We start from the raw sequence: 115,343 nt of genomic DNA, 5'->3' as shown, positions 1-115,343 counted from the left end.
GTGAGGGTTGGCCCAAGGCGGTGGCCGAAGGGATGTTTTTTGGATGTATTCCCATCGCAACACCCGTTTCTTGCGTCGGCTGGATGCTTGGCGATGGCACGCGAGGCATCTTAATTGAACCTGAATTGGAAACCGCCGTTTCCCAGATTGTGACAGCCTTGAATAATGCCGATTTGGATACCATGGCGAAGGCGGCCTTGGAATGGTCGCAACAATATACCTTTGATCGGTTGGAGGAGGATATTAGGGGGGTGTTATTTGTGAGGGATTAGGGATAAGGTGATTGCGATATGCGATTTAAGATTTAAGATTTAAGATTTACGACCTGCCCGAACGTATCTTTTTAAGTATGGGCGGGTTGTTGATTGTTGATTTTTGATTGATGACTGCTAATTACATAAGTTGATGACTATTTTTGACTATGAAAATTAATTAAAAATAGTCAACTCTAAACAGGGAATTATAACTTGCCCTAAGGGGACTTTTGAAATGTAAGTAGCTGGAGGGTTCCGCATGCTGCGATTGGTCATTGCGAGGGAGGAACGACCGTGGCAATCTTTTGATTGTGAGTCCGAGACTTGGTTGTTGAGTGAAGTTTTGAGTAGTGTCTGATGGTCTACTTAACTTGATTCCTTGTTCGAACCTAAAGATTGCTTCGTCCTGCGTCCCTGTCAGCCGCCAGTCAAGCTCTCAATGACGCTATTGGGGATTGGGCAATAAATTGAAATCGAAATTGAAGTTGCCCCAATAAACAATAGTTAATATTAATAAAAAATAATTAATACCAATAAAGAATAATCCCATGCGTGTAATGCAATTGATTGATAGTTTGGAAGCAGGTGGGGCAGAGCGGATGGCGGTCAATATTGCCAATATGCTGTCTGAAACTCTTGAGCGTTCTTATCTATGTGCCACCCGGAAGGAAGGACTTTTGAAAGCATCACTATCGCCCGAGGTTTCGTATATGTTTTTGAATAAAAAGCGTCAAATTGATTGGCCTGCCATGATCAAATTAAGACGGTATCTCCTAAAGGAGCAGATTGACATTATCCACGCACATTCTACTTCTTTTTTTATGGCAACGCTCATGAAATGGTCAATTCCAGGTTTGAAAATTGTTTGGCATGACCATTATGGAGATAGTGTCTGTTTGGAAAAACGTAAATATGGCGTATTAAAGTTTTGCTCACGGTCTTTCTCCTTGATTTTGAGTGTGAATAGGGTGTTGGAAACTTGGGCGAAAAAAAACTTGAAATGTAAAAATGTGGCTTATCTCCCCAATTTTGCCATTCAGGAAAGTGAAATATCGAAAGTAACGCAGCTCAAGGGAATTCAAGGAAAACGACTATTATGTTTAGCAAATCTGAGGCCTCAAAAAGATCATCATAATCTTTTAAATGCTTTTAAATTGATTCTTGAACATCACCCCGATTGGAGCTTGCATTGTGTGGGTCAGGACTTTAAGGATAGATATTCCGAATCTGTGTATCAATTGGTCGCGGAGCTGGATTTAGGGCATCAAGTCTTCTTTTATGGCAGCTGTCCAGATTCCAGTGCCATAATTCAACAAGTTGATATTGGCATCTTATCCTCTTCCTCAGAAGGTCTGCCTTTGGCATTATTGGAATACGGACTCGGGCAATTGCCTATTGTGGCTACCAATGTGGGCGATTGCAGTAGCGTATTTCCCGAAGTGTGCCAGGGGTTTTTGGTGGCTCCAAACCATTCTGAACAGTTGGCGGAACAGATGATGGTTTTGATTTCTGACCAACACTTACGAATAACAACAGGCAAAATGATTAACCGGCATGTTTTGGAGCAGTTCTCAGCAATGGCGGTTAAGGATAAATTGCTGTCCTTTTATTCCCAACTCTAAAAAAATGCAGTATTTTGCAGGCCCTTGATATTTTAGTCCTATGAAAGCCAAACAACGCTATTGTTACCGGTTTACCAATGATGCCTATGTGGCCTTGATTGTGCTGCACATCATCATGGGCATTTTTATCAATATGATCCCGCAGTTTTCAAAATTGTATTTCACCGTGGTTTGTGTGTTTTTTATCTTCAAGATCATTGTGATGCCTAAACATGAAAAAGTGATATGGGTGTTATTTGGAGCCACTTATATCGTAGCCGCGGAGTCTCTTTTTAGAATGACCGGAGGCGGTCTGTTTTATGAATTCTCTAAGTATTTTGTGATTTTATTGATGGGGATGGGAATGTTTTATGATGGCATATCAGGAAAAGCCTACCCCTACTTTATCTATCTCATTTTGATGGTGCCAGCGGTGTTGGTGGCTTCTACTACTTTGGGCTATGATCTTAATTTTAGGACCAGTGTTGCTTTTGTGTTGAGCGGCCCTGTCTGTTTGGGCGTTTCGGCATTGTATTGTTATGATAAAAAAGTGAGTAAAGAGGTTTTGTTGCAGATTGTAGCTTGCTTGAGTTATCCGATTATTGCTATGACCACACATATTTTTTTATACAACCCAAGTGTCAAGGAAGTCCTGACGTCAACAGGTTCAAGTTTTGCGACTTCTGGAGGCTTTGGTCCCAATCAAGTATCAACCCTATTGGGCTTGGGAATGTTTGCTTTGACGGTTCGCTTTTTTATGAAATCACCCAGTCTGTTTCTAAAAGTTTTTAATTTATTTCTTTTGGCAGCCGTATCCTTTAGAGCCTTGGTGACCTTAAGCAGGGGTGGTGTTTTTGGAGCCTTAATTATGATCGCAGCCTTCTTGGTGATTTATTATGGCGGTGCCAAGTTCCGTCAAAAACAGCAGATTATGGCTTCCGTTTTTTTGTTGGTCTTTGTAGGGGTGATTACTTGGATCATCAGTTTGAATCAATCGAGTGGCCTGGTCGGTAACCGTTATGCCAATCAAGATGCGGCTGGACGCGAAAAAATCGATATGTCCACCGGTCGAGTGGAGCTCTTTGTCCATGAATTTGAAGGTTTTCAAGAGCATCCATTTTTGGGGGTAGGCGCTAGTGGCATGAAACAAGAGCGGTTGATTTCGGAAGGTACGATTATCGCTTCCCATAATGAGATTAGCCGCGTGCTTTCAGAACACGGGATGTTTGGTGTTATCATTTTGATGATCCTCATCTTAAAACCATTGGATTTCAGGAGTCGACATCGGAACAATATCTTTTTTTATTCGTTTTTGGCCTTTTGGTTTGCCACCATCAACCACTCCGCCATGCGGATTGCCGCACCCGCTTTTTTATACGGATTATCACTTTTACATGTCACTAATGAAAAACCTAGTCTTCGTCGGAAACCATCTCCAAAACTCACAGACCAATCTTAGTTACAGTGAAGTTTTGGGGCCATTGCTAGAGCAAGGTGGCTATGAAGTGCGTTATACCTCCAATAAAACCAATAAAGTACTCAGGCTTCTGGACATGTTAGGGACTACTTTAAGGTTCCGTAAAAAGACAGACCTCGTACTCATTGACACCTACAGCACTCAGAATTTTTATTATGCCGTGTTGGTCAGTCAGTTGTGCCGAGTTTTGAAATTGCCTTATATTCCCATTCTGCACGGTGGTAACTTGCCAAACCGTTTAAAAAGCTCACCTAAATTGTCCAGATGGGTTTTTAAGAATGCTTATGCCAATGTCTCCCCGTCCTTATATTTAAAAGAAAGCTTTGAAGCGTTTGGCTATAAAAATGTGGTGTATATTCCCAATACCATTAGCCTCGAAAATTATCCACAACACAAAAAAACCTATGATACACCCCGACTTTTGTGGGTGCGCTCCTTTTCTGAAATTTATAATCCGACTTTGGCGGTCAAGGTGTTGCATGAACTTAGGCAACGTGGTTATGATGCAACTTTATGTATGGTAGGACCCGATGCTGATGGGAGTTTGGCTGAGATGAAGGCCTTAGCGGAACGACTTCGTGTGTCCGTTACGTTTACTGGAAAACTCACAAAGGCAGAATGGATTACACTTTCAAAAGATTATAATGTGTTTATCAATACCACCAATTTTGATAATATGCCGGTAAGCGTCATTGAAGCTATGGCTTTGGGACTTCCAGTAGTGTCAACCAATGTGGGCGGTATGCCGTATTTGATAGAGGATGGGGTGGATGGGCTTTTGGTGGCTCCTAGTGATAAAGTGGCTATGGTGGATGCGATTTGTTCGCTATTTGAGGATGTGGTTCGGACGGAGGCGAGGGTTGTTAGGGCGAGGAACAAGGTGGAGAGCTTTGATTGGAGCAGAGTGAAAGGGCTTTGGGAGGCGTTGTTGGGGAGGGATGAGTTATGAGTTCAGAGTTATGAGTTATGAGTTATGAGTTTGAGATTTACGATTTACGACTCGCCCGAATATACCTTTTTAGGTGTGGGCGTGTTGATGATTAACGACTTGCCCGAACGTACCTTTGTAGGTAGGGGCGGGTTGATGATTGATGATTTTAGATTAACGACTTGCCCGAACGTACCTTTTTAGGTAGGGGCGGGTTGATGATTTAAGATTGTTGATTTGTTATGGATGACCTATCACGGAAAGGCTGAATAATTCCTATTGTCAAATAGCTATGACGCAAAGTTGCACAAGCCAGCCTGCCGCCCGCCTGAATGACTTCGTCGGACAGGGGAGACACAAAGGTTCGCAAAGGACCTTGGATTTTATAATTAATTTTGACTATTAATGTAGAAATTCTTAAACGTTATTTAGGCATTAACGGACTGAGTACTGCGGACTGTAGACTATTATTGCTGACATTTTAATTAAAAACCGTTGTAGACTTGTAGAATTGTGGAGACTTAGTATCTTCGCTTTAAGTTTATTTTAACAGATGTCAAAAAAAGGAATTCATTTTCAAGTTTCAGAGCGCAAACTCTTGCTCCGTGGAATGGATTTGATCATGGTTGTTTTCGGGTTATACTTGCTCGGTCTCTTTTTTGATTATACCTATCTTGAGATTTCCTGGCAGAATAGCGTCGCCATTTTTCTTCTATTGTTGTATTTGGCAGTTTTCGGGACGGTTTTTGAAATTTATGACTTGCAGAAATCGAGTCAGTTGGATGTGACCTTTAGGACCATTGTACTTATGGTTTCCACCAGCGTATTGTTTTATTTTTTGACGCCTGTATTGACGCCTTTTTTACCCGAGAAACGCCTTCAGATTGTCTATTTTTATTTGACCATCATCATTAGTATATTTTTTTGGCGGGTCGCCTATGTCAGTTTGATTGCCTCTCCCCGATTTTATAAAAAAGTACTGTTGGTGGGGGAGGTGACCTATGTGGAAGCCTTTATCAATGCGCTAAGCCAATCCGATCCGCATTATAAGATCGTTGGGTTTGTGAATTGCGAATTTCCAAAGGAACTTCCCGTAAAGTTTAAGGGAGTTAAGGAGTTTCAATCCAATGACCTGATGCAGGTTATTATTGATGAGCAGATTTCGGAAGTCGTGGTAGCCAGTTTTAATTCGGAGACCATCACTGCGGAAATCTATAGTGATCTCATGCAGCTTTTGGAGCGCGGTTTTACCATTAGGGAATACACCCAGGTATATGAAGAGATTACCCATCGGGTGCCCATCCAATTTGTTGGCAAGGACTTTTATAAGTATTTCCCTTTTAGCCGAAGCAACCAGAATAAATTATATCTCTTTTTTAACCGGGTTATTGACATCATTTTTTCAATTGTAGGGTTGGTTTCCGGGATTTTAATTTTACCATTCGTTTTGATAGGAAACCTGTTCGGGAATAGGGGGCCTTTGCTTTATAGACAGGAACGGGTGGGGAAGAATGGGAAGGTTTTTAAGATTGTTAAGTTGAGGAGCATGATCGTCAATGCCGAGACCAATGGTGCCGAATGGGCGCGGGTGGATGATGTACGGATTACTAAATTCGGAAAATTTCTGCGACGCAGTAGAATAGACGAAATCCCCCAATTTTTTAATGTCCTCAAAGGCGAGATGAGCATGATTGGCCCAAGGCCGGAACGGAAATTCTTTGTAGATGAACTCTCACGGACCATTCCGTTTTATGAAACCCGACATATTGTGAAACCAGGTTTGACCGGATGGGCGCAGGTAAAAACGCGCTATGGAGGCTCTGTCGATGAGAGTCTTGTGAAATTGCAATACGACTTATTTTATATTAAGCACCGAAGTCTATTTCTCGATCTGAATATTATGGTGAAAACCATGAGTACGGTGTTGTATTATAGGGGACAGTAGATTGGGGATTTACGATTTACGATTTTTGATTGGGAATTGATGACTCGCCCGAACGTACCTTGTTAGGTAAGGGGCGGGTTGAAGATTAACGATTAACGATTGGAGATCGATGATTTTTGATTGATGATTTTTTAACCATTAACGACATGTCCGAAAGTACCTTGTTAGGTAAGGGGCGGGTTGAAGATTAACGATTAACGAGTGGAGATCGATGATTTTTGATTGATGATTTTTTAACCATTAACGACATGTCCGAACGTACCTTATTAGGTAGGGGCGGGTTGATGATTAACGATTAACGATTGGAGATCGATGATTTTTGATTGATGATTTTTTAACCATTAACGACATGTCCGAACGTGCCTTTCCAGGCATGGGCGGGTTGATGATTATTGAATGTCCCTGAATAGAGTTGACCGTTATTCGTTGTTCCAAAAGCTAAATCCCTCCTCATCCCTTTAGGGGCTGGGGGCAAAGCCCAAAAAAGTCATTGCTAAACTTTTTATCCTCTCTTGGCTCTTAACGATTAACGACTTGCCCGAACGTCCCTTTTTGGGTAAGGGCGGGTTGAAGATTGACGATTAACGATTGGAGATCGATGATTTTTGATTGATGATTTTTTAACGCCTGCCCGTCCGTAGCGATGCGAAGTCGAAATTAACGACTTGTCCGAACGTGCCTTATTAGGTAAGGGGCGGGTTGATGATTTACGATTAACGATTGGAGATCGATGATTTTTGATTGATGATTTTTTAACGCCTGCCCGTCCGTAGCGAAGCGAAGTCGGGATTAACGACTTGTCCGAACGTGCCTTTCCAGGCATGGGCGAGTTGATGATTAATGAATGTCCCTAATCCCCCTTTAGGGGCTGGGGGCAAAGCCCAAAAAAGTCATTGCTAAACTTTTTATCCTCTCTTGGCTCTTAACGATTAACGACTCGCCCGAACGTACCTTTTTGGGTAGGGGCGGGTTGATGATTAACGATTAACGATTGGAGATCGATGATTTTTGATTGATGATTTTTTAACGCCTGCCCGTCCGTAGCGAAGCGAAGTCGGGATTAACGACTTGTCCGAACGTGCCTTTCCAGGCATGGGCGAGTTGATGATTAATGAATGTCCCTAATCCCCCTTTAGGGGCTGGGGGCAAAGCCCAAAAAAGTCATTGCTAAACTTTTTATCCTCTCTTGGCTCTTAACGATTAACGACTCGCCCGAACGTACCTTTTTGGGTAGGGGCGGGTTGAAGATTAACGATTAACGATTGGAGATCGATGATTTTTGATTGATGATTTTTTAACGCCTGCCCGTCCGTAGCGAAGCGAAGTCGAAATTAACGACTTGTCCGAACGTACCTTTTTAGGTTTGGGCGGGTTGTTGGTTAAACTCGAAACTTTGAATCTTGAACCCTAAATCTTGCACCCAACCCCCAAACCTATGAAATCCTACTCTTCCTAAACATCGTAATCAGAAACACAAACAGCGCAATAAATATGGCAATCCTTGCAATATAATCGCCTGCCCAAGTATAAAAGGTAGTTTTTTCGTTGGTGGTTATCGTTCCTGATAAGGCCCCTTGTGTGTTATAGGCCAATGATGAGGTGATGTCGCCTTTGGCATTGATCAGTGCGGAGATTCCTGTATTGGCACTTCTGACAATGTCCCTACGGGTCTCAATGGCGCGTAGTCTTGCGTAGCTTAGATGTTGTTTATGACCCTGGGTTTCTCCCCACCATGCATCGTTGGTAATGATGGCCAATACATTGGCGCCATTTCTAATGTATCCCGTAACAAATTCGCCATAAACCGATTCGTAACAAATAATGGGAGCCACCTTTAAGTTGGGATTGGAGGTTGTAAATGCCGTGCGTTCTTCTTGAGTGGTTTTCATGGCCAATGTGCCGCCAAGATCAATCATGAAATCGCCAATGATTGGTTTTATAATGGCTTGATAAGGCAAAGTTTCTACGCCCACCACCAATTTTGATTTGTGGTAGAGCTGCACATCGCCACTTCCGTTGAGCATCATGGCCGAATTGTAATCGTCGTACCAAAATCCGCTTTTATGATAGTTGGATTGTTTTTTGATCTGTGATTTGTCCGTGATGAAATTAATAAACGATATACCGGTTAAAATATTAAGATTGGGATGTTCAGAAAGATATACGTCCAGTTTTCGTTTGAAATAGGCATTTTCCAACTGTGTGATCTTGACGTTGTCTGCAAATACCGTTTCTGGAGCGACAATAAGGTCTGTTTGCGCATTTATTTTGGTATCTGCCAGCTTCAACAACATATCGGCAATTTCTTCATTGGATACATTGTATTTTTCGGAATATGGATCGATATTGGGCTGTAGGGCAATGACGTTCACTTCGTCACCTTCAAGGGTGTAGGAATAATAGATGGATAAGGAGATTAAAATGGGCAACATAATCACCGCCAATACGGTGATGCCTTCAGATGTAATACTTTTTATAGATTTCTGAGCCTGATATTTTACAATCAACTTATAAACCAAAATGTTCACGAGCCAAACCCATAAGGTGCCTCCAAAGGTCCCGGTGTATTCATACCATTGGATCCAGGTGTAATACTCAGAAAACCCGTTGCCCAAATTCAGCCAAGGCCAGGAGAAATCCCATCCTAAATGTAGTTTTTCGAAGGCCATCCATAAGCACATCAAAAACAACAAACTGATGTTAACTGTAGCGCGTTTTGCTATGCTGTGATATAGGACCATCAGCAGGGCCATGAGCATTGAATTTACCAAGATGGCGAAGCTGGCACCAAATACATCGGCATATTGAAGCCAATTGGTGGTGATGAAATTCCAGATGACAAAGCTGAGGTAGCTATACCCGAAGATCGACATCTTTTTCCATCTGATAACGGATTGTCGGACGTGGCGCTCCACCAACAAAATGGGTACAAACCCAATAAACAGTAAGACAGGAAATCCGTAGGTGGGCCAAGCAAAGGCTAAAAGTAATCCCGAGAGTATGGCGAGGACGAAGTTTTTCATTGGGGAAATTTACGAACAAATTTAAAGAATTAGTAATATGTATTAAGAACAAATTATTAAGAATAAAGAATAAAGAATAAGGAGCCAAGAACCAAGACGCCAAGATCAAGAGACATTTCAGGGTTTAGAGTTCAAGATTCAGGATTCAGGATTAATGTATGTCTGCTCTAGAGGAGGGAAATAAGAATCAGGGTTCATAGTTCAATACTCATGATTGAAGTCATTGCTACTGTGGCGGCAGAAAACCAGAAACCAGGAACCAGAAATCTGAAACAATCCTGCCCGTCCGTAGCAAAGCTGAGGCGGGACACAAGAAAAAAAATAAGAACAAAGAATAAAGAACCAAGATTCAAGACTGCAATACTAAACTCAAGATTGGCGATTGATGATTAGCGATTAACGATTAACGACTCGCCCGAACGTTCCTTTTTTAGGTATGGGCGGGTTGATGATTGATGAATGTCCCTGAATAGAGTTGACCGTTATTCGTTATTCCAAAAGCCAAATCCCTCCTCACCCCTTTAGGGGCTGGGGGTAAATCCCCAAAAAAGCACCTTTTCGTTAACAAAGTCATTGCTAAAATTTGTATCCCTCTTGGCTCTTAACGATTAATGACTTGCCCGAACGTACCTTTTGGGTAGGGGCGGGTTGATGATTGTGGATTATTGATTGATGATTGTTGATTGTTGAAGTCATTGGGAATAGATGAACAAAAATTGATGAAAGATATGTAATAATCAATAAATATATTGAATAAATAATATCAGTAACGTCTGGTCTATGTGAAGTATTTGTAAAGGTTATTATTATTATTATTATTATTATTATTATTATTATTATTATTATTACGATTATTATCGTAACAAGAAACAAGAAACAAGAAACAAGCCTGCCCATCCGTAGTAAAACGGAGGGGTAAAAAGGTTTACCTAAAAATACTGAAATCCAATTTCAAGGAGAACACGTTCGAATATAGGGCGGCACTTTGGTCGCCAATATCCGTAAAGGCGTAATCTATTTGGATACCACGATATTTAAAACCGACACCAAAATTGGGCTGAAAAGTGAGGTTTTCGGAGTTGTCGAGCTGGAGTTCATTTTGGAAATTGCCTACACCTGCTCTTAAAAACACCAAATCGGTATAGCCAAATTCGAATCCTAAGGAAGGCGTCATACTTGCAAACGAAGTGGACAGGACATCATTGTTTTGCTCAAAGCGCACATTGAGGTCCAAGGCCGCTACCAAAGAATAGTCATAATTGAAAATGAACTTTTTGGACATACCCAATTGCAATTTTGGGATGGTCAATTCAGTGGATTCTGGAACTTCTTGATTTTGACCTTCCACGGCATCTTGAATGTCCGCCAATTTGTCCTTATCAAAGGTCCAAGCATTGAAGGTCGTGGTGATATCCCTGGCCATCAATCCGAATTTCCAGTTGTTCTGCGATTGGAATTGCACACCTAAATCGAGACCAAATCCCCAAGATGAAGCAAAATCGCCAATAATTCTGCGGATGACCTTCGCGTTCACTCCATAGCTAAAACCATCCAACGGAATTTTTCTGGCGTACGAAAATGTCAGTCCATAATCGGCTGCCGAGAAGAGGCTGATCCGGTCATAATTAATATTGCCCTGATCATCAATAAGTTGAGTGGTGTCTAAAATGTCATCTACACCAAATCGGATCAGCGAGATTCCAACGGCGCTTCTATCGTCAAGCGGCATGGCAAAGGCTGCATAATTGTAGTTGGCGATATTGGCAAAATAACTGGAGTGCATCAAAGCGATTTGATTGTCTTCAAGTTTAACCAATCCCGCGGGATTCCAATAGCCTGAATTCACATCGGCAGAATGCGATACGACAGCATTGCTCATTCCTAATGCGGCGGCGTCAACTCCAATATTCATAAACTCATTGGAGTATTTACGCGTCGTTTGACCAAAAGCAACCATGGTCAACAAGAAGAACGCAACAAATGTATTCGTTTTCAATCGCAAAATTTTTACAAAGATGCACAAAAAGTTGAACTATTTCCACTTTTTTGGCGGGTTCTCAAGTTTAAAACTTCGACAATTATGGGGCAAAATTGCCTAAGGATAACTTCTTTTAGTTAAACTATCAATTTCTGTAGATATTGTGTTTCTGGATGATGTGAAGAAACAAAAACCATTCAGTTTAAAAATGTGATAACTTTTAAATCATGATGCTCCAACAAAAGAACCAAGACCGCTTCGCTACAAGAACCAGGAGCTGAGGGATTAAGACATAAAATTTCGGCTCCTGTTTTTTAGGAAAAGGCGGTGAAATGGGAGTGTACATTGTAGTAAATTCAATGATGCCAGAAAATTTCGGCATTTAAGTTTTCAATATTCGCTTATGAGCATATTCTTATAAAAATAGTTTGTTATTTTTACACAAACTTATATCATGGCCATAAAGAAACATCTTCCCAACATCATTACGCTGCTCAATTTGTTTTCCGGCAGTATTGCAGTTGTATTAGCCGTACAGAACTATTTTGTGGCGGCAGCTTTATTCATGTTCTTAGGGATATTTTTTGACTTCTTTGATGGTCTTGTCGCCAGAAAATTGGATGTGCAGAGCGCGTTGGGACTTCAATTGGATTCTTTGGCGGATATGGTCACTAGTGGTTTGGTGCCAGGGATTGTCATGTTCAAATTGCTGAATTGGGCCATAGGTCATCCAGTTGTAGAAAACGCCGATACACTCTGGAGCTCCTCAAATCTGTTTGAAGGACTACACCATTATTCACCTTTGGCTTTCATTGGTTTTTTTATCACCCTGGCTTCGGCATATCGGTTGGCAACATTCAATCTTGATGAGGAGCAACAGGCTTCTTTTAAGGGATTACCAACCCCTGCAAATGCGCTGATGATCATTTCATTGCCGTTGATCATGGAGTTTCAACACAGTGATACTATAAATGCGATCATCTTGAATCCTTGGTTTTTGGTTGCTGTGACTATTTTAAGCTGCTATTTACTGAATTCGGGAATAAACTTGTTTGCATTAAAGTTTAAGGATTGGAGTTTTAAAGCGAATGCGGTCCGCTATGTTTTCATCATATTGAGCATTATATTTATCGTTCTTTTCAAGTTTTTGGCGATTCCTATAATTATAGTTTTTTATGTTTTGCTGTCTTTGTTTTCAAAATCATTAACAGCATAAGCAATCATTTTATTTTAATTAACGGCGTGTCGTCGTAACTAATTCTTTCAAACAAATGGCTTCAGGTTTTTTTGCACTTTTAGATGATATCGGCGTTTTGATGGATGATGTGGCTTCCATGGCTAAGGTCTCAACAAAAAAAACTGCTGGCATATTAGGCGATGATTTGGCAGTAAATGCCGAAAAAGCCTCCGGATTTGTCTCCTCTCGCGAAATCCCTGTGTTATGGGCCATTACTAAAGGATCTTTTATCAATAAACTGATTATTTTACCGGTGGCTTTCTTATTAAGTGCCTTTTTCCCTGTGGCTGTAACGGTGATCTTGGTCTTGGGTGGCATTTATTTAGCCTACGAAGGAGCGGAAAAGGTCTATGAGTATTTAGTGCCCCATCATCATAGTTCTGCCATAGAGGATAAAGGAGGCATGAGCCCATCTGAGATTGTGGCACTTGAAAAATCCAAAATCAAATCGGCCGTCGTTACCGATTTTATCTTATCTGTAGAAATCGTCATTATCGCCTTGGGTAGCGTTATGGGCATTCCATTGCTCAATCAGATTTTGGTAGTCTCCATTGTGGCGCTCATCGCAACCGTTGGGGTGTATGGGATTGTAGCACTTATTGTCAGAATGGACGATTTTGGATACAGTTTGATTAATTTCAATGACAGGGATAAAAGTATCTCCGATTTTTTTGGACATCTTCTCGTCAACGCCTTGCCTTGGGTGATCAGGAGTTTAGGGGTTATCGGAACCATTGCCTTACTATTGGTGGCCGGTGGGATTTTTGTGCATAACTTGGATATTCTACATCATTGGTTGGAATCTTGGCCTTCGCTGCTTCGGGAATTTACTGTGGGTGTCATTTTTGGGTTTGTGGCCCTATTGGTTATTAAAGGGATTAAGATGCTGGTTGGTTTGTTGAAGAAGTGATTTTAGTTGTTGGGAGAACTTTAAATGATTTGGACACGTCCCGATAGCAATCGGGATCACGAATTTTCACAAATTTAATTTTAATAAAATGGGAACTAAATCAGATATTATTCATTTCGCAAAATGATCTGCCTTCAGCACCCACAAAGATTCAACTAAAAACATCGAAGAAAAGAGAGGTTCAATGTCTAAAAAAGAATCTTCTTTTTGCGCAATTCGAAATTCTGTCCCAAATATACCTTTCGTACCATTTCATCGGCAGCCAGTTCTTCTGGAATTCCGGCTTTTAAGATGTTGCCTTCAAACATTAAATAGGTTCTGTCCGTAATGGCCAGTGTTTCCTGTACGTTGTGATCGGTGATTAGAATACCGATATTCTTTTTGGTCAGTTGGGCCACAATCCGTTGGATGTCTTCCACGGCCACTGGATCTACACCTGCAAAAGGCTCATCCAATAATATGAAGTTGGGGTTTGTAGCTAGGGCACGCGCGATTTCGGTTCGGCGACGTTCGCCACCAGATAATAAATCGCCCCTACTTTTTCGGATATGTCCCAATCCAAATTCGTCAATCAAAGATTCCATTTTATCGTGTTGCTCTTTTTTGGACAATTTGGTCATTTGCAGCACGCTTAAAATATTGTCCTCAATACTCAACTTTCGAAAAACTGAAGCTTCCTGGGCCAAGTAGCCAATCCCATGTTGGGCTCGTTTGTACATTGGAAATTTTGTGATTTCCATATTGTCCAAAAAGATTTTGCCGCCATTGGGCTTGATTAAGCCAACAATCATATAAAAGGAGGTGGTTTTACCGGCACCATTCGGTCCGAGCAAGCCCACAATCTCACCTTGATTGACTTCCAAAGAGACATCCTTGACCACTTGACGCCCGCCGTAGGACTTCATTAAATTTGTTGCGCTTAATTTCATAGCTTCAATTGTAAGGCTAAAAATAGTAAAATCATAGGGGACAACTAATAATCCTATTCCTTTTTATAAAAAGTTTAACCTTGAGTCTCCAATGCTTCCCAAAATTCATAGGCTCTGCGAAGATGCGGAATGACGATCGTGCCGCCCACCAAGGTGGCTATACCTAGGGCTTCGCTGATTTCAGCCTTGGTAAGGCCTTGTTTGTAGCTGGTTTCCAGGTGGTATTTAATGCAATCGTCACATCGCAATACCGCAGAAGCCACCAATCCTAAAAGCTCTTTGGTTTTGACATCCAGTGCACCCTCTGTGTAAGCGTTGGTGTCGAGATTAAAAATACGCTTAATAATCTTGTTGTTGCCATCACCCAAAATTTTATCGTTCATCTTGGTGCGATAGTCATTAAATTCTTTTACAATATCAGACATGTTTTTTCTTTTTTCTGGCCTCAGCCCGCTTTTGATTTCTCACCACGATGGCGGATATATAAATGCTCACTTGATACAATATTAAAATAGGGATGGCAACAATCACCTGACTTGCGACATCCGGAGGCGTAATCACCGCAGAAATGATCAGGACGCCTACTAAGGCATATTTTCTGTATTTTTTAAGGATCTGAGGTGTAACGATTCCGATTTTGGTCAAGAAATAAATAATGATCGGCAATTCAAATACCAAGCCTGCCGCAATTGAAGAAGACCGCACCAAACTAATATAGGAGCTAATATCAAATTGGTTGGTAATCTCACTACTTACGGAATAGGTCCCCAAGAAATTGATGGAGAGCGGCGTGATAACGTAATAGCCAAATAGTACCCCTAAAAAGAACAATAATGACGAAACGATAATGAATCCTCTGGAACTTTTGCGTTCATTTTCCAAAAGTCCGGGACTTATAAAACTCCATAACTGATAGATGATATACGGAAATGCAATAATGAATCCCGCAAAAATTGAGGTCCAGATATCGGCAGAAAATTGGCCACCCATGGTTCTACTTTGAATGGTAAAGGGGAAAGCATCCGCACAAAACGTGGAATCAACATTTAAAAAGGTCGATAGTTTGCACAGATATTTATAGGTTGGGAAATCCATGCTTTTCGGTCCGAAAATAATAACATCGAAAATCCATCGCGAAAAGATAAATGCTACCGTTCCCGCAATAACGATGCTTAAAGTGATCCGGATGAGGTGCCAGCGTAAGTCTTCGAGATGGTCTAAAAAAGACATCTCATTTGAAGTTGATTTTGTCATTAGATAATTCCTTCTTTGATGAGATCATGAAGATGTACGACACCTGCGTACTTGCCTTCATTTTCTACCAATAGTTGTGAGATTTCATTAGTTTCCATGAGTTCAAGTGCATCTACTGCCATCGCATTTTCATCAATCCGTTTGGGATTGGAGCTCATGATGTCCTTTGCGGTCAAGTGAATAAAAGCGTCGCTCTTGGTTAGCATTCGTCTTAAATCGCCATCCGTAATGATCCCAATGATTTTTTCATCCTCCACAACAGCGGTAACGCCCAACATTTTCTCGGAAATTTCAACAATCACCTGTTTTACATTTGTGTTTAAGCCCACTTGTGGTTTTTCATTAACGGAAGAGAGATCACTAACCCGCAAATACAAGCGCTTGCCTAAGGCACCACCAGGATGGTACTTGGCAAAATCCTTGCTGGAAAAACCCCTGAGTTCCACCAGGCAAATAGCAAGAGCATCGCCAATTACCAATTGCGCTGTAGTACTGGTTGTGGGAGCTAAGTTATTTGGGCAGGCTTCATGCTCCACAAAAGTGTTTAAAACATAATCTGCTTGTTGCCCTAAAAAGGATTTTGTGTTTCCTGTAATGGCAATCAGTTTGTTTTTGGCGCCTTTCAATAAGGGAATCAATACCTTGATTTCGGGCGTGTTTCCACTTTTAGAAATGCAAATCACCACATCATCTTCTAAAACGAGTCCTAAATCGCCATGAATGGCATCAGCAGCATGCATAAAAACAGCTGGTGTACCTGTAGAGTTTAAGGTGGCCACGATTTTGTTGGCAATAATGGCACTTTTCCCTATGCCGGTAATAATTACCCTTCCTTTGGAGTTGTAGATAAGTTCTACGGCATCGGCAAAGTCATCATTCAATAAATTGACAAGATTGGAGATTGCAGAACTCTCTAAGTCAATGGTTTTTTTTGCAGTACTTAAGATGGAATTTTTAATATTCAAATTTTGTGATTTTTGGGTTTGATGCATCTAAAGAATTTTAGTATCTTTAATCCTATGCAAATGTATATAAAATACTAATAGGGATTAATGAGTAAAGAAGAAATTGACTTACATGCAGCACTAAAAAAATACTTTGGATTTTCTAAATTCAAAGGTCTTCAGGAAAGCGTTATTAGAAGTATAGTAAAAGGAGACGACACTTTTGTGATTATGCCAACAGGAGGAGGGAAGTCGTTGTGCTATCAATTGCCGGCATTGATAAAAGAAGGGACTGCAATTATTGTGTCGCCTTTAATTGCGTTGATGAAAAACCAGGTAGATGCGATCAGAGCTGTATCTCAGCATGAGGGTGTTGCCCATGTGTTGAATTCGTCATTGAACAAAACGGAAATTAAACAAGTTAAGGAGGATATTAGAAGTGGGATTACAAAACTGCTTTATGTGGCTCCAGAGTCATTGACCAAAGAAGAGAACGTTGAGTTTTTAAGGTCTGTGCCTATTTCATTTATGGCTGTTGATGAGGCCCATTGTATCAGTGAATGGGGGCATGACTTCAGACCGGAATATAGAAACCTCAGACATATTATAAAGCGTATTGGCGATAATATCCCCATAATTGGATTGACTGCCACGGCCACGCCTAAGGTGCAGGAAGACATTCTTAAAAGTTTGGATATTACAGGCGCCAATACCTTCAAAGCGTCTTTTAACAGACCCAACCTATATTATGAAGTCCGACCAAAAACCAAACATGTTGATTCTGATATTATCAGATTTGTGAAGCAAAATGAGGGAAAGTCAGGGATTATCTATTGTTTGAGTCGCAAACGTGTTGAAGAACTGGCTCAGGTCCTTCAGGTCAACGGAATTAAGGCAGTGCCTTATCACGCCGGATTGGATGCGAAAACCCGAGTGAAACATCAAGATATGTTTTTGATGGAAGATGTTGATGTGGTGGTTGCCACTATTGCCTTTGGAATGGGGATCGATAAGCCGGATGTACGCTTCGTGATCCATCATGATATTCCTAAAAGTATAGAAAGTTATTATCAAGAAACAGGTCGCGCGGGGCGTGATGGTGGCGAAGGCCATTGTTTGGCGTTTTATGCCTATAAGGACATTGAGAAATTGGAGAAATTCATGTCCGGAAAACCCGTTGCAGAACAAGAAATCGGACACGCATTACTTCAGGAGGTAGTGGCCTTCGCCGAAAGCTCTATGTCGAGAAGAAAATTTATTCTCCATTATTTCGGGGAGGAGTTTGACAACGAAACTGGCGAAGGTGGCGATATGGACGACAATGTGCGCTATCCTAAAAAGCAATTTGAGGCTCAGGATGATGTGGTCATTTTGTTGGAGACTGTAGAACAAACCAATGATAAATATAAATCAAAGGATTTAGTGCACGTGATCACCGGAAAATCCAATGCGTTGATTGCGTCCCATAGAACTGATACCATGCCATTTTTTGGCGTCGGAAAGGATAAGGATAAGCGTTATTGGATGGCATTGATCCGTCAGGTATTGGTAGCAGGCCTATTGAAAAAGGATATCGAAACCTATGGCGTATTGCGATTGATGGATAGTGGTAGGGAATTTTTAAAATCGCCCACCTCATTTATGATGTCAGAAGATCATGTGTTTGACGAAACCACGGATGACAGTATCATTACGACATCAAAAGGTGAAGGTGCTGTAGCGGATGAGAACCTGATGATCATCTTGAAGAATTTAAGGAAACGAAATGCCAAAAAACTTGGAGTACCACCGTTTGTCATTTTTCAGGACCCTTCCTTGGAGGATATGGCTCTAAAATACCCGATTACCTTAGAGGAATTGGGTTATGTGCACGGAGTAGGAGATGGAAAAGCGAAAAAATATGGAAAAGATTTTATAGAGCTTATCGCCGAATATGTTGAAGAAAATGATATCATCAGGCCAGACGATCTGGTAGTTAAGAGTACAGGAAGCAATTCTGCATTAAAACTCTATATCATACAGAATATTGATCGAAAACTGCCTTTGGATGATATTGCTGCAGCCAAAGGGATGAGTATGAAGGATTTTATCAAAGAATTGGAAGCTATTGTCTATTCTGGGACCAAATTGAATATTAATTATTGGATCGATGATATTTTGGATGAAGAACAGCAAGAAGAGATCCATGACTATTTTATGGAATCAAAAACCGATAAAATAGACGTAGCGATCGATGAGTTTGATGGCGATTATGACGATGAAGAATTGCGTTTGTACCGAATAAAATTTATTAGTGAAGTAGCGAATTGAGTTGGCAGTAGGCGGTCTTCAGTAGGCAGTTTTTAGTTGAAAGGTGGGTAGAGGGTAGTTTTTAGAGGGTAGTTGGCGGAAGGCAGTTGACAGTTTTGGTTGTCAGTTCTAAGTGATAAGTTGGATAGTTTTAAATCTCAGTTTTAGTTTTTGGCTATCACATAAATACCGGAAAAGGAAACAGTTATTTTCTATTTTTTCTGTGAAACTCTGTGAAATAACTTTTATTCCTCCTCCTCTTTAGTAATTTCCATAATATTAAAAACTATCTTTTCTTTTTTAGCTGAAAGTTGAACGGATTGAATTTTGGATCTCACAATCTTTGGAAGATCCTCTTCATCAATTTCAAAATCAATGGGCGTAATATTTCGGTTGGGGACAGGGGAGGACTCGGAGTTCAATTCCAACATGTCCGATGTTAGTTCCAATTTAAAATCCTCACCATTTATAATCAGTTTGGCGCCTTTGAAGGTTTTAATCTTGAATGTGCCGATAATGATGGTTTTAAAATAATGATAACCAGCCAGTTCGCTCATTCCGGCATACATGACATTGGTATTTGATATGGCAAAAGGCACACCTTCAACATCATTCATAATAGCCTCCGTATAGGTGCTGTCATGTTGTTCTTCAACAGGTTCATTAGAGCCAAAAGCCGCCCTTAACTTGGTCAACGAAAATTTCATGAAATTTAATTTTTGTAAAACTAAGCTTCTTGGAGGGAAGTTCCAAGTTTTGAGTTCCGAGTTTCCCGCCTTCGCTTCGCTGCGGTCGGGCAGGCCCGCCTTCGCTTCGCTGCCCGCCCCTACAAAAGTTTCGGACAAGTGGACGGGCAGGCCCGCCTTCACGTTTCCACTTTCAACTTCAATTTCATTTTCATTTTGAACTTCAACCTCATCCATTCACTTTGTATGTGACAAACTGTACTTCCTCATGCCTAATACCTAACCCCCACATCCCATTTCCTATCAACATTTAATTATCTTTGTAAAAAACAATACCATACCATGATTTTTATAGAAAACGAAGGCAATACCAATCCGAAGTTGAACTTGGCTTTGGAGGAATATGCACTGCGAAATTTTAGTGCAGAGAATGACTATCTGCTGTTTTATATCAATGAGCCATCCATCATTATCGGTCGTAACCAAAACACTTTGGAAGAAATCAACCATAATTATGTTGAAGAAAACAATATTCATATTGTAAGACGAATTTCCGGTGGTGGAGCGGTTTATCACGATTTTGGCAATCTTAACTTCAGTTTTATCACCAATCACGATGTCAAAAGCCTGAGTAATTTCAAAAAGTTCACGGCTCCGGTCATCAAGGTCTTGAACAGTTTGGGACTGAAAGCCGAATTAAAAGGCCGGAATGACATTGAGGTGGATGATAAGAAGATTTCTGGAACTGCTCAGTTTTCTACGGGCAAGCGGATGGTCAGTCACGGCACCTTATTATATGATACAGATTTGGGTGAGGTTGTCAATGCACTGAACGTAAAAATGAGTAAAATTCAGTCCAAAGGCCACAAATCGGTGCGAAGTCGTGTAGCCAATATCTCCGAGTTTTTAAAGGAGTCCATGAAAATTGAAGAATTTCGACAATTATTGCTCGAAGGGCTCTATGATGAAAGTGAGGCCTTTGAAAGCTATCATCTAACACCCGACGAGTGGAAAGCCGTCCATGAGTTAAAAAAGGAAAAATACGATACTTGGGAATGGAACTATGGTCGCTCCCCGAAATTCAATATTCAACGTAGCAAGCGTTTTTCTGTTGGGGAAATTGATCTGCGGATTTTTGTAGAAAAAGGCCATATTATAGATTTTAAAATTTTTGGCGATTTCTTTGGAAAGGAGCCTGTAGAAGGAATTGAAGAGCTTCTGATTGGTGCTCGTTACGATCGCGAAGACATTTCAGAATTATTAAAAGACATCGAGCTTAAGGAATACTTTGGAGATATACCGAAGGAAGAATTTATCGAATTGATTTATGGGGAGGATGAGTGAGTATTGGCAGTTATCAGTCAGCAGTCAGCAGTTGGCAGTCAGCAGTTGGCAGTCTATAGTCGCAGTACTCAGTACTTAGACTTCCCGCCTTCACTATAGCTACCCGCCTTCGCTATAGCTACCCGCCTTCGCTTCGCTACGGACGGGCAGGCGGACGGGCAGGCGGACGGGCAGGCAGTTATCAATCAGCGGTTTGTTGTTGATGGTTTTCAGTTTAAAATCGGAAGATTCTAAGGCTACATTAAAAGGAACACTTATGATGGATGATTCTGAACTAATCGGTTAGTGTCTGCCTTAGTCTTCGAAACCTACGGGAGATTTCAGGGGAGTTATTTAAGAAATTACTGTTTTGTTTTTTTGAATTGACATTTTTGCCTGTCACCTGTCGACCGAAAGCGACCCACTACCCTCTATATACTGCCCACTACCCTCTAAATACTATCCACTACCCTCTAAATACTACCCACTACCCTCTGAATACCACCAACTTCTCTTTTAATAACTTCGTGTATAATTTAAAAAATAATCCTTCGTTATAGATTTAAGATTCAAGTATCTTTGAACGTCAAAAAAAAAACAAACTTAATGCTTAATAAAAAACTCTCACTTTTGCTTGGTTTCCTATTGCTGATAGGACATACTTACGCACAACAATCGGCTACTTATACCAATGAACTGGTCGATTATCAAAAAGCACTGACCTTATATAACAACAAACAGTATCAAGCCGCACAAAGCATGTTTGATAAAGTAAAAGATGCCACTGACAATGAACAGTTGCAAGCAGATTGTACGTATTATTACGCCAACTGTGCCGTTAGACTCAATCAAATTAACGCTGACGCACTCATTGAGGATTTTGTTGAAAAATATCCCACTAGCACCAAGCGGAATACTGCGTTTATGGATGTGGCCGACTATTATTTTGATAATGGTAGATATGCCCATGCCAGAAAATGGTATGAAAAAGTGGATGAAGGAAATATTGGTATTTCAGAACGTGATAAATTTTATTTCAATTACGGGTACAGCCTATATTCGACAAAAGATCAGGTTGAAGCCCAAAAGTATCTTAATCGAGTTGTAAACTCGAAGGAATACGGCTCGCAAGCCAAGTATTATATCGGATTCATGGCTTATGAAGGCGATGACTATGATCGGGCCAACGAATATTTTGAGCAAGTAAGCGATAATGAAAAGTATCAGGAGAAACTTTCCTATTATCAGGCAGACTTAAATTTTAAACTCGGAAAGTTTGAAGAGGCAATAAAACTTGCAGAGGCGCAAATGAAAAAGAGCAACCCAAGTGAAAGATCTGAATTGTCCAAAATCATTGGTGAAAGCTATTTCAACCTTCAAAAATATAAGGAAGCCATTCCGTATTTGACCGCTTATAACGGGAAAAGAGGGAAATGGAGCAATACCGATTATTACCAATTGGGTTATGCCTATTACAAACAAAATGATTTTGAAAAAGCCATTTCCGAATTCAATAAAATCATCGGTGGGAACGATAGTGTCGCTCAAAACGCTTATTACCATTTAGGTGAAAGCTATGTCAATTTGGGTAAAAAACAGGAAGCATTGAACGCTTTTAGAAATGCCTCCCAAATGGATTATGATTTGAAAATCCAGGAGGATGCCTGGTTGAATTATGCAAAGCTCAGTTATGAGATAGGAAATCCATACCAATCGGTACCACAGGTATTGACCAGCTATTTGAACAAATATCCACAAACACTGAACAAGGCTGAAATTGAAACTTTATTGATTGATTCGTATATCACTTCGAAAAACTATAAGGAAGCTTTAAGATTGTTGGAAGGGAAAAACAGCTTTGAAAATAAAGTTGCTTATCAAAAGGTCGCTTTTTACCGAGGAATTGAAGTTTATAATGAAGGCGATTATAGAGGGGCGAAAAACCTATTTGAAAAATCCCTGAAGGAGCCACGCGATGCTAAATTTACTGCTAGAGCCACGTTTTGGAAAGCAGAATCTGACTATAATATAGGCAATTACGATGAGGCCTTAATCGGGTTTAGACAATTTAAGCAACAAAATGAAGCTGCTGGAACGCCGGAAATGACCAATATCGATTATAATTTGGGCTACACTTATTTCAAACAGAAAAACTATTCAAAATCGACCGAACATTTCAAAACTTTTGTCAATCAGCGTACGGAGGATAAGTTACGCTTGAATGATGCCTATTTGCGATTGGGTGATGGTTATTTTGTGTCGTCCGATTATAAAGATGCCATTGGCGCTTATGATAAGGCCATTACCTTAAAACAAATAGAACCAGATTATGCCGATTTTCAAAAAGCGATGAGTTATGGGTATATCGGACAGGATAACACCAAGATCCAGGAATTGAACAGTTTTATCAATAGATACAGCAAATCGTCCTTAAGAGATGATGCCATGTATGAATTGGGAAATTCTTATGTAAAAGCCAATCAGAACGACAAAGCGATTGCCATGTACGACCGATTGAATGCCGAATACAAGAACTCTGTTTTCAATTCGAGATCGATTTTGAGACAAGGTCTTATTTATTACAACGCTGGTCAGAACGAACAAGCTTTGACCAAGTTTAAGAATGTGGCCAGAAACTATCCAAGCAGTGAGGAAGCCGTTCAGGCCGTATCGACAGCTCGATTGATCTATATCGATTTGGGCAGGGTCAATGAATACGCAGCCTGGGTAAAAACCTTGGATTACGTAGAAGTGACCGATGCCGACCTGGACAATACCACGTATTTGGCGGCCGAAAAACAGTATTTAGAGAACAAAACAGATAATGCCATCAAACAATTTAATGGGTATTTGAATCAATTTCCAAATGGGATGCACGCTTTAAAATCGCATTTTTATTTGGGCGAATTATATACTAAAAAGTCGCTTCCAGAAACTGCACAGCCGCATTATGAATTTGTGGTCAATAAGCCTAAGAGTGAATATTCGGAACAAGCCATCGTCAAACTTTCAGAGATTTATTTGAATGCTTCACAATGGAATAAAGCCATTCCACTCTTAAAACAATTGGAAGTAGAAGCCAATTATCCACAAAACATCATCTACGCACAATCTAATTTGATGAATGCCTATTACCAACAGGAAAAGTACAAAGACGCAGAAAACTATGCCGAAAAGGTGCTATCGGGTTCTAAATTGGACAATAAGGTGAGGAGTGATGCACAGATTATTATAGCACGTTCTGCCATTAAAACGGGCAATGAGTCAAAAGCCAAGTCGGCTTACGCTACGGTTGAAAAAATAGCCACTGGCGCTTTGGCCGCTGAAGCCTTGTATTACAATGCCTACTTTAAAAACAAGGAAGGGCATTATGAAGCATCTAATGCCACTGCTCAAAAATTGGCGAAGGATTACGGGAGCTATAAATATTTCAGTGCGAAAGGCTTGGTGCTGATGGCAAAGAATTTCTATGCTTTGAAAGATGCGTTCCAAGCCACATATATTTTGGAAAGTGTGATTTCAAACTTCCCGGAATTTAAGGATGTGGTTCAGGAAGCCCAAACGGAACTCAGTATTATTAAAGCACAGGAAGCAAAAACAAACTCATCAATCACAACAGAAAATTAGATTCTTGTGACGGTCACATCTCTTGAAAATAATTCACGATCATGACTGACTTCAACCATTGGAATTAGGAATTTTAATTTTGGACATTAACACGTAATAAACAATGCTAAAACAAATCAAATATATTTCCCTCATCGCAGTTCTGATAAGTGCTGCATCTTTTGCACAGGAACGCACAAAGGACACTTTGGATTCTGAAGTGGTCAATGTTGTCAAACCCTATACGCCTACCGTTGCAGATGCCTTTAAAATAAAGGAAACCCCAGTTTTGGATGACGACGTCAATACCACAAAAAAGGAAATAAAATACAATATTTTTTCAATTCCTGTGGCGTCAACCTTTACTCCTGCAAAGGGAAAGGCGGCAACCGTCAATAAAGCCAAACCCATCAAACTCTATGATAATTATGCGTCTTTGGGCGTGGGTACTTACACCACCATTTTAGGGGAAGTATATTTAAATCACGAGTTGGGCAGAGGAGAGAATGTTGGTGGGTATTTCACGCACCATTCATCAAGTGGCGGAATTGATGGTGTATTGTTGGATGATGATTTTATCGATACCAAACTCCATGTGAACTACAGTCAAAGACTTAGAGATTTGTCATGGACGCTGGAAGGTGGCGGTTTATATCAAAAATACAATTGGTACGGATTGCCAAAGCCTTATTTTGACGCTACAACGGCAGACACCCTGGATGTTGGGCATCAGTTTTATGGAGGGAATGTTGGTGCTAAAATAAAGCTTTATGATTATCTTATAAAATATGCCAGTGTTCGCTACAGGAGATTTGGAGATAACCAAGGTTCTGGCGAAAATCGATTTGTATTAAAAGGTACAGCGGATGTTCCTATTCAAGATGAATTGATTTCTACGGAGCTTACTATAGATTATATAAATGGTTCGTTTTCGCGCAACTTTTACACCGACTCCAAAATAAACTACGGCAATGTGAGTTTCGGAATTGCACCAAGTTACCAATTGACCCAAGATGATCTAACGCTTAATTTGGGGGTGAATCTGGTCTATAAGAACAATACGGGCGACTTTGGGGCCAGCAAATTGCATATTTATCCAAATATTACAGCGAGCTTTAGGATAATTGACGAGTTGATGATTGCCTTTGGGGGACTTGAAGGCGGGCTCAAACAAATTTCGTATTATGATCTTGCCCAAGAAAATCCGTTTTTGTCACCTACACTTTATATTAGTCCCACCGATCAAAAATACAATTTGTCTGTGGGTTTAAAAGGGAAACTGTCCAATAGTATCAGTTATAGCGTGGGCGGATATTATATGAATGAAAATGATAAGGCTTTGTACACATCGAATCCTGTTTTTATAGGAGCTACCGAAGATTATCAATATGGAAACTCTTTCGGAATAGTCTATGACGATGTGAAAACATTTTCCTTTGTTGGAGAACTAAATGTAGATGTCAACAGGAATTTCAAATTAGGTGCCAAAGCCGAATATTTTTCATATAGTGCCAATACTGAGGTGGAAGCTTGGAACCTTCCAGATTTGAAAGCGTCGTTGTTTATGGACTATCAAATTGATGAAAATTGGTTTGCTGGAGCAGGTTTGTTCTATGTGGGTGAACGAAAAGATCAGTTTCGTGAATTTGGAACCTTGACACCTATGGAACAGACGATGACTTTGGATAGTTACTTTGATGCCAACGCCCATGTGGGCTATCGTTTTGACGACCAGCTTTCATTCTACGCCAAAGCCAACAATATTGCCGATAAGACCTATCAGCGCTGGATAAACACACCAGTACAGGGCATCCAATTTTTGGTGGGCGCCACCTACCAATTTGACTTTTAACTACATCCCTGCGAAGGCAGGGATCTCATGATGAGAAGTGAAATTTAGTTTATTCGACTACCGTAAGACATTTAAAGCACCCAAACAGTGGGTGCTTTTCACATTTTTATATACTATGAATTCAAATAAAAACTATTGAAAAAAACGCTTAATCTCTTTACTCATTTGAATGCCAAATTAAATCATAGTTCATCTTGGGCAATCAGCGTCACCTGCTTGAACTGATGGTTAGGCCTGTGTTCCATTAAAGAACTGTATTGCTCGTTGTTGAAAATAAATATCTCCTCATTCAAATGGGTTCTTACAACTTTTAATCATCTTAATATCGGATAGATATAATTAGAAGTATATCCGATAAAAACAGTATCTTTGTGAAGTGAAAGAATTAGATTTAACATATCGCGAAGAAATGACGCCTATCTTTGAGCGTCTTGAGATGAAATTGGAGCAATTAAAAAAGCACCGGCCTTTGCCTTCCATGGCTCTAAATAAAATCAGGGAAGCTTTGACTGTTGAGTGGACCTATAATTCCAATAGTATAGAAGGTAACACTTTAAGTTTAAGAGAAACCCAAATGGTATTGCAAGATGGCATTACTATACAAGGGAAATCACTCCGTGAACATTTTGAAGCAAAAAACCATGAACGGGCCATAAATCTGCTTTATAAGTTAGTAGAGCGTCGTGAAACACTTTCCATTCATGACATCCTTTCTTTACATGGGCTGGTATTGAATTCCATAGAAGAAGAATTTGCGGGAAGACTTCGCAACGGTGGTGTGCGTATTTCAGGAGCGAATTTCGTGCCTCCAAATGCCGTAAAAGTGTCTGGTTTGATGGATGATCTTTTAACATTTACAAAAGAGAATCCTTTAAATTTGAATGTTATTGAACTATCTGCCGTATTTCATCATCGGTTTGTTTGGATACATCCATTTTTTGATGGAAACGGTAGGACCGTACGGTTGGCCATGAATTTGTTGTTGATGGCCCATGGATTTCCGCCTGCTATTATTTTGACAAATGATCGAGTGAAATATTATACAGCGCTTAATGATGCCAATAAAGGGCGATATGGAAAGTTGATGCTTCTTATGTCGCAAGCCCTAGAGCGCACCTTAAATATTTACCTCAATGCTATGCCAGGGAACACCTTGGAATATACAGAGATTTCCAATTTGGTAGAGGAAGAAAATCTTCCCTATGGTCAGGAATATATCAGCCTTTTGGCTCGTACAGGAAAGATAGATGCTTATAAGGAAGGCAGGAACTGGTTGACTACAAAGGAGGCTATAGATAATTACGTGAAAAACAGAAAACGTAAGAGATAAGTTTTGAAAAGCATTTCATTTGGAATGCTTTTCTTATTTTTACAAGACAATCAATTTCCAACTCAAACCAATCATTAAGATGAAAAAACTATTAGTTCTCCTTTTTTTAGCCCTTATTTTTTCATGCGAAAGCGAAAAAACTGAGGTTGATACCATAGTCGTTAATGCCAATATCTATACCGTAAATGACAATTTTGACCATGCAGAAGCCTTCGCCATTAAAGATGGGAAATTTCTTGAGATAGGAAGTTCGAAAGCTATTCAGGACAAATATACTTCGATTAATATCATCGATGCCAACGGGAAGACAATTGTTCCTGGATTTATCGATGCACATTGCCATTTCTTGGGATTGGGATTAAACCAACAATCCGTCGATTTGGTAGGCACTAAAAGTTTTGAAGAAATAGTTCAACGCATCAGCGATTTTCAAAATGAGAAAAATCTTGATTTTATACAAGGTCGTGGTTGGGATCAAAACAATTGGGAGGTCAAGGAGTTTCCCAATAAAGCCTTATTGGACGCCTTGTACCCTGATACACCGATCGTTTTAACGCGTATTGACGGGCATGCCATTTTGGCCAATCAAGCGGCCTTGGATTTGGGCAAGGTGACTGTTGACAGTAAAGTGAATGGTGGTGAGGTCGTCATTGAAAACGGTGAACTGACAGGTGTTTTAGTGGATAACGCTGAGAATCTGGTGATGGCACATTGGCCGAAATCCTCTAAAAAAGAATTGATCAATGCACTTTTGGACGCTCAGAAAATCTGCTTTGATTATGGATTGACCACTGTGGATGATGCGGGTTTATCTCGACAAGCCATTGAACTTATTGACAGTTTGCAGCAATCGGGCGATCTAAAAATGCGAATCTATGCGATGGTTTCCGGATCAAAGGAAAATGTGGATTATTACTTGAACAAAGGTATCAGCAAGAACGATAAGCTCAACGTGAGCAGTTTTAAGTTTTATGCCGATGGCGCTTTAGGTTCAAGAGGAGCGATGTTAAGGGCGCCGTACAGTGATAAACCGAATCATTTCGGATTGATGGTGACCGATTTGGAAACTTTTAATGATGCAGCACAACGGATTGCCAATTCTGAATTTCAGATGAATACCCATGCTATCGGCGATTCTGCAAATCATGCGGTTTTACAAACCTATAACAAGGTATTAAAGGACCAATCTGATAGACGTTGGCGTGTGGAGCATGCGCAAATTGTATCACCTGGAGATTTTGAGCTCTATAAAAACGTGATGCCATCAATCCAGCCAACACATGCCACTTCTGATATGTATTGGGCAGAAGACCGCTTGGGATCAGAACGCATCAAAGGTGCTTACGCTTACAAACAGTTATTGGACGCTTATGGAAAAGTTGCTTTGGGAACTGATTTCCCGGTGGAGCAGGTGAGTCCGTTTTTAACGTTTTATGCGGCAGTGGCGCGTCAAGATTTGGAGTCGTTTCCAGAAGGTGGTTACCAAATGGAAAATGCATTGACCCGCGAAGAAACTTTAAAAGGAATGACCATTTGGGCGGCGTATTCCAATTTTGAGGAAAACGAAAAGGGAAGCATCGAAAAAGGTAAATTTGCCGATTTTATCATCCTTGATAAAGATATTATGACCATAGATATTCATGATATCCCGAACATTAAAGTGGAGGGAACCTTTGTGGGCGGGGAGAAGCAATAAATACCTGCTATTTCTTTAATTATTACACAGAGTTGCACAGAGGAGTTATACAGAAATACCTTAATTTACAATTAATTCTCTGCGTACCTCTGTGACTTCTCCGCGAATCTCTGTGTAATAACCGTTAATAAACTCGTGCCAAATAATCATAATGTTCACCCTCCATCACCAATTCGCATTCTAATCCCACCGATTTGCAGGCCGTTACTAAAGTTTCAAAATCGATGTAAAGCCACGTGGTCAATGGTTCCGATTCGCCTTTGTAACTCACAAGATAATCGAGTTCGCCGTAGTAATTGGCGTTCAGGTCTTGCCAAATCCCGCCATCCTCATCCTCATACATGTAAATGATATCTGTAGAATCGAGGAGAATTTGACCCCCAGGATTTAGAAGGGACTTAAGATGATTCAAATAGAGTGGGACTTTTGAGAGTTCTTGAAAGATTCCGGAACCGTTCATCAAAAGTAAGATGGTGTCAAACTTCTCAGTTTCATCTAAAAGAGCAATAACTTCGGCATTCTTAAGTCCGCGTTTTCGTGAAACCTCAATGGCACCTTTAGAAACGTCAATAGCCTTGACATCAAAACCTTGTTCCTGAAGATACAAGCCATGACTTCCTGCACCACAACCAACATCCAATACTCTTCCCTTGGCCATTCCCATGGCTTTCTTCTCTAATATGGGCATTTCCTCATAGTTTCTGAAGAGAAATGGTAAGGGCAGTTCATCTTCATCAGAGATATTTGTAGCCGTGTAAACGTCTTCAGTATAATTCCCGTTATAATAATCCAATAATGCTTTTCCAAATATATCTCTCATTGAATTTTTTTTTCATTTCCCTATTGATGGAAATATTAAGTTCTAAATGTGTTATTTTTACGCTATATAAGACTTCGTATAGAATCTCATAGGGCGACAAATATACGCATTAGGAAAATGAAACCTTCTTTCGAATAGTCCAAAATGAAACATTGTATATTTTAAGAACTGTATGATTTTTGGTTCATTACGTGGGCATTTGAAACATATATAGTGTGCATGGTTTGGATAATCGGTAGAGATGTCAAATAATTACTAATTTCACAATAAAAATGTAGTTGATTTGTCATTGTTATTCAATAGTATAGTAGTAATGAAACGAGGTCAAAAAATATAAACCAATAACCATGAAAAGAGGAATTCTGTTTTTACTGTTAACCATAGCAACGTCCAATATTTGCATATCTCAAGAATGGATGACCTCTCTGGATGCGGCAAAACGCATTGCTTTGGTTCAGGATAAATTTTTATTCATGATGTGGAAGGATGCCACTTCAATCCCTTATCCTGTAATCATGCATGATACAAATGGGAACGAGATCCTTTTTGACGATTTGTTTAAAAATGACGAGATCAACCAGATTATCTGGAAATATTTTGTGCCGGTGAAGGTCGATGAAAACCTTTATGGTGAATTATATGATGCTATAAAGGATAGCAGAAGTAGGAGTTATTTGGCGCAATTTGAAGATGATAATATTAAGATTATGGATGTTAATTTTAATATCGTCAATACGTCCGTTTCTCCTCAAGCCTATTTTAATTTGACAGAATTCATAACTAATTATGGTCTGAATACTTCTTTTTTAAACGCGGAATTGCGTAATTATGTGGAGCATAAAGATTTTAGCACCGCCTTTCGATTGGCTTCAAAATATATGGATTATGCGATATTGGTCAATAAAAACACAAGAAAGGATATTGTTAATTTATCCATTATCTATTTGGATGATGCCGATAGATATTTGTTAACAAGTGATATAAGTGATAAGAAAGACTTTAAAGATAAGATCAATTTATTAAGGTGGTCACAATATCTTCTTCAAAATAGACCGAGAAAGGTGTTAAGGTTGCTGAAAAAATTTGATACTTCAGAAATTGATGAAACTACTGATTCCCAACTCGCTTTTCTCTATTATGCGGCCTATCAACTGAGAAAAGATGAGAAAAATTCGGAGTTGTGGAAAAGTAAAGTTTCTTTAGTCAACTTGAGAAAAGCCGAATTGATTGCTAATCTTCATTTATAGCCCCTTCAAAAATATCTGGTCAAGCCACAGAGGCTTTATACTTGACGATTTTTATTCTCTAATCTAAAGTTAAGACCCTGCTTCAGATGGCTCTCGGGATTTATTGCAGCGACTTTAGTTTCTATCAATGTTTTAGCTACGAACTTGCCCGATTAGCCAGGGGCGGGTACACGCATAATGATGTGTTTTCTCATATTTTTTTTCCAGCTATTTCATGAAGCAGAGTTTCAATCTGGCAATATAAACCTGTGGTTTTCCAATCGATAGTGGTTTATCCAATTTATGAATAGAGCACATATTTACTGCGAGTTTTTTTAAAATCTTCAAGTCCTTTTGCCCAAGTGGCTTTAATTTCCTTTTCAGAAAGACCTTTCTCTATTTGTTCCTGAAGTTTTGTAGTGCCGGCCAATTTTACAAAAAACGAATTAAAGAATTTGGTTTTATCCGCAGTATGTGTATAGGCTTCAATTACATAATGTAAGTTTATACCTGGTTTTACATCGACTTCCGTTAAATTTTTGCCATAACATGTTTTTCCTTGTTGAGGTGGTGTTTTGGCACCTTCATTAGGTTGCGGTGTGAAACTAAAAGTAAAGTGCTTTTTATCCAAATCGGGACTTCCAAATACTTGGAATTGCTTATCTGTACCACGTCCAACACTCACGTTGGTGCCTTCAAAAAAGCACAGGCTTGGGTATAAGGCAATGGCTTGATCGTTCGGTAAGTTTGGCGATGGTTTAATAGGTAAACTATAGGGCGATTGGTGTGTGTAATTTGTTATCGGAATAACGGTCAATTGACATTGAACCTCATTTTTCAACCATTTTTCACCATTGATCATTTTGGCGTATTCACCAATGGTCATCCCATGAGCAATTGGGATAGGATGCATTCCCACAAAACTCGTATTTGCTTTTTCTAAAATAGGACCATCTATATAATGCCCATTTGGGTTGGGCCTGTCAAAAATAATAATTGGAATATTGGCCTCCGCACAAGCCTCCATGACATAATGCAAAGTTGAGATGTAGGTATAAAATCGGACGCCCACATCTTGAATGTCAAATACTAAAATATCCAAGCCTTTGAGCTGTTCTGGTTTTGGTTTTTTATTGTCGCCATAAAGTGAAATGATGGGCAGCCCTGTCTTTGGATCAAGACCATCCTGAATTTTCTCGCCAGCATCGGCGGTACCTCTAAATCCATGTTCTGGGGAGAATACTTTTTTTACGTTTATGCTTAGACTAAGTAGGGAATCAACAAGGTGAGTATAATCTCCGAGGTCATTTTTTCGATTTTTGTCCTTAAAAATAACACTCGACTGATTCCCAACCACGCCAACGCGTTTGGTTTCTAATAGTCTCAAGTACTTTTCCGTTTGATTGGCGCCCACTTTTATAGTCGGCAGTAGCAAGTCTTCAGTAGGCAGTTTACTTTTGTATGTTTTTTGATCTCCGTCGACCATCTTTGTACTTTGTACGTCATACTTTGTACTCTTAGTTCCATTTCCACAAGAAATCAATATCAAAACAATCGCCGTTATTATCGAGAATACTGTATTTTTGAGCATCTTTAATCGCATCTTAAAATTTTGAATTACGAGTTTTTTATAGCTAAACGAATTATAGGCAGTAAAGCGTATAAAAGTAGTGTTTCAGCACCTATAATAAAAATTGGTATTGCTGCCATTGCTATTGGCATTGTGGTGATGCTTATCGCCATTGCCACGGGAATTGGCCTTCAACAAAAAATAAGAGATAAGGTCGTGGCCTTCAATGGGCATGTGACCATTACCAATTTTGACAGTAACGTGTCTGATGAATCTGAGATCCCAATCAGCATACACCAGGATTTTTATCCGGAGTTTAAAAATATTGATGGAATTAGGCATGTTCAGGCAACGGCAACCAAATTTGGGGTCATTCGTACCGCCACTGATTTTGAAGGGGTCGTTTTTAAAGGCGTTGGTTCAGATTATGATTGGCGCTATTTTAAAGAGTTTCTAATTGAAGGAAGATTGCCCGATTTTTCGGGTGAGATGAGCAATGAAGTTCTGATCTCACAATATTTGGCCAACCGATTGCAATTCAAGTTGGACGAGAGTTTTCAAACTGTATTTAAAAAGGAAAGTATTGATGAAATGCCTTTTTTGCGAGCTTTTAAGATCGTAGGGATCTATAATTCGGGATTTAAGGAATTGGATGAGAAATTTGTTATGGGCGATATTCGCCACGTGCAACGACTCAATAAATGGGATGAAGATCAAGTTGGGAATTTTGAGGTGTTTATTGACGATTTCAAACAGATTGAAGCCAAAGGAATGGAAATCTACCAGAATATTCCTTCAGATCTTGACGCAACCACTGTAGAGCAAAAATACATCTCCATTTTTGAGTGGATCAAAATCTTTGATAATAATACTTATGGCATTATCGGCATCATGATCCTTGTGGCTGGTATTAATATGATCACCGCTTTATTGGTGCTCATATTAGAGCGCACACAAATGATTGGTATTCTCAAGGCTTTGGGCAGCAATAATTGGAGCATTAGGAAAGTGTTTTTGTATAATGCCACTTATTTGATTGGACTGGGACTGTTCTGGGGAAATTTAATCGGATTGGGAATGTTGCTGGCACAAAAGTATCTTGGATTGGTACCATTAAATCCCGAAGTGTATTATGTTTCAGAAGCTCCGGTGTATCTCAATTTGGACTATGTTTTACTTCTGAATTTAGGAACCTTCATTGTGTGTTTGCTGATGCTCTTGATTCCTTCAGTCATTATTACAAAAATATCTCCGGTTAAGGCGATGCGGTTTGATTAGGCAGTGGGTAGAGAGGTGAGTGGTGAGAGGGTAGAGATAAGTGGGCCAACTTTTGATGTTTTCCCCGTAGATTGCGCAGATCTTTCACCAAAAACTCTGTGCATCTCCGTGTTTTCTCTGTGCATCTCTGTGTAATACATCCAGCAATTTAATAAATCAAAAATTCGGCTTACCTTTGCAATCTTAAAATAAAACACATGCACTACGCCGAAAACATACTTGAAACCATTGGAAATACGCCCTTGGTCAAACTCAACAAATTAACTAAAGATTTACCATGTTTGGTCTTGGCCAAATATGAAACTTTTAATCCTGGAAATTCTGTCAAAGATAGGATGGCTGTTAAAATGGTGGAAGATGCCGAGGCTGACGGACGATTGAAGCCTGGAGGCACCATCATTGAAGGGACTTCTGGAAATACAGGAATGGGATTGGCTTTGGTGGCCATCGTAAAAGGTTACAAATGTATTTTTGTGATGAGCGATAAACAATCCAAGGAAAAAATGGATATCCTGCGTGCCGTTGGTGCTGAGGTTGTTGTTTGTCCTACAGATGTCGCACCAGACGATCCAAGAAGTTATTATTCGGTGGCCAGACGTTTGAGTGAAGAAACGCCAAACTCTTGGTATGTCAATCAATACGATAACTTAAGCAATACAAAGGCCCATTACGAAAGTACAGGTCCTGAAATCTGGAAGCAGACGGGTGGTAAGATCACTCATTTTGTGGTTGGAGTAGGTACCGGGGGTACGGTCTCTGGAATTGGGAAATATCTAAAGGAGCAAAATCCTGATATTAAAGTTTGGGGCATTGATACCTATGGCAGTGTCTTCAAAAAATATCACGAAACTGGTATTTTTGATGAAAATGAAATCTATCCATATGTCACCGAAGGGATTGGCGAAGATATTCTTCCTAAAAATGTCAATTTTGACATCATCGATGGATTTGAAAAAGTGACCGATAAAGATGCTGCGGTTTATACTCAATTGTTGGCGAAGGAGGAAGGCATGTTCTTAGGAAATTCTGCGGGAGCTGCCATAAAGGGTTTGCTGCAATTAAAGGAACATTTTACTAAAGATGATGTGGTGGTGGTTTTATTCCATGATCATGGCAGTCGTTATGTAGGCAAAATGTTCAACAACGAGTGGATGAAAGAAATGGGGTATATTGATTGAATCTTAATAGAATCAAGACCGCTTGCTTCGACTGCGCTCAGCACAGGTCGCAGTTAGATGTTAGAATCAACCTGCTTGCCGGCATGCAGGGAATCATGATTGCTCACTTATTGATAATCTTTCGGCCTTTTATTGTTCTGTGAGCCTGAAAAACTCCTTCTCTTTTGAAAGCGAAGGAGTTTTTTGATTGGACACGGTTCAAGATTTAGTTAAAAATCTAATTTTATGCCACTTCCTTCTTCTCGGTTAATTTTGTTATCTGTCTACATTTTAAAACTTAGCACGTCCCAAACTTTTCCTCCTTTTTAAGTGGCTTTTGCTTCGGTAGAGAAGCAGAAGTCGAGGTGGTTTTTGACATGGATCAATTCAATGTTCCTTGCTATTCTCTTTTGTTCCTAAATCATTGCTTTTGAATAAACCCTTCCGTCTTCATCCCGTATCCGCGGGATGAATCCACCTTATCTTTTGAAGGGAAGGAATTTTTTGGGCTGATTGCGATTTAAAATAGCGCTATAAGCTTAACTTGATCCTAATTTCCACCTTCCAACTTTTCATCACTTCCAACTTCTTGGTTAATTTTGTTATCTGTCTACATTTTAAAACTTAGCACACCCCAAACTTCTCCTGCTTTTTAAGGAGGAGTGGCTTCTGCGTTCGTAGAGAAGCAGAAGTCAAGGTGGTTTTTGACTTGGATCAATTCAATGTTCCTTACAATTCTTTTTTGTTCCTAAATCATTGCTTTTGAATAAACCCTTCCGTCTTCATCCCGTATCCGCAGGATGAATCCACCTTCCCTTTTAGAGGAAGGAATTTTTTGTTTGAGTTAGGTTTGATATTATGTCGAAAAATTTTACTTCTAACTCCGTCCTTCCAACTCCTTGCTTTTTACTCCACCTTCACTCGAACCCCTTCACTATGGCTCGTGAATTCTGGAGCATACATACTTTGAATGGTCGTGATGCCATTGCTCATATCGCCACTGTTGTTCACACGTAAATCGTATTCAAAAACATAGATACCTTTCGGTAAATAGTCGAAGAAGAAATTGGTGGCGGCATCTTTGGTGCTTTCGTAATAACCCAATCCGTCTTGGTATTTATAAGAAGACAACACATTGACAGGTTCGAAACCTGCCGCACGCATATCTTTCATATGTAAGAATTCCATGTCTCTGTCGCTTCGCAATTCGATTCGCACCCTGACCAAATCGCCGACTTTTACGTCGGTTTGGGAAGTGATTTCTGAAAGTTGTTCGCCTTTATCGGTGTTTGATTTTAAGAATAACTTCTTCTTCAATTGCAAAGGTGTTTCCGCAAAGGTAATTTTATCCAAATCTTCAAAATACTGCCAGTACAGACTTCCCCAGGCAATACCGTCCTCTTTTTTGGTCAAGGTAACATTTGCCATCTCTGGTTTTATTTCAGAACCATTCCAAGCCGTTTTGTAGTAACCTGTTCCGGCTTCAACTTTGACGCTTTCTAATTTTGAAGCTTCTATTTTTTCGCCACCCAAACTAACATCTACCATCTCAGTCACGCTTAACCAATCGCTACCTTGTAGCAACAATGCGTAAACCGCTTCGGTAGTAGCCTTGGTTGTTTCCCAACTGTTGGTCTGCTTGTTCTTAAGCAACCAGATTTTTAGATTATCAATTGTCCGCACGTCATTTTGAATTTCAGAAAAAGCTTCAATCATGAGCGCTTGGGTTTCAATTGGCGCTTGGTACCAAAACCACGACGCTTTATTCTCTTTCCAATACATGCCCAATTCGTCAGAAGTGATACTATTTTCTTTTAGGGATTTTAGTATTTTATCGGCTGTTTTAGAATCTTTGGTACGATGTGAAACCATTGCCATTAGCCCTTTAGCGTACAACGATCTGCTTAACCAATACTTCTGGATTTGCGTTTGGTAGTAAGCCGTTATGGTTTGAACTTCTTTGCTTTTTGGAATATCAGGAAAGAAGCTGCGCATATATAAATAATGCAATTGGGTATAGCTTAAATGGTCTTTGCTTAAATCGACTTTTTTGTCATATTTGCGAAGGTCTTTATATTCTTGAATGAATTCCGTATCTAAATAGGAGACGGCTTTTTTGATCATGTCATCTGTAGGTTCTCCCTTTCCATTCAGATTGACATTCAGGTGTTTTAAATGTCCAAAACCAATAATGATTTGCTGGGTAATAAATCGGTTTGGTCTTCCGCCTTCAAACCACGCCCAAGCGCCGCTGCCCATTTGATTGTTTTGAAGTTTGCGTTGTGCCGACTGCAGTTCGTTGTTCATCTTGTTCATGTCGAACAATAGAGCAATGCGTTTCTTTTGTTCCGTTTCAGATTGGGCATCGCGCAACCAAGGGGTTTCTTCAATAAGAAGACTTTTCAGTTCTTCATTTTTTTCAAGATTACTGATTAAGGCATCCTGTGAAGCCCATTGATCAAACACTTCCTTAATTCGCGGATTGCTGTTGGCAATATGACTTGCCAAGGCGTTGGCGTAATATCTACTAAAGATTTGCTCGTTACAGTCATACGGATATTCCATTAGGTAAGGTAAGGCCTGAACGGCATACCACGCCGGATTGGAGGTCATTTCCAAGGTCAATTTATGATTTTTAAGTGTTTTGGAGCTGTTGGCAGCGCTTGTCGAAGCTAATTTGTCCAAAGTAAAAGTGCGTGTCTCATTCGAGCGTATCCACATCGGTAAAGTTTCAGTAACCAACATTCTGTTTGAAAGTACAGGCAGTAGGTTTTGTTCGCCATCACTAAATTGTCCCGACTTCGCAATTACTTTGTATTGAACGGCATCCACATCATCAGGAATGGTCAGACTCCAAGAAACTTGCGTATTGCCCATCGCATCTACTGTGAATGACTTTCTATTGTCTGAATTATTAAGCTTAGCGTCAATAGGATTTCCTGTCATGCCGTCAAAAAGCTGCAATATCACCTCACCAGATAATGAGTTTTCAGTGAGGTTTGCAATTTTTGTACTGATGGAAATCACATCACCATGACGTAAGAAACGAGGTGCATTAGGAATGACCATCAATTCTTTTTGAGTAATGGTTTCCAAAGTGGACGTAGCACTTTCTAAGGTTTTGGTATGCGCTAAAAGTTGCAACTTCCATTTTGTCAATGCTTCAGGTGTTGTGAAGCTGAAAGACACATTGCCGTCGGCATCCGTTTGCAATTGCGGAAAGAAGAATGCTGTTTCTTGAAGGTTTTTACGGATGGCAACAGATTGCAAATCTTCTTCGGTGTTGTTTTTGGTAGCTATATCTGTATCATCAGGAGAATTTGTTATAGAATCATTAGCTAATGATTTTTTTTCTCGGTTAATACCGACTGCTTCGGACATTACAGATTCTTCAACTTCCATTTGATCTTCAACAATTTGAATACCAGAAGCATTTCCTCTAACCATTGGCATCATATTATATCTGCCTCGACCAAAATAAAACCCAAACCAATTCCATTGATCATAACTTTGATAAGGGTAGCTCAAATTATTGGTCGGTAAATAGACGTTAAAATTAGTACTTCCGAAGCTTTGGACGGCGCGTCTTTGGTTATGGCTATAATAAATAGGTTGATATAATGGGCTAAATTGCCATTGGTGGGGTTGAAACTGATCTAATGACATATCATACATGCTTGCCAGCAGTTCAGCGCTCACTTTATCGCCTTGTGGACCCTTGATGTTGAAACTCCAGGTTTCGTCTGTTCCAGGCTCTAATTTGTCCCTAAACGTTTTTGTTTCAATGGTCAACTCCGATTTTGGATAAGGAACTGCAATGATCTGTGTTCCGGAGTGAAAACTGTTGAAGGCAGCATAACTGTAATGGATGGCGAATCCGCCCATATCCGCATTGGTCACAGGGATAGCAATTGTTTTTTTGTTGTTGCTTAACGATACGATATAGGTATTGATGATTTTTTGTCCTTTTTCAACATCCACGGTAACGACCAGGTTTTGCGCAGCACTAGCAAAAGTTATGATCACATTTTGACCTGTTTTATATGTGGACTGATCTGTGCTAACACTAAACAGCTGATTATCCGGAAGCATTTTGTCATCTGGGCTGAATACAAAAGTCCGCGCTTGATCCGTCACTAATTGTCCAAATCGATCTTGACTTTCTAAAATGATGATATAATTGCCGGACTCCCATTTTTTAAGACTTTCCAATTTGATTTCCTTCGATTTCGAAGTGTCAAAATTGGTCTCAAATACCATCTTGCCTTTCTCCCATGTTTCGGGATTATGCTCATCTTGATACACTTCATGCGGAAATATTTTTTTAAATTCTTCGCGGGATAAGGCGTGATAATCTGGTGCAGGCCACGGGCGTGGTCTTAAAACTTCTTTGGGAGATTGGAGTTTATAAATTTTGACAGTGCCTTGAGCAACAACAAACTCGCCGTTCAAGTTTTTTGTGCTTATAGAAAGTTGGTGTTCTATTTTCGATTTATCCAACTGTCCTTTTATACTTATGTTTGCTAAAAGTGCATGGTAGCCAACATTCACAATAGTGGTGGCGCTGCGAGTTTCGCCATTGAGATCGGTGACATCAGCAGTGATTTCATAATTAAATACCGGGAGACTGTTTTTGTCTACACTTTCATCAGGAATAGCTTTGAATTTTATTTCAAAATTACCGTCTTTATCGGTCATGCTTTCGCCATGGGCAATTTCCTGAGGTTCACTGTTAAACCACGGTCTGTACCAGTAATACCATCGTGGATATTGGACTTTTCTGTGCACGCGATAGACTACTTTTGCGTCCGTTATCGTACTGCCAGCGTAGGCTAAAGCATTTCCTTTTACGGTTACAGAATCATTGATTTTGAAGGTTTCGGTTATCGGAAGCAATTTAGTTTCAAATTTTGGACGTTTGTATTCTTCAACCGAAATGTTGGCATAACCATAATTCCCAGCGTAGATTTCAAGACTAAACTGGCCGGTTAATCCATTATTTGGCAGGATGAATTCTCCAGAAACCGAACCAAATTCGTTGGTTTTGAGTTCTAATTCCTTGACCACTTCGCCATTGACATTTTTAAGGGTCACTTTTACCGATTGGTGGGCATAAACCGTGGTTTTTTTGTTTTCTGTTTTAGTGGCTATCCCTTTAAAATAGACGACTTGACCGGGTCTGTAAATACTTCGATCTGTGAATAAAAATGGGGTATAACTGATCGGCTCTTGACCATCGTCATCGTTATAATAACTTCTGCTATAATAATCTTTGAAGTATGCAGTGTCTGAATTGTTGACCGCTGTGATATTCATATTATAATAGCGGTTCTTGGAATTCTCCATGCTGAATTCGCCGTTTTTATCCGTTAGGAAATCTTGCGTTTTGTACTCGTTATTATAATTGATTTGGTATCTAACCGACACGTTTGCACCTCCAAGAGGTTGACCATTGTTTCTATTGATCAATTGGAACAATTCTCTATTTGTATCTGATTTTGTCACCAACGCCATATTGGTCACTTGAATAGTTTTATGGGCGAATAACTCATCGTTTGAGAAATCAGGTGTGGCCACAATAAGATACTGTCCGTTATTCAGTTTAGGAAGGACCACCTCAGTAGTATGTACTTGAAAGTCATTTTCATTATTGAGTGGGCTGTCCCATTCTTCCGAGACTCTTAGTTTTTTGATAAATGCGAATCGTTCGTCCTGACGGTAGGTTTTATTGAAACTGTCTAACTGGGATGGTGAAAGCCGATATGCTTTAAACTTTAAATGGTTCAAATTTGAATAGCGTACCAATATCAAACTGTTGCTTTGAATGGGGATATTGTTTTCTGCAGTCAGTTGCAAAGTGGGTTTCAAAATAAGATTCTTTAAAACAGCACATTTTTCTGCGCCCTTACTTCTTGGGAAATCTTGCGTGACCGCATCACAAATCGCAATGGCATCTTTAAATTTCCAACGTGCATCCACATTGGTTTTAGCATCAAAACCTTGACCTTGTTGATGGTATAATGATGCTATTTCGAAATCGTAAAGGGCAGAGACTTCATGGTCTTTATACGCGGCTGAAGCTTGTTGGAGACTCTTCAAATAAACAGCATCCTTATCGCTAAATGTGGCATTGTTTTTAACGAACTGAAGTCGTTGGATATTGACATCCGCCAAAGCGTAAGGTTCTTTGTCTTTAAGGTGAAAAGCGATTAAATTTTTGTAAATCTTTAAAGCTTTAAATTGTAAGGATGTGGAATCTCGGTGGGTGATGTCCAACCCTGAAAAAGTCTTGGCATCCGATAGGAACTCAGGATTATCAATCAGGAATTTATAGGCAGGTTGAGTGATGCTGGTTTCATCGGTTTGGTAAAAAGCTAAGGCATTGTGATTCAAAAAATCGAAGAGAGTAGGTCTGAATAGCTTTGATCCATTCGCTTTGTGTAATAAATCGTTATAATTAACCAACAGCGTTTCCTGAAGAATCAATCCGTTTTTAAGCGAATTTTGATAATGGGCATCAATTTCTTCAAACAAGGTTTGAAGGTCCCAGGTTCTGAAATCTTCAGCATCAACTTTGCTTTCGGTATGGGTTCGGTTATAGAATTGATAGCGGTTTTGCTGAAAATACTGCCAGTATAAATTGGCGAGCATATTTTCAAGAATATTTTTGGTTGGAATATCGCTGGAGGCACTTTGTGATTTAAAATCGTTGATAATTTTAAGTTGTGCGTCTTCCTCTAAAATTAGTGCGTACTTACTTTTATACAATAAACTTTTGATATGTTGAACTGTATTTTTTTCGGCAACAGCCAATTTGGCAATTTGTTCGGTAACCTGTAAGGCAGATTTGGTCAAACCTTCATTTTCATATTTTTCAATTTCTTTCCATAATTTTTCATAATTATTGGATTGGGATTGTGCAAAATTTGCAAAAAATATGACCATAAATAGAGTTATAAACTGTTTCATCATTTGAATAGATTTGAATCCTTAACATGGATTTGTACGTAAGCTAATGCCATTGGATCTTTTAAAAAAGAGGAAATACGTCACGCCTACATTTGATTGAGTGAAGTTAACGAATTCTGAAGTTAACTTTATTATTTTTTATCATTAAGCAAAAACAATACCATAACAATTAATAATATGTGATAAAGGAGTCAAGACCGCTTCGTTTTTAGAATCAAGCCTTCCTGTCCGTAAATTTTTTGAATGCGGGAATCAAGACTTGACCCTTATGATTCTGAGAATATATGTTTGCAAGAATATGATAAATCTATATTGGCCTGTTTTGGCTTCTTATGCAATTAAAATATGTATTTGGAATTCCAAGGGTTTTGATATAAATGAGTTGTAAAAGATTAGATAACAATGCATGAGAATGTTTATTTTTGAATTCAGAAACTTCAGGATGAGATTCATTATTTACATTTTATTTTTTTCGGTATCGGCAATAAGTCAGACAGATATTCAAAAAACCGAACAACTTTTCGCTGACCAACAATTTTCTAAAGCGGAAGTGTTGATGAACAATTACGTGAAGGATAACCCTAATAACCTTAGAGGTATTGAGCTTTTGGGAGATGCATATGGGCATCAGAAGAAATGGGATGGAGCTATTGAGAACTATAAAAAATTGGTAAAAGCGAGCCCTAAAACAGCTAATTATCATTACAAATACGGTGGTGCTTTGGGCATGAAAGCCTTGTCGGTTAATAAGATGAAGGCGCTATCGATTATCGGTGATGTAAAGCAGGCATTTATTACGGCCGCAGATCTTGATCCAAAACATATTGAAGCCCGTTGGGCATTGGTAGAATTGTATATGCAATTGCCAGGGATTGTTGGAGGTAGCATGACCAAATCCCTTAAATATGCTGATGAATTGCAGAATCTTTCTAAGGTAGATGGCTATCTGGCAAAAGGCTATATCTATCAATACGATAACGATTTAAAAACCGCTGAAAAATATTTTAAGTTGGCCGTGATGGAAGGTGGATCCTTAGTTTGTTACGAGAAACTTACCAATTTATATGAAGCCCAAAAAGAACCAGATAAAGCCATTGCCAATTTGGAAGCCGCTCAGAAGAAGCATGGTAGTAATAATCTAAATTACCATATAGGGAAGATGGCTGCGGAATATAATATTCAATTGGTCAAAGGTGAAAAGTACTTACACAATTATATCACGAATTACTCAGTGAAGGATGAGGTGTCAAAAGCATGGGCAAATTACCGTTTGGCGCAGATTTACAAACTCAAAAACAATAAGGCTGATGCGTTGAAGTATATCGAACTCGCCATTACTGAATTGCCCCAGAACGAAGTTTTTCAGTCGGAAAAAACGGCCATTCGTAAACTTTAATCTTAAATTGCCACGAATACACGAATATTCTTATTAAACTCTCTGTGACACTCCGCCTAACTCAGCGTGTCTCTGTGTAATTACTTTCCATCTTCATAAATAAAATCATTCGCCATTCGCATCAAAAAAACTATCTTTGAACTCTTCAAAATTAAACTATGAACGTACATTTTATAGCCATTGGTGGCAGTGCCATGCACAATCTCGCCATTGCGTTACACAATAGAGGATATCAGGTAACAGGAAGTGATGATGAAATTTATGAGCCTTCTAGAACAAGATTGGATCAGCAAGGTTTGCTTCCAGAAAGCTTTGGCTGGTTTCCTGAAAAAATAAATAGTTCTATTGATTCCGTGGTTTTGGGAATGCATGCCAAAGCTGATAATCCTGAACTGCTGAGAGCACAGGAATTGGGCTTGAAAATTTATAGCTACCCAGAGTTTTTGTACGAGCAGTCGAAACATAAAACCCGAGTCGTGATTGGCGGCAGTCATGGAAAAACGACTATTACATCAATGATTCTCCATGTGATGGATTATCACGATAGGGATGTTGATTATATGGTGGGCGCGCAATTGGAAGGCTTTGATGTGATGGTAAAATTGACGGATGACAATGATTTTATCGTTTTGGAAGGTGATGAATATCTGAGTTCGCCGATTGACAGACGACCGAAATTCCATTTGTACCAACCCAATATTGCGTTATTGAGCGGGATTGCTTGGGATCATATCAATGTGTTTCCGACCTATGAAGGATATGTCGAGCAGTTTAAAATCTTTGTGGATAGCATTGTTAAGGGTGGAAGCATTACTTATAATGAAGAAGATGACGAAGTCAAAAGAGTGGTGGAGGCTTCAGAAAACACCATCAGAAAATTACCTTATCACACACCAGAATACAGCGTGGTCAATGGAGAAACCCTTTTGGATACTCCTGAAGGGCCTTTGCCAATTGAGGTTTTTGGAAAACACAACTTAAACAACCTGGCTGGTGCCAAATGGATTTGCCAACATATGGGGGTGGATGAAGACGACTTTTATGAGGCCATCGCCAGTTTTAAAGGAGCCAGCAAACGTCTTGAAAAAATAGGGGAGGGTGAAAAAAGTATTGCATTTAAGGATTTTGCACATTCTCCAAGTAAAGTTAAGGCAACCACCAATGCTGTAAAAGAACAGTTTCCCGATAGATCTGTCGTGGCTTGTTTAGAATTGCATACCTACAGCAGCTTGAATGCCAATTTTTTAAAAGAATATAAAGGCACCTTGGATGCAGCCGATGTAGCCGTTGTGTTTTATTCGCCGCATGCGGTTGAAATTAAAAAACTGAAGGAAGTGACGCAAGCGCAAATTGCCAATGCTTTTGAAAGAGACGACTTGATTATTTATACCAATCCTGACGATTTTAAGAATTTTCTGTTTTCACAAAATTTCGACAACAAGGTCTTGTTGTTGATGAGTTCGGGAACTTATGGTGGATTGGATTTTGAGGAAGTAAAAGGTTTGATGGTTTAATGTATTTAGAGCATCAGATTTATAGACGCAGATCTGAATTTATAGCACCTAAATTAAAAAAGCCATTCACGATAAGTAAATGGCTTTTTGAAATAAAAATATGTCTGATTTATTTGATTTCAACCAATTCTAAATCGAAAACTAAATCTTGACCTGCCAATGGATGGTTTTCGCCTACGACGATATGATCTTCCTGAACTTCAACCACTCTAAACTGGTGCTCAGTGCCATCAGGCGCTTTGGAAGCTAATCCCATGCCAACTTCTGGCTGAATATCTTGTGGCAATTGATCTTTTGTAACTTGATGAAAGAGTTCTTTTTGGATGTCATCATAAGGTTCGTCATTTCATTCTAGAATTTCAAATCGAAGGGTCTGCAGGCGTATTTGGATTATTCTCCCGTTCTATTGACGGATAAGGGTAATAATTTCTGTTCCTTTCATTTGTTGTATTAGATTCCATAGGAACAACAAAATTAGGATGGAACCTTTTACTGTCCTCAAACCTCAACCCTGTTAAAAAAAGCTCGATACTTCTGTTTTTATATATCTCTTCTAAAATAGCATTCTGGTTGGTTTCATCACCTGCCCAAGCAGGAAGGTTAGCATTGACACCAAGTGGGTCATTATTTTTTTGTCTAACTAAATTCAATTGCTCAACTGCTTTGTCTAATATGTCTTTTCTTGCATAGGCTTCTGCTTTAATTAATAGCATTTCACCAGGTAGGTACATTGGAATAGACGATGTATTGGTAGCAAAAAAACCAAGCATCTCACTAATCGCTTGTCCTCCAGCGTCTGCATTGGCAAAGCCAAGATCAGCGCCTAGATAAAAACCAACACGCTCGTCACCTGCCTCGGGCACATAAGCTCCTAATAACCCAAAATTTGTTTGCGGTTTTAAATCGGTCGAATTGACCGTTCTATTCCAAATAGGATTTTGGTTGTTAGCGTCATAAACCCACATTGAAATTGTAGCATCACTATTATTTAATACGGCATTAGCTGCCTCTATTGCTCCATCATAATTGCCTGCCATCAACTCATATCGCGATAGATAAGCATTGATTGTTTTTTCCATATTAAATTCAGACCATAGAACCGATGACTTAAACTCATCCGACATTGGTGTTGTTGCCAGTACATCCCGTGCTTCCTTTAACAATGCAATGCAAGTGGTCAACACGGTTGCTCTATCACTAAATGGAGCTGCACCATCAGCGGAGTTGTTGATCGGGACTTGCTCAAACATTTCAATTAGGGAGCCTAAAGACATTGCTTTAAATAAATTGCCATAAGCCAATAATCCGCTTTTTGTTCCACTTGAAAGTTCTACTGTATTTGCGCCTTCAATTAGTGATTCAGACATTCCTTTGGCTCGTAGAAAAACAATCCAAGGATTGGTGATACCGCCACTTTCACTAGGTAATTCAGCGCCTCCTCTGGCCAATTCATTAATATTTAAAAATGTATTGGTTACTCCCAACTCTCTTGTTGTAATGCCTGGAGCTTCAATTATTTGTCTCAAAGCAAATACTGAATAGTATTGCCTGATACCAGTAGCTAAAGCAAAAAGACCTCCTTTAGTCCCTAAAACAACATCTTCTGTTGGATTGTTCGGGTTTTCAAAATCGGTGTCGCAAGCAGTGAATAGACCACTACCGATAAGCAAAACACCTATGATTGTATATAACTTTATATGTTTCATCTTTTTTTGTTTTTTGATTATGATACTTAAAATGAAGCAATGAGGCCAAGCTTGATTACCCTAGGAATAGGAACCAGTCCCATAACACCTCCTCTAGAACCATTGCTTTGCCCATCCATATTTACTTCAGGATCGTAACCTGAGAAATTGTCGATTGAAAACAAATTACGTCCAGATATGGTGAATTTAATACTATTCACCCCCTTAAAAGGGTCTTTTAATAAATAGGAGGTGGACAATTCTCGAAGTTTTATATAAGATCCATCTTCAATATAAGATTCTGCAATTCCAAACTTAGCCGCTCCAGTTCCCCTTACACTCTCTCCTCTTAATTCCTTAGCTGTTTCCGGACCTCCTCCAAATCGATAGAACATACGTGTATCCCAACTTAAAACGTCACCTCCTTGAACAGCATCAAACTGCATTCTAAAAGAAAAGTTTTTATATTTTAGTTCATTAGTCAAAGAGGCTGTAAAGTCAGGATTTGGATCTCCAATGACCTTACTTAAATTTGCTCCACTAGGTTGACCTGTACCATCTCTCTCTGGAACTGGATTGCCGTTTGCATCAAGTGAGCCTTTCTCTCTCTGAGGCAAACCTCCTGGTGTTAATAGTAGGCTGCCATCTGGATTTCTTGCATAAAAACCTTGATAGAAGACGCCTAAAGGTTGTCCGTTCTTAGCAACTGAAAAACCAAAGTTCCCAATACCAAATTGCTCTCCTTCAATATTATTTACTTCATTTTTGTTTGTAGAATAAGTCCCTGTAATTGTCCAACTAAAATTATTGGTTTGAATAGGAGTTGCCGTAATCATTGCTTCAAAACCTCTATTTGTCATGATCCCTATATTTTCAACCCTTGAACCAAAACCTGTAGAAGGTGACAGTGTTCTTGCCAAAAGAAGGTCCTCAATGTCTTGTTTGTAATAGGTTAGCTCTAAACCTATCCTATTGTCAAACAATCCCATATCAATACCAAACTCTAACTCTGTCTGTCTTTCAGGTTTTAGATTAGCATTACCCAATTGAGTAGGAGCAATTAAACCGGAACTTCCATCGATACTAATAGCCGAATAGTTTGACAACCTATCAAATGGTCCGATGGCTGTTAGGTTCCCCGCTTGACCCCAAGCACCCCTTACCTTAAAACTATTGATTGAAGATGCCAGATTGTCCTTCCAGAAATCTTCTTCTGAAACTAAATATGACATGCTTGCTTTAGGGTATAATTGATTTCTTTCATCTTTGCCAAATACCGAAGATCCATCTAGTCTAATGGCTCCTGTCAGAAAAAGCTTTCCGCTTATTCCAAAAGTCTGCTGTAAAAAGCCTCCCCAGAACGATCTCTCACTTCTACTTTCATTCGTAGAAATTGAAGCAGCACCATCCGTGGTTTTAACCCCTAATGCCAATCCGCTTCCTGAAATAGAACGATACATCGTTTGATCTGATTGCCAAGAAAACCCTACTGTAGTTGTTGATTTTAAAATATCGTTAATATCCTTGTCAAAAGAACCATTTAAATCACTATTGAATTGTTTTGTACTAACAGTCGTAGTGCTTGCACTACCAATTACCATTGTAGTAGTTCCTATAGGTATATAGGAGTTTCCAATTGACTCTGAATTGTCATAACCAAGAATATAGGTGATTTTAAGTCCATCTGTAGGCTTTAAGTTAAGCTGTAAATCACTAATAGTTCTATTGTTCTTTTGATTGAAATCGAAGGTGTTTATGTATTCCAAAATATTTGGATAGAACGTCATCGTTGGATAGTTACCGTCTGCATCGGGCTTTGGATCTATCGTATTATTTGTAAATAATATCGTTGGCAGCACCCCAGCAACATAACCACCATTAGGTTGGTCTTGACTGTTGCTTGTTGAAAAATATGTTCCAAAAGATGCGGATATCCAATCATTAAAGACTTGATTGACCCGAATTCTACCACCTTGTCTTTCATAATTTGTACTTTTAAGAATCCCATCATTGTTTAAATATGAAAATGACGCAAAATAATCGGTATTCTCACTCCCTCCAGATAGGGAAACGTAGTTATCGGTTCCCATTGAATTTTGAAACACCATGTCTTGATAGTCATATCTTGTTGCGGCAACTGTGGTAAGATTAGTAATGTCACTAGAAGCCCAGTCTAAAGGTTCCTGATTAAAATCACGCTTTTTTCTTAAAGAGTTGAAATTCATGCTAGTAGAAAAAGTGATCACCGGTTTTCCAGTTTTCCCTTTTTTAGTAAAAATTTGCACGACACCGTTACTTGCCCGCGAGCCATATATTGCAGCGGCAGCAGCTCCTTTTATGACCTCAATTCTATCTATATCTTGTGGACTTATATCAGACAGCCTGTTTTGAACAACACTAGTTGTGCCCAAAACATCTGTGGAATTATTATTAACAATTACTCCATCAATAATATATAATGGATCTGAACTTCCATTAACCGTGCTCGCACTTCTTAACCTTACACTGATACCTGCAGCGGGATCACCTGAATTTTGGGTTACCTGAATCCCAGCGAGCTTTCCTGAAAGACCTCCAGTAATATCAGTAGCGCCAGATTCAGAAATTACGGAACCTTTAACACTTGAAATGGTATTACCAAGTTGTTTTTTGGCTGTCAATGCTCCTGCACCCGTGATGACTACTTGATCCAATCCCAAAATATCATCAGCCATAACGACATCAGTCACGACATCAGTCTGTTGGCCTAAAGTAATTTTCACCTCCTTAGTTGAAAGTCCTAACGATCTGAAGACAAGTGTGTAACTTCCTGCGTCAATTGTCGCACTTAAGTCGTAGTTGCCAGCAAAGTCAGTTATTGCTCCATGATTTGTGTTTTTAATTTGAACCGTAACACCCATTGCTGGTCCGCCTAAATTATCTTTTACATTACCTCGTAATGTATAAGTTGATTGACTATATGAGCCAAAGCCAAACATGAACAACAATAAAAAGCTGCTCAAAAATCGAAAACACTTACCATGTAAGAGCCTTTCATCGGTTATTTTCATTGGAATAGAATTATTGGTTAGTTGGTCGAAAAATATAAAAATTTAATAAGTTTTATATGATGTTTTTGCTATTTTAAATCGTTTTTTGTTAATTTATTTTGGTTCTATCTTTATAATGTTCATAAAAATGTATTTTTTGAAATATGGCATCTTTCAATGTCACGTTGTACTATTTTTGATTAATGCCCAGTGATAAAGAGATGTGTCTTCGTTTTTATTAAAATATGTTTATTGTAGCTATTCTAAATAAATTATTTATGCCTAAAAAAATAATTCTATCATTTATTTCATTGCTCTTACTTTACCATACCTCCTTTGGGCAAAACAAGAATGATAAAGAAAAACTTATTTCCGAAATCAATACTATTTTGCAGGCCTCAATAGATAATTCTAAAATTCCAGGAGCAGTTATTTTAATAAAGCAAGGCAATCAAGAGATTCATAAAAAGGCTTATGGTTATGCCTCTATTAAGGAGTTTAATCATCAAATTCTTGCCAATCCTGAAAAAACAACCGTTGATCATCTTTACGATATTGCTTCACTTACAAAAGTTATCGGTACCACTACCTCTATAATGTTGCTGGTTGATTCGGGGCTTATAAATATTGAAGATCCTGTAGTAAAATATATTAAGGCCTTTGATTCTCCGGAAAAAAGTAAAATAACCATTGGACATTTGTTAAGCCATACCTCAGGGCTTTATGAATGGTACCCCCTATATTATTTTGGCAATAACAAACAGGAAGTCTATAAGCTTATTGATAATCTACCTTTAAAATACCCCGTAGGTGGCGGCAGGCATTATAGTGATTTAGGGTTTATTTTGTTAGGAGAGATTGTTGAAACTGTATCAAAACTGACCTTAGAGCAATTTATGTATCAAAATATTTTTAAGCCCCTTAAGATGGAGCACACTATGTTCAATCCGTTAAAAAACGGAATTGAGATTAAAATATCCGCCACATCCCACGGTAATCCTTACGAGAAAAGGATGGTATCTGATCCGGTTCTCGGATTTTCGATAGATAGTATCAGTCCTGACCAATGGAATGGATGGCGCAATTATACCTTAAAAGGTGAAGTGAATGACGGCAATGCCTGGTACGCCAGCAACGGTATTTCGGGGCATGCTGGGCTTTTTTCTACTGTTTCTGACTTACAAAAAGTACTTGATGTTTTAAAAAATAATGGTCAAGCAGGAAATCTTCAATTTATATCTGAAAAGACCATCAGTTTATTTTTAACCCAAGATAAATTTAAAAATGGATTGGGATGGGCAATGGACGCTACCAATTCTTTTATGAAGAATGCACCAAGCGGCAGTTATGGACACACGGGTTTTACGGGGACAAGCATTGTCGTTATTCCACAATACGACTTGTCGATTGTTCTATTAATAAACCGTCAGAACATGGGATTATTGCTAAATCGGTCGTATTATAATCTCAGCCCAATAAGAGAACAAATTTTTAGAGCTGTAATGACCTATTGCAATCAAAAAAAAGACTGATTAACTGACCGAATTTAAAATAAGAATATCAATTGTCTATCCTTTCAGGGTTAATTGAGTACCGAGGATAGAAATTAAATTAAGCCAACATCAGTAAAAGTTATTAAACGATATTTTTGTGAAGATTAAATTGAAATTAATAAAAGCTTAATGTAGTCTCTTGAGTTTCTGGGGTTTTAGATAGTGTTTTTTGGATTAATCAACTCTGATGGTGTTTCCACGCTGTTTACATTGGTATTTACACTTAACATAATCTATGATTTAGAAAGTACCACCATTATAAGTTGCTATTTTAGAATCAGGTGCTGAATGAAAAACTCCTTCATTCGGTCGAAGTGTACGCCAGTATCGCCTTTATTTCCACCAGTGGGTTTTAATGGTCCGAAGCTCACCTCGATCAAAAAGGCAATTCCTTATTCATACTTCATGGGTTTGCCCGCCCGAGCCGGTCGGACCCTGACGTTCTTGAATTAGGACCCACTCATATTTGAAAACTCTTTTCTGCCTTTTATAAGGCTTGGATCAGTTGTGAAGAATTTGACGGTCTAATGTATTTAGATCATCAAATTATAGACGCAGATCTGAATTTATAGCACCTAAATTAAAAAAGCCATTCACGATAAGTAAATGGCTTTTTGAAATAAAAATATATCTGATTTATTTGATTTCAACCAATTCTAAATCGAAAACTAAATCTTGACCTGCTAATGGATGGTTTCCATCTACAACGATATGATCTTCCTGAACTTCAACCACTCTAAACTGGTGCTCAGTGCCATCAGGCGCTTTGGAAGCTAATCCCATGCCAACTTCTGGCTGGATATCTTGAGGCAATTGATCTTTTGTAACTTGATGAAAGAGTTCTTTTTGGATGTCACCATAAGCTTCCTCTTTTCCAATTTCGACTGTTTTTTTCTCGTTCACTTGCATGTTGAGGAGAGCATTTTCAAAACCCGGAATCAGTTTACCTTCGCCGACCGTAATTTCTAAAGGCTCACGCTCTAAAGAACTGTCAAAAACTTGACCATTGGTTAACTTACCCGTGTAATGTACTTTTACTGTGTCATTTACTTTTACTTGACTCATAATTGTGTTTTTGTTTTTTAATAAAGTACAAAACTACTGCTTAAAGAATAAAATAAAGGGCGACTAAGGAAGTTTATGGAGTATTTAAGAAAAACTTAACTACTTTATACCATTATAGAGATATAAATATGCTAGTTAAAGCATTAATAATTAAAATTATGGGATTTTGTGTTATGTTATGCGAAGAAGGACATTTCACAATGATGTGATATCAAATTTCTAAACACTTTTTAATTTGTGCAGCATGTCAAATCTCATTCTACCTCCACGCCTTCTGTGGTAAATGAAAATGATTTGTTGCCCAAACCACCGATCATGACAGCTTGAAAAATGGGATTGAGCTTTTCGTTTCCATACCATTCAATTATAAAATTGGCGCCCGATCCACCTGTTTTATCCTCTTCATCTACAACATATTCCAAAGTTTCAAACGTGGTTAGGAAAATGGTCGATTCTATATATTTTCGAACCAACTTTCCTTCGGTATTGTAATAATCAATACGACTGAGATATAATGTATCTGTCTCGCTGGTATTATGAATGCTTAGGGTTGAAGTGAGCAATGTTCTTTCATTTCGTGTGCGTTGGTAAATGTCAGAATAAACGGGAACGTAGACTTTTCTTGTTTTATAAATGCTATCCGTTTTCTTTTCGATCGATTTTTCTAATTGGTGATCAGTAGAAATTAATTCTCTTTGCTCTTTTTGAGTCGTTTTTTTACAGGCAAATATCAAAAGAAAAAAGACGGAGACTAAGAGTTTGGAATGGTTCATATAAATCGAATTTTCAGAAGGATGTGTGGGCAAAGACTTTACAAATATAATCAAGATTAAAATAGCATCCTGAAAAACATGGATCTCGCCTTAGTAAATAACAATGCGGTTTTCGTTGAATTCTACTTCCGTATTTTTGGCATTTAACCGCGATACTACAGCGAAAAACAAAGACTATCTGACTTCAATGCAATCTACAAACCTGCCAAGATAATTCAGCATATAACATGAAGCTATTTTAAGTATGTTACTTCAAAATCAAATGCTGAATAAAAAACTCCATCATTCTCTCAAAGTTCACCGCAGTATGGCCTTGGTCTGGACCCACTTGAACTTCAAAGCTTTTTTCTGCTTTCTGTAAAGCCTGTATTAGTTGCAATGAATTTGCGGGATGTACATTATTATCGTTTGTACCGTAAAAGATCATTAATTCCCCTTCCAAGTTATTTGCGTAGTTCATTAAATTGGAAGCTTCATAACCCTCTAGATTGTTTTCCAATAAATTCATGTACCGTTCGGTATATATATTGTCATAATTTCTCCAATCGGTTACAGCCGAATTGGCTACTGCTACATGATAAATTTCGGGAAATCTTAGTATGCTCATTGCCGCAACTGTTCCACCATACGAGGTGCCATAAACTCCAACTCGTGTTTTGTCCACATACGGACGATGGTAAAGTGATTTGATGCCAGCAGCAAAATCATCCATTTCAACAATTCCTAAATTGCCATATAGCTTATCGAGCATTTCTTTACCTCGTCCGCCAACATTTCTACCATCTATATTCACGACTAAAAATCCAAATTCCGTTATAGGGCTTGGGAGACGGAAGGATTCTGTAAAAGCATTAACACCTGGTCCGCCATAATTGCTTAAAATTAGTGGATACTTTTTTGTAGGGTCAAATTCCGACGGAAAATGTATCATGCCATGCAGTTGGGTCTCACCATCGGCAGAAGTAAATTCGAAAGCTTCAACAGTTTTAAAGCCTAATTCGTTGAATTTTGATAGATCGGTTTTTAAGATTTCTGAAATGACCTTCCCTTTGGCATCCACAAGATTCATAAAAGGCGGAATATTATGGGTTTGGGCGATATCTATAAAGTGCTTACCGGTAGGGGATAGGATGACATTGTGATTGTAGGCAGGATCTGTTAACCGAACATTTCTGGTGCCATCAAATTGAACGCGATGCAATTGCATTTTCATATGGTTGTCTCCACTGGCCGCCATATAATATAGGAGCTTATTGGCCTCATCGACCTCAACAATGCGTTGTACTTCAAAGTCGTGGTTGGTCAGTTGATTGACTAATTTACCATTGAAATTGTAGAGGTAGTAATTCTTAAAGCCATTTCGTTCAGAAGCCCAAATAAAATGTTGTTTGTCTTTTAACATATAGATTTCTGGAGAATTTACCGTAAAACTTGGCAGCCATTCTTCTCTTACCACGACTCTGGTTTCGCCAGTTGTAGGATTGGCCGCTTTAAACTCCATGACATCTTGCTTGCGATTCGTACTGTGAAAAAGCAATTCTTTTCCGTCAGGTGACCATTCTATGTCGTATAAATAAGTGCCAATAGCACCGTCATTAAAAGGTTGACCATCTCTTGTATCCAGCGTAATGGTTTTTTTGGTTTCTAAATCATAGACCAACAAATCGACAGGCAGATTTTTAGCACCCACTTTTGGATAGGCTTCTACTTCAACGGAGTCTTGAATTTTTGTTTGATGGTAAAGGACATAGTACTTAATGGCATCTTTTTCATCAAATCTGTAAAAAGCCACTTTTTTGCTATCAGGTGACCACCACATGGCAGTATTCTGACCCAATTCTTCGCCGTAAACCCATGTTGCAATACCATATTTTACTTGGTTGTCTTCATTTCCATCCGATGTAATTGCCATGAGCTCAGAACTATCAGGTTTGCTGATGTACATATTTCTATCTTTTGTAAAAGCCTTTAATGTAGAATCAGGAGAAATGGCAGAGGCGTATTGTCTGCCTCGTGCTGGTCTGCCTTGCCGTGAAAATCGAATCCTTGGAGGCGCTTGGTAGTCCTCAGATTTAATGATCTTTTTTTTCCTAACATCAAACGTATAGGCGATATCATTATCTACATAAGTAAATGTCTTTCCGTCTGCACTCCATTTGATATTTGGCGATATACGTTGTACTGAACTGTATAATTGCGGAGACATTTTTTGATACCGATCGTATCCTGGCATGTTTTTGATCTTTCCTTGGGCATTAGTTGTATTTACGGAAATCATAAATAGAGATAAGGAAAAGAAGGTTAAGGTTTTTATTGAGAGTCTAAATGTCATTTTAACTGGGTTTAAGATTGATTAAAGTCCGGGGCGCAATGAATGGATTTATGGTTAAAGAGTTTCCTTCAACCATTTAAAAAATTCACGTTGCCAAACCAAAGCATTTTGAGGGGTCAAAACCCAGTGGTTTTCCTCTGGGAAATATACCAATTTGCTTTTTATCCCTAACAATTGTGCGGCCTGATACGCGCTCAAGCTTTGCTCAATAGGTACACGGAAATCTTTTCCACCTTGGATGATCAAAATAGGAGTGTCCCATTCTGAAACTTTCGTGATGGGGTTGAATTCATTGTAGACTTTTTGTGCGGTCTTATTATTTTTGTCCCAATACGGACCTCCAAAATCGTGGTTGACAAAAAACAATTCTTCTGTGGTACCGTACATCGTTCTGGTGTCAAAAACACCATCATGGGATATAAAGGTCTTAAAGCGCTTATTGTGAATTCCTGCTAAATAAAATACAGAATAACCGCCATAACTGGCACCGATGGCACCTAAACGATCGTTGTCCACATAAGGTTCTTTGGCAAGATCGTCAATGGCCGATAGGTAGTCATCCATCACCTGACCACCCCAATCCTTGCTGATGGCTTCGTTCCATTCAACACCGTGACCAGGCATTCCGCGTCGGTTTGGTGCCACAATAATATAGCCTTGTGACGCCATCAATTGGAAATTCCAACGGTAGGAATAAAATTGCGACAACGCCGATTGTGGACCCCCTTGTGCATACAATAAGGTTGGATATTTTTTGGATGCGTCAAAATTGGGCGGTAAAATAACCCACACCAACATTTGTTTCCCGTCGGTGGTGGTGACATAGCGTTTTTCAACTTTTGGAAGAGCGATGCCATTGTATAATTCCTTGTTGATATTTGTCAATTCCTTAAAGCTTTTGTCCTTTATGTTAAAACTGTAAATTTCAGCCGCATGGTTCATATCGGTTCTTGTGACGAAAAGCGTGTTGTCTTTCTGTGCAATGATACTCGTAACGTCAAATTGACCTTCCGATAATTGTTCGACCAATGGTGCTATCCGTTTCTTGCCAGGATAATTCACCTTGAAAATCTGAATGGTTCCGTCCACTGGAGCTGTAAAAAAAAGACTGTTTCCGTCGTTACTCCATAAAAAACTATTGACCGTACCGTCCCATCTATTGGTTAAATTTTGTTTAACGCCATTGTGCAATACAACAATATCATTTTTATCGGCTTCATAACCTTCGGTTTTCATTTGTAACCAAGCCAAAGCGCCGGTCGATGAAAAAGCAGGATTGGTATCATAGCCTTTGTTGTCTTCCGTGATGTTTTCGGTGGTTTTAGACTCCAGATTGTATTTGTAAATATCGGTATTGGTACTGGTGGCGTATGCTTTACCTTTTAGTTTTTTGCTGACATAGTAAATACTCTTACTGTCCGGGGACCAAATATAATCCTCGTCGCCACCAAAAGGCCGTTGTGGGGTATGGTGGGGTTCGTTGGGCATAATATCCGTACCGGTGTCGTCGTCGGTCGCTGTTGTTTTATAAAATAAGTGATTGTAGCTGCCGTCTTGCCAAGTATCCCAATGGCGGATATCCAAATCAGTAAAAACGTATGCATCCGACTTTTCTAAATCTTTGTAGATGTCAGTTCCTTTAATATCCTCAATGTGGACTTCCTTATGGAACAATTTGAATTTCCCATCTGGCGAAACATTTTTATCTGTTGTAGCAGCATCTTCTTTTTTAATTTCAATTAATTCGCCTCCTGTAACGGGAATTTTATAAAATTTGGAGTCAAAATTGTTTTCTTCAATATTTGGAGTTTTGACCTGTATATAGATAGTTGATCCCTCTTTGTCCAATCCCATAACACTTAGGCGTTGGACCTTCCATAATAATTCGGGCGTCATTCTTTGCTGTGCAATCATTAAACTACTGCTCAACATTAAACTTATAATTAAGAGTGCGTTTTTCATAACTGTTCATTTTTATAGATGTAATTTTTATTATAAGAAACTATTGGTTTAGATTTTCTGATGACATGTTTTTCTCAAGATGTCAATTAAAGTGTTTTCAATCAGCTCCTAAAATTATAAAAATCCAAGTGGTTAGTAGCTAAAACTGAAATTAATTATTAAATGCCAATTGACTTTCGGATTCTCAATAATTATTGGGCCCCTTTGTTATTACGTTAACCCCAAAGATCAGGACTATTATTCAATAACATTCTAAAACTACAAATCTAATGCTTTTATCATTTTTCCTGTGGTATGACATTTACTTTGCCGCAGTAGACAAAAAAAAAGGGCCCAAAAAATCAAAGTTTTTTAGGTCCTTTTTGATTAGGGTGGTATACATTATAGGCAACCCCCTTAATTAATAATTATTTTCGAAACATTTCAAAATTGATTCTCATTCATTTTAGTATCCTGGATTTTGTTGATTTCCAATGTCTGGATTAGCATTGATTTCCTCTTGAGAAATCGGCAAAATAGTTTTATAAAATGAACGGTCAATTGTTTTTTCTCTGGTCGAAATTGGAACTCCCCCAAGATCATCATTGAAAGTTATTGGCCTATCTAATCTTAGCATGTCAAAGTATCGATGACCTTCTGTGAACAACTCTTTACTTTTTTCATCCAAGATCATATCAATAGTAATAGTGGCATCTGTAGCAGGCGCTAAATCAGGAGCTCTTTTTCGAATCTCATTAAGATAAGTGGCCGCCAAATCTTTGTCTGAATGGAATGCAGCTTCGGCAGCAATCAGATAAATTTCAGATAGTCTAATAACTTTGATGTTAACTGCTGTGGCCGTAGACTTTCCATCTCCACCCAAAGCGGTATCGCCACTGTATTTGTAACTCGCCCCCATATGGGTTGAACTAACTTCATCGTGTGCAAGAATGCCCCATCTGACATCATTAGGATCTTCGCCTAAACGATTCAAATAATAGTCACTGGCAATAAATTGACCAATTGCACTTGCCGATCCGTGCCCCGCTCTTCTTAAATAGACACTAAGACTCGAGTTGCCTAAATCCGATTCACTTGGAAGGATGGCCAATTCAAAAATGGATTCCGATCCAAATTGTCCCGTCCAGGAATCAACCCAGCCATTATTGGAATATAAGGTATACACTCCAGAATCAATGATTTCCTCAGCAGCAGTAAGAGCGTCAGGATATTGGCCCATGTTAAGGTACACCCTAGCCTGTATGGCTAAATTGGCATAGTAATTTAAATAGCCATTAGTCTTGCTTTTAGAAAGAAGCGGCTGTGCGTCTTTTAAATCAGTTATGATTTGATTGTAATTGTCGGCCACAGTGGCTCGCAAAGGTTGTGCTAAAGCATCTAGAGGTTCAAGGATATTTGGTACCCCATAAGATTCCTTGTCGTAGGAATATGGCTTTCCATAGATCCGTACCAGATCAAAATACATTAATGCCCTTGCTGTTAAAGCTTGTCCCTTTACATCGTCAAAATTGGCTTCTACGCCAGCTGCTTGTAGCTTTTCGATATTAACAATCAGGTTATTGGTTTGAAGGATGCTATTGTAAATACTATTCCAGAAACCAGAATATGACCCACTAGTTGGAGAATGGTTGAAGGAGTATAGTCCATCAAGCCCTCTTCCCATGGAGAATGTTGTTAGATCTCCTCCTTTGGCATCACCATATAAAATGAAATTACGACCGTAATAATTAGAGGAAGTCATCCTGCTCATAATTCCGGTAAGCATTACTTTTGCATCAGCAAGAGTTTGAATAGATGTTGAAGCATCTCCGGAATTACTTGGGGTAACATCAAGAAAATCATCATCGCATGAGCTTAAGCCAAGGATTAGAATAATAATTATGACAGATTTTATCTTGTTCATTTTTCAGTAGTTTTTTAATTAATTATAACGATAATTCAATACCAAAGGTATAATTCTTCATATAAGGTGTTTCCCAACCTCTTGCCGCAAATTGATTTACCTCAGGGTCTGCATTCTTATACTTGGAGAACGTCAGTAAATTTGTTCCAATCACATATAATCTTATGTTTTCAAAGCCAATTGGGTTGATCCAATTGGAAGGAAGATCATAGTTTAGTCGGATATTCTTCAATCTAAGAAAGCTTGCATCATAAATATGCCGTCCACTTTTTTGTATGGCATCTGTTAAGTCGGTTCCTCTTACTTTAGGTAAGCTACCATTAGGGTTTTGCTCAGTCCACATATCATCATAGGCATATTGTGAACGGATTCGCTCCCAATAATATCCGTCATCGGCAACATCCTTTTCGGCTCCATCATATAGTTTTCCACCTAGTTTGTAGATGAAATCCAAACCTAACGATACTCCTTTATATCTAAATTGGGTATTTAAGCCTCCAAAAACATCAGGAATACCATCACCGATAATAGTGTAATTTGCATCTTTGAAATCGTAGGTAGCACCTCGTCCATTTAAAAGGAAGTCGCCAGCTTGAGGGTTATCTTTATCATTCACATAATATCTGCTTTTTCCGTTAGCAGGATCTACTCCAGCATATTCATAACCATAAAAAGCCAATGTCGATTCACCTTCACGGTAAATATATTGTGCGGTAGCATCTCCGTCATTAACCCATATGATATCAGCCCCTTCGCTTAGTTCAAGGACTTTTGAATCAACAAAAGATGCATTTACGGAAGCACTCCAAGTGATGTCGTTTGAGCGAATAATATCACCGCCCAAGGATATCTCCAAGCCCTTATTTCTAATAGATCCAATATTTTTTAGGGTAGAGCTAAATCCTGTTACTCGTGAAATTGGCACACTCTGCAATAAATCCTTGGAATCTCGGGTAAAATATTCAATCGTTCCAAAGATCCGATTCTTTAACAATCCGAATTCCAAAGCGATGTCCGTAGAATAGTTGGTCTCCCAGGATAAACTTTCGTCAGCGACATTACTTAGCGCACCACCAGCAGTCTCCATGTATTGTGCGGTATATCCGGTGAGCGATCTCCAACCAAAATTAGATGGTGGCAACGTACCGTTAACCCCATATGAAGCTCTTAGGCTTAAATTACTGATTGGGTCTACATCCTTTAAGAAAGCTTCTTTACTGATATTCCAAGAAGCGCCAACTGACCAAAAATTACCCCAACGAGAATCAGGGCCAAGTTTTGAGCTTCCATCGCGTCTAAAAGAGCCAGATACATAATACTTCTTGTCAAAACTATATTCCAATCTGGAAAGGAAAGACATCATATTATTTCCCCAGTAATAAGCGGTTGCATCTTTTTCACCGGCCGTAGCTACCGTATGCAAGTTGCTTGAAGGCAAATCTTTTCCGGAAGCACGAATGTAATTGGTTTCATTCTTTTCGGCTTCATAACCCGCTAGAAAATCTAAATGATGAGCACCAAAATCTTTCGCGTAATTTATAGTAGTTGAAGAAACTAAACTTCTGGTATTTGTGGACATTTCATCAACTGTTCCGAGACCTTGTCCATTATAATGTAATCGGCTGTAATACAAGTGATCTTTCGTTTCAATATTGTCGTACGAGAATAGAGTCTGTACATTAAGTTCAGGTAGAATATTAACCTTCAAACCTTCTATTGCGCTTACTCTTAAAGTTCTTGACGAATTTTCCCATTCGTTATCATAATATACGTTATTCTGCGCCAAACTTCCAAAACGTGCAGTCCAAGGCTCTCCGGTCTTATAATCGGTTGGCCAATACAAGCCCCAAAGGAGATTACGGGTTTGCTCGTAATAATTGGAACTAAGGTTTCGACTATCATTGAACCCAGATAATTCAGTTTGTGCAACATTTACTTTAGCAGTAAACTCGATGTACTTTCCAATTTTCTGTTCTAAATTCACTCGCCCAGAAATTCTTTCATTTTCATTGATTTTTATTCTCCCTTCATCTTTACTATAGGAAAAGGAAGAATAATAATTCGTGTTGTCATCTCCACCACTTACTGAGATATCCTGGGTTTGATTGACTGCTGTTCTGAAATAGGCATCTTCCCAATCAAAATATTTACCTTCCCGATTCACCAACCCATCGGTCATACCTTTTATTATTAAATTTTCTCCTACTCCAGTACCAGTGGTTTCAAAATAATACCCATGTTTATTAAACTTTACGTTTAACCGTCTTATGGCATCTGAATTTGCAAATGCTTCATCCCGACCATTTGATGTGTTGTAATCGTGAAACACACGATATAAATAATTTACGTTTTCTTGTGTACTGGCAGGTTCAAAATTGTCTGTTGCCCAGGATGGACTGAACCCGGTTGAAGACTTGATCGTAATTCGCGGTGTTCCCTTCTTTCCGCGTTTTGTCGTAATCATAACCACACCATTAGCCGCCCTAGAACCATACAATGCGGATGCTGCCGCATCTTTCAAAATCGTTATCGATTCGATGTCATTTGGATTTAAGGTGTTCATGATATTATTGGTAACCAATATTTGATCTGAAAGTTGTCCTGAATTTCCAGATGAAACAGGAACTCCATCAATAACGTAAAGTGGTTGTGTAGAAGCATTCATAGAACCGATTCCACGAATTTGGATACTGGTTGTAGACCCTACCTGTCCAGATCCTTTAGTAACGTTTACTCCTGCAGCTTTACCTACCAACGCATCTTGAAAAGAAGCTGTCGGCACGTCTTGAATGTCACTGCTTTTTACAACAGAGGCTGATCCTGTGTAAGTGTCTTTTGTGGCGGTACCGTAGGCCACCACGAAGACTTCATCTAATGCCATTGCGGCTTCATTTAAAGAGACATTTATAATATTGGATGCTCCCACCCTTATTAATTGCTCTTCAAATCCCACACTGGTGAATTGTAATACTTGCCCTTCAGCGACTTCCAATGAATATTTTCCATCAAAATCCGTAACCGTCCCTTTGGAGGTGCCTTGAATCAGAATGTTAACACCCGGAAGTGGAAGCTGTTTGTCATCGGTCACTGTCCCGGTAACGATCTTTCCCTGTGCAAAACTTATCTGCACAAGAAAAAGCATCAAAAGTGATAAAAATCCAGTTAATTTTACTTTCATAGTTTAGGTAAATAATTAATTGATTAATAGTCATTTATTTTAGTCTTTATTAACAAAATGTTATGCAGACCTTAACAAATATAGATTTAAAATCTTAGAATTCAAATTTGTAAATGAACTGATTGTAGTCAATAAAATCTACTAATTGAACAGAATTTTTAATACCTCGTATAAATTAATCATAAATTGGTGTGTCGTAAGTGTAGAACATTTAAAAGTCTACACTAACAAACTTATCAAAGGCGTGGAATGGGTAAGGTCTTCATTTGTAAGGGATTTCTTCAAATTTTATCTGCTTTGTTTTCGGAAATATCAACAATAAACGGTTCAAGAAAAAACTATTCGAGCTATAAAATTAAGAATAGTTCATAATTTATTGAGTATTAAGAATCTCATCTAGAATATGAATTTTTATTAAAAAAAGATATTGACAATATGCTGTTAAAGTCAGAAATAATGATTAAATGGCAAGATATAGGACTAGTTCTGACTGAAAATTGATATAGAAGTCTAAAGTAAAATGTTCACAAGTTAAGTTGAAGCAAGAATTCGTAAAAAATGGTGTTGTAAATTCAATTTAAGAATTACAGAGGACCCGAGACCTGATATGGCACCTCTGAAATATGCTTTGTATTTTTCCGCAACACGCATATTTGGTAGAATACAATGTTAATTGCGATAGATATTCTATCGCAATTAACAAGATAAAACCTATTTAGCCAGTAAAAGCTCTGGTCGAGTCAGCTCGGTTTTGAGTTCAAATTGCCTACTGGTGTTCTTTTCTCCTCCAGCCTTTAGTGCCTTATCTCCTGCGAAAAGGGTTTTATGGCTATCTCCAAGGTCTGAACCTGCCATACGCTGGTGTTTAACGCAAGATACACCTTTGCGGATTTCCTGTCTCTGAACATCTCTCACGTAGGCCAACATGCCCTCATCTCCAAAATAACCTTCAGTCAAATCATTCATATGAAGAGCTGTGGTGTGGTAGGTTGGCAAAGTGATTAAGTGATGGAAAATCCCTGCATCTCTCGCGGCATCTGTTTGGAAAGTTCTGATTTTTTCATCGGCACGAGAGCATAATTCAGAATGGTCATAATCGGCGTCCATTAAATTGTTTCTATTATAACCGGTCATATTCTCTCCTTCTTCAAGCATCTCATCATAAGCTTGATGACGGAAATTTAGAGTCCAATTAAAGGATGGTGAATTATTATAAACCAACTTGGCATTTGGTACCACTTTTTTAATTCTGTTGACCATATGCGCAATTTGCTTCACATTTGGAGTTGGCGTTTCTATCCATAATAAATCTGCTCCATGTTGTAAACTTGTAATACAGTCCAAAACCACGCGATCTATATTTGAGCCCTCTTTGAATTTGTATAATCCATTGGCCAATCGGATTGGACGGTATAGTCTTCCGTCTCTTTTAAGCATGACATCATCATCCTTGGCCTCATCGATAGAGATTTCTTCCGCATCCACAAAGGCGAGATATTGAGAAGCTAAATCACCTGGTTTTTTGCTTACGGGTAACTTTTGGGTCAAACTGGCCCCTTCAGAATCTGTTCTTGCCACAATGATGCCTTCAGGTATTCCCAATTCTATAAAAGCATACCGGATGGCATTTAATTTTGCTATAAAATCCTCATGTGGCAAGGTAACTTTTCCATCTTGGTGGCCACATTGTTTGGCATCGGAAACTTGATTCTCAACTTGAATCGCACAGGCACCAGCTTCAATCATTTTCTTGGTCAGCAAGTAGGTTGCTTCTTCGTTTCCAAAACCAGCATCAATATCAGCTATAATAGGCACAATATGGGTTTCAAAATTATCGATTTGATCTTGTACGTCTTCACCTTTTTCAAGCCTGGCGAATAAATCGTTGAGTTCAATGGCATCTGCTTGACGCAAAAAATCATATATCTCCTTAATCAATGCTGGGACAGAAGTCTTCTCATGCATGGATTGATCTGGCAGTGGGCCGAATTCAGAACGTAACGCGGCAACCATCCAACCGGATAGGTATAAATACTTCTTGTTGGTTGTGCCGTGATGTTTTTTAACTGCAATCATTTTTTGTTGTGCGATAAATCCGTGCCAGCAACCCAAAGATTGTGTGTAGTTTGATGAATCAGCATCATAGTCTGCCATGTCTTTTCTCATAATGGCAGCGGTATATTTAGCGATGTCCAATCCCGTTTTAAATCGATTTTGAACCACCATTCGAGCGGCACCTTCAGGGTTGATGGCATTCCAAGTATTTCCATACTTTGCTTTAAGGTCTCTTACAGTTTGCAATGCAGAACCATAACTACTTTGTTCCAAATTTTTCATAATTTTGTAATCAGTTATTTATTATTAATAATTAGATCCTGTTGATTGTGTCAGCAATCGCAGGATTGTTTTTTTATAGGTATTTATAAGCGGGCAATGTTAAGAACTCTACAAATTCTTCTGATTGTACGAGGTTGTCAAAAAGCTCAATTGCCAACTGGAATTTTGAATTTTTCATGTTATCTGTGCCAAACTCCCTAATGATTTTTTCTACTTCATCATCTAAAAGTTCCTTGTAGAGTTCAAGGTCGAAGGTTCTACCATCCTCCAGCTTCACTTGATTTTTCAACCATTGCCAGACCTGAGTCCTTGATATTTCGGCAGTTGCCGCATCTTCCATTAAATTATAGAGGGCTACAGCGCCATGTCCTCGTAACCAGGCTTCAGTATACAAGATGCCTACGTTGATGTTTTTTCTGATTCCAGCTTCGGTAATGGTACCTTTAGGGAGTTCAACCAGATCCTGTTCTGTGATGTTGACATCATCTCTTGAAACATGTAGTTGGTTTGAACCTGGCATATGCTTGTCAAATTCTTGCATTGCGACTGCGACTAATCCTGGATGTGCAACCCAGGTACCGTCATGGCCATTTTTTACTTCGCGCTCTTTGTCTTTTCTTACTTTTTCCAAAGCAGCGCTATTGGCTTTTTCATCATTCTTAATCGGAATCTGTGCAGCCATTCCGCCTATGGCGAGAATGCCCCTTTTATGACAGCGTTGTATGACCAACTTTGAATACGCATCCATAAAAGGGGAGGTCATGGTCACTTGATCGCGATTTGGAACTATAAAATTGGGATGGTTTCTGAATTTTTTGATATAAGAGAAAATATAATCCCAACGTCCACAGTTTAGTCCGACAATATGATCTTTAAGTTCGTAAATAATTTCGTCCAGCTGGAAACTGGCAGTGATCGTCTCTATTAAAACGGTGGCTTTAAAAGTTCCTTTGGGCACTTCCAGATATTCTTGGGCAAACGTGAACACATCGTTCCACCACCGAGCCTCCAGATAATGTTCTAATTTTGGCAGATAAAAATAGGGTGCTGTATCGTTACTTAATAAGGTTGTAGTATTATGGAAAATATACAGTCCAAAATCAACCAAACTGCCCGAAGATTCTTCATCATTAATTAAAATATGTCTTTCGTTCAAGTGCAAGCCCCTTGGTCTGACCATTAAAACAGCGGTTTCTTGATTCAATGTGTATGACTTGTGACGTTCTTTATCTACTAAGGAAATAGATTTTCTATTGGCGTCTCTCAGGTTTTGTTGTCCTTCAATCGTGTTTTTCCAAGTAGGAGCATTGCTGTCTTCTAAATCGGCCATAAATGTTTTGGCGCCAGAGTTTAACGCATTGATGATCATTTTCCGGTCAACCGGACCTGTAATCTCTACACGTCGGTCTTTTAGATCATGTGGTATATTGCCAGCGGTCCACTGATTATTTCTGATATGTTTGGTCTCTCTTGAAAACTCCGGGAATTTTCCTTCATCAAAATTTTTTTGCTGATCGATACGTCTAGCCAAAAGCGATAATCTTTCTGTATTGAATCTTTCATGTAATGCGGTCAAAAAGGAGATCGCACCAGAGGTAAGAATGTCGGGGTAGTGATCGTCAACCGCTTTAGAGAATTTAAGTTTTGCTGATTTTAAAATTGTGTTTTCCATAGTATTGAGATGTTTGTGAGAACAATGATAAAATAATTATTTTTAAAAAACAAGCGAACGTTCGCTAAATAATTTATTTCGCTGAAATAAGCGTATTCGCAAAAATCATTATATTTGTTCTATGGAAGAAGATTATATCAAAATTATATTCGGGTTAAAGCTAAAGCAGATAAGAACTGAAAGGAATTTATCGCTATTTGGTTTGTCTAAACTCTCGGGCTTGTCAAAGTCCTATTTAAATGAAATTGAAAACGGAAAAAAATATCCAAAACCAGATAAGATCATGACGCTTGCTGAAAAACTGGATGTCCCTTATGACCAGATGGTTTCCTTGAAATTAGACAAAAACTTGGCCCCGATTGGTGATTTGTTGAGTTCTAAAATCCTTAAGGAAATCCCTTTGGATCTCTTTGGGATAAAGGAAAGCGACTTGATAGATATTGTTGCGAATGCACCTTCTAAGGTCAACGCATTTATTAGTACGATTATCAAAATAGCGCAAAACTATAATTTCAGTAGAGAGAGTTTTTTCTTGGCTTCCGTCCGCTCTTTTCAAGAAGCGAACAATAACTATTTTGAAGATTTGGAACAAGGTGTTTTAAATTTCGCCAAGGCTTATCAGATAAATTTGGATCTGCCAATTACTTCTCGTGATTTAGGAGAGATTTTAGTGGAAGAGTTTGGGTATACCATCGTTGATGACGAATTGAACAAGTTTCAGGCTTTAGATAATTTGCGATCTGTATTTGTTCCAAAAACCAAAACGCTATTGTTGGCCAATGAGATAGATGAAGCACAACGGACATTTATATATGCCAAAGAATTAGCTTATAATTTTCTTGAGATAAAAGAGCGTTTATATACGTTTCCTTGGATTAAATTTAAAACCTTTGATCAGGTTTTGAATAATTTTTATGCTTCCTATTTTGCTGGCGCTCTAATTATTCCAAGTGCTAAGATTAAAGTGCTGTTGAACGAAATTTTTGAAAAAGACACTTTGGACAGGGACTTATTTTTAAAGGCGATAGAAAACTTTAATGCCTCCGCAGAATCCTTTTATCAGCGTTTGACTAACATATTGCCCAAGGAATTTAATCTTCAGAATTTGTTCTTTTTGAGATTTACGCATAAATCGGGCAGCGAAAAATTTTATCTTAAAAAAGAGTTGCATTTGTCCCATGAACATTCCCCTCATGCCAATGAGGCTGGTGAGCATTATTGCCGACGTTGGGTTTCTATAAAAATGTTGAAGGATATCAGTAGAAGTAAGAAGGAACATGAATTTGATTTCCAGATTTCCAACTACCCAGAGGACGGTATGAAATATTTGGTGTTATCGTCTGCAACCAAAGATCCGTTCAAAGAGAACCATTACCGAAGTATTAGCGTTGGGCTGCTTATTAATAGGCAATTGCAACGAAAGATAAATTTCTTATCCGATCCAAAAATTATCACCCAAGACGTTGGTGTGACTTGCGAGCGCTGTCCCATTAAAGATTGTGAAGTGAGGCAAAAGCCGGCCATTTATTTGGAACAAGCAGCTAAAAACAAAAAGGTAGAAAGCATTGTGGATGAATTGAACGCTAAGTTTCAGTCTTGAAAAAGTATTGGGAGTATGGTTATGGGAAGGTTTTCACGATCCGCAACAATTAGTCATGATCCATTTAAAGTCCTTTAAATTTACGACAATTTTGGTAAGAAAGTGTTCACCGAATTGTACACCTTTTAGTTGATATTATATGATATCAAGTGATATCATTAAAAACTAAAAACACTGATAATCATACGATTAACAGTGTTTTAGTTTGACCTATAAATAGGTTTGTCGGGGTGGCAGGATTCGAACCTGCGACCTCCGCGTCCCAAACGCGGCGCGATAACCGGGCTACGCTACACCCCGAATTGGTTATCTCTAATCCTCGAATTCTCGTTAAATACTCAAAATCGAGGTGCAAATATATAGTTTTTCTTTAAATAGTAACAATAATTATTTCTAAATTTAGGGATTAAAGACTATTTGTATGAAAACTAAGAATTATTTTGTTTTATTATTTGCATTTGTAAGTATGACATCCTGTTCCCAGGATAAGAATCCGGTAAATTATGACCATGACTATGAAGTCGTAGTGCCAGATTTAACCATCCCTTGGGGCTTTGTGTTTTTGCCGGACGGATCTATGTTAATTAATGAAAAGGAGGGTAAGATGATTCACTTCAAGGAGGGTAGTAAAATGGACGTTCAAGGAGTTCCCGAGGTTTTTAATAGAGGCCAGGGCGGATTGTTGGATATTGCACTGCATCCTAATTATAATGAAAACGGATGGATTTACTTCACATTTTCCTCTCCAGGAGACAATGGTGCCAATACGGCATTGATGCGCGCTAAATTGGAAAACAATTCACTTGTCAATAAAGAGTTACTTTATAAAGCCACTCCAAATACCACTAAAACGCCACATTTTGGCTCACGTATTGTTTTTGACAATGAAGGCTATCTTTATTTTACTATTGGTGATCGAGGAGACAGAGATATAAATCCACAGGATCTCACTAAAGATGGTGGTAAAGTCTATCGTTTGAATGATGATGGGACCATCCCGGCAGACAATCCGTTTTTAAGTGAACCCAATGCTAAAAGAGCGGTTTATTCCTACGGACATCGTAATCCCCAAGGTATGGCGTTACACCCAGAAACTGGTAAAGTATGGACGCATGAACATGGTCCAAAAGGAGGTGATGAAATTAATATCATAAAAAAAGGTGCGAATTATGGTTGGCCGGTCATTAGTTACGGCATCAACTATGACGGTACAACTCTCACGGAACTCACCGAAAAAGAAGGTATGGAGCAACCACTTCATTATTGGGATCCTTCCATTGCACCGAGTGGTATGGCCTTTATATCCAGCGATAAATATCCGGGTTGGAAAGGTGATTTAATGGTGGGCTCGTTGAAATTTCAATACATGAATAAAGTCGTTTTAAAAGACGGAAAAGTAGTGAAGGAAGAGCGATTTTTAGATGGCTTGGGACGTGTCAGAACCATCCATCAAGCTCCAGATGGCTATATTTATGTTGGTATTGAAAATATGGGAATTGTGAAATTGTTGCCTAAGAAAGAATGATAAAATTGAATCTATTGTTTGTTGTTTCAAGCCTGCTTTTTTCCTGCAAGACAGCCCCGGCACAAACGCCTGAACTTAAGGAGAGTATAGCAAGGGGCGCTGCTGTTTACGATGAATTCTGTATGAGTTGCCACATGCCTGATGGTAAGGGAGTGGCTGAGGTGTATCCGCCATTGGCCAATTCAGATTATTTGATGAAGAAACGCCAAGAGAGTATTAAGGCAGTAAAGTATGGACTGTCTGAAGAAATTACGGTAAATGGCGTAAAATACAACAGTGCCATGGCCGCTTTAGGCCTTTATGATGATGAAGTTGCAGATGTGATGAATTATATTTTAAATTCCTGGGGGAATGAAGATGGTAAAATAGTAACCGTTGCTGAAGTTTCCAAAATTGAGCCATAGGAGTTCTTAATATTTGGTTAAATTTGCCTTGAAATCTAAAAAACAGAGCATGCTCATTATTGGAATAGCTGGGGGTACAGGCTGTGGTAAAACTACCGTTGTCAATCAAATTTTAAATGAATTGCCGGAAGGTGAGGTAGGCGTGATCTCGCAGGATTCCTATTATATGGATACTTCGCACCTGAGTTTTGATGAACGTGAAAAAATTAATTTCGATCACCCTCGTTCTATTGATTTTGACTTGCTGGAAAGCCACTTGAGGGATTTGCGAGCAGGCAAAGATATTTACCAACCAGTATATTCATTCTTAAAACATAACAGAACAGGGGATACTATTTTGACACATCCCCGAAAAGTAATGATTGTTGAAGGTATTTTGATTTTGACTAATCCTGAATTGCGGAAAATGTTTGATATCAAGATTTTTGTTCATGCAGATAGTGATGAACGCTTGATCCGAAGGCTAAAACGTGATATTTCTGAACGTGGACGCGATTTGGAAGAGGTTTTGACACGCTACAAAAATACCTTAAAACCAATGCATCAACAGTTTATCGAACCTATGAAAGAATATGCAGATATCATCATTCCCAACAATAAATACAATACTGTGGCGGTTGATATCGTGAAAACTATTATTAATCAAAGTTTAGTATAGCTTGAAAATCAATCGAAAACATATCAATCGTTTTAAGAACCTATATGTAATCATATTTGTGGGATTCGCTATATGGATGCTTTTTTTTGACGCCAATTCGCTTTTGATCCACCATGAATTGAATTCAGAAATGAAGGCTTTGGAAAATGAGCGCGATTATTATAAGAAAGAGATCTTGAAAGATAAAAAGGCTATCAAAGCCTTGAGTACAGAAGAAGGTTTGGAGCGCCTGGCGCGAGAAAAATACTATATGAAAAAGGAGAACGAGGAAATTTATATTATCGAATACGAGGATAGTATTGAAAATCAAAATGACCATGATTAAAACGCTATTTGAAGATTTTCCCGAAGTTTCTTCCAAACAGTGGAAGCAACTCATTCAATATGACCTAAAAGGCGCCGATTACAATGAAACACTGATTTGGAAGACCGATGAGGGCATCCATGTGAAACCTTTTTATCATGCGGATGAATTTCAGGAACTTCCAAATATTTCTGACACCAAAGCAGCGGAATGGCAGATTTGTCAAACCATTTTTGTGGCCAATGTTGAAAAATCAAACCTTAAGGCGATCAATGCCATTGCCCGCGGGGCAGAAAGCATCAAATTTATTTTGCCTTCTGACGATCTTGTGGTGAAGGATCTGTTGGTCAATATCAATTTAACCAATATCCCTGTTTTTTTTGAATGTCAATTTCTGTCGGCAAAATTTATTGATCAATTTGCATTCACGCCAAACATGGCTAACATCCACATCGTAACGGATATTATTGGCAATCTTGCCAGGACAGGCAATTGGTTCAAAAATCTGAAAGCAGACCATGACGAATTGGAGACAATTGTAAAAGACACAAACAGCTTTACAGTCCAAATGGATCTGTATCAAAATGCCGGTGCCAATATGGTTCAGCAATTGGCGTATGCGCTTTCGCATGCCAATGAGTACTTAAATTATTTTGATTCTATCCTTTCGGCAAAAGAAAAGCAATCTTTTAAAGTTACTTTCAGCCTTGCCGTAGGTACCAACTATTTCTTTGAAATTGCCAAGCTTCGTGCTTTACGAACATTATGGCCGATTTTGGCAGAAGCATACGGATTTAACACCGAGTGTTTCATTTTTGCGAATCCTACCAAACGCAACAAGACGCTGTACGATTATAATACCAATATGTTGCGCACAACGACGGAATGCATGAGCGCCATTCTTGGTGGTGCCAATTTGATCTGCAATTTACCATACGATGCTATTTATCATAAAGACAATGAATTTGGGGAGCGTATGGCAAGAAATCAATTGTTGGTTTTAAGACATGAAAGTTATTTTGATAAGGTCAATAACCCTGCAGATGGAGCTTATTATATAGAAAGCCTGACCCAACAACTGGCAGAAAAAGCCTTGGAATTATTTAAGGATATTGAAGCAAATGGCGGATTTTTAAATCAACTTAAAAAAGGCCTCATTCAAAAGAAGATTAAAGAAAGTGCTGCAAAAGAACTAGACCGCTTTGATAAAGGTGAACTGATTTTATTGGGAACGAACAAACACCCTAACCCTGCGGATAAAATGAAGCACGAACTGGAATTGTATCCTTTCGTTAAGAAAAATCCAGTAAAGACCTTGATTGAGCCTATTATTGAGAAGCGATTGGCGGAAGCCGTGGAACAAAAGCGATTGGAAGATGAGTAGAAAGAATTTACAAAATATCACGTTAGACAGAAGACAGAAGACCGATGACGGAGGAACATCTCTAGGCAATTCCCAACCCGAAACTTTAAACGAGAAACCAGTAACCTTCCTCACCTCCGAAGGTATCACTATCAAACCTACATACTCCAAAGCGGATTTATCCACTATAGACCATCTCAATTTTATTGCTGGAATAGCGCCAAATCTTCGCGGACCATACTCTACTATGTATGTGCGTAGACCTTGGACCATTCGTCAGTATGCAGGTTTTTCAACGGCAGAAGAAAGTAATGCATTTTACAGACGCAACTTAGCTGCGGGACAAAAAGGCTTATCGGTAGCTTTTGACTTGGCGACGCATAGAGGCTATGATTCTGATCATGTCCGAGTGGTGGGCGATGTTGGAAAAGCAGGAGTTGCCATTGATTCGGTGGAGGATATGAAAATTCTCTTTGATCAAATTCCTTTGGACAAGATGTCGGTTTCAATGACCATGAATGGTGCTGTTTTACCTATTATGGCCTTTTATATCGTGGCTGCTGAAGAACAAGGTGTAAAACCTGAGCAGTTGGAAGGCACCATTCAAAATGATATTTTAAAGGAGTTTATGGTGCGGAATACGTATATCTATCCACCTACACCATCTATGAAAATAGTGTCGGATATTTTCGAATATACGAGCAAAAACATGCCGAAATTCAATAGCATCAGTATTTCGGGATACCATATGCAAGAAGCAGGAGCTACGGCCGATATTGAACTGGCCTATACGCTTGCCGATGGTTTACAATATATCAGAACTGGACTTGAGGCGGGTATGGACATTGATAGTTTTGCCCCGCGTTTATCCTTTTTTTGGGCCGTTGGCATGAACCACTTTATGGAAATTGCCAAAATGCGGGCAGCCCGGATGTTATGGGCAAAAATCGTGAAGCAGTTCAACCCTAAGAACGAAAAATCACTTTCATTGCGCACCCATAGCCAAACTTCAGGGTGGAGTTTAACCGAGCAGGATCCCTTTAATAACGTTGCACGAACTACAATTGAAGCAGCAGCTGCTGCTTATGGAGGTACACAGAGTTTGCATACCAATGCCTTGGATGAAGCCATTGCATTGCCCACGGACTTTTCAGCCCGAATAGCACGAAATACACAGTTGTTTTTGCAGAAAGAGACCAACATCACAAAAACAGTCGATCCGTGGGCGGGAAGTTATTATGTTGAGAAGCTGACTCATGATATTGCTCAAAAGGCTTGGACCTTAATCGAAGAGGTTGAGGAGCTTGGTGGCATGACCAAGGCTATTGAAGCAGGTATTCCGAAGTTGAGAATTGAAGAAGCTGCTGCTCGAAAGCAGGCACGGATTGATTCGGGACAGGATATTATTGTAGGGGTCAATAAGTACAGATTGGAGAAAGAAGATCCCATTACAACGCTTGAAGTCGATAATCAAACGGTCAGACGCTCACAGATAGAGCGTTTAAATACATTGAAGGCGGAACGTGATTCAGCAAAGGTTGCAGAGGCCTTAGCTAATCTGACGGCAGCGGCAAAGGATTTTTCAGATTCGAATAAAAATTGGAATGAGGACTCTGAATCTGGTTCACGAGATTCCAGCATTCTCGGGAATACTAATTTACTGGCCTTAGCCATTGAAGCAGCAAGATGGCGTGCTACTTTAGGCGAAATCAGTGATGCACTTGAAGTCGTGTTCGGTCGATATAAAGCTCAAATTAAATCCTTTTCAGGCGTGTATAGTAAAGAAATTAAAGACGACAGTTCATTCAGGAAGGCAAGAGAACTTGCGGATAAATTTGCGGAACAAGATGGGCGCAGACCACGCATCATGATTGCAAAAATGGGTCAAGACGGACATGATAGAGGTGCTAAGGTTGTGGCTACTGGTTATGCCGATGTCGGTTTTGATGTAGATATCGGCCCGTTATTTCAAACCCCAAAGGAAGCGGCCAAACAGGCTGTGGAAAATGATGTCCATGTTTTAGGCATATCTTCCTTGGCAGCGGGACATAAAACCTTGGTGCCACAGGTGATTGAAGAGTTGAAAAACTACGGTCGTGATGATATTATGGTTATTGTAGGTGGAGTGATTCCAAAGCAAGATTACCAATACTTATTTGATGCTGGTGCCATTGCCATCTTTGGCCCAGGCACAAGAATCAGCGACACTGCGATTCAGATTTTGGAAATTTTGCTAGATTGAGTTTTTTTATAGTGAAATGTGTTTGGTCTTTTAAAATTGAAAAATAACTAGAGGCGATCTCAGAATTCGTTTATCGAAAGATCAGGAGTCAATGGTATTCATGGATTATTCAATCCGTTTGTAGTTTTCAGAATAGAGACGATTGCCGTCATCATCAACTTCAATTTGACTGAACTTATTTTTCTCTAACACGAGTTCATATTTGAATTCCTGTTTCTCTTCAATTATCCTTCGCATCATTTCTGAGCCGTATTCCAGAATCTCAATAAGTTCATTTTCGTTGGCTTTATAACTTCCATAGCCAAACCATTCGGTAGAATCAGAAGGAACGTTCTTGCTCCACATGACTTTTTGGTCAGTGTACATTTTTACCTGCCTTTGCCCAAGATTGGGTTGAAATGAATCCGTGACTTTGTTGTCGACATAATTATAATAGCCAACCATTTCCCAGGTGCCATTAAGTTTAAGTGCTTGATCTTCTGGCACCTCAGGTGTAACGCTATTATCTGGTTTTTTGGCTTCGTTGCAGGCGCTTAGAACTATCAGTGATATAAAAAAGAATATAAACTTCATAACGCACAGATTTTAGGTATTAATAAGAATGTCTATCTAATTTACGAAAATTATGTGACTTTTCTTAAATATGTTGAGATTAATTGAAACATCCGTACACGATACAGCCCTGTGATTTTAAAGTTGAAAGTTGATCTTCCTCCAAATAATAAGTCCATTCCAATGAGCGGAGCCACGAGAATATTTTTTCCCAATAAAAAAACTGAATGGAAGGTACGTTGAAATTGGAAATAGGGTCAACGAATCTTTTTGAAAAATACAATTATATAGGGGTCACTTCGCATTTAAGAAAACCATAAGATATTAGTGATTTATAAACACTGTTTTTCTATTGACAAATTCATGGATGCCTTCTCTTGAAAGTTCCCTTCCATAACCTGAAGCTTTTGTGCCACCAAAAGGTAGTCGGGCGTCCGATTTTACCAGTTCATTCACAAAATAAGCACCATCTTCGATGGTATTAATATAATGTTGAGCAATTTCAATGGATTGAGTGAATACCATGGTGCCTAATCCAAACCTTGTTTCTGCGGCCATCCTAAATGCTTCCTCGGTGTTTTTGACCTTCATGATGGGCGCAACTGGACCAAAAGTCTCTTCCTTGAACACTGGCATATCCTTGGTGATATCAGTTAGGATTGTCGGTTCAAAATACGCTTTATCTTGTTTGTTCCCCGAAATTACATTTGCACCTAAGGCGATAGAACCATCAATTTGTTTTTTCAAAATATCTCCCAGATCGACTCTTGCCAAGGTGCCAATGGTTACTTGTTTGTCCATAGGGTCACCAAATTTCAGTAAGGCTACCTTATCTTTAAAACGTTTTAGAAATTCATCATAGATCGTTTCAGTTACAATAAATCGTTTGGCTGCAATACAACTTTGTCCTGCGTTTTGCATCCTGGCATTGACAATGGTATCCATATGTTTGTCCAAATCGGCATCATCCAAAACAATGCAGGCGTTATTGCCCCCTAATTCCAAAACAGTTTTCTTTAAATGTTTACCTGCAGTTGCTGCAATAGACTTACCAGCCTTTTCGCTCCCCGTTAAGGATACAGCTTTAATAATATCATTTGCGATGAGTTTTTCAATCGCATCATGGTTGGCTATAATAGAAGTGAAACACCCTTGAGGATAGCCCGCTCTTTCAAAAAGCTTTTCTATGGCCAATGCACAACCTGTAACATTGGAGGCGTGTTTTAAAATAGCCGTATTGCCTGCGGTCAATGTTGGAACGGCAAAGCGTAAGACTTGCCAAAAAGGATAGTTCCAAGGCATGACCGCTAGTATGGTGCCTAAGGGATCATAACTTATAAAACTTTCATTGGCATCAGTATCAATGAGTTCATCGGCCAAAAAGTCTTCGGCGTTGGTGGCATAGAAATCGCATAATGTAATGCATTTTTCTATCTCTGATATGCTCTGTGCAAGAGGTTTGCCCATTTCCAAGGTAATGAGTTCGGCTAATTGGTCTTTGTCATCTTCTAAAATTTGAGCAAGGCTATCTAAGAGTCTGCAACGCTCTTTAATTGAGGTCTCTCGCCATTTATCAAAGGCTTTTTTTGAGTTTTCCAAAAAATGGGATAACTGTTCAGAAGTATGAACTTCATATTCTTTAATGGTTTTGTTGTTAAATGGGTTAATAGTTTTTATAGAATTGTTCATAACAGGAGTTTTTAGTGTTAAAATCATTATAAATGACCTTAACATTTAGGTTATCAGACTTACTTTTGCTATACTATAGTTGGAGTGGATACCTAAAATTAGACCAAAAATTCAAAGACAGCAAAACTTATCGTGGAATAGTCAAAAATTTAATGATTTGCGATAATAGTTAGTTGGTAACTGCTATAATTTTGGTGATACTCAAAAAATAAGTACTAACATTTTAAAATAAAAGCAAAATTATGGGAAATAATAGTAATAATACGCTTATCGGTATTTTGGCCGGGGCCGCAATTGGAGCAACACTAGGAATTTTATTTGCACCAGATAAGGGAGTAAATACAAGAAAAAGAATTTCAGATGAGGCCATAGCGGCAAAAGATAGAATTGCAGAAGGGGCTATTGCCGCAAAGGATACCATTTCTGAAAAAGCATCACATTTGGCTGATAGAGCATCTCATTTGAAAGACAGTTTTATTGAATCAGTTCAAGCAAAAAAAATGACCTTGGATGAAAAAGTTGAGTATATTGTATCCGATGCAAGCCATAAAACTGAAGATGTCATTACTGCATTGGAAAGTAAATTGGCTACTTTAAAAGCAAAAAACAAGAAACTACAAAAATCATAATTCCGTCATATGAATATTTTTGAATCTATAAATAATACATCCAATAAAGCTTCAGATATTGGTGAAAGATATGTTGACAAATCTTTCGAATATTTCAAGTTGAAAGTCTTTCAGCAATTAACCTATACCATTAGTATGGCAGGAAAAGCGCTAATTATTGGCGCTGTATTATTTATAGGTTTAATCTTTTTGGCCTTTGCCGCAGCCATTGCCATAGGTGATGCCTTGGGACATGTATCATTAGGTTATCTCATTGTGGGAGCCCTCTTTTTGATAACCGCATTTGTTATATACAAGGTGAGATATCTAATCGATGGGAAGATCATTAGAAAAATTCAAATCAAATTCTATAAAGCTTAATCTATGAAAACCTTCAAATCTTTTGATGAAATTGACTACGAATTAACTAAGCTGAATCTTGAAAGACAGATTGCATGGGAAGAAATAAAAGGCCTTAAAAATGACTTTAAAGAAGACATGAAACCACTTAATTGGGTAGGTACCGGTTTAAAATACGCCGGAAAATACGGCGTTTTGGTCTTGTTGCGAAAATTGATTAGGAGATAACTCAATTAATTATTTCCGTCATCATCTTCAGTATTTACAATGACTACCTGTTTTTTGAATTCATGTGGGGTCATGTCATATTTTTCCTTGAATATCTTTGAGAAATAACTTCTACTCGTAAATCCTATAGTGTAAACTATTTGGGAAATATTCAAATCCGTAGAGTTCATTAAATCTCTTGCCGCCTCCAAGCGTACATGTCTAATATATTCAGACACAGTTCTTGCGTACAAAAACTTAAATCCTTCTTGTAATTTAGCTTGAGAAAGACCAGAATTCCGAGATATATCATCTAAATTGTAATTTTCTGAAGGATCTTCCATTATCTTTTTGGCTTGTTGCCTAATAGTTTTTAATTCATCCTTTAAAAGTGAATTGGGAATTGCTTCATTGCTTTGATATCTGTCGTGTCTTAAAATGTGCATGGATAACAAATGGTATACTTCACCTTCAATCTGTAATACACGTGCCATCCCTTCCGTTTTTAAATCGCGAAGTGTTTTTACATAATCCTCCATTTTTAAGTGAATAGGACCGTAATAAGCAAAAGCGGTTTCATCTTTATCATCCACAAAAACGCGGTACAGATTTTCGTTAAGTTCAGAAAGTTGGTTGTTGCGTTTCTTTAAGAACTCAGACCTTACGATGCGTATGTCATTGACAACGATATGAATCTCTTTCGGTAAAAGGGTGTAAATTTTTAGATCTGTTTTTGATACGATAATTGACGAGTGGAATTGTTCTACGATATTGAATTCGGTTTCATTTTCAAACCGATTCTTATAAAAGCCTTGGGAACAATACGAAAAATGAATGGGATTGGAGTTTCCATTGTCGTTGATAAATAAAATATCATCATAAAACAGAGCGTCTATCTCCATCAGACTGACACCCCAATCAAATGTTATACATCTGACACAACCTTTTGCGATATCATTATCAAAAGTTAAGGTATATTCTCCCCAACGCTCAGTAATCTCACCGCCAATATAATTTTGCATTTGTTTTACGGCACCTTCGGTACTCTTTTCACTGAGTATTACTTCTATCATAAATTCTTAAAAAATTTAAACAGGTTGAACTTTATTTTAATAACTCAGAAATTGCAAAACTAATTTAGGATATTGTTGTTGAGTAAATATAAATAATGTTAATCAAGCACAATCATACTTATAAAATTACCTATACAAATTTAGAATAATTTTTAGGTATCAAAACCTCAATTGGAATACAGTTAACTATTTTTTGGATTGCGTCAGTTCATAAAGCTATATCTCATTAATTTTGGGTTATACAAATAGAGTATTACAGCTCTATACACTGGTTGGTTAGTTAGGAAGGACGACCTCAGCAACACTTCAAAATGCTGAGGTTTTCTTTTGAGATTAACTGAAGTTATAGCCATTGCCATTAAAAGCAATTAAAAATACTGGTGATCTCGGCAACTTCCCGGAATTAATTCTTCAATCTTCCTTTTCAAAAACTTCACTTTTTTACTCACACTCAGGCCAAAAGTTAAAAAATTAAAAAAGCTTAATTGCGTCAATCATCCTTCTAAATGAATTAATGAAAAATGGGTGATTGCCATAACTTTAAATAAATTAAAAAAAAACAGAAATTATGGGTAATTACACAGATAAATTAGGAAATCGATTGAACGATTTGTTGGAAAAAAACTACGATGCCGAAAAGGGTTTCAAAAAAGCATCAGAGAATGCAAAACACGCGGGACTCAAATCTTATTTTTCAAATAAAGCTAAAGAACGGTACAATTATGGTCACCAATTAAAATCGGAATTACAAGGTTTTGGGCAAGAGCCCGAAAAAGGAGGCAGTGTGACTGGGGCAGCACACCGGACTTGGATGGAGGTCAAATCATGGTTTTCTACAGATGATGATGAAGCCATGCTTGAAGAAGCCATTCGCGGCGAAAAGGCTTCAGTTAAGGAGTATAAAGAAGTCTTAAGTGAAACTGCACTTCCAAGTTCAACCAAACAGCTTTTGGAACAGCAAAAAAGTGAAATTGAGCGTGGGCTTGACAATATTAAGAGATTGGAAGATTTGAGTTGATTTATGACTTGTGAAAATAGAAGAGGAAGACACTTATACTTTAGGTGTCTTTTTTTATAAGAGGATTAATGTGATTTTTAAATCGGATCAACGGGATTATTTGCGTCATAATTTGATGCTTTCAAGTCAAAAATCACAAATTATTATGAGTTACTTACATCTTGAAAATTGAAACCATGTTTTATAAAATCTCCAATATTGCAGACAGGAAATCAATTGAAGAAAGGTTTCACGTCAGTTTTGAATTCCCTAATTTATATAAGCCGAAAGCATTGATTGATGGTTTGAAGGAATCAACAATTTCTGTGATCACCCAATCTGATCCGCATAAAGCGGTTTACGCTATTTGGGGACTTCTGCCGGAAAATTTTGAAGACAATTGGAGTGTTTTTCAAGATGTTGTCAATACGTTGAATGTGAAATTGGAAACCCTTGAAAATAGTAATGGATTATACTCCAATTTGTTGCAAAATAGGAGATGCATTATTATTGCCACGGGTTTTTTTACCACTTGGTTAACAAATGGCACCGTTGAGCGCTGCCATGTACACCTTCCAAATTATGAGCCGTTTGCCATCGCAGGTGTTTTTAATGAGTTAAGCGACGGGTTTATAACCTGCTCCATAGTGGTGACCAAAATCAGTGAGTCTTTTAAAGACATTCCAAATATTTCCAATTTAAAGCCACTTGTTCTAAATGACAGGGAATTGAAACAATGGCTCGATTTCTCAACTTCCTTAGAACAGATAAAAAAATTATGTGATGATCATAACTCATTGAATTTTGAGTATGAAATCCATGAATCTGAAAGTTCCAAAATAAAATCTTAAGAAACAATAGTTGATTGTCTGCCTCTGCTTTATGAGTTAAACTCTCATTTAATAGCGTCAAGTGCCTGTAGTGTTATGGATTATCTTTACTGTACATTAACTTAAAAACTTGAAACTATGTTACGTTGGACTATTATTTTTATAGTAATTGCTATTATCGCCGGAATTTTAGGATTTGGCGGAATTGCAGGAGCTTCTGCTGGAATAGCTAAAATTTTCTTTTTTATTTTTATAGTTCTATTCATACTATCTCTACTGAGAGGTGGATTGAAAAAATAGAACACACTTTTAACTTTTAATAACTTAAAACCAATTTAAAATTATGAAAAAATTAATGATGACTTTTGTGGTTCTATTTTCGCTAGGAACCGTTATGACAACTTTTACAAGTTGTAGAGATACCAATAAAAGCGGTATTGAAAAAGCTGCGGATGACGTTGGAGACGCTGTAGAAGATGCTGCAGATGATGTTGAAGATGCTTTAAATTAAGAAATGTAAATTTTTTAAATATTATAGTAAAAATAGACCATTGCTCAGGTGATGGTCTATTTTTTTTTTATATATTCTTACTGTCTGGTTCTATATACTTGATAAAGTCCGACGGCGATTTGAGCTGAACATAGCGTTTGCCAATTATGGCAATTGGAGTCGTGAGCACTTCAGGTTTTTTGTCAAGTACTTTTAGCCAATCTTCATCGTCAAAATCTGGATGATCTCCATAGTTTTTTATAAAATCTGGATGTTCCTGATTGATAAGACTCGAAATTGGCAGTCCTAAACCTTTGGCCAATTCTGACCATTGTGTACCTGTAACTTTGGTTTTCGAAATGTCAATTGCAAGAACTTTTCGTTCAGAGGCCATAACATAAGCCTGTATTTGTTTGCCAATTGAATTTTCAGAATGGAAATATAGTTTTATTTCATTTTTATCTGTTGAAATCACGCCCATCAAATTTTATATTTAAAATTATTGTAATCCTTTGTTAATGTGTGTTTTCAGTATAATCAATTGCAAATCAATACGTTGTATAATAAGAAAATGACTTCTACTGAAACCTAAAGATATAAAAAAATGATGAGACCTAGTATTCTCAGTGCCAATTGTTCAATAATAACTTTTAGTGAAATTAATGGCTGTTTCGCTACAAAATATCTATTTTTGTAAGTTCTAAATTTATTATGATTATGTCAGAGTCAATTGAAAAAGTAAAATGCCTAATTATAGGTTCAGGTCCAGCAGGATATACAGCAGCAATTTATGCGGCAAGAGCAAATATGTTTCCGGTACTTTATCAAGGAGAACAGCCAGGAGGACAGCTAACAACAACCAATGATGTTGAAAATTTCCCGGGATATCCAGATGGAATCACAGGACCAGAAATGATGATACAACTCCAAAAACAAGCAGAACGTTTTGGGACTGAAGTTAGAGATGGTTGGATAACAAAGGTTGATTTTTCAGGAGAGGTTCATAAAGTCTGGGTTAATGATACCAAGGAAATTCATTGTAATACGGTGATTATTTCAACGGGAGCCACAGCGATGTATTTGGGATTACCTTCAGAACAAAAGTATCTCAATCTAGGTGGAGGTGTTTCCGCTTGTGCGGTTTGTGACGGATTTTTCTATAGAAATCAAGAAGTTGTTATTGTAGGTGCCGGAGATTCAGCGTGTGAAGAAGCGCATTACCTATCGAAACTTTGTAAAAAGGTTACCATGCTGGTAAGACGCGACGAGTTTAGAGCTTCTCAAATTATGCAGGCTAGAGTAAAGAACACTAAAAACATTGAAATCCTTTACAATACTAATACTGTCGAGGTTTTAGGAGATGGACAAGTTGTGACTGGTGTCAAAGTGAAGAACAATATCACTGGTGAGGTTCATGACATCCCGGCAACAGGATTTTTCGTGGCCATTGGGCACAAACCCAATACGGATATTTTTAAGGATTATCTGGATTTGGATCCAACGGGCTATATTATCAACGTTCCGGGGACTTCCAAAACCAATGTTGAAGGAGTGTTTGTGTCTGGAGACGCTGCAGATAATGTTTACAGACAAGCCGTGACCGCAGCAGGTACTGGTTGTATGGCAGCACTGGATGCTGAACGCTATTTGGCATCAATCGATTCGTCTTTTGAGGTCAATACGGCTACTAATTACTAAGAATTCTTCAACAAATTATATTACAAAACTCTCTGATGTATTTTCAGGGAGTTTTTTTATGAATTGCGACAGTGTTGATCATTTATTTGATGTTCTCTTAGCTTTAACTCTACAGATGAAAAAACAACTTCTAAGCCTATTGATATGGTTGATAACTATTGGAACTTATTCTCAAATTTCTTTTGAAAATGGCTATTATATTACGAATTCAAACGAAAAAGTGGCTTGCAAAATAAGAAATGTAGATTGGAAAAATACTCCTATTGAATTTGAATATCGTCTTTCTGAACATAGTGAAACTCAAAAAATGGGGATTCCTGAGGTCAAAGAATTTGGAGTTTATAACTTTTCAAAATTTGTCAGGGCGAAGGTGGATATGGATCGTTCCAGCGACAATATTCAAAATTTAAGTGCTAACAAACATCCAATATTCCAGCAGGAGGAAATTTTTCTAAACGTATTGATTGAGGGTGAGGCCAATCTCTATGAGTACATAGACGGTCACCTGAAAAGATATTTTTTTAATCTTGACACTATTGATATCCAACCATTAGTTCATAAGACCTACAGGTTTTCGGCCACTGAAATAGGTGCCAATAATCAATTTAGGCAACAACTATTGAATCATCTTAAATGTGATTCCATGAACGGAATGGATATTGAGAGATTGACTTATAAAAAAGACCGATTGATTGCCTATTTTATCCAGTATCACCACTGTCATGGTATGGCGTTTACGAATTACTATGAGCGACAAAAATCAGCTTTTTTCAATGTTTCGCTTCGGCCTCGCCTAAATAGTTCTTCATTAACAATTGAAAACCAGCCATCAGGATCCAGAAACACGGATTTTGGCCATAAGCTAGGATTTGGCTTAGGAGTCGAGTTGGAGTTTGTATTACCTTTTAACAAAAATAAATGGTCGATTTTTGTGGAACCGACCTATCAAAGTTTTAAAGCTGATAAAACTCGTGAAGTTACCAATATATCAGTCCAAATATTAATTGCCGAAGTAGATTATAATTCTATAGAAATTCCCATTGGTGTTAGGCATTATTTTTTTCTTAATTCCAATTCTAAGTTATTCCTAAACTTTGCTTATGTAGTAGAAGCGGCATTGGATTCAACCATTGAATTTAAGAGGGGTGATGGGTCGGTCATAGGTGATTTAGAGATGAAATCCAGCAACAATATTGCCTTGGGTGCAGGTTATAAAATAAACGACAATTACAGTGTGGAATTAAGGTACTTGACGAGTAAAAATAACTTGGGATATCATAATACTTATGACTCCGATTATAGAAGCGTTTCATTGATATTTGGTTATTCTTTCTTATGAGTCTTCGCTCTAAAATTCAGGATTTTAAGGTTCAATGCTGTCTACATTTTAGAAGTATTCAAGGTTGAATAGCCAAGATGTTCAATACCAAACCTATTCATTAGCGATCTCTCATTTGTAGTTTTGAATTTCCCGTAAATTTTGTAAGTGTAATTTTTGGCTCATTGTACAAATAAACTTCACTGTTGCCCGTAGCTTCAATCGTAATGCTGTCATTGACCCGAATGGTCGCAGAACTGCTCATGTCGGCAATTAGATTGCAAGTATTGGTCAGAAATTCCTTTCCATTGAACACCGCTGAATTGTCCACGCGTAATAGAGTGGATTCTAATGTTCCTTCTAACTTCGCATTAGCCCGTTGGTAGAGGTCTATTTTGGCAGATTTAGAATTGAGCAAGGCTTCCATTCTTATGTTGTCGCTAAGAACGATTACAGCGTTTGTTGCATTGACATTCAGTTTTACTTTGGCCTTATCTGATGCCGTGTAGTTGAATTCATTGGTCTTAATATTGAGGTAGGCACGTGACGATCCTGTAGTTTTTAAGGTCGTATTCTTTAGTTCCAAAGAGGTCAAGGAGCGGATCTCGCCATTTTCGATAACTTCAATATTTTCCAATCCATCAGTGTAATTTACTTTTATATTCATCCTCCTGCTGGAGGTGATCCTTTTGGAAGTTTTAAACGTTAAGGTGCCATCAACCACCTCAAAAAGAATGTATTCGTGCAGATTGCTGTCTGCTTCTACTTCTACAGAAGCCTTACTGTTGTAGATGATTTCAACTGTAAAATCTTCACCTACAACTATCGAATTAAACGGATCAATATAAGTTTGCTTTATGGTCACATTTCTATCACCTTTAACTTTTTCATCTTCTTGGGCTGAGATAAAAGTGGTGAACGATAGCGACAATAAAAATGCAAAAATGATTTTATTCATTTTACTGAGTTAGTGTTTATACTAACAAATATAAACAAAAACCATCCCAAACATTTAATAAGGTTTGAAATGGTTCTAAAAACAAGTCAAGAGATTGGTTGGTTTTTCTTGTTGTTACTGGTCTTTACTTTCAAAAACACCAGCAGATTTATTGATTTTTTCTGGATTTCCTATATAGGTGATGTCGCCTCCGCTTTGTGCTTTAGCGGTCAATTCTTTTGAAACGTTCACTTGTATGTCTGCACCAGAGGAAGCTGTTGCCTCTGTGATGGTGGTTTCCAGGTTTTTTGCCTTGATATCGCTGCCGCTTGAAGCTTTGGCAACCAAAAGGTTAGCTGTGCCGGCGACTTTAAGGTCACTGCCGCTAGATGCTTCACAATGCAGGTTGTTTACATTTACATCCAATTCCATATCACTTCCGCTAGAGCTACTGAGCTCTAGGTTTTCGGCTGTAATAACGCTTGTACTATAAACATCGCTACCGCTTGATGAAGAAATTTTGGAAATATTTTTAAAGTTCACGATTACTTTTTTTGCTGAAGAACTACCGATGTTTTTATCGGCATAAATTTTAAGCGTGTTACCGTCAACTTTGGTGATGATGATATCGTGCAAATTTTCGTCGGCCTGGACCTTGACACTTTCCGTTTGGCCTTGGGCAAGGTAAACGTCCATTCCTCGGCTCACCTCAATCTGATCAAAATGACCAGAGATAGTGCGATCTTTTGTAATAACATTGCCATTTCCCATGACGCCTAATCCAAAATTACAGGAACTTAAAAATAGGCTCAAAATGGCTGTGACAATGACTTTGATTAATGTGCTCATGATGGTTTGTTTTAATTGTTGATTTCAAATATCCTTTAAATCTGAGCCCACCCACAATCAAATGGATTGAACTGTTGATTTATTATGACCAATTGTTAATTGTCATCCGTCGTAATTTTTATACCATTGCTGTCAATATTCACTTTTACCCGCTCGTTTTTCGACTTGATACCGTCTTGGTTGATTTCAACAGAATTATTGTTGTTTTTGATGTTGATACCGTTTTCATCAATTTTAAACTCGGACGAATCATCATTAAGATCTTCATTGAATTCAAAATCTTCTGGGCAGTCCAAACACTTGATCTCATTTTTCAATATCTTAAGGTATTGACCTTCCATTCCATCCATCATAATAGTGTTGTCGTTAATGTTTCTTGAACCATCAGGATGCTTGTTCCTATATGACGATCGACTGTAGTGATTTCTATGAAAGGAATAAGTGTTCTGATCAGCAAATAAAACCGTCCCTTCGGGTATGAATAATGTTATATCAACTTCCTGGTCTCTGAATTTGTTTTCAAAAGCTGTGGTTAGATAGCTATCAAGTTCCAATGTATTACCTGTCATTTTATAATTATAAATGATTTTTTCGGCTCTTTGTTTTGCATTTTGATAGGAATTGCCTCTAGAACTTTTTTCAATCCTTATGGAAACGACCGAATCTCTGGTCGATTTTAAAGCAAGCTCGACATCTGTTAAATAAAGTAGTTTTTGGTCGTTTTGGTCATAAACCGGTTTCCACCGATTGCTGTGTTTTCCAAATTGTTTACTATACAAATTATTGTGGGTCATTTTTAAATATAGGGTGTCGTTTGCAGTAATATTTAAGTTTTCAGATTGTTGAACAATGGCGTCATCGGCGTATTCGTTGGCTTGTTTGAGCCCAATGATAACGAGTCCAATAATGGACATAAGCCATAACCCAAGTAGTGAAAATTTGGCAACCTGTCCGATAGATTTTAGATTGTTGATCAAAATTTTCAATCCCAAGTAAAAAATAAAAAAAAATGGAATGCCGATTGCAAAAAGTAATAGTAGGGACATTGCCCATAAAGGAATATTGGCGGCATTTGTGGCTTCCAAAAAATCAACTCCAGGGATGCGAATAGCCTCCGCAACGCCAACCGAAAATAGACCAACTATAAGCGCAATTAGCGTAGAGGCGCCGATAAGGATCAGAATAATACCGATAAATTTACCGATGATTTTCAGAAAAAATAGTATGATCTCGCCAAGTGTATCAAAAAACGTTTTTGAACTGGCTTTTATCTTATTGCCTTGTTTTGGCAAATCCATATTTTTTACGGCATCAGATACGTTTTGTGATACATTTTCAAATCCGTCCTTGATTTTTTTTTCAATGTTGCTGATGTTCACTGGTTCACCGGTCATGGTCAGTTTTTCGGCGGTGGTAATGGCTTCGGGAACCAAAATCCAGAATAGGACATAGATAAAAATAAAGGTGCCTCCAGATCCAAAGGCCAATAAGATCCATATTAAGCGGACCCAAATGGCGTCAATACCTAAGTAATGACCAATACCTGAGGCGACACCACCAATATAGGAGTTGTCCTTGTCTCTAAATAACTTTTTGGAAAAGGTGCTTTTACTTTTTTCTTGAAACGTATTGGATGGTTCATCTTCAAATATCTCATCGTCCACCAAATAATCTTCAGGTTGCCCCATAATGGAAATCACTTCATCCACTTCTTTTATTCGGATGACCTGTTTGTCATTTTTCATGCGCTCATTAAAGAGTTCGGCAATGCGGGCTTCAATATCAGCGATGATTTCAGATCGACCTTGAGAGTCCGTAAATGAACGTTTGATGGCCTCAAGATAGCGTTGTAACTTTAGATATGCATCTTCATCAATGTGAAAAAATATACCCGCTAAATTTATGTTGACTGTCTTATTCATTTCTTGATTGTTTTGTGGTGGTTACTAAGTTGACTGCATTTTTTAATTCGTTCCAAGTAGTCGTTAATTCGGTTAGAAATAATTTTCCTTTTTCGGTTAGATTATAATATTTACGAGGTGGACCAGAGGTTGATTCTTCCCATCTATAATCTAAAAGGCCTGCGTTTTTAAGCCGTGTCAATAGAGGGTATATCGTTCCTTCCACAACTAGCATCTTGGCGTCCTTAAGTGTTGCCAGAATTTCTGCAACATAGGCGTCTTCATCTTTTAGGACGGAGAGAATGCAGTATTCGAGAACACCTTTACGCATTTGTGCTTTGGTATTTTCAATTTTCATATTTCTTTTCTGTGTTTTAAAAGTCTATGCTTTTGATTGGAAGCATGGAGACATTTTGTGTTCGATTGATGATGTTCTGGCAGTTTTTATGTTATGCCCTGATTTGATTTAATTAAAATGAAACTGTTCGTTTTTTGATTGATTGACTTGCCCGAACGTACCTTTTTAGCAAGGGCGGGTTGATTGATGATTACATATTTTTGGTGGATGATGAATTCTTATTTTAAAAAATTAATGGTTAAAGGATATCTATAAAGTTCGCCATCTCTGGCTTTTAAACTTGCAATGACAATAAAAATCAGCTCTAAGATAAACCCGATAACGGCCAAGAACCCAAATCCACCAGCAATAAACAGGAGAGGGGAAGCTTTGTGAAAACCAATATGGAAGTTATCAAAATTGCTGAAATTCCAAAAATCCATGTGACCCAAAAGTCCGAAAATGAAAAACGGAATGGTCAATGCTCCTAAAATCATAGCATATAATAAAATGCTGATTTGAAAATTAATAGCCTGCTTGCCATGTGCATCAATGAACTCAGATTTCTCTTTATTGGTAATCCATAAAATGATCGGACCTAAAAAATTCCCAAAAGGAATGAAAAATCTAGCAAAGGTTGATAAATGGATGAACGTGGCGATATTTTTTTGATGATTGTCTATCATTTTGTTGGTATATAATAGTGTCTTATGCAAATATATGTCTTAAAGAAGGTATTATGCAAAACACAGTACTATAATTTAACATAAATTTAACAAATTGCGATATGGAATAAAATCGATAAATTAGCCCAAATCAAATTTTAAAAATGAACATATCTCCCAGAAAACTCAATGCGTTCCTAAGTTTTAAACTGCCTTCTGCTTTTCTTTGTGGTGTGCGGGCGACCTATATTGATGATGAGCAATGTAAAGTACGTGTCAAGCATCGATGGATCAACCAAAATCCATTTAATTCCATGTTTTGGGCGGTTCAGGGTATGGCTGCGGAGTTGACTACCGGAGCCCTGGTAATGTCGAAAATTAAAGATTGCGGCAAACCAATATCGATGCTAGTGGCCAGTAACAATGCGACATTTTCAAAAAAAGCGACGGGACGGATTAACTTTATATGCAGAGATGGACTTAAAGTAGATGAGGCCATAAAAAAAGCCATTGAAACAGGTGAGGGTCAAACTATTTGGATGAATTCCGTTGGAACCAACGAAGAGGGAATTGAGGTTTCAAATTTTAATTTTGAATGGACGTTGAAATTGAGGGGGAAGAAGCGGGAAGCGTGAAGCAGGAAGCAGGAAGTGGGTAGAGGTTAGTGGGTTAGATTATAGAAAAAAAATTTTTTGTGATTAATTCATAAATGTTTTTTTAAGATTTTATCCTATTTGTACCCATATAGAATTCTCCACACTTTATAGTTGGATAGTAAGTGATCAGTTTTTATGAAATCAGGTTATTGTCAATCTGATAAAATTAGTTTTTTTACAAACCTGAAACCTGAAACCTGCCCGTCCGTAGTATTTACAGAGGCGGGATCTCTGAACTGTTAACCGAGACTGCCAACTAAAACCTACCTCGGAATTTCAACGTTCTCAATAATCTGTTTGATCACGTCCGTACTTGTAATCCCTTCCATTTCTCGTTCGGGCGTCACAATAACACGATGGTGCAACACTGGGATGGCGGCTCGCTTAATATCTTCAGGTGTAACAAAGTCGCGACCACTCATGGCTGCAAATGCTTTACTGGCCTTTAAAATTGCAATGGAAGCTCTTGGTGAGGCACCCAAATACAAGAATTGGTTATGTCGTGTGGCGACAATTAAATCGGCAATATATTTCAACAAATGTTCTTCCACTAATACTTGAGTAACGAGCGCCTGATATTTCACAATTTGATCCGCAGATAAAAATGGGGTGATCGCATCTGTTTTGACTCGGTCTTGTAAATGATGTTCCCGCATTAGAATCTCGATTTCTTCTTCCAGATTTGGGTAGCCCACATCAATCTTAAATAAAAATCGATCCAATTGTGCTTCTGGCAATCGGTAGGTGCCTTCTTGTTCTATTGGATTTTGGGTGGCTAAAACCATAAAAGGCGATTCTAATTTATAATAATTTCCATCAATGGTGATTTGTTGCTCTTCCATAACCTCAAATAAGGCGGCCTGTGTTTTTGCGGGAGCCCTGTTGATTTCGTCAATCAAGATCATATTGCTGAAAATAGGGCCCTTTTTAAATTCGAATTCCGTCGATTTTAGGTTGAAAACAGAGGTGCCCAAAATATCACTCGGCATCAGATCTGGTGTAAATTGAATCCTGCTAAAGCCAACACTCAATGATTTTGCCATCAGCTTAGCAGTAATCGTTTTTGCTACACCTGGGACGCCCTCAATCAACGAATGGCCTTTGGCGAGCAAGGAGGCCAAAAGCATATCGACCATGTCGGTTTGACCCACGATAACCTTGCCTATTTCGGCTTTCATTTGTTGAACGTTGGTTTGCAGTTCTGAAAGATCGAGACGGTTGGTGAATTGTAAGTCTTGAGTTTCTTCTCTATGACAGGTTTCTTCCTGAGTGATTTCTTCTGGAGTTGGTGTCTGTTCTATCGGTGTTTGTCCTTCAGTAGGATTTAGTTCTTCCATAGTTTTATGAATAAAATTCTTCAATGTGTTTGTTGAGTTTTAAGAGATTATCTTCAAAAAACCCATTTTTAGTCCGCAACCAATTGATGAAATTAATGGTTTTTTTAACGGTTTCTTTATTCTTACCAGATTTTTGAGAGAGTTTGATTATGAACTCTTCGTTTAAATTGGTGGTATCCAAATTATAATCTGATCTTATCTTTTCTAAAAAATAGGTGATTTTCTTATCGATGAGATTTTTATGGTCCTGGGTTTCATAATAGAGATTCGAGATTGTTTTTACAAATCCGACGGTCGTATTTTCCAATGGTTTTATAATCGGTATGATGCGCTGCCTTCTTTTGGCATTGAAAATCATAAATAATAAAGTCAATAGCAAGGCCAAATACCATGCCCATTTGAAGGAGGTCTGTTGCAGGAACCAGCTTAAATTCGATTTTTCTTCAGCATCACCGTAATAGGAATCAAAAAACTTGGTGTAGGAGTCAAAATAAATAGTCTCATTTGGTAAATAGGAGAGGGCACCTTCAACATATCGGTAACGTTCGCCTTTTAAAATGTTGTAATTGGTAAAGACTTTAGGCTCCAAATGCAAATAGATTTTACCATCTTCAAAAGGAATTTCCAAGAAATTGGTCAAATTAAGGTCACTGTTGGCGTAGCCCAGTGTTTTATGGTTTTCTGCTTCAAATCTCGAAAAATAGGACGTACTGTCACTTTTATCAAGTTCAGTGAAATGGGATCTTAAATCAGGATGGACGAAGCTTAGTTCTATAATACTGTCCTGGTTTTTAATCGCACCAATGGTCAGATTTAACGTGTCCATCAGCGATTGGGGGAAACTGTAATCTGACATGAAAAGTGTATTGCCTCGACCTGCAAAAATCAAGAGCTCTTCCACGTCCGCCACGTCCAAATAATCGGAATTACCTACCAGTATATAATTTCCTTCAGCGACATGATCGCCGTAGCCATCCTCCGAATTTGCATAAAAATAATTATAAGGTGAGTAGTAAACGGGTTTCAATAATTGACCTTCAAACAGCTTCGGTAGTTCTTTGTAAAACACACTTACGCCATAAGGTTTGTTGCTCTTTTCGTTATAGCTTTCGGTCCAATCCACAGTGTGATGGCTACTATAGTCCAAAGTGATGGCAATTGTAATGATAGTTGCCGCAATAACAAGGATGATGGCTAAGGTTTTGTTCATGAACTGACCTCTTTAATAAGTTTAACAAAACTGTCTTTGGCCAATTGGTATTGCTGCTTATTTAAATCAAACTCGCCATACCAGGTATAATCGTAAATATAGGATGTATAAGCAAAATCTTTACTGAATTTTTGGGATGCGATGACATGCATATAATCTGCATTGGTTTTGTCATCCTCATATTTAATGAAGTTTTTAAGGGTCAATTGTTTCAACACCAATAAATAAAAATATCTGATGGCCAATCTGTAATTATTTGTTTTCTCTGCATCGTTGATGAGCGCTTTGATATCGGCATGCACAATGTTTTCTGCGGTGATTTCACCGTGCGAATTTAGCTTTTCGTTGCTTCTTGAAGAAAACAGCTTGCTACTGCCATCGTTGAGGAGTGTGTAGGCCAGGTAGGCCACAGCAATAATCAGGATAAGGATGAACAACCAGTTGAAGACACTAAAATCAAAAGAAAAATTATCAGCATTATTATCTTCGTTGGCATACGGTCTGTTTTGAGAATATTTAGAGCCGTCGGCATGCTTAGATGAGGATGAGCGCACCGTGGCCTTTCCTTCATAATTATACTTTCTACCTGTATACTTATCCTTAAAACCTTCCTTGAATTGACGTTCATTTTGGGGTTGCTGCACAGAAATATTTGCCCAAAGTGGTGTGTTTCCAATGAGCAAGATCATACTGATCGTGACTATAAGTGTCAGGTTAATTTTCATTTAAGGAATTATGGAAATCAATTGGGCATCGAGTTTTTTCTTGACAACAAACGGATAAATCAAATAATAGTAACTAATGTATCCTAAAGTGACCAAGATAATGCCAACGGAGATTATTTTCGGCATTTCTTGTGAATATCTTGTGATAAATCCTTCTAGGAATCCAGCAAAGAAGGTAAAAGGGAAGGTGCTAATGACTATTTTGACCCCTGTTTTGGCTCCTTCCTTAAAGGATGTAAACCTTGAATGCGTTCCTGGGAATAGAATGCTTGCGCCTAAGATCAAACCTGCAGCAGCTTCAATGACAATGGCAAAAATTTCCATGGATCCATGGATCCATATCCCTCTGACACTTTCCCAAAACACATCTTTTTCGTAAAAAAAATATTGAAAAGAGCCTAACATGATACAATTCTTGAATAGGATGTAGACGGTTCCAAGGCCGCCAAAAACACCCAGAACAAAAGCAATGATGCCAACACGTAGATTATTGACGGTAATCCCTATAAAGCTTCCCCAGTTGCTTCCGCTTTTGTAGACGGCTACGGGGTTGCCGGCTTCAATGTTTTCAATGGTCATATTGACATACTCATCGCCTAGTATGGAGCGTACAAATTCGCCGTCATTCGCCGCTGAAAATGCTCCAATAGCGGTGAAAATGGTAAAAATGATGAAAGCGATATACACAAACTTCCGATATTGATGCATAATCAAAGGTACCTCTGTTTTCCAAAAAGCGACGATTCTATTACTGTCTTCGCGTTTAATCTTGTATATTTTTTGAAAAGCTTTTGCCGCTAATTGATTTAAGTACGTAATTACTTTACTTTTGGGGTAGTAAGTTTGCGCATAGGACAAATCGTTGATCAATTGAATATATTGTGACGCCAGTTCATCAGGATTTTTAAAATCATTGTTAAAAATGGCGGTTTCAAAACTCAGCCATTTTTCCTTATTTTGCTTGATAAACGCAACTTCTCTCATATAGTCGTTAAAATAATATATAAAATGTCAGAGTTACAAATTAACACTACCCAAAATGTAAAAATAAATTTTACGGCTTCAGGGGTGGGCGAACGTTTGATGGCGTTTATCATCGATATGCTTATAAAGATTGGCTATATCACCATTTTGAACATGAGTCTTGGAGCTTTTCAGGACATGGATCAATGGTCGCAGATCGGCATCAATACCTTACTTGGCCTGCCCATTGTTTTTTATACTTTGGTCTTGGAAGCCCTTCTGGAAGGTCAGACGATAGGGAAGAAGATCATGAAAATTAAAGTAGTCAAGATTGATGGCTATCAGGCTTCTCTCGCCGATTATGTCGTGCGCTGGTTTTTCAGGATTGTGGATATTTATATTTTTGGTTTGGGATTCTTTGTCATTCTTTTCAGTAAACGATCGCAACGATTGGGCGATATGGCTGCGGGGACTTCAGTGATTTTATTAAAAGACAAAGTGAATATCAGTCACACGATTTTAGAAGAATTGACGGAGGATTATAAACCCACTTATCCAACAGTGATCAAGCTTTCAGACAATGATGCCCGGATTATTAAAGACACCTTTACCACAGCAAAGTTGGCCAATGACTATCAAACTTTGATTAAGTTGCGCAACAAAATAACCGAAGTGATAGAAGTAAAAGCCATTAATGGCAACGATATTCAATTCATTGACACCATTTTAAAAGATTATAATTATTACACGCAGAGTATGTAAGCAGCGAACCATATTTTCCTTTTCGGAAAATATGTGTGAGTCGCTTATCCCGCTTTTGGGCGGGATCTCTTGTAGCTATCTTCTAATAAAGTTTCAATTTCCTTTTCACAAAACTTGTGCGAATCGCTTATCCCGCTTTTGGGCGGGATCTCTTAGAGTTAGCTTCTAATAAAGTTTTGATTTCCTTTTCGGAAAATATGTGTGAGTCGCTTATCCCGCTTTCGGGCGGGATCTCTTCAAGGTAGTTCCAAGTTGAATTCGGCATTTCCATTTCACAAAACTTGTGTGATAAGCTTGCCCTGAGCGCAGTCGAAGGGCTTATCCTGTCATCAGGCGGATCTATTCGATATAGTTCCGAGGTTGATTTCACCTTCCTTTTTTAAAAAACTTGTGCGATATGCTTGCCCAGAGCGCAGGCCAAGTGTTTATTGTGCTTTAGAATCAGCTTTTCTTAAGAAAGGATATAGCTACGACGTCTTATAGTTTTCACTTTATCAATAATAAATCGACCGAATAACCGAAATTCATATTTTATTCCATTAAAGTTTCTGATTGCCCAATTCGTGTTGCTATCTTTGCCCGTTTTATAACTTTTTGGAAAACCTATGTTTCTACAAACCCTTGATATTTTAGGTACTATTGCTTTTGCCATTTCTGGTGTATCTGTAGCGATGAATAAAAAAATGGATCCTTTTGGGGTCCTCATAATTGCTTTTGTGACCGCAGTAGGTGGCGGAACCTTAAGAGATGTGCTCATTGGGGTCACTCCTGTGACCTGGATGACCAATATGACCTATGTTTATGTCATCTTTGCTGCTACCGTTTTTACGGTAATTTTTAAACAGAAAATCAATTATTTGCGCACCTCATTGTTGTTGTTTGATTCTATTGGGATTGGGCTTTATACGGTAGTAGGGATTGAAAAGGGCTTATCCGCTGGTTTACATCCCTTCATTTGTATTTCGTTGGGAACGATAACGGCCTGTTTTGGTGGTGTAATCAGAGATATTTTGTCGAATGAGATTCCCGTTATATTCCGGACAAAGGAAATTTATGCGACCGCGTGTATTTTGGGAGGGATCACCTATTTTCTTTTAAGACAACTTCCCATTGACGATAATGTCGTTTTTATGATTGCGGGTGCTGTGGTAATTTCTGTGAGGTTAATTGCGGTTAAATTTAAAATCAGTTTGCCTAACTTGTATAAGAATGAACACAACAGAACAGTTTAGTCTAATGCTAATGACTTTCTGAAATTATTATTCTTTTTCAAACTACTTAAAAACTCATCGGGAGTTATTACTCGAATTAACGATTCTTTAAAATCCATTCCATTTCGTGTGATGATGAATTTGCAATCTAACTCTGTAGCACTGAAGTTTTGCAAGGCATCCTCAAAATCCTAGATGGACAAATTGAGCCCTTTTTCAATAGTTTGTTCGTTAGGACCGCAGATTTCTGCAATGATTGTAAATTTTCTCAGCTTTTCTTTGGCAATTTTGGCTATTGGTTCATAAAATGGTGCCCTTTCTCCCAATAAATCCAACATGATGTTAGTGTCTATATAAAGTCTTTTAATCATTTGTGGTTTTTAAGAAGATATTCCAAAAACTCTTTTTTATAATTCAACTCCGTGGGAACATCTTTTCCAGTAGCCATACTTTTAACAAAAGGTGATATGTCAAAATTATCCTTAGGACTTTCTGAAGTCAGTGATTGTAGGTAAGATTCCACTATTCGAGAAAGGCTTATGTTTTTGCTTTTTCAATGACTTTTTGATTCAGCTTTAAAGTTAATTTTGTGTCCATCTTATGAAAGCTATACGTACAAGTAAATGAATTTTGCCCCTACATTTCAATGGCTTTGTAAAGTTTTAGGTCGCTCTTAATTTGCTAATCTTTTAAATAAAAAAAGCCACGTTCAAAACGCGGCTTTCAATAGTTTAAGAAATTCTTTAATTAACTCTTCGGAACTGGGAAACCCCTGTCTCTCATCAATGCTTCGATCTTCGCATCACGGCCTCTAAATAAGCGGTAGGCTTCTGCAGGATCGATGGAGTTTCTTGGTGCAAATAAATACTTCACCAATTTTTCAGAAAGTTCTTTATCATAAAATCCTCCTGGGGCATCTCTAAACGCTTCAGAAGCATCAGCGGTCAATACATCTGCCCACATATAGCCATAATAAGCTGTGGCGTAACCCTCACCTGAAAACACATGTCCGAAGTGTGGTGTTCTATGTCGCATGACCAATTCTTTTGGCATGCCTAATTCATTTAAAGTCTCACGCTCAAATTTAGCGATATCAATATTTTCTGGATCAGCCAAATGCAATTTCATGTCGATTAAAGCTGAAGCCAAATATTCGGTAGTTCCAAAGCCTTGATTGAATGTGGCTGCATTTTTGATCTTTTCAACCAATGCAGCAGGAATCGGTTCACCAGTTTTGTAATGCACCAAGAATTGATTGATCACTTCATCTGTAGATAACCAGCGCTCTAACAATTGCGATTGAAATTCGGTATAATCTCTAACACCACCATTTAGGGTTGGATATCTAACGTTGGAAGAGAAGAAATGTAAGGCATGTCCAAATTCGTGGAAAAATGTAGTCGCATCATCCCAAGACACTAACACTGGCTCGCCAGGAGCTGGTTTTACGAAATTGGAATTGTTGGATGCCAATACAGTTTCTTCACCGTCATAGGTTGTATGACTTCGGTAAGTAGTTGCCCAGGCACCAGAGCGTTTTCCTTCGCGTGCAAAAGGATCTAAATACCATAAACCAATATGTTTTCCAGAATCCTTGTCGGTCACATCCCAAACTTTCACATCCTCGTGAAAAACGGGTACACTACCTTCCGGAACTGGTGTGAATTTATAATTGAACAAACGGTCAGCCGTATAAAACAAAGCTTGGGTCAACTTATCAAGTTGTAGATATTGTTTTACCTCTTCACTATCCAAATCGTATTTCTTTTGACGAACCTTTTCAGCATAGTATCTGTAGTCCCAAGGTTCAATGGTAATTTTGTCACCAAGTTCATTGGCCACAGCTTGCATATCGGCTACTTCTTCTTTTACCCTTGCAATCGCAGCTGGCCATACCGCCATCATCAAATTCATGGCGTTTTCTGGGGTTTTTGCCATCCGGTCCTGTAAGCGCCATTCGGCATAATTATCGTAGCCCATCAATCCTACTCGTTCCTTTCGGAGTTGTAAGATTTTTGCAATCAAATCCTTGTTGTCAAATTCATCCCCATTATCACCACGGGAATAATAATTGGACCACACCTGTTTGCGCAATTCACGTTCTGTTGAATAGGTCAAAAAAGGATCTATTGACGACCGTGTATTGGTAATGGCATATTTTCCTTCTTGACCTTTGTCGGAGGCAATCTTAGCAGCCGACTTGATAAAAGATTCAGAAAGTCCACCCAATTGGTCCTCGTTCAAATAGGTGACATAGTTTTCTTCATCATGTAAAACGTTGTTCGAGAACTTTGTATAAAGGGAAGACAACTCTTTATTGATCTCGGCATAACGCTTCTTTTTCTCTGCGTCCAAATTAGCCCCGTTCATTTCGAAACTCTTGTAGGTCAAATCGATCACACGCTGTTGATCAGCTTCTAATGGCGTGGTTTGTGAAGCATCGTAAACGGCCTTAATTCTTTCGAATAGTTTCTCGTTTTGAGATATTTTAGAATTGTATTCGGAAAGTTTGGGTGCCAGTTCTGTTTGGATTTCCCGAAATTCAGGAGATGACATATTGCTGCTCAGAATACCGTAGTATGTAAAAACACGAGTTAGCTCCTTTGCAGAGCGTTCCATTTCAACTATGGTATTTTCAAAAGTTGGGGGCTCAGGGTTGTTGGCTATATTTTCAATATCCTCCAAACCGAGTTCCATGCCTTTTTCGACAGCTTCCTTGACATCTTTGACGTTCATTTTGTCAAAAGCAGGGACACCATCATAAGGGCCCGTCCATTCTTGTAAAAGGATATTGTCGGTATGAGCCATATCGGTTTCTTTTTTTTCATCGTCCTTACAACTTGTAAAGGCAATCAGGACACATAAACCTAAGGTTTTAATGTGTTTAAGGTTGTGTTTTGTCATTGGTTTTAGTGTTAATTTTTAAAGTTTCCAAGATATCGAATTAAAGACTCAATTTTCTTAATTAATTGATAATTTCCACTTTTTGGATGTAGATGTTACGTAATGGCCATTCTGAATCATCAGTTTCTTGAGCGGCAATAGTATCTACGACGTCCATGCCATCAATTACTCTTCCAAAAACAGTATAATCGCCATCTAAATGGTGTGCACCACCTTGTTGTTGTACTATAAAAAACTGATACGGTGAGGCCATTTTATAAGCGTTTTCAATCTCACTACTCGGCATGCTGATGACGCCCCTATCATGAACATAGCCCCGATTGGTGTCTGGAGGCAAAAGATATTGACCAATTTTCCGACGTTTTTCGGCAATGGCTATATCGTCGCTATTGCCCGCTTGAATGACAAAGTTCTTAACAACACGATAAAACTGGGTGTTGTCAAAATATTTCTGCTTGGTTAAAAAGATGAAATTGGCACGATGGAATTTGGTTTCATTAAAGAGCAAAATATCTATCGTTCCAAAGTCAGTTGTAATGCGAACTTTGTTTTCCTTGTTTTCCTTTTCGTACTCGAGAAAAAATTCCATCGCATTTTTATCAGTGAGTTTTGGGAATTTGCGCTGCTTTTCTGCAGTTGTGCTTTTTTTGACCGGAATGTCTTTGGAAGACAGAGAATCTACAATTGGATGACTATTTTTTTGACGGGATTGTTTATCTTCACAATTAACCAAGATGAACAATACGCCTATGAACATTAAAATTCTCATACCTCAATGAATTTTGATATATTTTTAAAATCTATCTCAAAAATAAAACATATTCCACTTCCGGGGCATGCTTCGCAAATGAAAATGTCGCCTAAATACCGTAATGAACTGATTGAGAAGCAAAGAGAGCTCAGGAAATATTCTCGGAAGGCGAGTGTTATGGCTTTGTTCTATCCTGATCACGACAATACCACAATGCTGATCTTGATTTTGAGAAAGACCTATAAAGGCGTGCATTCCGCTCAAGTGGGCTTTCCGGGAGGGAAACTGGAGCCTGAAGATCCTTCTTTGGAATATGCAGCGCTCAGAGAGACTTTTGAGGAAGTAGGTGTGCCCATTAATGATATAAAGGTTATAAGGGCGTTGACTGATCTCTATATTCCGCCAAGTAATTTTACGGTGTATCCTTTTTTTGGAGTGACCCTCAAGACGCCTCGGTTTTTGAAACAGGATGATGAAGTGGAAGACTTGATTGAGGTTACTTTAAACGATTTTATGAACGATGCCCACGTGAGTTCACAAATGCTCATGACTTCGTTGGGAAAAGAGGTGGAGGTGCCGGTTTTTAAATTGAACGGACACACGGTTTGGGGCGCAACTGCCATGATGCTCAGTGAAATAAAAGACTTGTTAAAAAATGTGCTCTAAGATGTGGATTTTGTTAAATTTGTTATCTGAGGAAGGTTGAGATACAGTCATCACGAATACAATTTCATAATCGTAAATAAAAATAATGGGATTATTTAAAAGAAACCCTTTTGGACATATACTTTTTGTAAAAAAATGGCTCATTCGCATCCTCGGTGCGATGACCCACAGACGTTTTAGAGGGTTTAACGAGTTACAAATTGAAGGTTCTGAGGTCATCAAAAACCTACCGGACACCAATGTTTTGTTCATTTCCAATCATCAAACCTATTTTGCCGATGTGGTGGCCATGTTTCATGTATTCAATGCGAGTTTGAGCAATCGGGACGATAATATCAAAAATATTGGCTATCTGTGGAATCCAAAACTGAACATATACTATGTTGCGGCCAAAGAGACGATGAAGGATGGCCTCCTGCCAAAAATATTGGCCTATGTGGGGTCCATCAGCATCGAACGTACCTGGAGATCAGAAGGAAAGGAAATCAACCGTCAGGTTAAAATGAGTGATATTACGGCAATTTCCAAGGCCCTGGATGATGGTTGGGTAATTACTTTTCCACAAGGTACAACGACGCCTTTTAAACCCATCAGAAAGGGAACGGCACACATCATCAAACGTTATAAACCTATTGTTGTTCCTATAGTTATTGACGGTTTTAGACGTTCCTTTGATAAAAAGGGCATCCGCATCAAGAAGAAAAACATACTTCAGTCCATGGAAATTAAAAAACCATTGGACATCGATTATGAAAATGAAACTATTGATCAGATTGTTGAGAAGATAGAATATGCCATTGAGCAACATCCGTCGTTTCTGAAAGTCATTCCGCAGGAAGAAATTATGGCGCAAGAAGAACTCCACAAGCTAAGAAAATGGAGAGTGCCAGATTAAAAATCAAGAATTAGGACTCCATCTCCAGTTTTTTCAACTCTCTATAATTCCTGTTGAGTTTTCTTAACAACAAGCCGTAGATCAGCCAATAGAAGAATAGCAATATGCCAACAAAAACAGCAAGAACTCCAGCCACAATCAATATAGTTTTTGCGTAGAACATAAAGACTTCACCATTGGCAGCCGCAGCTTGCGTTTTTTGGATCAAGGCTGTGTCTTGGTCAAATTCAATATATAATACTACCATGGCGGACACGACCATAAATACTAAATTAAAAATCACATAGTTTTTAACCGTTCTTCGTGTTCTTAGGATATTCTCCATGAGTATTTTGGCGCTGTCAGTTACCGAAATACGTCTGAAGTTTTTGTAAAATAAATAGAAAAAATACGCTAAGATTACGTACCCTATAACCGTTAAGGGTATAAGTAAGTAGTCAGAGTCCATTTTATCAAAATGTTGGGCGTTCTTCGTGTCCTTTAAAAAGAAGGAGAGACCTGTCCAGAGGGCAAACTCCAAGAGACTGATGATGAAGATCCATTTGACAATTGAAGATGATCGTTTTAAGATCATTTTATAAATATCATTGGCCGAAACATGAGGGTACTCGGTATCCTGCTGTTTCCAATGTTTTTTTAATAGTTCTAATTCATCCATATAATTACGGATTAAGTATTGTTTTTAGTTTGTTTTTAATCCTATTCATCTTCACTCGTGCATTGACCTCACTAATTCCTAAGGTTTCACTAATTTCCCGGTAATCCTTCTCTTCCAAATAAAGAAAGACAAGCGCTTTTTCGATATCATTCAATTGATGGACGGCTTGATAAAGTAATTTCAATTGTTGCTCCTCAGTGTCATCATATTCTTCCGCCTTGATCTTAAACTGAAACGTTTCCAGTTCGTACGTATTGACCGTGCGCTTAGATTTTCGGTATAAGGTGATGGCTGTATTTAAGCCAACACGATACATCCAGGTGCTGAATTTTGCATCGCCGCGAAACTTAGGATAGGCTTTCCATAGCTGAATGGTGATCTCCTGAAACAAATCATTGTGTGCTTCCCGATGGTTTGTATAAAGCCTACAAACTTTGTGCACAATGTTTTGATGCTCCTCAAGCAACGCGACAAAACTATGTTCTAATTCTTTGTCCAAATCTGGTGGTTAGTTACAGTGTTAGTAGAGAAAAGATGGCGATTGTTACAAAAAATGGAAGTTATTTCTAAAAAACAATAGACCGTATTTAGTGTTAAATAATGACTTTATATTTGAGTGCGTTAAAAGCTGATTTATAGATCATTGATTTATAACTATAGAGTATGCCTATGATTGTTTTAGGAGTCCCATAACGATAAAGAACTGAGCCAAAGCGTAAGAAAACATGATGCTGATGCTCGAAAAACTTAAGGGCATGTAAAATTTATTCAAAGCTAAAATGCTATCAGAAATCACGAACAATATAGCACCTAAAAACACCAAAACGAAACTTATTTTTGAAACTTTTACTTGTCTTAAAAATGCCATAATGGCCATCAATAAAATAACAATGATATAAAAAATGACCGGAATCAACATCTCACCCAAGCTATTTTTGAGCAGATAAAAAAGTCCGATCGCATACATTATCAAAACCACAATTAAACCTATGGGTTTGATTTTCGAATTTCTTCGCGTCCAAAATACCACGATATAAAACACGTGCGCCAATAAAAAGGACGCCAATCCGAACATGAAAAATTTTGGCGACAGGTCAACGAACATTAGAAACACATCGCCCATTAAGGAAAAGACAAGTGCTATTAAGGTCATGACTTTAGTTTTCGGGGTGAGTTTATTACTGTTGAAATAGAAATAGACAATTAAAGCAGTGAGCAAAGAAGGTTTTGTAAAATAGTGCCATGCTGACAAACTTTCGACGCTGCCGCAGATGAGCTCTGCAATAAGAAGCAGGATAAACAGAATGGTAAATTGTTGTTCGGTTTTGGTCAGCATCGGTTGGATTTTGCACCTAAGATACTAAAATGACGGAAATATCAACTTCATAATCAAAAAGTCAATTCGTCCTTAAATTATGACAGTTCGGAACTAAGGAATTTCCAATCCGTTTGATTTAATCCACATTTGTACCATCAACCAACCCGCACGTACCAACCTCCAAAACGGATTCATTCGGACAGGAAAAGGCACACTTGGGTACGACAACGAATATTATGAAAACACTAATCTCTTTTTTCTTCTTTTTTACAATTATAAACAATTTTGGACAAGCCACAATTTCTGGAAAAGTTACTGATCAAAAAGGTGTAGCTATTGAAGGAGCCAATGTGTATATCGAAGGCTCTTATGATGGTGGCACAACAGATGCCTTCGGGGTATTTTCTTTTTCCACGAGCGAAACTGGGACACAAACCCTCGTGGTTTCTTTTCTTTCCTTCGAAACCTTTAAAAAACGAGCTGAGGTCAAAACAATGACGGATTTGCACATTAAACTTCGTGAAGATGTCAATACCTTGGATGCCGTAGTGCTTTCAGCAGGCACTTTTGAAGCTGGTGACAACGGTAAGGTTTCTGTATTAAAACCTCTGGATGTGGTGACTACTGCGAGTGCCTTGGGAGATTTTGTGGGTGCCTTGCAAACCTTGCCTGGAACAACAACCGTTGCGGAAGATGGACGCTTATTTGTACGTGGCGGGGAAGCCGAGGAAACACAGATTTTTATTGATGGTATTAGGGTGTTTACCCCATATGGCTCAACAACAAATAATATACCGACCCGCGGGCGCTATTCGCCTTTTTTGTTTGATGGCATTACATTTTCCACTGGTGGTTATTCGGCTGAATATGGGCAGGCACTCTCTAGCGTCTTGTTGCTCAATACCATTGATGAAGCAGATCAGAACAAAACCGATATCGGCTTCATGACTTTAGGGGGGACGCTTGGCAATACCCAAAAATGGGCAAAAAGCTCGCTGAGCGTGAATGCCTCTTATATCAATTTGGCACCCTATAACGCTTTGTTTCCTGATCGAAATGACTGGGAAAAACCTGTTGAATCGGCATCTGGTGAAGCTGTATATAGAGGACATTTTGATAGTGGACTGTTAAAATTATACACGGCCTTTGATGCCTCCAATTTCGAACTGACCCAAGAGGACATCAATTATGCCGAAGGCTTCCATTTTAAATTGAACAACAAGAATCTATACTTCAATGGTTCTTATCGAGGGATGTTGACCGATGTATGGTCCATTTTTGGTGGTTTGAGCTATACACATGGCCAAACAGATGTTGGAATTATGGATAAAGATATTGAGGATACTGAAAATTCGTACCACGCCAAATTGAAATTGAAACGCCGATTCAGCAATCGGTTGAAATTAAATTTTGGTGCCGAATATTTTTCAACCCATTTTAATGAGAACTATCAAGATGATAGGATAGCGTCAATTCATTACGGATTTATGAATGATATTGCGGCCGTCTTCGCAGAAGCAGATGTTATTTTCTCAAAAAAATTGGCCATGAAAGCCGGTTTAAGAATGGATTATAATCAATTATTCAAAGCTTCTGAGATTGCGCCGCGATTATCCTTAGCATATAAAACATCAAAAAGAAGCCAGGTGTCTTTGGCTTATGGTAACTATTATCAAAATCCTAACAATGACATTTTGAAACTTGATCAAGCACTCCAACCGCAAAATACCACTCATTATATCTTCAATTATCAATACAACGCTGAGGGACGTATTTTTAGAGCTGAGGCCTATTACAAAGATTACAGACACTTGGTAAAATACGATTCAGAGTTTATCGATTTTGCTACCAATTTTGACAATTCAGGTAGTGGTTATGCCAAAGGCATCGACCTGTTTTGGCGCGATAATAAAAATATCAAGAATGTGGATTATTGGATAAGTTATTCTTTTTTGGATACGGAAAGAGACTATAAACATTATCCGTATGCCGCAAAACCGAGTTTTGTCAATACCCACAATCTTTCTGTGGTGGGCAAATATTGGATAGACCATTGGAGAAGTCAAGTAGGTTTCAGTTATGCATTTGCTACTGGTAGAAACTATACGGATCCCAATATCGATGGATTTTTAAATGCCAAAACGAAATCCTATAATAATCTGAGCCTCAATTGGGCGTATTTATTGAGCCCGCAAAAGATACTTTATTTTTCTGTAAACAATGTATTGGGTTTTAAAAATGTCAATGGCTATCAATATTCCAATACGCCGGATCTAAATGGTGTTTATTCAAGAAGAGCCTTGCTGCCAGCGGCGGATCAGTTCTTCTTTGTGGGCTTCTTTTGGACCATAAGCGATAAGGGCACGGATAATCAATTGGATAATTTGTGATTAATTGAATTTGGATTAAAGTGCGTTGATTAAGGCGTCATGAATAGATTTCATGTCCTTGAAATTCCTGACCGGATCAGTGCTATTCCATACACTTTCCCTTAAAGTTAGGCCTTTGAATCCTAAATCGAAGGCTTTTTGTAGGTTGCTTGTATCAAAACCATCCACGGCATAGATCAGTTTATCGACATCGCTGACCTGGATTTGACTTCTTTCAGAGTTGGGTTGATGTCCTGAGGAAAATATTGGACCTAAGAGATGGTAATCAAATTCAAAGTCGTTATCTATTAATTCGTTTAATTCATGAAATGAAGAACTGATGGTTTTCCCGAAAAGCTGGAAGTTTTTAAAATAGCGAGTAGGCACATCAATATATCTTCTTCTTTTTTCATCTTCGAAGTGGATTCCTTGTAAATCAAAGTCATTCGTCAATTCATGAAAATCGTGGACTACAATTCTATGGTGATAGGTTGTGTCTATCTCATTTATAAAAGTAGCATGTTCTTGATAGTTTTTATGGGGTTTACTTAAATGATAACACTCTAAACCAGCCTTGAATAACTGATTCAGAATTGGTGTTTCGTTTTCTATATCTTTTTGAGGTGCTATCAGTACAATCATATTTCATTGATGGTATTTACATCTGTTTTATGCCAATTGGGACTTTTCGCCCATAACTTTCGATAGCTGCAAATATCTTCAAAGATATTCGAAAATAAGCAAGAGGAGTTGCTCATTCCTGATTTCAGGGAACAAATGGCGCGAAAATTTCCGTAGAATTGATTAGGGTTAAAGCTTTTATTTATTGGAACACCTTTCTTTTTAAAAAATAAAGAAATTGCGTAAAATCTCTTTATTATGAAAACAGCATATCAAAAATGTATCGAAGCCTGTCAAAAATGTTTGGTTGATTGTCAAAATTGCCTTGTTGAAATGGCAGGAATGAAAAGTATGAATGACTGCCCAAAATGTTGTGTAGAATGTATTGATGCGTGTTTGGTGTCCATAAAAATGATGGCGGCAGATAGTGAGTATGCAGCAGAATACTGTAAGCTATGCGCAGAAATTTGCGATTGGTGTGCGGAGCAATGTTCACAACACGATCACGAACACTGTCAGAAATGCGCGGAATCTTGCAGAAAATGTGCGGAAGAATGCCGTCAAATGGCTGCATAATTCTAACTTAATTTTTATAATTGATCCATGGCAATACTCGGTAATATAATTAAAGGATTTATTGATGTTAAAGACTCTTTGTCTTCAGAAAAGAATCCTATTGAAGAGCAGCAAGACGTTTTAAAAAAGCTTCTAACCAAAGCCAAGGATACGGCTTTTGGCAAGCATTATGATTTTGAATCCATTTTGGAATCTGACGATATGGCAATTGCTTTTTCAGACAAGGTGCCCTATTTTGATTATAATAAAATTCAAGAAGAGTGGTGGTATCGACTCCAAGATGGCGAAGAGGATGTCACCTGGCCAGGGCATCCTAAGTATTTTGCTTTAAGTTCTGGAACGACCGGAAAATCGAGTAAACGTATTCCTGTTACTGATGATATGATTGACGCCATCAAAAGTACGGGGATTCAACAAGTATTTGCGTTGAGTAATTTTGATTTTCCGGCTGATTTTTTTGAAAAGGAAATCATGATGTTGGGCAGCTCTACAGAGTTAAAAGAGAACAATGACCATTTGGAAGGTGAAATCAGTGGGATTAGTGCGAGCAAAATTCCCTTTTGGTTCCGTCCTTATTATAAGCCGGGTGAAGAAATTTCTAAAATTGACGACTGGGATGCCCGTGTACAACGGATTGCCGAAAATGCCAAAAACTGGGATATTGGAGCCTTGAGTGGGATCCCGTCGTGGATTGAGCTCATGCTTCAAAAAGTAATCAGTCATCACAAGTTAAACCATATCCATGAGATATGGCCAAATCTTCAAGTGTTTACCTCAGGTGGTGTTGCCTTCGGACCTTATGAAAAAAGTTTCAACGCCTTAATGGGGCATCCTATTACAATCATCGACACTTATTTAGCGTCGGAAGGCTTTGTAGCTTTCCAATCAAGACCGGAGACGGATGCCATGAAACTGGTTACGGATGAGGGCGCTTACTTTGAATTCGTTCCTTTTAGACCGGAATTTATTAAAGAGGATGGCTCATTGGTAGAAGATGCCCCGTCCATTACTTTGAAAGATGTGGAATTAAACCAGGATTATGTGTTGTTAATGAGCACGGTCAGTGGTGCTTGGCGTTATGAAATAGGCGACACTATTATGTTCACCGATGTGGAACGGGCGGAAATAAAAATTACGGGACGCACCAAGTTTTTCTTGAACACCGTTGGATCGCAATTATCGGTCAATAAAATGGATGATGCGATGAAGCATCTTGAGTCGGAATTTTCTACAAAAATCCCAGAATATACCATTTGTGCAAAACGAGGAGAGGATAATGAATTTTATCACTGTTGGTATATCGGAACAGAAGATAATCTTGATGAAAAGCAAATTGAGGAAAGCTTGGACAATTTTTTAAAGCAAGCCAATAAAAACTATAGAGTGGCCAGAAGTAAAGCCCTAAAAGGAGTTAAGGTGGCCTTGGTGAACCCTTCCGTATTTCACGAATGGAGTGGTGCCAATAAGAAAAAGGGAGGCCAGGTGAAAATGGAACGGGTCATGAAGGAAGAGAAATTTAAGGAATGGGAAGCCTTTGTTACTGAGCAATAATATCAGCTTCCATATTTCTTTTTTTGATCATTTCCATGATTTCTTCTGGTGATAAATAATACTTTTTTATACGCAGTTTATAGGCATCGTGTATTTCGGCATTGTTTAGGATAAAATCCTTAGTTTTTAATATATATTCTTCCATATTGTGTCGTATCGCATAAGTGTCTGCCGCACGTTCAGCTTCTACAATATGTGTGTCAGAAAGAAGGTATTTAATTCCGAACCAAATGAGGTTGAGTTTACTTCTATTGGAGTAGTCCATTACATGGCCCAGTTCATGGCCTATCCAACCGATTAAAATATCCGAAGGAATATGTTTGGTCAAGAATTTTTTATCCGAAATTTTGAATGTTTCACTAATAAGAACGACATATCGCCTGTTTTTGCGTGATCTAAAAAAGCTCCCAAACGTTGGTCTGGCCTGCATGGTCGATTTTTTTATGTTCCTTTTAAATCTGAATTCTATGTGTGTTTCTCTGAGTTCAGGATAATATTCTAAAGCTTTATTAATTTCTACTGAAATGGAATCAGGAATAATGTGCTGGGCATTCATGGATGTACTAAGAGTTATGATTAAGAAAAATAGATATTTCATAATTTACAACTCATAAAATACATTTATTTAAACAAAAAAACACCCCGTTTTGGGTTTATTTAACGAAAAACGCATTAGAGTCAACTATTGTTTTTTTCGAGCTAACAAAGCCATTGACATTACATGGATATGTGGTATTAAATACGGTTATTTGCTCATTGATAAAAAATGATTTTTTGCCTCAAAATTGAAAAAGAACGGTTTATTTTAGCCGTTTTTTTTTATTTAAAACCATCTTTAAGGGGTATCAAAAGCATTCGAAACAGTTCAGGTAGTGGCCTTCAAAGTCAACGTCTTCTGAGCCTTTTAACGGTACTGTAGGATAAGGTTTTTCAATTAAGATACGATGAAATTCCTTGGCATAATTTTGAAGTTGGTCTCTTCTGTTTTTAAGTTTCTTTTCTATTTCCAAGCCATTCAACTCGTAGATTTGTGACGGCCATTGCCGTACCGCATTTTCTATTGCTTGGTCTGACAATAAGTTTTGCAGAAGCTGTGCTTCTTCAACAAAAACACTGGCCGCTGTGTTTTTTAGGAAATAGACATCAAAATCGTGGATCAAGCCTGGCAAATAATCAATGTCATCAATAAAAGGTCGCACTTCAGGGGTGACATTTTTATTGGCAATAATACTCGGAATGATGCCGCCGACATTAAAAAAGGCATTGTCTCTATCGGCAGGTAGCGGAATGGCAATCTGGCCGTTTTGCTCATTTTTAATCACCCAGCCCCATTGTTTGGCATGTCTGTCCCAATCACCAATAATTAGATCAAATAGCCGTGCTCTTACCAAGGCATGTTCATCTATCCTAAGTGAGTCACCGCGTTCTAATTTGAGTTCTTGTAGGTCGTCAGTTTCAATAATGGTGCTGACGTTTTCGATAGACGTCCAATTGGTTTTGCTTTCAGTTTCATGTTCAAAAAGGAAGAGCTTGTTGCCGTAATTTTCATTATATTCCTTTAAAGTCTCTTGCTTCGGAATGAAATAAACTTTAGGAGAGGTGTGTAGGATGTTTGCAGCATCTGCCAACAATGCAACAACCGTTGCTGCATATGGATGTTGAGCGGAAATTCCATCTATAATGATATTTTCCAGGCCCAAGGTTTTTGCGAATTTGGGAACCAAGGGGCCAGGTGTTTTATTGATGCTTCTTAGTGCGTATTTATTTCCAATGCTATCTTGAAGTTTTAAGGATTTGGTTTGGTTGCCACCGCCTTCTTTTATAATGGTTAGACCACCTAATAGTGTGTCTAAAAATACTACAGGTACTTTTATGGGTGTTGCCCAAGCTTCCCGATAATGCTCTCCTTGCATCAGTTTTTTCAAATCATTGGCCTCATATAAGGTACTTGCTGAAACGATGAGCGAATCGTAATCCTTAAAATTGATCGAATTGACATTGTCAAGAGTGACAATCTTTGAGGTCTCATAATTTTCGGGTGTACTGTTTAAGGACCAATACAGGAGGATAATAAAAAGAACAAGTACGGCTCCAATGGTTATGAGGATTTTTTTCATGTTACGTTCCTTATTAATAGAATTTGAGGATGTCTGGCCAATTCACTTGCTTTTATTGAGATAGGAAAAAGTATATAAATTTATTTTTGTTTGTTTGGACGCCATTTAATATTACAGCCAATACTTGGTTTTTGGTCCTGTGAGATTGGCATATTATGAAGTAGGGCATTGAGGGCATTGGCTAAATCTTCTCCCGTTACTGGGACGTCATTTCCAGGTCTCGAATCGTCAAGTTGACCTCTGTAAACTAATTCCAAGTGACTGTCAAAAACATAAAAGTCTGGGGTGCACGCAGCATTATAGGCTTTGGCTACCTCTTGGGTTTGATCAAATAAATAGGGAAATATATAGCCTTCATCAATGGCCCTCTTTTTCATGAATTCAGGCCCGTCCTGTGGGTAGTTTTCAATGTCGTTACTTGAAATAGCCACAAAATTGATGCCCTTGGACTTAAAGTCTTTGGCCAATTGTACCAATTTTGAATTGACATGGATTACAAATGGGCAATGGTTGCAAATAAACATGATGACGGTTCCCTTTAGACCTTTGCAATCATCAAGAGTGAGCTTTTTGCCACTCACGGTATCCAACAGATTGAAATCGTGCGCTTTCGTTCCTAAAGGCAACATGTTTGATGGGGTCTCAGCCATAATTTTTATTTTTTTTATCTTGCGAATGAGTTTAAGTTTGACTAAATTTTGAGCATGGAAAAGATAGTGACTTTTGAGGAGTTCACCAAAGTTGATTTACGCATAGGAACTATTATTGAGGTCAATGATTTTCCGGAGGCAAGAAACCCTGCCTATCAATTGGTTATTGATTTTGGCCCCTTGGGTATTAAAAAATCTTCTGCACAAATTACCACGATATATTCCAAGAAGGATTTATTGAACAGACAGGTTGTAGCTGTCGTCAATTTTCCGAAAAAGCAAATTGCCAAATTTATGAGCGAGTGTTTAGTTATGGGAGCCGTTAAGGATAGTGATGTGTTTTTATTACAACCAGAAATTTTGGTTAAAAATGGCTCATCCGTAGCTTAAACTGTAGAACAATTGAAGGGAAATGGCAAATTGAAATTGTTATGGTTGCATGGGATGAGAGCTTACCTCAGATTGGCTTTGTTTTTTTATTATAAAAAAATCGAGTGCAATTATGAAAAACCACTGACTCCTAACCAACCGACGCTTTTTTTAGGGAACCACCAAAACGGTTTGATGGATCCGCTTCTTATGGCCACCAAAAAAGGACAATTTTCTTATTTCTTAACACGGGCCAGTGTTTTCCAAAAACCTTGGATCAGTAAATTCTTGAAGAGCCTCATGATGTTGCCCGTGTATCGGGTTAGAGATGGTTGGGATAGTTTGTCGAATAACAAGGCAATTTTTAAAACCTGTTCGCAATTGCTTTATGAAAATAACGCCATCATGCTTTTCCCCGAAGGGAGCCATAATATAAAGCGTCAAGTGAGGACATTGAGTAAAGGTTTCACTCGAATCATTGCCGAAACTTTGATTGACCATCCGGATATTGAGATCAATTTGGTACCTGTAGGTTTTAATTATAGACGCCCTGACGAATTTGCTGACCATGTGATCCTAAACTTTGGAAAACCATTGCCATCAAAAAACTACAAGGCACCACATTCCCATGCTACAGTATTACGATTGAAGCAAGATGTATTTGATGCTTTAACAAAACTTACCACACATGTTGATGGCGATGATTATTATGCCCAACTGCAAAAGTTAGAAGACTTAAATGCGGATTTTCTAAAACCTGAAGCGGTCAATCAATGTGTGGCAACTCAGTTTGAAGACTGCCAAGTGGAATTAAAACAAAAGAAAAATCCCATAAAAGTCGTTGCTAAAATGGGATTGTGTATTTCTCTTTTTCTGCCTTACGCTATCTGGAAACTCATTATAGAATCGAAAATTAAGGAGCCAGAATTCACTTCTACTTTTCGCTTCGCCGTAGTCATAAGTTTGGTGCCTATTTTTATGTTGGTCACGGCAGTCATCTTATGGTTTAACGTTGGAGTTCTTTATGCGCTTTTATATCTTTCCTTGGTTATTGTTTTGGATCTGTTAGCCGTTAAATTATAATTCTTCTCTAAAAAATATAGCATTCATCATTAATTTATTCGTTCCAAACCAAAATGCCCTGAAATTGGTGTTGTCAGTAAAAGCAACCACTTTGCCACGTTTCATACGTTGCATTTGGTACGGCACTGTAAGGGCCAAACTGTCTAAATTGGATTTGGAGACATAGCCACTCAACAGTGGGTTTTTAGTGTATTGAATAGGGTTGTTATAACTCTGTTTATCTGGATTGACAAATAGGGTGGAATTCCTAAACAAAGGAAGTGTCTCATTTTTGTAACCAAAATTAATAGGATGGGAGCGGTCTAATTTTGCTTCAAAAATCGAACCTCCAATTACTTGTGCACCACTGTAATCGCGACGCTGTTCAAAAGTTATGTTTTTGGCGACACGTTCGGATTTTTTAATATCCAATTTCATGAATTTATTGGTGTTCAACCAACGTAAGGTGTTTTTAAACCCAATGAGTGTTCCGCCATTTTCAACCCAGGTTGCCAATTTTTCAGTGTTACTTTTGTCGAGATTGCCACTTGGCATGATGATGGTATTGTATCGACTTAAATCTATACGGCCTAAATTGTCAGTGTCCAATTTGGTCAAGATCATGTCATAGCGTTGATCCAAAAGATGCCAGATTTCTCCTGCATCATAAGATGAAATACCATTGCCAACAATCAGTGCCACTTTAGGTAGGGTTAAGGGTCTGAACTCATTGCTCCCTAAGTTGACACCTTCAGTTAAACCTGTTGAGATGGCATCTATTTGCACATGGCTTTCTTTAGCCAATTCATTCAGAAACTGATAAAGTTCATCGGCATTTTTTGATTGGTTTTGAACGGGAATCATGATGGTGCCATAATCATAACTTTTGTCCTTGGTGCCAAATTGCTTCATTGCCACCTTGGCTCTTAAGTCGTTCTTTAATAGTTGGTAAAGGACTTTTGGAGTGTAATACTCATGCCACTCCATGACATAGGCATAATCACTTTTTGCGGATACATTTCCGGGTTTCATTTTTAAATCCAAAACCTGTTCCCCTACATGCGTGGACGGAACACCTTCAGCGTAATCTAAGTTAAAGGCCAAGGGCAAGGTCCAGGCAGAAACATCATAAAACAAGCTGTCTTGAAAGGTGGTGCGCTTTTCAAACATGGCGTTGATCAATCGCGTGTTTTTCTGGTTTTTTGGAACGACATAACTGTAGCCTTTTTTGAAATGTTTGCCGTTTATCGTTGCATCGTCCTTAAGTTCATATATTTCTATTTGATGCCTTCTTAGAATTTCGGCCAATTCATAGGTTTTGGCGGCATCCTTAGAATCTCCAAAAACGATGTTTTTTCCTTTTTCCTTGTTTCCTTCACCTCGTGCATTTTTGAAAAAATCATGCTGGTATCTTAAAATATCTTCACGCATATGGTACCCGGCATCCAACGTCGATAAGGCTGCAGTAAACTGATTTCTGATGGTAAACGGGAAAGTTAATAGACCATTGTCACTTTCCTGAATATGGCCTCTTGAGCTGGCCTGTTCAAAAAGAATACCGATGCTTCCATTAATGTCAGGAAAGGTAGAACCTTTTCCGTAATAGAAATCGTCAAAACTTTCCTTGGTATAATAAAATGACCCAATTTTATCAAAGGCTTTTGCATGATAATTGCCAATTCGTTCCGTCAATTCCTGATTCAATTGTGGGGTTAGAGGGTGTGTTCTACTCGGGATTCCCGGTTGAAAGAAAAATGTGCTATTGGTACCCATTTCATGATGGTCCGTCAGGATATTGGGCAACCATTTATGGAAAGTTTCCAATCTTACTCTTGATTCTGGCAATTGAACGGGCAACCAATCTCTGTTCATGTCAAACCAATAGTGGTTGGTTCTACCTCTTGGCCAGACTTCATTATATTCACGATCGTTTGGATCAGGGTTCAGGTTTTTACTTTTATTGGAATTTGCCCAAAAAGCGAAACGCTGTAACCCATCAGGATTGAATGAAGGATCAAAAAGCACGATCATTTTGTCAAGCATGTCTTTAACTTCGCTACTTTCTGCGGCAGCGAGATAATAGGCTACTAAAAGTGCGGCATTAGATCCACTAGGCTCATTGCCATGAATGGAAAAACCTTGGTTGACCACAATGGGCATATTGCTAATGTCCACAGATGAATTATCTTCAGTGGCCGCAATATGTTGCTGGCGGATGGCGTCAATATTTTGATGGTTTTTTGCTGAAGTAATGGTGAGTAACACTAAAGGCCTCCCTTCATAGGTAGTACCTCTATTTTCAAGAGTGATCCTATCTGAACTTGCAGCCAGGGCTTTCATGTATTCCACCAATTTATCGTGAGTGATGTGCCACTCACCAACTTCATGGCCTATAACGGACTGTGGAGTAGGAATCGATTTGTCGTAAGTCGTGTTTTGTGGTAGATAATAGGATAGGTCAGTTTGCTTTTGTCCAAAAATAAGACAGGATGTCAAAAGACACAAGGTGAATAGGAATCTCATTCTCATAAGTATTTTAGTTAAACTATAAATATAAAAAGAGGTCGTCTAAAAAGTAATTTTTAGACGATTTTCTTTTTGGTTAAGTTTAACTTTGTATGATAGTTTAATATACTAGGTTAAAATAGCGTCAATAAAAAATTGAAAAAGTTGGCTTATATGGT

The 115,343-nt window shown here is 38.4% G+C and carries 91 protein-coding genes, 1 tRNA gene and 1 pseudogene (1 of these 93 running past the window's edge); 46 read left to right on the top strand and 47 right to left on the bottom strand.

Features of this window, described 5'->3' with window-relative positions:
- The 6 genes from G6N06_RS02510 to G6N06_RS02485 all read left to right on the top strand — a co-directional run.
- A protein-coding gene (locus G6N06_RS02510; protein ID WP_163514485.1) for a glycosyltransferase family 4 protein crosses the window boundary here: on the top strand, window positions 1-272 show its final stretch. It extends 853 nt beyond the left edge of the window; only the last 272 of its 1,125 coding nucleotides appear in the window; its start codon lies beyond the left edge, outside the window; its stop codon occupies window positions 270-272.
- 530 nt (window positions 273-802) lie between these two features.
- Window positions 803-1,876, top strand: coding sequence for a glycosyltransferase (locus G6N06_RS02505; RefSeq protein WP_163514484.1), 1,074 nt, complete (start codon window positions 803-805; stop codon window positions 1,874-1,876).
- A 40-nt stretch (window positions 1,877-1,916) separates the two neighbouring features.
- Window positions 1,917-3,314, top strand: coding sequence for an O-antigen ligase family protein (locus G6N06_RS02500; protein ID WP_163514483.1), 1,398 nt, complete (start codon window positions 1,917-1,919; stop codon window positions 3,312-3,314).
- Window positions 3,259-4,281 carry a glycosyltransferase family 4 protein gene (locus G6N06_RS02495; protein WP_240337947.1) on the top strand — a complete coding sequence of 341 codons (1,023 nt, stop codon included), beginning with the start codon at window positions 3,259-3,261 and terminating at the stop codon, window positions 4,279-4,281. Before G6N06_RS02500 ends, G6N06_RS02495 begins: the two co-directional genes overlap by 56 nt.
- A gap of 24 nt (window positions 4,282-4,305) precedes the next feature.
- A complete protein-coding gene (locus G6N06_RS02490) occupies window positions 4,306-4,464 on the top strand; it encodes a hypothetical protein (RefSeq protein ID WP_163514482.1) in 159 nt (52 codons plus the stop codon).
- 349 nt (window positions 4,465-4,813) lie between these two features.
- The gene (locus G6N06_RS02485; RefSeq protein ID WP_163514481.1) at window positions 4,814-6,205 is read left to right on the top strand and encodes an exopolysaccharide biosynthesis polyprenyl glycosylphosphotransferase; all 1,392 of its coding nucleotides are present in this window, start codon (window positions 4,814-4,816) and stop codon (window positions 6,203-6,205) included.
- Between the two features lie 1,433 nt (window positions 6,206-7,638).
- Here G6N06_RS02485 and lnt read toward each other — a convergent pair.
- Both lnt and G6N06_RS02475 read right to left on the bottom strand, forming a co-directional pair.
- The gene (gene lnt / locus G6N06_RS02480; protein ID WP_163514480.1) at window positions 7,639-9,228 is read right to left on the bottom strand and encodes an apolipoprotein N-acyltransferase; all 1,590 of its coding nucleotides are present in this window, start codon (window positions 9,226-9,228) and stop codon (window positions 7,639-7,641) included.
- 925 nt (window positions 9,229-10,153) lie between these two features.
- Window positions 10,154-11,185 carry a putative type IX sorting system protein PorV2 gene (locus G6N06_RS02475; protein ID WP_163514769.1) on the bottom strand — a complete coding sequence of 344 codons (1,032 nt, stop codon included), beginning with the start codon at window positions 11,183-11,185 and terminating at the stop codon, window positions 10,154-10,156.
- Window positions 11,186-11,660: 475 nt separating this feature from the next.
- On the opposite strand from G6N06_RS02475, the gene G6N06_RS02470 reads away from it, so the two are divergent.
- Together G6N06_RS02470 and G6N06_RS02465 are read left to right on the top strand one after the other, a co-directional pair.
- The gene (locus tag G6N06_RS02470; protein ID WP_163514479.1) at window positions 11,661-12,422 is read left to right on the top strand and encodes a CDP-alcohol phosphatidyltransferase family protein; all 762 of its coding nucleotides are present in this window, start codon (window positions 11,661-11,663) and stop codon (window positions 12,420-12,422) included.
- A gap of 55 nt (window positions 12,423-12,477) precedes the next feature.
- A complete protein-coding gene (locus G6N06_RS02465) occupies window positions 12,478-13,353 on the top strand; it encodes a DUF808 domain-containing protein (protein ID WP_163514478.1) in 876 nt (291 codons plus the stop codon).
- Window positions 13,354-13,541: 188 nt separating this feature from the next.
- Here the strand turns inward: G6N06_RS02465 and lptB are convergent, their stop codons facing one another.
- From lptB to G6N06_RS02445, 4 genes are all read right to left on the bottom strand, one after another.
- Window positions 13,542-14,282 (bottom strand): LPS export ABC transporter ATP-binding protein, encoded by a 741-nt coding sequence (gene lptB, locus G6N06_RS02460; RefSeq protein ID WP_163514477.1) that lies wholly within the window; start codon window positions 14,280-14,282, stop codon window positions 13,542-13,544.
- Window positions 14,283-14,356: 74 nt separating this feature from the next.
- A complete protein-coding gene (locus tag G6N06_RS02455) occupies window positions 14,357-14,707 on the bottom strand; it encodes a carboxymuconolactone decarboxylase family protein (protein ID WP_163514476.1) in 351 nt (116 codons plus the stop codon).
- On the bottom strand, window positions 14,700-15,536 hold the full coding sequence (gene tatC, locus G6N06_RS02450) for a twin-arginine translocase subunit TatC (RefSeq protein ID WP_163514475.1): 837 nt from the start codon (window positions 15,534-15,536) through the stop codon (window positions 14,700-14,702). The genes G6N06_RS02455 and tatC overlap by 8 nt, the downstream gene beginning before the upstream one ends.
- On the bottom strand, window positions 15,536-16,528 hold the full coding sequence (locus G6N06_RS02445; RefSeq protein WP_371865798.1) for a KpsF/GutQ family sugar-phosphate isomerase: 993 nt from the start codon (window positions 16,526-16,528) through the stop codon (window positions 15,536-15,538). Before G6N06_RS02445 ends, tatC begins: the two co-directional genes overlap by 1 nt.
- 60 nt (window positions 16,529-16,588) lie before the next feature.
- Here G6N06_RS02445 and recQ point away from each other — a divergent pair, with 60 nt between their 5' ends.
- Window positions 16,589-18,790, top strand: a complete 2,202-nt coding sequence (recQ, locus tag G6N06_RS02440; protein ID WP_163514473.1) for a DNA helicase RecQ — start codon at window positions 16,589-16,591, stop codon at window positions 18,788-18,790.
- A 224-nt stretch (window positions 18,791-19,014) separates the two neighbouring features.
- On the opposite strand, the gene G6N06_RS02435 is transcribed toward recQ, so the two are convergent.
- The gene (locus G6N06_RS02435; RefSeq protein WP_163514472.1) at window positions 19,015-19,692 is read right to left on the bottom strand and encodes a hypothetical protein; all 678 of its coding nucleotides are present in this window, start codon (window positions 19,690-19,692) and stop codon (window positions 19,015-19,017) included.
- A 105-nt stretch (window positions 19,693-19,797) separates the two neighbouring features.
- Here G6N06_RS02435 and lplA point away from each other — a divergent pair, with 105 nt between their 5' ends.
- The 5 genes from lplA (at window position 19,798) to G6N06_RS02410 (ending at window position 29,262) form a co-directional block, all read left to right on the top strand.
- On the top strand, window positions 19,798-20,799 hold the full coding sequence (gene lplA, locus G6N06_RS02430) for a lipoate--protein ligase (RefSeq protein ID WP_163514471.1): 1,002 nt from the start codon (window positions 19,798-19,800) through the stop codon (window positions 20,797-20,799).
- A gap of 585 nt (window positions 20,800-21,384) precedes the next feature.
- Complete coding sequence (locus G6N06_RS02425) at window positions 21,385-24,405, top strand: tetratricopeptide repeat protein (protein WP_163514470.1); 3,021 nt, start codon at window positions 21,385-21,387, stop codon at window positions 24,403-24,405.
- Between the two features lie 103 nt (window positions 24,406-24,508).
- Window positions 24,509-26,236, top strand: coding sequence for a TonB-dependent receptor domain-containing protein (locus tag G6N06_RS02420; protein ID WP_163514469.1), 1,728 nt, complete (start codon window positions 24,509-24,511; stop codon window positions 26,234-26,236).
- Window positions 26,237-26,612: 376 nt separating this feature from the next.
- Complete coding sequence (locus G6N06_RS02415; RefSeq protein WP_163514468.1) at window positions 26,613-27,566, top strand: Fic family protein; 954 nt, start codon at window positions 26,613-26,615, stop codon at window positions 27,564-27,566.
- Window positions 27,567-27,645: 79 nt separating this feature from the next.
- Complete coding sequence (locus G6N06_RS02410; protein ID WP_163514467.1) at window positions 27,646-29,262, top strand: amidohydrolase; 1,617 nt, start codon at window positions 27,646-27,648, stop codon at window positions 29,260-29,262.
- Between the two features lie 124 nt (window positions 29,263-29,386).
- Here the strand turns inward: G6N06_RS02410 and G6N06_RS02405 are convergent, their stop codons facing one another.
- Entirely contained in the window at window positions 29,387-30,082 is a 696-nt protein-coding gene (locus tag G6N06_RS02405) for a class I SAM-dependent methyltransferase (RefSeq protein ID WP_163514466.1), read from the bottom strand.
- Window positions 30,083-30,429: 347 nt separating this feature from the next.
- Here G6N06_RS02405 and G6N06_RS02400 point away from each other — a divergent pair, with 347 nt between their 5' ends.
- Complete coding sequence (locus tag G6N06_RS02400) at window positions 30,430-31,329, top strand: YyaL domain-containing protein (protein ID WP_163514465.1); 900 nt, start codon at window positions 30,430-30,432, stop codon at window positions 31,327-31,329.
- 280 nt (window positions 31,330-31,609) lie between these two features.
- On the opposite strand, the gene G6N06_RS02395 is transcribed toward G6N06_RS02400, so the two are convergent.
- The gene (locus G6N06_RS02395) at window positions 31,610-32,899 is read right to left on the bottom strand and encodes an exo-beta-N-acetylmuramidase NamZ family protein (RefSeq protein WP_240337946.1); all 1,290 of its coding nucleotides are present in this window, start codon (window positions 32,897-32,899) and stop codon (window positions 31,610-31,612) included.
- 21 nt (window positions 32,900-32,920) lie between these two features.
- On the opposite strand from G6N06_RS02395, the gene G6N06_RS02390 reads away from it, so the two are divergent.
- Window positions 32,921-34,156 (top strand): ABC transporter permease, encoded by a 1,236-nt coding sequence (locus G6N06_RS02390; RefSeq protein WP_163514463.1) that lies wholly within the window; start codon window positions 32,921-32,923, stop codon window positions 34,154-34,156.
- Between the two features lie 197 nt (window positions 34,157-34,353).
- Window positions 34,354-35,334 (top strand): PLP-dependent cysteine synthase family protein, encoded by a 981-nt coding sequence (locus G6N06_RS02385; RefSeq protein ID WP_163514462.1) that lies wholly within the window; start codon window positions 34,354-34,356, stop codon window positions 35,332-35,334.
- 885 nt (window positions 35,335-36,219) lie between these two features.
- Here G6N06_RS02385 and G6N06_RS02380 read toward each other — a convergent pair.
- Window positions 36,220-42,282: an alpha-2-macroglobulin family protein gene (locus G6N06_RS02380; protein WP_163514768.1), complete on the bottom strand. Its 6,063-nt coding sequence runs from the start codon at window positions 42,280-42,282 to the stop codon at window positions 36,220-36,222.
- 442 nt (window positions 42,283-42,724) lie between these two features.
- Here G6N06_RS02380 and G6N06_RS02375 point away from each other — a divergent pair, with 442 nt between their 5' ends.
- Window positions 42,725-43,678 (top strand): tetratricopeptide repeat protein, encoded by a 954-nt coding sequence (locus G6N06_RS02375; protein WP_163514461.1) that lies wholly within the window; start codon window positions 42,725-42,727, stop codon window positions 43,676-43,678.
- Window positions 43,679-43,836: 158 nt separating this feature from the next.
- Entirely contained in the window at window positions 43,837-45,192 is a 1,356-nt protein-coding gene (locus G6N06_RS02370) for a UDP-N-acetylmuramate--L-alanine ligase (protein ID WP_163514460.1), read from the top strand.
- Window positions 45,193-45,301: 109 nt separating this feature from the next.
- Here the strand turns inward: G6N06_RS02370 and G6N06_RS02365 are convergent.
- The 3 genes and pseudogenes from G6N06_RS02365 to G6N06_RS02355 all read right to left on the bottom strand — a co-directional run.
- Window positions 45,302-45,517, bottom strand: a pseudogene (locus G6N06_RS02365) (FKBP-type peptidyl-prolyl cis-trans isomerase); the annotation flags it as partial.
- A 34-nt stretch (window positions 45,518-45,551) separates the two neighbouring features.
- The gene (locus tag G6N06_RS02360; RefSeq protein WP_163514459.1) at window positions 45,552-46,898 is read right to left on the bottom strand and encodes a RagB/SusD family nutrient uptake outer membrane protein; all 1,347 of its coding nucleotides are present in this window, start codon (window positions 46,896-46,898) and stop codon (window positions 45,552-45,554) included.
- A gap of 26 nt (window positions 46,899-46,924) precedes the next feature.
- Window positions 46,925-49,927: a SusC/RagA family TonB-linked outer membrane protein gene (locus G6N06_RS02355; RefSeq protein ID WP_163514458.1), complete on the bottom strand. Its 3,003-nt coding sequence runs from the start codon at window positions 49,925-49,927 to the stop codon at window positions 46,925-46,927.
- A gap of 257 nt (window positions 49,928-50,184) precedes the next feature.
- Between G6N06_RS02355 and G6N06_RS02350 the strand changes: the two genes are divergently transcribed.
- Window positions 50,185-51,438, top strand: coding sequence for a serine hydrolase domain-containing protein (locus G6N06_RS02350; RefSeq protein WP_163514457.1), 1,254 nt, complete (start codon window positions 50,185-50,187; stop codon window positions 51,436-51,438).
- A 657-nt stretch (window positions 51,439-52,095) separates the two neighbouring features.
- Here the strand turns inward: G6N06_RS02350 and G6N06_RS02345 are convergent.
- The 8 genes from G6N06_RS02345 to aceB form a co-directional block, all read right to left on the bottom strand.
- Entirely contained in the window at window positions 52,096-52,524 is a 429-nt protein-coding gene (locus tag G6N06_RS02345) for an FKBP-type peptidyl-prolyl cis-trans isomerase (RefSeq protein WP_163514456.1), read from the bottom strand.
- A 254-nt stretch (window positions 52,525-52,778) separates the two neighbouring features.
- Window positions 52,779-53,297 carry a DUF3124 domain-containing protein gene (locus tag G6N06_RS02340; RefSeq protein ID WP_163514455.1) on the bottom strand — a complete coding sequence of 173 codons (519 nt, stop codon included), beginning with the start codon at window positions 53,295-53,297 and terminating at the stop codon, window positions 52,779-52,781.
- Between the two features lie 247 nt (window positions 53,298-53,544).
- Complete coding sequence (locus tag G6N06_RS02335) at window positions 53,545-55,629, bottom strand: S9 family peptidase (protein ID WP_240337945.1); 2,085 nt, start codon at window positions 55,627-55,629, stop codon at window positions 53,545-53,547.
- A 54-nt stretch (window positions 55,630-55,683) separates the two neighbouring features.
- Entirely contained in the window at window positions 55,684-57,591 is a 1,908-nt protein-coding gene (locus G6N06_RS02330; protein ID WP_163514454.1) for a S9 family peptidase, read from the bottom strand.
- A gap of 445 nt (window positions 57,592-58,036) precedes the next feature.
- Window positions 58,037-59,494 (bottom strand): RagB/SusD family nutrient uptake outer membrane protein, encoded by a 1,458-nt coding sequence (locus G6N06_RS02325; RefSeq protein WP_163514453.1) that lies wholly within the window; start codon window positions 59,492-59,494, stop codon window positions 58,037-58,039.
- A 22-nt stretch (window positions 59,495-59,516) separates the two neighbouring features.
- Entirely contained in the window at window positions 59,517-62,672 is a 3,156-nt protein-coding gene (locus G6N06_RS02320; RefSeq protein WP_163514452.1) for a SusC/RagA family TonB-linked outer membrane protein, read from the bottom strand.
- 711 nt (window positions 62,673-63,383) lie between these two features.
- Complete coding sequence (locus G6N06_RS02315) at window positions 63,384-65,009, bottom strand: isocitrate lyase (RefSeq protein WP_163514451.1); 1,626 nt, start codon at window positions 65,007-65,009, stop codon at window positions 63,384-63,386.
- A 73-nt stretch (window positions 65,010-65,082) separates the two neighbouring features.
- Entirely contained in the window at window positions 65,083-66,681 is a 1,599-nt protein-coding gene (gene aceB / locus G6N06_RS02310; protein WP_163514450.1) for a malate synthase A, read from the bottom strand.
- Window positions 66,682-66,802: 121 nt separating this feature from the next.
- Between aceB and G6N06_RS02305 the strand changes: the two genes are divergently transcribed.
- Window positions 66,803-68,281: a helix-turn-helix domain-containing protein gene (locus tag G6N06_RS02305; protein ID WP_163514449.1), complete on the top strand. Its 1,479-nt coding sequence runs from the start codon at window positions 66,803-66,805 to the stop codon at window positions 68,279-68,281.
- Between the two features lie 225 nt (window positions 68,282-68,506).
- Here G6N06_RS02305 and G6N06_RS02300 read toward each other — a convergent pair.
- Window positions 68,507-68,581: transfer RNA gene (locus tag G6N06_RS02300), tRNA-Pro, on the bottom strand.
- Between the two features lie 121 nt (window positions 68,582-68,702).
- Between G6N06_RS02300 and G6N06_RS02295 the strand changes: the two genes are divergently transcribed.
- From G6N06_RS02295 to scpA, 6 genes are read left to right on the top strand one after another with little or no spacing between them, the layout of a single operon-like run.
- Window positions 68,703-69,806 (top strand): PQQ-dependent sugar dehydrogenase, encoded by a 1,104-nt coding sequence (locus tag G6N06_RS02295; RefSeq protein ID WP_163514448.1) that lies wholly within the window; start codon window positions 68,703-68,705, stop codon window positions 69,804-69,806.
- Window positions 69,803-70,210, top strand: a complete 408-nt coding sequence (locus G6N06_RS02290) for a c-type cytochrome (RefSeq protein ID WP_163514447.1) — start codon at window positions 69,803-69,805, stop codon at window positions 70,208-70,210. The genes G6N06_RS02295 and G6N06_RS02290 overlap by 4 nt, the downstream gene beginning before the upstream one ends.
- Before the next feature lie 49 nt (window positions 70,211-70,259).
- The gene (gene udk / locus G6N06_RS02285; protein WP_163514446.1) at window positions 70,260-70,868 is read left to right on the top strand and encodes a uridine kinase; all 609 of its coding nucleotides are present in this window, start codon (window positions 70,260-70,262) and stop codon (window positions 70,866-70,868) included.
- 1 nt (window position 70,869) lies between these two features.
- Complete coding sequence (locus G6N06_RS02280; RefSeq protein WP_163514445.1) at window positions 70,870-71,193, top strand: FtsB family cell division protein; 324 nt, start codon at window positions 70,870-70,872, stop codon at window positions 71,191-71,193.
- Window positions 71,186-72,556, top strand: a complete 1,371-nt coding sequence (locus G6N06_RS02275; RefSeq protein ID WP_163514444.1) for a methylmalonyl-CoA mutase subunit beta — start codon at window positions 71,186-71,188, stop codon at window positions 72,554-72,556. Before G6N06_RS02280 ends, G6N06_RS02275 begins: the two co-directional genes overlap by 8 nt.
- Window positions 72,549-74,777 (top strand): methylmalonyl-CoA mutase, encoded by a 2,229-nt coding sequence (gene scpA, locus G6N06_RS02270; protein WP_163514443.1) that lies wholly within the window; start codon window positions 72,549-72,551, stop codon window positions 74,775-74,777. The genes G6N06_RS02275 and scpA overlap by 8 nt, the downstream gene beginning before the upstream one ends.
- Before the next feature lie 105 nt (window positions 74,778-74,882).
- Here the strand turns inward: scpA and G6N06_RS02265 are convergent, their stop codons facing one another.
- Both G6N06_RS02265 and G6N06_RS02260 read right to left on the bottom strand, forming a co-directional pair.
- A complete protein-coding gene (locus G6N06_RS02265) occupies window positions 74,883-75,350 on the bottom strand; it encodes a hypothetical protein (RefSeq protein ID WP_163514442.1) in 468 nt (155 codons plus the stop codon).
- Window positions 75,351-75,653: 303 nt separating this feature from the next.
- On the bottom strand, window positions 75,654-77,018 hold the full coding sequence (locus G6N06_RS02260) for an NAD-dependent succinate-semialdehyde dehydrogenase (protein WP_163514441.1): 1,365 nt from the start codon (window positions 77,016-77,018) through the stop codon (window positions 75,654-75,656).
- Between the two features lie 242 nt (window positions 77,019-77,260).
- On the opposite strand from G6N06_RS02260, the gene G6N06_RS02255 reads away from it, so the two are divergent.
- From G6N06_RS02255 to G6N06_RS02245, 3 genes are read left to right on the top strand one after another with little or no spacing between them, the layout of a single operon-like run.
- Complete coding sequence (locus G6N06_RS02255; RefSeq protein WP_163514440.1) at window positions 77,261-77,647, top strand: YtxH domain-containing protein; 387 nt, start codon at window positions 77,261-77,263, stop codon at window positions 77,645-77,647.
- 9 nt (window positions 77,648-77,656) lie between these two features.
- Entirely contained in the window at window positions 77,657-78,007 is a 351-nt protein-coding gene (locus G6N06_RS02250; protein ID WP_163514439.1) for a phage holin family protein, read from the top strand.
- Between the two features lie 3 nt (window positions 78,008-78,010).
- Window positions 78,011-78,214, top strand: a complete 204-nt coding sequence (locus G6N06_RS02245) for a hypothetical protein (RefSeq protein ID WP_163514438.1) — start codon at window positions 78,011-78,013, stop codon at window positions 78,212-78,214.
- A 5-nt stretch (window positions 78,215-78,219) separates the two neighbouring features.
- On the opposite strand, the gene G6N06_RS02240 is transcribed toward G6N06_RS02245, so the two are convergent.
- On the bottom strand, window positions 78,220-79,266 hold the full coding sequence (locus G6N06_RS02240; RefSeq protein ID WP_163514437.1) for a helix-turn-helix transcriptional regulator: 1,047 nt from the start codon (window positions 79,264-79,266) through the stop codon (window positions 78,220-78,222).
- A 568-nt stretch (window positions 79,267-79,834) separates the two neighbouring features.
- On the opposite strand from G6N06_RS02240, the gene G6N06_RS02235 reads away from it, so the two are divergent.
- The 4 genes from G6N06_RS02235 to G6N06_RS19685 all read left to right on the top strand — a co-directional run bounded on the left by G6N06_RS02235 (window position 79,835) and on the right by G6N06_RS19685 (window position 81,604).
- Entirely contained in the window at window positions 79,835-80,284 is a 450-nt protein-coding gene (locus tag G6N06_RS02235; protein WP_163514436.1) for a ferritin-like domain-containing protein, read from the top strand.
- Window positions 80,285-80,460: 176 nt separating this feature from the next.
- Window positions 80,461-81,114, top strand: coding sequence for an SOS response-associated peptidase family protein (locus G6N06_RS02230; RefSeq protein WP_163514435.1), 654 nt, complete (start codon window positions 80,461-80,463; stop codon window positions 81,112-81,114).
- A gap of 117 nt (window positions 81,115-81,231) precedes the next feature.
- Window positions 81,232-81,393: a DUF1328 family protein gene (locus tag G6N06_RS02225; protein WP_163514434.1), complete on the top strand. Its 162-nt coding sequence runs from the start codon at window positions 81,232-81,234 to the stop codon at window positions 81,391-81,393.
- A 43-nt stretch (window positions 81,394-81,436) separates the two neighbouring features.
- A complete protein-coding gene (locus G6N06_RS19685; protein WP_205334710.1) occupies window positions 81,437-81,604 on the top strand; it encodes a hypothetical protein in 168 nt (55 codons plus the stop codon).
- 67 nt (window positions 81,605-81,671) lie between these two features.
- Here G6N06_RS19685 and G6N06_RS02220 read toward each other — a convergent pair whose 3' ends face one another.
- The gene (locus G6N06_RS02220; RefSeq protein WP_163514433.1) at window positions 81,672-82,064 is read right to left on the bottom strand and encodes an arsenate reductase family protein; all 393 of its coding nucleotides are present in this window, start codon (window positions 82,062-82,064) and stop codon (window positions 81,672-81,674) included.
- Window positions 82,065-82,300: 236 nt separating this feature from the next.
- Here G6N06_RS02220 and trxB point away from each other — a divergent pair, with 236 nt between their 5' ends.
- Both trxB and G6N06_RS02210 read left to right on the top strand, forming a co-directional pair.
- Entirely contained in the window at window positions 82,301-83,281 is a 981-nt protein-coding gene (gene trxB, locus G6N06_RS02215) for a thioredoxin-disulfide reductase (protein ID WP_163514432.1), read from the top strand.
- 115 nt (window positions 83,282-83,396) lie between these two features.
- Window positions 83,397-84,620 carry an outer membrane beta-barrel protein gene (locus G6N06_RS02210; protein ID WP_163514431.1) on the top strand — a complete coding sequence of 408 codons (1,224 nt, stop codon included), beginning with the start codon at window positions 83,397-83,399 and terminating at the stop codon, window positions 84,618-84,620.
- Between the two features lie 100 nt (window positions 84,621-84,720).
- On the opposite strand, the gene G6N06_RS02205 is transcribed toward G6N06_RS02210, so the two are convergent.
- The 5 genes from G6N06_RS02205 to G6N06_RS02185 form a co-directional block, all read right to left on the bottom strand.
- Window positions 84,721-85,557 (bottom strand): GIN domain-containing protein, encoded by an 837-nt coding sequence (locus tag G6N06_RS02205; RefSeq protein ID WP_163514430.1) that lies wholly within the window; start codon window positions 85,555-85,557, stop codon window positions 84,721-84,723.
- 114 nt (window positions 85,558-85,671) lie between these two features.
- Complete coding sequence (locus G6N06_RS02200) at window positions 85,672-86,385, bottom strand: head GIN domain-containing protein (protein ID WP_163514429.1); 714 nt, start codon at window positions 86,383-86,385, stop codon at window positions 85,672-85,674.
- 95 nt (window positions 86,386-86,480) lie between these two features.
- The gene (locus G6N06_RS02195) at window positions 86,481-88,307 is read right to left on the bottom strand and encodes a PspC domain-containing protein (protein WP_163514428.1); all 1,827 of its coding nucleotides are present in this window, start codon (window positions 88,305-88,307) and stop codon (window positions 86,481-86,483) included.
- Complete coding sequence (locus G6N06_RS02190; protein ID WP_163514427.1) at window positions 88,300-88,644, bottom strand: PadR family transcriptional regulator; 345 nt, start codon at window positions 88,642-88,644, stop codon at window positions 88,300-88,302. The genes G6N06_RS02195 and G6N06_RS02190 overlap by 8 nt, the downstream gene beginning before the upstream one ends.
- A gap of 218 nt (window positions 88,645-88,862) precedes the next feature.
- Complete coding sequence (locus G6N06_RS02185; protein ID WP_163514426.1) at window positions 88,863-89,309, bottom strand: DUF4870 domain-containing protein; 447 nt, start codon at window positions 89,307-89,309, stop codon at window positions 88,863-88,865.
- Window positions 89,310-89,452: 143 nt separating this feature from the next.
- Here G6N06_RS02185 and G6N06_RS02180 point away from each other — a divergent pair, with 143 nt between their 5' ends.
- On the top strand, window positions 89,453-89,923 hold the full coding sequence (locus G6N06_RS02180) for a DUF4442 domain-containing protein (RefSeq protein ID WP_163514425.1): 471 nt from the start codon (window positions 89,453-89,455) through the stop codon (window positions 89,921-89,923).
- A gap of 284 nt (window positions 89,924-90,207) precedes the next feature.
- Here the strand turns inward: G6N06_RS02180 and G6N06_RS02175 are convergent, their stop codons facing one another.
- Genes G6N06_RS02175 through G6N06_RS02160 form a run of 4 tightly spaced genes read right to left on the bottom strand, consistent with a single transcriptional unit; the run spans window position 90,208 to window position 94,200 of the window.
- Window positions 90,208-91,281, bottom strand: coding sequence for an AAA family ATPase (locus G6N06_RS02175; protein WP_163514424.1), 1,074 nt, complete (start codon window positions 91,279-91,281; stop codon window positions 90,208-90,210).
- Window positions 91,282-91,285: 4 nt separating this feature from the next.
- Entirely contained in the window at window positions 91,286-92,491 is a 1,206-nt protein-coding gene (locus G6N06_RS02170) for a DUF4350 domain-containing protein (RefSeq protein ID WP_163514423.1), read from the bottom strand.
- On the bottom strand, window positions 92,488-93,216 hold the full coding sequence (locus tag G6N06_RS02165) for a hypothetical protein (protein WP_163514422.1): 729 nt from the start codon (window positions 93,214-93,216) through the stop codon (window positions 92,488-92,490). Before G6N06_RS02165 ends, G6N06_RS02170 begins: the two co-directional genes overlap by 4 nt.
- Window positions 93,217-94,200, bottom strand: a complete 984-nt coding sequence (locus G6N06_RS02160; protein ID WP_163514421.1) for a stage II sporulation protein M — start codon at window positions 94,198-94,200, stop codon at window positions 93,217-93,219.
- Between the two features lie 24 nt (window positions 94,201-94,224).
- Here G6N06_RS02160 and G6N06_RS02155 point away from each other — a divergent pair, with 24 nt between their 5' ends.
- Entirely contained in the window at window positions 94,225-94,941 is a 717-nt protein-coding gene (locus G6N06_RS02155; protein WP_163514420.1) for an RDD family protein, read from the top strand.
- A gap of 605 nt (window positions 94,942-95,546) precedes the next feature.
- On the top strand, window positions 95,547-96,173 hold the full coding sequence (locus G6N06_RS02150) for a trimeric intracellular cation channel family protein (protein ID WP_163514419.1): 627 nt from the start codon (window positions 95,547-95,549) through the stop codon (window positions 96,171-96,173).
- Window positions 96,174-96,343: 170 nt separating this feature from the next.
- On the opposite strand, the gene G6N06_RS19795 is transcribed toward G6N06_RS02150, so the two are convergent.
- The 4 genes from G6N06_RS19795 to G6N06_RS02135 form a co-directional block, all read right to left on the bottom strand.
- Window positions 96,344-96,523 carry a hypothetical protein gene (locus G6N06_RS19795; RefSeq protein WP_240337944.1) on the bottom strand — a complete coding sequence of 60 codons (180 nt, stop codon included), beginning with the start codon at window positions 96,521-96,523 and terminating at the stop codon, window positions 96,344-96,346.
- On the bottom strand, window positions 96,520-96,675 hold the full coding sequence (locus tag G6N06_RS19790; RefSeq protein ID WP_240337943.1) for a hypothetical protein: 156 nt from the start codon (window positions 96,673-96,675) through the stop codon (window positions 96,520-96,522). The genes G6N06_RS19795 and G6N06_RS19790 overlap by 4 nt, the downstream gene beginning before the upstream one ends.
- A 224-nt stretch (window positions 96,676-96,899) precedes the next feature.
- Window positions 96,900-99,056 (bottom strand): M3 family metallopeptidase, encoded by a 2,157-nt coding sequence (locus G6N06_RS02140; RefSeq protein WP_163514418.1) that lies wholly within the window; start codon window positions 99,054-99,056, stop codon window positions 96,900-96,902.
- 61 nt (window positions 99,057-99,117) lie between these two features.
- Window positions 99,118-99,825 (bottom strand): peptidylprolyl isomerase, encoded by a 708-nt coding sequence (locus G6N06_RS02135; RefSeq protein WP_163514417.1) that lies wholly within the window; start codon window positions 99,823-99,825, stop codon window positions 99,118-99,120.
- A gap of 6 nt (window positions 99,826-99,831) precedes the next feature.
- Between G6N06_RS02135 and G6N06_RS02130 the strand changes: the two genes are divergently transcribed.
- Both G6N06_RS02130 and G6N06_RS02125 read left to right on the top strand, forming a co-directional pair.
- Window positions 99,832-100,473, top strand: a complete 642-nt coding sequence (locus G6N06_RS02130; protein ID WP_163514416.1) for an NUDIX hydrolase — start codon at window positions 99,832-99,834, stop codon at window positions 100,471-100,473.
- Window positions 100,474-100,558: 85 nt separating this feature from the next.
- The gene (locus tag G6N06_RS02125; protein WP_163514415.1) at window positions 100,559-101,368 is read left to right on the top strand and encodes a lysophospholipid acyltransferase family protein; all 810 of its coding nucleotides are present in this window, start codon (window positions 100,559-100,561) and stop codon (window positions 101,366-101,368) included.
- A 10-nt stretch (window positions 101,369-101,378) separates the two neighbouring features.
- Here the strand turns inward: G6N06_RS02125 and G6N06_RS02120 are convergent, their stop codons facing one another.
- The 3 genes from G6N06_RS02120 to G6N06_RS02110 form a co-directional block, all read right to left on the bottom strand.
- Window positions 101,379-102,026 carry a DUF8845 family protein gene (locus tag G6N06_RS02120; RefSeq protein WP_163514414.1) on the bottom strand — a complete coding sequence of 216 codons (648 nt, stop codon included), beginning with the start codon at window positions 102,024-102,026 and terminating at the stop codon, window positions 101,379-101,381.
- Window positions 102,027-102,030: 4 nt separating this feature from the next.
- Window positions 102,031-102,525, bottom strand: coding sequence for an RNA polymerase sigma factor (locus G6N06_RS02115; RefSeq protein WP_163514413.1), 495 nt, complete (start codon window positions 102,523-102,525; stop codon window positions 102,031-102,033).
- Window positions 102,526-102,693: 168 nt separating this feature from the next.
- Window positions 102,694-103,362 carry a lysoplasmalogenase gene (locus G6N06_RS02110; protein WP_163514412.1) on the bottom strand — a complete coding sequence of 223 codons (669 nt, stop codon included), beginning with the start codon at window positions 103,360-103,362 and terminating at the stop codon, window positions 102,694-102,696.
- A 218-nt stretch (window positions 103,363-103,580) separates the two neighbouring features.
- On the opposite strand from G6N06_RS02110, the gene G6N06_RS02105 reads away from it, so the two are divergent.
- Entirely contained in the window at window positions 103,581-105,734 is a 2,154-nt protein-coding gene (locus G6N06_RS02105) for a TonB-dependent receptor (RefSeq protein ID WP_163514411.1), read from the top strand.
- A 15-nt stretch (window positions 105,735-105,749) separates the two neighbouring features.
- Here the strand turns inward: G6N06_RS02105 and G6N06_RS02100 are convergent, their stop codons facing one another.
- Complete coding sequence (locus tag G6N06_RS02100) at window positions 105,750-106,355, bottom strand: beta/alpha barrel domain-containing protein (protein ID WP_163514410.1); 606 nt, start codon at window positions 106,353-106,355, stop codon at window positions 105,750-105,752.
- A 237-nt stretch (window positions 106,356-106,592) separates the two neighbouring features.
- Between G6N06_RS02100 and G6N06_RS02095 the strand changes: the two genes are divergently transcribed.
- Both G6N06_RS02095 and G6N06_RS02090 read left to right on the top strand, forming a co-directional pair.
- Window positions 106,593-106,910, top strand: a complete 318-nt coding sequence (locus tag G6N06_RS02095) for a four-helix bundle copper-binding protein (protein WP_163514409.1) — start codon at window positions 106,593-106,595, stop codon at window positions 106,908-106,910.
- A gap of 27 nt (window positions 106,911-106,937) precedes the next feature.
- Window positions 106,938-108,461, top strand: a complete 1,524-nt coding sequence (locus G6N06_RS02090) for a GH3 family acyl-acid amido synthetase (protein WP_163514408.1) — start codon at window positions 106,938-106,940, stop codon at window positions 108,459-108,461.
- Here G6N06_RS02090 and G6N06_RS02085 read toward each other — a convergent pair.
- The 3 genes from G6N06_RS02085 to G6N06_RS02075 all read right to left on the bottom strand — a co-directional run bounded on the left by G6N06_RS02085 (window position 108,448) and on the right by G6N06_RS02075 (window position 111,228).
- Complete coding sequence (locus G6N06_RS02085) at window positions 108,448-109,059, bottom strand: hypothetical protein (RefSeq protein WP_163514407.1); 612 nt, start codon at window positions 109,057-109,059, stop codon at window positions 108,448-108,450. The genes G6N06_RS02090 and G6N06_RS02085 overlap by 14 nt on opposite strands.
- Window positions 109,060-109,306: 247 nt before the next feature.
- Complete coding sequence (locus G6N06_RS02080; RefSeq protein WP_163514406.1) at window positions 109,307-110,578, bottom strand: hypothetical protein; 1,272 nt, start codon at window positions 110,576-110,578, stop codon at window positions 109,307-109,309.
- Between the two features lie 80 nt (window positions 110,579-110,658).
- The gene (locus G6N06_RS02075; protein ID WP_163514405.1) at window positions 110,659-111,228 is read right to left on the bottom strand and encodes a thioredoxin family protein; all 570 of its coding nucleotides are present in this window, start codon (window positions 111,226-111,228) and stop codon (window positions 110,659-110,661) included.
- A gap of 54 nt (window positions 111,229-111,282) precedes the next feature.
- On the opposite strand from G6N06_RS02075, the gene G6N06_RS02070 reads away from it, so the two are divergent.
- Together G6N06_RS02070 and G6N06_RS02065 are read left to right on the top strand one after the other, a co-directional pair.
- Window positions 111,283-111,618, top strand: a complete 336-nt coding sequence (locus G6N06_RS02070) for a tRNA-binding protein (RefSeq protein ID WP_163514404.1) — start codon at window positions 111,283-111,285, stop codon at window positions 111,616-111,618.
- Between the two features lie 12 nt (window positions 111,619-111,630).
- Window positions 111,631-112,680 (top strand): 1-acyl-sn-glycerol-3-phosphate acyltransferase, encoded by a 1,050-nt coding sequence (locus tag G6N06_RS02065; protein ID WP_240337942.1) that lies wholly within the window; start codon window positions 111,631-111,633, stop codon window positions 112,678-112,680.
- On the opposite strand, the gene G6N06_RS02060 is transcribed toward G6N06_RS02065, so the two are convergent.
- Window positions 112,675-115,182: a M14 family metallopeptidase gene (locus G6N06_RS02060; RefSeq protein WP_163514403.1), complete on the bottom strand. Its 2,508-nt coding sequence runs from the start codon at window positions 115,180-115,182 to the stop codon at window positions 112,675-112,677. The genes G6N06_RS02065 and G6N06_RS02060 overlap by 6 nt on opposite strands.
- Window positions 115,183-115,343 lie beyond the last annotated feature (161 nt).

Origin of the sequence: Gelidibacter japonicus (assembly GCF_010725055.1) — a bacterium.
Taxonomy (GTDB): domain Bacteria; phylum Bacteroidota; class Bacteroidia; order Flavobacteriales; family Flavobacteriaceae; genus Gelidibacter; species Gelidibacter japonicus.
The sequence above is the reverse complement of the archived record's forward strand: the minus strand, read 5'-3'. Positions and strand labels throughout refer to the sequence as shown.

Coding starts and splice junctions, on each gene's coding strand:
- G6N06_RS02140 (WP_163514418.1), bottom strand. CDS start 99,056: ATGACAAAACACAACCTTAAACACATTAAAACCTTAGGTTTATGTGTC.
- G6N06_RS02335 (WP_240337945.1), bottom strand. CDS start 55,629: ATGACATTTAGACTCTCAATAAAAACCTTAACCTTCTTTTCCTTATCT.
- G6N06_RS02360 (WP_163514459.1), bottom strand. CDS start 46,898: ATGAAACATATAAAGTTATATACAATCATAGGTGTTTTGCTTATCGGT.
- G6N06_RS02355 (WP_163514458.1), bottom strand. CDS start 49,927: ATGAAAATAACCGATGAAAGGCTCTTACATGGTAAGTGTTTTCGATTT.
- G6N06_RS02370 (WP_163514460.1), top strand. CDS start 43,837: ATGAACGTACATTTTATAGCCATTGGTGGCAGTGCCATGCACAATCTC.
- G6N06_RS02465 (WP_163514478.1), top strand. CDS start 12,478: ATGGCTTCAGGTTTTTTTGCACTTTTAGATGATATCGGCGTTTTGATG.
- aceB (WP_163514450.1), bottom strand. CDS start 66,681: ATGGAAAACACAATTTTAAAATCAGCAAAACTTAAATTCTCTAAAGCG.
- G6N06_RS02165 (WP_163514422.1), bottom strand. CDS start 93,216: ATGAAAATTAACCTGACACTTATAGTCACGATCAGTATGATCTTGCTC.
- G6N06_RS02405 (WP_163514466.1), bottom strand. CDS start 30,082: ATGAGAGATATATTTGGAAAAGCATTATTGGATTATTATAACGGGAAT.
- G6N06_RS02410 (WP_163514467.1), top strand. CDS start 27,646: ATGAAAAAACTATTAGTTCTCCTTTTTTTAGCCCTTATTTTTTCATGC.
- G6N06_RS02100 (WP_163514410.1), bottom strand. CDS start 106,355: ATGATTGTACTGATAGCACCTCAAAAAGATATAGAAAACGAAACACCA.
- scpA (WP_163514443.1), top strand. CDS start 72,549: ATGAGTAGAAAGAATTTACAAAATATCACGTTAGACAGAAGACAGAAG.
- G6N06_RS02305 (WP_163514449.1), top strand. CDS start 66,803: ATGGAAGAAGATTATATCAAAATTATATTCGGGTTAAAGCTAAAGCAG.
- G6N06_RS02420 (WP_163514469.1), top strand. CDS start 24,509: ATGCTAAAACAAATCAAATATATTTCCCTCATCGCAGTTCTGATAAGT.
- G6N06_RS02095 (WP_163514409.1), top strand. CDS start 106,593: ATGAAAACAGCATATCAAAAATGTATCGAAGCCTGTCAAAAATGTTTG.
- G6N06_RS02160 (WP_163514421.1), bottom strand. CDS start 94,200: ATGAGAGAAGTTGCGTTTATCAAGCAAAATAAGGAAAAATGGCTGAGT.
- G6N06_RS02175 (WP_163514424.1), bottom strand. CDS start 91,281: ATGGAAGAACTAAATCCTACTGAAGGACAAACACCGATAGAACAGACA.
- G6N06_RS02500 (WP_163514483.1), top strand. CDS start 1,917: ATGAAAGCCAAACAACGCTATTGTTACCGGTTTACCAATGATGCCTAT.
- G6N06_RS02325 (WP_163514453.1), bottom strand. CDS start 59,494: ATGAACAAGATAAAATCTGTCATAATTATTATTCTAATCCTTGGCTTA.
- G6N06_RS02435 (WP_163514472.1), bottom strand. CDS start 19,692: ATGGATGAGGTTGAAGTTCAAAATGAAAATGAAATTGAAGTTGAAAGT.
- lptB (WP_163514477.1), bottom strand. CDS start 14,282: ATGAAATTAAGCGCAACAAATTTAATGAAGTCCTACGGCGGGCGTCAA.
- G6N06_RS02275 (WP_163514444.1), top strand. CDS start 71,186: ATGATTAAAACGCTATTTGAAGATTTTCCCGAAGTTTCTTCCAAACAG.
- G6N06_RS02245 (WP_163514438.1), top strand. CDS start 78,011: ATGAAAACCTTCAAATCTTTTGATGAAATTGACTACGAATTAACTAAG.
- G6N06_RS02150 (WP_163514419.1), top strand. CDS start 95,547: ATGTTTCTACAAACCCTTGATATTTTAGGTACTATTGCTTTTGCCATT.
- G6N06_RS02130 (WP_163514416.1), top strand. CDS start 99,832: ATGAATTTTGATATATTTTTAAAATCTATCTCAAAAATAAAACATATT.
- G6N06_RS02240 (WP_163514437.1), bottom strand. CDS start 79,266: ATGATAGAAGTAATACTCAGTGAAAAGAGTACCGAAGGTGCCGTAAAA.
- tatC (WP_163514475.1), bottom strand. CDS start 15,536: ATGACAAAATCAACTTCAAATGAGATGTCTTTTTTAGACCATCTCGAA.
- G6N06_RS02375 (WP_163514461.1), top strand. CDS start 42,725: ATGAGATTCATTATTTACATTTTATTTTTTTCGGTATCGGCAATAAGT.
- G6N06_RS02170 (WP_163514423.1), bottom strand. CDS start 92,491: ATGAACAAAACCTTAGCCATCATCCTTGTTATTGCGGCAACTATCATT.
- G6N06_RS02295 (WP_163514448.1), top strand. CDS start 68,703: ATGAAAACTAAGAATTATTTTGTTTTATTATTTGCATTTGTAAGTATG.
- G6N06_RS02135 (WP_163514417.1), bottom strand. CDS start 99,825: ATGAGAATTTTAATGTTCATAGGCGTATTGTTCATCTTGGTTAATTGT.
- G6N06_RS02225 (WP_163514434.1), top strand. CDS start 81,232: ATGTTACGTTGGACTATTATTTTTATAGTAATTGCTATTATCGCCGGA.
- G6N06_RS02505 (WP_163514484.1), top strand. CDS start 803: ATGCGTGTAATGCAATTGATTGATAGTTTGGAAGCAGGTGGGGCAGAG.
- G6N06_RS02425 (WP_163514470.1), top strand. CDS start 21,385: ATGCTTAATAAAAAACTCTCACTTTTGCTTGGTTTCCTATTGCTGATA.
- G6N06_RS02205 (WP_163514430.1), bottom strand. CDS start 85,557: ATGAATAAAATCATTTTTGCATTTTTATTGTCGCTATCGTTCACCACT.
- G6N06_RS02445 (WP_371865798.1), bottom strand. CDS start 16,528: ATGCATCAAACCCAAAAATCACAAAATTTGAATATTAAAAATTCCATC.
- G6N06_RS02475 (WP_163514769.1), bottom strand. CDS start 11,185: ATGGTTGCTTTTGGTCAAACGACGCGTAAATACTCCAATGAGTTTATG.
- G6N06_RS02180 (WP_163514425.1), top strand. CDS start 89,453: ATGAACATATCTCCCAGAAAACTCAATGCGTTCCTAAGTTTTAAACTG.
- G6N06_RS02380 (WP_163514768.1), bottom strand. CDS start 42,282: ATGAAACAGTTTATAACTCTATTTATGGTCATATTTTTTGCAAATTTT.
- G6N06_RS02185 (WP_163514426.1), bottom strand. CDS start 89,309: ATGATAGACAATCATCAAAAAAATATCGCCACGTTCATCCATTTATCA.
- G6N06_RS02350 (WP_163514457.1), top strand. CDS start 50,185: ATGCCTAAAAAAATAATTCTATCATTTATTTCATTGCTCTTACTTTAC.
- G6N06_RS02220 (WP_163514433.1), bottom strand. CDS start 82,064: ATGGGCGTGATTTCAACAGATAAAAATGAAATAAAACTATATTTCCAT.
- trxB (WP_163514432.1), top strand. CDS start 82,301: ATGTCAGAGTCAATTGAAAAAGTAAAATGCCTAATTATAGGTTCAGGT.
- recQ (WP_163514473.1), top strand. CDS start 16,589: ATGAGTAAAGAAGAAATTGACTTACATGCAGCACTAAAAAAATACTTT.
- G6N06_RS02260 (WP_163514441.1), bottom strand. CDS start 77,018: ATGAACAATTCTATAAAAACTATTAACCCATTTAACAACAAAACCATT.
- G6N06_RS02060 (WP_163514403.1), bottom strand. CDS start 115,182: ATGAGATTCCTATTCACCTTGTGTCTTTTGACATCCTGTCTTATTTTT.
- G6N06_RS02485 (WP_163514481.1), top strand. CDS start 4,814: ATGTCAAAAAAAGGAATTCATTTTCAAGTTTCAGAGCGCAAACTCTTG.
- G6N06_RS02190 (WP_163514427.1), bottom strand. CDS start 88,644: ATGAAAATTGAAAATACCAAAGCACAAATGCGTAAAGGTGTTCTCGAA.
- G6N06_RS02455 (WP_163514476.1), bottom strand. CDS start 14,707: ATGTCTGATATTGTAAAAGAATTTAATGACTATCGCACCAAGATGAAC.
- G6N06_RS02290 (WP_163514447.1), top strand. CDS start 69,803: ATGATAAAATTGAATCTATTGTTTGTTGTTTCAAGCCTGCTTTTTTCC.
- udk (WP_163514446.1), top strand. CDS start 70,260: ATGCTCATTATTGGAATAGCTGGGGGTACAGGCTGTGGTAAAACTACC.
- G6N06_RS02250 (WP_163514439.1), top strand. CDS start 77,657: ATGAATATTTTTGAATCTATAAATAATACATCCAATAAAGCTTCAGAT.
- G6N06_RS02330 (WP_163514454.1), bottom strand. CDS start 57,591: ATGAAAAACGCACTCTTAATTATAAGTTTAATGTTGAGCAGTAGTTTA.
- G6N06_RS02345 (WP_163514456.1), bottom strand. CDS start 52,524: ATGAGTCAAGTAAAAGTAAATGACACAGTAAAAGTACATTACACGGGT.
- G6N06_RS02235 (WP_163514436.1), top strand. CDS start 79,835: ATGGGTAATTACACAGATAAATTAGGAAATCGATTGAACGATTTGTTG.
- G6N06_RS02080 (WP_163514406.1), bottom strand. CDS start 110,578: ATGAAAAAAATCCTCATAACCATTGGAGCCGTACTTGTTCTTTTTATT.
- G6N06_RS02155 (WP_163514420.1), top strand. CDS start 94,225: ATGTCAGAGTTACAAATTAACACTACCCAAAATGTAAAAATAAATTTT.
- G6N06_RS02320 (WP_163514452.1), bottom strand. CDS start 62,672: ATGAAAGTAAAATTAACTGGATTTTTATCACTTTTGATGCTTTTTCTT.
- G6N06_RS02075 (WP_163514405.1), bottom strand. CDS start 111,228: ATGGCTGAGACCCCATCAAACATGTTGCCTTTAGGAACGAAAGCGCAC.
- G6N06_RS02230 (WP_163514435.1), top strand. CDS start 80,461: ATGTTTTATAAAATCTCCAATATTGCAGACAGGAAATCAATTGAAGAA.
- G6N06_RS02400 (WP_163514465.1), top strand. CDS start 30,430: ATGAAAAGAGGAATTCTGTTTTTACTGTTAACCATAGCAACGTCCAAT.
- G6N06_RS02110 (WP_163514412.1), bottom strand. CDS start 103,362: ATGCTGACCAAAACCGAACAACAATTTACCATTCTGTTTATCCTGCTT.
- G6N06_RS02255 (WP_163514440.1), top strand. CDS start 77,261: ATGGGAAATAATAGTAATAATACGCTTATCGGTATTTTGGCCGGGGCC.
- G6N06_RS02120 (WP_163514414.1), bottom strand. CDS start 102,026: ATGGATGAATTAGAACTATTAAAAAAACATTGGAAACAGCAGGATACC.
- G6N06_RS02340 (WP_163514455.1), bottom strand. CDS start 53,297: ATGAACCATTCCAAACTCTTAGTCTCCGTCTTTTTTCTTTTGATATTT.
- G6N06_RS02490 (WP_163514482.1), top strand. CDS start 4,306: ATGAGTTTGAGATTTACGATTTACGACTCGCCCGAATATACCTTTTTA.
- G6N06_RS19795 (WP_240337944.1), bottom strand. CDS start 96,523: ATGATTAAAAGACTTTATATAGACACTAACATCATGTTGGATTTATTG.
- G6N06_RS02105 (WP_163514411.1), top strand. CDS start 103,581: ATGAAAACACTAATCTCTTTTTTCTTCTTTTTTACAATTATAAACAAT.
- G6N06_RS02265 (WP_163514442.1), bottom strand. CDS start 75,350: ATGAAGTTTATATTCTTTTTTATATCACTGATAGTTCTAAGCGCCTGC.
- G6N06_RS02125 (WP_163514415.1), top strand. CDS start 100,559: ATGGGATTATTTAAAAGAAACCCTTTTGGACATATACTTTTTGTAAAA.
- G6N06_RS02195 (WP_163514428.1), bottom strand. CDS start 88,307: ATGAATAAGACAGTCAACATAAATTTAGCGGGTATATTTTTTCACATT.
- G6N06_RS02090 (WP_163514408.1), top strand. CDS start 106,938: ATGGCAATACTCGGTAATATAATTAAAGGATTTATTGATGTTAAAGAC.
- G6N06_RS02395 (WP_240337946.1), bottom strand. CDS start 32,899: ATGCTCAAAAATACAGTATTCTCGATAATAACGGCGATTGTTTTGATA.
- lnt (WP_163514480.1), bottom strand. CDS start 9,228: ATGAAAAACTTCGTCCTCGCCATACTCTCGGGATTACTTTTAGCCTTT.
- G6N06_RS02470 (WP_163514479.1), top strand. CDS start 11,661: ATGGCCATAAAGAAACATCTTCCCAACATCATTACGCTGCTCAATTTG.
- lplA (WP_163514471.1), top strand. CDS start 19,798: ATGATTTTTATAGAAAACGAAGGCAATACCAATCCGAAGTTGAACTTG.
- G6N06_RS02385 (WP_163514462.1), top strand. CDS start 34,354: ATGCACTACGCCGAAAACATACTTGAAACCATTGGAAATACGCCCTTG.
- G6N06_RS02315 (WP_163514451.1), bottom strand. CDS start 65,009: ATGAAAAATTTGGAACAAAGTAGTTATGGTTCTGCATTGCAAACTGTA.
- G6N06_RS02495 (WP_240337947.1), top strand. CDS start 3,259: ATGAAAAACCTAGTCTTCGTCGGAAACCATCTCCAAAACTCACAGACC.
- G6N06_RS02200 (WP_163514429.1), bottom strand. CDS start 86,385: ATGAGCACATTAATCAAAGTCATTGTCACAGCCATTTTGAGCCTATTT.
- G6N06_RS02070 (WP_163514404.1), top strand. CDS start 111,283: ATGGAAAAGATAGTGACTTTTGAGGAGTTCACCAAAGTTGATTTACGC.
- G6N06_RS19685 (WP_205334710.1), top strand. CDS start 81,437: ATGAAAAAATTAATGATGACTTTTGTGGTTCTATTTTCGCTAGGAACC.
- G6N06_RS02085 (WP_163514407.1), bottom strand. CDS start 109,059: ATGAAATATCTATTTTTCTTAATCATAACTCTTAGTACATCCATGAAT.
- G6N06_RS02210 (WP_163514431.1), top strand. CDS start 83,397: ATGAAAAAACAACTTCTAAGCCTATTGATATGGTTGATAACTATTGGA.